The organism is Phocaeicola vulgatus ATCC 8482, assembly GCF_000012825.1.
Lineage (GTDB): Bacteria > Bacteroidota > Bacteroidia > Bacteroidales > Bacteroidaceae > Phocaeicola > Phocaeicola vulgatus.
The window spans coordinates 3055466-3170808 of record NC_009614.1; the positions used below are offsets into that span (position 1 = coordinate 3055466).

91 protein-coding genes, 2 tRNA genes and 3 pseudogenes (2 of these 96 running past the window's edge) are annotated in these 115343 nt (G+C 41.3%); 57 read left to right on the forward strand and 39 right to left on the reverse strand.

What is annotated here, in order from left to right; genetic code table 11:
* The 4 genes from recA to BVU_RS11975 all read right to left on the reverse strand — a co-directional run.
* A protein-coding gene (recA, locus tag BVU_RS11960; RefSeq protein WP_011965577.1) for a recombinase RecA crosses the window boundary here: on the reverse strand, positions 1-751 show its 5' portion. 293 nt of this gene lie to the left of the window's left edge; only the first 751 of its 1044 coding nucleotides appear in the window; it begins with the start codon at positions 749-751; its stop codon lies off the left edge, out of view.
* Positions 752-763: 12 nt separating this feature from the next.
* Positions 764-1210 (reverse strand): thioredoxin-dependent thiol peroxidase, encoded by a 447-nt coding sequence (bcp, locus tag BVU_RS11965; RefSeq protein ID WP_005846375.1) that lies wholly within the window; start codon positions 1208-1210, stop codon positions 764-766.
* Positions 1211-1277: 67 nt separating this feature from the next.
* Positions 1278-2471 (reverse strand): saccharopine dehydrogenase family protein, encoded by a 1194-nt coding sequence (locus tag BVU_RS11970; RefSeq protein WP_005846376.1) that lies wholly within the window; start codon positions 2469-2471, stop codon positions 1278-1280.
* An 83-nt stretch (positions 2472-2554) separates the two neighbouring features.
* Positions 2555-3808, reverse strand: a complete 1254-nt coding sequence (locus BVU_RS11975; RefSeq protein WP_005846377.1) for a hypothetical protein — start codon at positions 3806-3808, stop codon at positions 2555-2557.
* A 124-nt stretch (positions 3809-3932) separates the two neighbouring features.
* Here BVU_RS11975 and BVU_RS11980 point away from each other — a divergent pair, with 124 nt between their 5' ends.
* The 3 genes from BVU_RS11980 to BVU_RS11990 all read left to right on the forward strand — a co-directional run bounded on the left by BVU_RS11980 (position 3933) and on the right by BVU_RS11990 (position 8175).
* Positions 3933-4724 carry an META domain-containing protein gene (locus BVU_RS11980; RefSeq protein WP_005846378.1) on the forward strand — a complete coding sequence of 264 codons (792 nt, stop codon included), beginning with the start codon at positions 3933-3935 and terminating at the stop codon, positions 4722-4724.
* A 328-nt stretch (positions 4725-5052) separates the two neighbouring features.
* Positions 5053-6969, forward strand: coding sequence for a molecular chaperone DnaK (gene dnaK / locus BVU_RS11985; RefSeq protein WP_005846379.1), 1917 nt, complete (start codon positions 5053-5055; stop codon positions 6967-6969).
* Positions 6970-7068: 99 nt separating this feature from the next.
* Positions 7069-8175 (forward strand): haloacid dehalogenase-like hydrolase, encoded by a 1107-nt coding sequence (locus BVU_RS11990; RefSeq protein WP_005846381.1) that lies wholly within the window; start codon positions 7069-7071, stop codon positions 8173-8175.
* A gap of 159 nt (positions 8176-8334) precedes the next feature.
* Here BVU_RS11990 and BVU_RS11995 read toward each other — a convergent pair.
* Positions 8335-9052 (reverse strand): annotated as a pseudogene (locus BVU_RS11995) (hypothetical protein).
* Positions 9053-9068: 16 nt separating this feature from the next.
* Entirely contained in the window at positions 9069-10610 is a 1542-nt protein-coding gene (locus tag BVU_RS12000) for an RNA-binding domain-containing protein (protein ID WP_011965578.1), read from the reverse strand.
* A gap of 479 nt (positions 10611-11089) precedes the next feature.
* Between BVU_RS12000 and BVU_RS12005 the strand changes: the two genes are divergently transcribed.
* The 24 genes and pseudogenes from BVU_RS12005 (at position 11090) to BVU_RS12115 (ending at position 35704) form a co-directional block, all read left to right on the forward strand.
* Positions 11090-12025 (forward strand): tyrosine-type recombinase/integrase, encoded by a 936-nt coding sequence (locus BVU_RS12005; RefSeq protein WP_011965579.1) that lies wholly within the window; start codon positions 11090-11092, stop codon positions 12023-12025.
* A 296-nt stretch (positions 12026-12321) separates the two neighbouring features.
* Positions 12322-12972: a UpxY family transcription antiterminator gene (locus tag BVU_RS12010; RefSeq protein WP_005840564.1), complete on the forward strand. Its 651-nt coding sequence runs from the start codon at positions 12322-12324 to the stop codon at positions 12970-12972.
* A gap of 17 nt (positions 12973-12989) precedes the next feature.
* Positions 12990-13424: a BT0820 family HAD-type phosphatase gene (locus BVU_RS12015; RefSeq protein ID WP_005840562.1), complete on the forward strand. Its 435-nt coding sequence runs from the start codon at positions 12990-12992 to the stop codon at positions 13422-13424.
* Between the two features lie 25 nt (positions 13425-13449).
* Positions 13450-14250: a polysaccharide biosynthesis/export family protein gene (locus BVU_RS12020; RefSeq protein WP_005840559.1), complete on the forward strand. Its 801-nt coding sequence runs from the start codon at positions 13450-13452 to the stop codon at positions 14248-14250.
* A gap of 37 nt (positions 14251-14287) precedes the next feature.
* The gene (locus BVU_RS12025) at positions 14288-16699 is read left to right on the forward strand and encodes a GumC family protein (protein WP_011965580.1); all 2412 of its coding nucleotides are present in this window, start codon (positions 14288-14290) and stop codon (positions 16697-16699) included.
* Positions 16700-16743: 44 nt separating this feature from the next.
* Positions 16744-16941, forward strand: a pseudogene (locus BVU_RS12030) (undecaprenyl-phosphate glucose phosphotransferase); the annotation flags it as partial.
* A 479-nt stretch (positions 16942-17420) separates the two neighbouring features.
* Entirely contained in the window at positions 17421-18959 is a 1539-nt protein-coding gene (locus BVU_RS12035; RefSeq protein ID WP_011965581.1) for a hypothetical protein, read from the forward strand.
* Positions 18956-19096, forward strand: a pseudogene (locus BVU_RS23120) (4Fe-4S binding protein); the annotation flags it as partial. The gene BVU_RS12035 and the pseudogene BVU_RS23120, both read left to right, overlap by 4 nt.
* 117 nt (positions 19097-19213) lie before the next feature.
* Entirely contained in the window at positions 19214-20095 is an 882-nt protein-coding gene (locus BVU_RS12040) for a Coenzyme F420 hydrogenase/dehydrogenase, beta subunit C-terminal domain (RefSeq protein ID WP_057279618.1), read from the forward strand.
* Between the two features lie 12 nt (positions 20096-20107).
* On the forward strand, positions 20108-21217 hold the full coding sequence (locus BVU_RS12045; protein WP_011965583.1) for a polysaccharide pyruvyl transferase family protein: 1110 nt from the start codon (positions 20108-20110) through the stop codon (positions 21215-21217).
* A 62-nt stretch (positions 21218-21279) separates the two neighbouring features.
* Complete coding sequence (locus BVU_RS12050; protein ID WP_011965584.1) at positions 21280-22530, forward strand: O-antigen polymerase; 1251 nt, start codon at positions 21280-21282, stop codon at positions 22528-22530.
* Between the two features lie 9 nt (positions 22531-22539).
* Complete coding sequence (locus tag BVU_RS12055) at positions 22540-23478, forward strand: glycosyltransferase family 2 protein (protein WP_011965585.1); 939 nt, start codon at positions 22540-22542, stop codon at positions 23476-23478.
* Positions 23475-24545, forward strand: a complete 1071-nt coding sequence (locus tag BVU_RS12060; protein ID WP_011965586.1) for a glycosyltransferase — start codon at positions 23475-23477, stop codon at positions 24543-24545. The genes BVU_RS12055 and BVU_RS12060 overlap by 4 nt, the downstream gene beginning before the upstream one ends.
* Positions 24529-25719, forward strand: coding sequence for a Coenzyme F420 hydrogenase/dehydrogenase, beta subunit C-terminal domain (locus tag BVU_RS12065; RefSeq protein WP_011965587.1), 1191 nt, complete (start codon positions 24529-24531; stop codon positions 25717-25719). Before BVU_RS12060 ends, BVU_RS12065 begins: the two co-directional genes overlap by 17 nt.
* 5 nt (positions 25720-25724) lie before the next feature.
* Positions 25725-26822, forward strand: a complete 1098-nt coding sequence (locus tag BVU_RS12070; protein WP_011965588.1) for a polysaccharide pyruvyl transferase family protein — start codon at positions 25725-25727, stop codon at positions 26820-26822.
* 380 nt (positions 26823-27202) lie between these two features.
* On the forward strand, positions 27203-28429 hold the full coding sequence (locus tag BVU_RS12075; RefSeq protein WP_011965589.1) for a glycosyltransferase: 1227 nt from the start codon (positions 27203-27205) through the stop codon (positions 28427-28429).
* Positions 28430-28533: 104 nt separating this feature from the next.
* A complete protein-coding gene (locus BVU_RS12080) occupies positions 28534-29664 on the forward strand; it encodes a DUF1972 domain-containing protein (protein WP_011965590.1) in 1131 nt (376 codons plus the stop codon).
* A 42-nt stretch (positions 29665-29706) separates the two neighbouring features.
* Complete coding sequence (locus BVU_RS12085) at positions 29707-29928, forward strand: hypothetical protein (protein WP_005840528.1); 222 nt, start codon at positions 29707-29709, stop codon at positions 29926-29928.
* Positions 29929-29955: 27 nt separating this feature from the next.
* Positions 29956-30765: a YjbH domain-containing protein gene (locus BVU_RS12090; protein ID WP_007837510.1), complete on the forward strand. Its 810-nt coding sequence runs from the start codon at positions 29956-29958 to the stop codon at positions 30763-30765.
* Positions 30766-30786: 21 nt separating this feature from the next.
* Positions 30787-31692, forward strand: a complete 906-nt coding sequence (gene rfbA / locus BVU_RS12095) for a glucose-1-phosphate thymidylyltransferase RfbA (protein WP_005840524.1) — start codon at positions 30787-30789, stop codon at positions 31690-31692.
* A gap of 3 nt (positions 31693-31695) precedes the next feature.
* Entirely contained in the window at positions 31696-32268 is a 573-nt protein-coding gene (rfbC, locus tag BVU_RS12100; protein ID WP_005840522.1) for a dTDP-4-dehydrorhamnose 3,5-epimerase, read from the forward strand.
* A complete protein-coding gene (gene rfbD / locus BVU_RS12105) occupies positions 32268-33128 on the forward strand; it encodes a dTDP-4-dehydrorhamnose reductase (protein ID WP_011965591.1) in 861 nt (286 codons plus the stop codon). Before rfbC ends, rfbD begins: the two co-directional genes overlap by 1 nt.
* Positions 33129-33152: 24 nt before the next feature.
* Positions 33153-34229 carry a dTDP-glucose 4,6-dehydratase gene (gene rfbB, locus BVU_RS12110; protein ID WP_005840518.1) on the forward strand — a complete coding sequence of 359 codons (1077 nt, stop codon included), beginning with the start codon at positions 33153-33155 and terminating at the stop codon, positions 34227-34229.
* Positions 34230-34288: 59 nt separating this feature from the next.
* Positions 34289-35704: an undecaprenyl-phosphate glucose phosphotransferase gene (locus BVU_RS12115; protein WP_041174453.1), complete on the forward strand. Its 1416-nt coding sequence runs from the start codon at positions 34289-34291 to the stop codon at positions 35702-35704.
* Between the two features lie 427 nt (positions 35705-36131).
* Here the strand turns inward: BVU_RS12115 and BVU_RS12120 are convergent, their stop codons facing one another.
* The 6 genes from BVU_RS12120 to BVU_RS12140 form a co-directional block, all read right to left on the reverse strand.
* Positions 36132-36650 (reverse strand): N-acetylmuramoyl-L-alanine amidase, encoded by a 519-nt coding sequence (locus BVU_RS12120; protein WP_011965593.1) that lies wholly within the window; start codon positions 36648-36650, stop codon positions 36132-36134.
* Positions 36651-36686: 36 nt separating this feature from the next.
* The gene (locus BVU_RS22370) at positions 36687-36809 is read right to left on the reverse strand and encodes a smalltalk protein (protein WP_151061839.1); all 123 of its coding nucleotides are present in this window, start codon (positions 36807-36809) and stop codon (positions 36687-36689) included.
* Between the two features lie 151 nt (positions 36810-36960).
* Positions 36961-37500, reverse strand: coding sequence for a DNA-binding protein (locus tag BVU_RS12125; RefSeq protein ID WP_005840512.1), 540 nt, complete (start codon positions 37498-37500; stop codon positions 36961-36963).
* 282 nt (positions 37501-37782) lie between these two features.
* Positions 37783-38007, reverse strand: coding sequence for a DUF4248 domain-containing protein (locus tag BVU_RS12130; RefSeq protein ID WP_005840510.1), 225 nt, complete (start codon positions 38005-38007; stop codon positions 37783-37785).
* A gap of 17 nt (positions 38008-38024) precedes the next feature.
* Positions 38025-39968, reverse strand: coding sequence for a DUF3987 domain-containing protein (locus BVU_RS12135; protein ID WP_005848382.1), 1944 nt, complete (start codon positions 39966-39968; stop codon positions 38025-38027).
* Positions 39969-39971: 3 nt separating this feature from the next.
* Positions 39972-40541: a BT4734/BF3469 family protein gene (locus BVU_RS12140; protein ID WP_005848379.1), complete on the reverse strand. Its 570-nt coding sequence runs from the start codon at positions 40539-40541 to the stop codon at positions 39972-39974.
* A 185-nt stretch (positions 40542-40726) separates the two neighbouring features.
* Between BVU_RS12140 and BVU_RS12145 the strand changes: the two genes are divergently transcribed.
* The 3 genes from BVU_RS12145 to BVU_RS12155 all read left to right on the forward strand — a co-directional run bounded on the left by BVU_RS12145 (position 40727) and on the right by BVU_RS12155 (position 43820).
* A complete protein-coding gene (locus BVU_RS12145; protein ID WP_005840504.1) occupies positions 40727-41194 on the forward strand; it encodes a hypothetical protein in 468 nt (155 codons plus the stop codon).
* 55 nt (positions 41195-41249) lie between these two features.
* On the forward strand, positions 41250-43529 hold the full coding sequence (locus BVU_RS12150; protein WP_041174454.1) for a DEAD/DEAH box helicase: 2280 nt from the start codon (positions 41250-41252) through the stop codon (positions 43527-43529).
* A 114-nt stretch (positions 43530-43643) separates the two neighbouring features.
* On the forward strand, positions 43644-43820 hold the full coding sequence (locus BVU_RS12155; RefSeq protein WP_005840500.1) for a DUF4250 domain-containing protein: 177 nt from the start codon (positions 43644-43646) through the stop codon (positions 43818-43820).
* A 62-nt stretch (positions 43821-43882) separates the two neighbouring features.
* Here BVU_RS12155 and BVU_RS12160 read toward each other — a convergent pair whose 3' ends face one another.
* The 8 genes from BVU_RS12160 to BVU_RS12195 all read right to left on the reverse strand — a co-directional run bounded on the left by BVU_RS12160 (position 43883) and on the right by BVU_RS12195 (position 52746).
* Positions 43883-44767 carry a helix-turn-helix domain-containing protein gene (locus BVU_RS12160; RefSeq protein WP_008781967.1) on the reverse strand — a complete coding sequence of 295 codons (885 nt, stop codon included), beginning with the start codon at positions 44765-44767 and terminating at the stop codon, positions 43883-43885.
* Positions 44768-45022: 255 nt separating this feature from the next.
* Positions 45023-46108 carry an AMP-binding protein gene (locus tag BVU_RS12165; RefSeq protein ID WP_005840495.1) on the reverse strand — a complete coding sequence of 362 codons (1086 nt, stop codon included), beginning with the start codon at positions 46106-46108 and terminating at the stop codon, positions 45023-45025.
* Positions 46105-47160, reverse strand: a complete 1056-nt coding sequence (locus BVU_RS12170; protein WP_005848370.1) for an o-succinylbenzoate synthase — start codon at positions 47158-47160, stop codon at positions 46105-46107. The genes BVU_RS12165 and BVU_RS12170 overlap by 4 nt, the downstream gene beginning before the upstream one ends.
* A 77-nt stretch (positions 47161-47237) precedes the next feature.
* The gene (gene menB, locus BVU_RS12175) at positions 47238-48059 is read right to left on the reverse strand and encodes a 1,4-dihydroxy-2-naphthoyl-CoA synthase (protein WP_008670952.1); all 822 of its coding nucleotides are present in this window, start codon (positions 48057-48059) and stop codon (positions 47238-47240) included.
* Positions 48059-49732 carry a 2-succinyl-5-enolpyruvyl-6-hydroxy-3-cyclohexene-1-carboxylic-acid synthase gene (gene menD, locus BVU_RS12180; protein WP_005840489.1) on the reverse strand — a complete coding sequence of 558 codons (1674 nt, stop codon included), beginning with the start codon at positions 49730-49732 and terminating at the stop codon, positions 48059-48061. The genes menB and menD overlap by 1 nt, the downstream gene beginning before the upstream one ends.
* A gap of 26 nt (positions 49733-49758) precedes the next feature.
* The gene (locus tag BVU_RS12185) at positions 49759-50901 is read right to left on the reverse strand and encodes an isochorismate synthase (RefSeq protein WP_011965595.1); all 1143 of its coding nucleotides are present in this window, start codon (positions 50899-50901) and stop codon (positions 49759-49761) included.
* On the reverse strand, positions 50898-51305 hold the full coding sequence (locus tag BVU_RS12190; protein ID WP_011965596.1) for a PaaI family thioesterase: 408 nt from the start codon (positions 51303-51305) through the stop codon (positions 50898-50900). Before BVU_RS12190 ends, BVU_RS12185 begins: the two co-directional genes overlap by 4 nt.
* A gap of 91 nt (positions 51306-51396) precedes the next feature.
* The gene (locus tag BVU_RS12195; protein WP_011965597.1) at positions 51397-52746 is read right to left on the reverse strand and encodes an MATE family efflux transporter; all 1350 of its coding nucleotides are present in this window, start codon (positions 52744-52746) and stop codon (positions 51397-51399) included.
* A gap of 236 nt (positions 52747-52982) precedes the next feature.
* Between BVU_RS12195 and BVU_RS12200 the strand changes: the two genes are divergently transcribed.
* From BVU_RS12200 to BVU_RS12235, 8 genes are all read left to right on the forward strand, one after another.
* Entirely contained in the window at positions 52983-55484 is a 2502-nt protein-coding gene (locus BVU_RS12200) for an FAD-dependent oxidoreductase (RefSeq protein WP_011965598.1), read from the forward strand.
* A 33-nt stretch (positions 55485-55517) separates the two neighbouring features.
* The gene (locus BVU_RS12205; protein ID WP_005840477.1) at positions 55518-55847 is read left to right on the forward strand and encodes a MarR family winged helix-turn-helix transcriptional regulator; all 330 of its coding nucleotides are present in this window, start codon (positions 55518-55520) and stop codon (positions 55845-55847) included.
* 32 nt (positions 55848-55879) lie between these two features.
* A complete protein-coding gene (locus tag BVU_RS12210) occupies positions 55880-57478 on the forward strand; it encodes a ClC family H(+)/Cl(-) exchange transporter (protein ID WP_011965599.1) in 1599 nt (532 codons plus the stop codon).
* Between the two features lie 9 nt (positions 57479-57487).
* Complete coding sequence (locus BVU_RS12215) at positions 57488-58078, forward strand: epoxyqueuosine reductase QueH (protein WP_005840472.1); 591 nt, start codon at positions 57488-57490, stop codon at positions 58076-58078.
* The gene (locus BVU_RS12220; protein ID WP_011965600.1) at positions 58075-59892 is read left to right on the forward strand and encodes a helix-turn-helix domain-containing protein; all 1818 of its coding nucleotides are present in this window, start codon (positions 58075-58077) and stop codon (positions 59890-59892) included. The genes BVU_RS12215 and BVU_RS12220 overlap by 4 nt, the downstream gene beginning before the upstream one ends.
* A 191-nt stretch (positions 59893-60083) precedes the next feature.
* On the forward strand, positions 60084-63335 hold the full coding sequence (locus tag BVU_RS12225) for a SusC/RagA family TonB-linked outer membrane protein (protein WP_011965601.1): 3252 nt from the start codon (positions 60084-60086) through the stop codon (positions 63333-63335).
* A gap of 11 nt (positions 63336-63346) precedes the next feature.
* Complete coding sequence (locus BVU_RS12230; protein ID WP_011965602.1) at positions 63347-64768, forward strand: RagB/SusD family nutrient uptake outer membrane protein; 1422 nt, start codon at positions 63347-63349, stop codon at positions 64766-64768.
* 18 nt (positions 64769-64786) lie between these two features.
* Positions 64787-65968, forward strand: a complete 1182-nt coding sequence (locus tag BVU_RS12235; protein WP_005840463.1) for a TlpA disulfide reductase family protein — start codon at positions 64787-64789, stop codon at positions 65966-65968.
* Positions 65969-67067: 1099 nt separating this feature from the next.
* Here BVU_RS12235 and nanU read toward each other — a convergent pair.
* From nanU to BVU_RS12255, 4 genes are all read right to left on the reverse strand, one after another.
* Positions 67068-68642 carry a SusD family outer membrane lipoprotein NanU gene (gene nanU, locus BVU_RS12240; protein WP_011965604.1) on the reverse strand — a complete coding sequence of 525 codons (1575 nt, stop codon included), beginning with the start codon at positions 68640-68642 and terminating at the stop codon, positions 67068-67070.
* A 29-nt stretch (positions 68643-68671) separates the two neighbouring features.
* On the reverse strand, positions 68672-71944 hold the full coding sequence (locus BVU_RS12245) for a SusC/RagA family TonB-linked outer membrane protein (protein WP_011965605.1): 3273 nt from the start codon (positions 71942-71944) through the stop codon (positions 68672-68674).
* A gap of 48 nt (positions 71945-71992) precedes the next feature.
* On the reverse strand, positions 71993-73477 hold the full coding sequence (locus BVU_RS12250) for an alpha-L-fucosidase (RefSeq protein ID WP_011965606.1): 1485 nt from the start codon (positions 73475-73477) through the stop codon (positions 71993-71995).
* 464 nt (positions 73478-73941) lie between these two features.
* Positions 73942-74016: transfer RNA gene (locus tag BVU_RS12255), tRNA-Glu, on the reverse strand.
* Between the two features lie 142 nt (positions 74017-74158).
* On the opposite strand from BVU_RS12255, the gene BVU_RS12260 reads away from it, so the two are divergent.
* Together BVU_RS12260 and nfo are read left to right on the forward strand one after the other, a co-directional pair.
* Positions 74159-75448: a DcaP family trimeric outer membrane transporter gene (locus tag BVU_RS12260; protein ID WP_011965607.1), complete on the forward strand. Its 1290-nt coding sequence runs from the start codon at positions 74159-74161 to the stop codon at positions 75446-75448.
* Between the two features lie 42 nt (positions 75449-75490).
* On the forward strand, positions 75491-76327 hold the full coding sequence (gene nfo / locus BVU_RS12265; protein ID WP_005841766.1) for a deoxyribonuclease IV: 837 nt from the start codon (positions 75491-75493) through the stop codon (positions 76325-76327).
* Between the two features lie 478 nt (positions 76328-76805).
* Here the strand turns inward: nfo and BVU_RS12275 are convergent, their stop codons facing one another.
* Positions 76806-78878, reverse strand: a complete 2073-nt coding sequence (locus BVU_RS12275) for a hypothetical protein (protein WP_011965609.1) — start codon at positions 78876-78878, stop codon at positions 76806-76808.
* Positions 78879-79495: 617 nt separating this feature from the next.
* A complete protein-coding gene (locus tag BVU_RS12280; protein WP_005841771.1) occupies positions 79496-80860 on the reverse strand; it encodes a TrpB-like pyridoxal phosphate-dependent enzyme in 1365 nt (454 codons plus the stop codon).
* Between the two features lie 194 nt (positions 80861-81054).
* Between BVU_RS12280 and BVU_RS12285 the strand changes: the two genes are divergently transcribed.
* The 4 genes from BVU_RS12285 (at position 81055) to BVU_RS12300 (ending at position 84890) form a co-directional block, all read left to right on the forward strand.
* Positions 81055-82884, forward strand: coding sequence for a TrkH family potassium uptake protein (locus BVU_RS12285; protein ID WP_041174542.1), 1830 nt, complete (start codon positions 81055-81057; stop codon positions 82882-82884).
* Positions 82885-82886: 2 nt separating this feature from the next.
* On the forward strand, positions 82887-83573 hold the full coding sequence (locus tag BVU_RS12290; protein ID WP_005841775.1) for a potassium channel family protein: 687 nt from the start codon (positions 82887-82889) through the stop codon (positions 83571-83573).
* Positions 83574-83787: 214 nt separating this feature from the next.
* Positions 83788-84357 carry a DUF4738 domain-containing protein gene (locus BVU_RS12295; protein ID WP_005841778.1) on the forward strand — a complete coding sequence of 190 codons (570 nt, stop codon included), beginning with the start codon at positions 83788-83790 and terminating at the stop codon, positions 84355-84357.
* A gap of 92 nt (positions 84358-84449) precedes the next feature.
* Entirely contained in the window at positions 84450-84890 is a 441-nt protein-coding gene (locus tag BVU_RS12300; protein ID WP_005848318.1) for a PepSY-like domain-containing protein, read from the forward strand.
* A gap of 179 nt (positions 84891-85069) precedes the next feature.
* Here the strand turns inward: BVU_RS12300 and BVU_RS12305 are convergent, their stop codons facing one another.
* The 7 genes from BVU_RS12305 to BVU_RS12335 all read right to left on the reverse strand — a co-directional run bounded on the left by BVU_RS12305 (position 85070) and on the right by BVU_RS12335 (position 96863).
* A complete protein-coding gene (locus BVU_RS12305; protein ID WP_005841782.1) occupies positions 85070-86278 on the reverse strand; it encodes an L-serine ammonia-lyase in 1209 nt (402 codons plus the stop codon).
* A gap of 149 nt (positions 86279-86427) precedes the next feature.
* Positions 86428-87591 (reverse strand): metallophosphoesterase, encoded by a 1164-nt coding sequence (locus BVU_RS12310; RefSeq protein ID WP_005841784.1) that lies wholly within the window; start codon positions 87589-87591, stop codon positions 86428-86430.
* Positions 87592-87611: 20 nt separating this feature from the next.
* Complete coding sequence (locus BVU_RS12315) at positions 87612-89060, reverse strand: RagB/SusD family nutrient uptake outer membrane protein (protein ID WP_005841786.1); 1449 nt, start codon at positions 89058-89060, stop codon at positions 87612-87614.
* Between the two features lie 19 nt (positions 89061-89079).
* Positions 89080-92433, reverse strand: a complete 3354-nt coding sequence (locus BVU_RS12320) for a TonB-dependent receptor (RefSeq protein ID WP_005841788.1) — start codon at positions 92431-92433, stop codon at positions 89080-89082.
* A 15-nt stretch (positions 92434-92448) separates the two neighbouring features.
* Positions 92449-93618 (reverse strand): FecR family protein, encoded by a 1170-nt coding sequence (locus tag BVU_RS12325; protein ID WP_005841790.1) that lies wholly within the window; start codon positions 93616-93618, stop codon positions 92449-92451.
* A gap of 103 nt (positions 93619-93721) precedes the next feature.
* The gene (locus tag BVU_RS12330) at positions 93722-94273 is read right to left on the reverse strand and encodes an RNA polymerase sigma-70 factor (protein WP_005841792.1); all 552 of its coding nucleotides are present in this window, start codon (positions 94271-94273) and stop codon (positions 93722-93724) included.
* Positions 94274-94352: 79 nt separating this feature from the next.
* Positions 94353-96863 carry an endonuclease MutS2 gene (locus BVU_RS12335; protein WP_005841795.1) on the reverse strand — a complete coding sequence of 837 codons (2511 nt, stop codon included), beginning with the start codon at positions 96861-96863 and terminating at the stop codon, positions 94353-94355.
* Positions 96864-97011: 148 nt separating this feature from the next.
* Here BVU_RS12335 and BVU_RS12340 point away from each other — a divergent pair.
* From BVU_RS12340 to BVU_RS12400, 13 genes are all read left to right on the forward strand, one after another.
* A tRNA-Ser gene (locus tag BVU_RS12340) sits at positions 97012-97096 on the forward strand.
* A 679-nt stretch (positions 97097-97775) separates the two neighbouring features.
* Positions 97776-98615, forward strand: coding sequence for a hypothetical protein (locus BVU_RS12345; RefSeq protein ID WP_011965612.1), 840 nt, complete (start codon positions 97776-97778; stop codon positions 98613-98615).
* A 166-nt stretch (positions 98616-98781) separates the two neighbouring features.
* Positions 98782-99102, forward strand: coding sequence for a hypothetical protein (locus tag BVU_RS12350; RefSeq protein WP_005677631.1), 321 nt, complete (start codon positions 98782-98784; stop codon positions 99100-99102).
* Between the two features lie 44 nt (positions 99103-99146).
* Complete coding sequence (locus BVU_RS22230) at positions 99147-99803, forward strand: hypothetical protein (RefSeq protein WP_011965613.1); 657 nt, start codon at positions 99147-99149, stop codon at positions 99801-99803.
* Between the two features lie 282 nt (positions 99804-100085).
* Positions 100086-100880, forward strand: a complete 795-nt coding sequence (locus BVU_RS12360; protein ID WP_229105584.1) for a hypothetical protein — start codon at positions 100086-100088, stop codon at positions 100878-100880.
* A 148-nt stretch (positions 100881-101028) separates the two neighbouring features.
* A complete protein-coding gene (locus BVU_RS12365) occupies positions 101029-101997 on the forward strand; it encodes a DUF4848 domain-containing protein (RefSeq protein ID WP_011965615.1) in 969 nt (322 codons plus the stop codon).
* 23 nt (positions 101998-102020) lie between these two features.
* Complete coding sequence (locus BVU_RS12370) at positions 102021-102518, forward strand: PH domain-containing protein (protein ID WP_011965616.1); 498 nt, start codon at positions 102021-102023, stop codon at positions 102516-102518.
* A gap of 713 nt (positions 102519-103231) precedes the next feature.
* Positions 103232-104023, forward strand: a complete 792-nt coding sequence (locus tag BVU_RS12375) for a hypothetical protein (protein ID WP_117797384.1) — start codon at positions 103232-103234, stop codon at positions 104021-104023.
* Positions 104024-104270: 247 nt separating this feature from the next.
* Positions 104271-104723 carry a hypothetical protein gene (locus BVU_RS12380; protein WP_011965618.1) on the forward strand — a complete coding sequence of 151 codons (453 nt, stop codon included), beginning with the start codon at positions 104271-104273 and terminating at the stop codon, positions 104721-104723.
* 98 nt (positions 104724-104821) lie between these two features.
* Positions 104822-105661: a hypothetical protein gene (locus BVU_RS12385; RefSeq protein ID WP_011965619.1), complete on the forward strand. Its 840-nt coding sequence runs from the start codon at positions 104822-104824 to the stop codon at positions 105659-105661.
* A gap of 32 nt (positions 105662-105693) precedes the next feature.
* A complete protein-coding gene (locus tag BVU_RS12390; protein ID WP_011965620.1) occupies positions 105694-106800 on the forward strand; it encodes a thiol-activated cytolysin family protein in 1107 nt (368 codons plus the stop codon).
* A gap of 9 nt (positions 106801-106809) precedes the next feature.
* Positions 106810-108357, forward strand: coding sequence for a thiol-activated cytolysin family protein (locus BVU_RS12395; protein WP_011965621.1), 1548 nt, complete (start codon positions 106810-106812; stop codon positions 108355-108357).
* Positions 108358-108398: 41 nt separating this feature from the next.
* Complete coding sequence (locus BVU_RS12400) at positions 108399-108944, forward strand: porin family protein (RefSeq protein ID WP_011965622.1); 546 nt, start codon at positions 108399-108401, stop codon at positions 108942-108944.
* 132 nt (positions 108945-109076) lie between these two features.
* Here the strand turns inward: BVU_RS12400 and mobV are convergent, their stop codons facing one another.
* The 6 genes from mobV to BVU_RS12430 form a co-directional block, all read right to left on the reverse strand.
* A complete protein-coding gene (gene mobV / locus BVU_RS12405; protein ID WP_011965623.1) occupies positions 109077-110417 on the reverse strand; it encodes a MobV family relaxase in 1341 nt (446 codons plus the stop codon).
* 183 nt (positions 110418-110600) lie between these two features.
* Positions 110601-111569: a toprim domain-containing protein gene (locus BVU_RS12410; protein ID WP_041174544.1), complete on the reverse strand. Its 969-nt coding sequence runs from the start codon at positions 111567-111569 to the stop codon at positions 110601-110603.
* A gap of 327 nt (positions 111570-111896) precedes the next feature.
* Positions 111897-112970, reverse strand: a complete 1074-nt coding sequence (locus BVU_RS12415; protein WP_011965625.1) for an AAA family ATPase — start codon at positions 112968-112970, stop codon at positions 111897-111899.
* Positions 112971-112982: 12 nt separating this feature from the next.
* Complete coding sequence (locus tag BVU_RS12420; RefSeq protein ID WP_005809723.1) at positions 112983-113291, reverse strand: DUF3853 family protein; 309 nt, start codon at positions 113289-113291, stop codon at positions 112983-112985.
* A 222-nt stretch (positions 113292-113513) separates the two neighbouring features.
* Positions 113514-114530, reverse strand: a complete 1017-nt coding sequence (locus BVU_RS12425; RefSeq protein ID WP_011965626.1) for a hypothetical protein — start codon at positions 114528-114530, stop codon at positions 113514-113516.
* 13 nt (positions 114531-114543) lie between these two features.
* Positions 114544-115343 carry the 3' portion of a site-specific integrase gene (locus BVU_RS12430; protein ID WP_005677642.1) on the reverse strand. Its footprint extends 493 nt past the window's final position, so 800 of the gene's 1293 nt are visible here — the last part of the coding sequence; its start codon lies off the right edge, out of view — the gene reads right to left on this strand; it ends in the stop codon at positions 114544-114546.

Consider the following 115343-nt stretch of genomic DNA (forward strand, 5'->3'; position numbering starts at 1 on the left):
CACCATCTTTCAGTTGAGTGGAGCGACGGATATCCAAACGTACGGAAGCGTAGAATTTCAGAGCATTACCACCGGTAGTTGTTTCAGGGTTACCAAACATGATACCGATTTTTTCACGCAACTGGTTGATAAAAATACAAGTTGTATTGGTCTTGCTGATGGCTGACGTAAGCTTGCGCAAAGCCTGAGACATCAAACGTGCCTGTAAACCTACTTTGTTATCACCCATATCTCCTTCAATTTCAGCTTTCGGAGTCAATGCCGCGACAGAGTCGATAACAATGATATCAATGGCGGATGAGCGTATCAATTGCTCAGCAATTTCAAGTGCCTGTTCACCGTTATCGGGTTGTGATATCCATAAGTTATCTACATCCACTCCCAGTTTGGCCGCATAGAAACGATCGAAAGCATGCTCGGCATCAATGAAAGCGGCAATGCCGCCTGCCTTCTGAGCTTCAGCAATGGCATGGATAGCCAATGTAGTCTTACCGGATGATTCGGGACCATAAATTTCTATGATTCTACCTTTGGGATAGCCGCCTACCCCTAATGCGGCGTTCAAGGCGATAGACCCGGTAGGAATCACTTCCACTTCCTGTACGTTGTCATCACCCATTTTCATGATAGAGCCTTTACCAAAAGTTTTCTCTATCTTATCCATTGCAGCTTGCAGCGCTTTCAGTTTTTCACTATTTCCGGCACTCGGACTTGCTGCGAATGGAATTTCTTCGTTATCTTTTTTTGCCATAAATCTGTTGGTTTATAAAATTTGTTGTGCGTGCTCTTTTGTTTTCACCTCTTTGGGAGAGATGATACGTTCAATCACGCCTTCTTCGTTAATGATGAAAGTTGTACGGAATGTACCCATATATTTACGTCCGTACATACTTTTTTCTCCCCATACTCCGAATTGTTCTACCAACTTCTTGTCGGTATCGGCAATAAGAGTAAAGGGTAGCTCGTTCTTTTCAATAAATTTCTGATGCGATTTGGCATCATTCACACTGACACCGATTACTTCATAACCATGGGCGCGCAGTTCCGCATAATTATCACGCAAATTACATGCCTGGGCAGTACAACCAGATGTCATATCCTTAGGATAAAAATAGAGTACTATCTTTTTTCCTTTGTAATTACTTAAACGAATTTCTTCTCCTTTTTCGTTTAAGCCTAATATTTCCGGGGCTTTATCTCCTATGTTCATTTTTTAGTGGTTAATGATTAATGGTTAGTGTGGCCCAAGTATGAATTATGGGCCATTAATCACTATTTTAAAGTTCTAGATCACCATCGAATACTTCATGCCAAGGCAAACCTTGTTTGTTCAGTTGTTCCATAAATGGATCGGGATCAAACTCTTCTACATTCCATACTCCCGGACGTTTCCACAATCCTTGCAGGAACATCATGGCTCCAATCATGGCTGGAACTCCAGTTGTATAGCTTACTCCCTGCATTCCAGTTTCTTTGTAAGCTTCTTGATGGCTACAGTTGTTGTAAACATAGTAAGTACGTTCTTTGCCATCCTTTACGCCTCGGATGCGGCATCCGATAGAAGTTTCGCCTTCATAATTTTCTCCTAGATCCTGTGGATTGGGGAGTACGGCTTTTAGGAATTGTAACGGAACAATTTTCACTCCGTTATAATCTATTTCGTCAATGCGGGCCATACCGATATTCTGGATGACACGCAGATGAGTCAGGTATTCCTGACCGAAAGTCATCCAAAAGCGAGCACGTTTGATGGTCGGGAAATTCTTAACTAATGATTCCAGCTCTTCATGATACAGCAAGTAGGAATCACGAGGACCGATATTGGGATAAGTCAGATCCTTGTGGTATTCCAATGGCTTGGTGGTCACCCATTTGCCTTCTTCATAATAACGTCCGTTCTGAGTAATTTCGCGGATATTGATTTCAGGATTAAAATTGGTAGCGAACGCTTTGTGATGGTTGCCGGCATTACAGTCCACAATATCCAAGTAGTGCATCTCGTCAAAATGATGTTTTGCTGCGTAGGCTGTATAAATACCACTTACTCCCGGATCGAATCCACAACCCAGTATCGCTGTCAGTCCTGCGTCTTCAAAACGTTTTTTATAAGCCCACTGCCAGCTGTATTCGAAATGAGCTTCATCCTTTGGTTCATAGTTTGCTGTATCCAGATAATTCACCCCGGCTTTCAGACAAGCTTCCATGATGGTCAGATCTTGATAAGGCAGAGCTACATTGATGACGATTTCGGGTTTGAAACTATTAAACAGGGCTACCAGTTCGTCTACATTGTCCGCATCTACCTGTGCAGTCTTAATAGCTGGATTGCCGATAGCTTTTACGATTGCATCACATTTTGATTTTGTACGGCTGGCGATCATGATGTCAGTGAATACATCCGGATTCTGAGCCACTTTGTGTGCTACGACAGTACCTACACCGCCTGCACCGATAATTAATACTTTACCCATTTGCTGTTTTTTATTCTTGTTAAAATAAAATGCCCGGCAGACATTACCGTTCACAGGGCAAAGATAACAAAATATTTTGGGTATTAGTGGATACGGTCTAGTTTCTTATTGGTGAAATCTAAGGTTTTTCTTTCGTAGGACCATGTTTCATAGCCACCCGTGACTATATGGATGCGCATGGGATTACCTAATGCCAGACGACATTCGTCGGTTGTCATTCCTTTTCGTACCTTACCGCGGCTTATCATGTTCCAAACTTCTTCTGTGATATTCGGATACTTGGTTCGTAAGTTGCCTATGCCGAATAGATCCGTAAAATAATTGTCTGATTGTAAAATCACATCAACTACACTCGTATGGGTGAATGCAGCTTTTATCTTATAATTCTTTCCATCTATGTTTTCCAATTCTAAAAAGACGTAAGGAGAGTTGTTTTGTGAGATTATATTTTTGATGGTGAATTGTGTATATCGGGGAAGTCTCACCGGAGTGTCTGTTTCATCCAGACATTCCGTTTCCGCTTTCAGATAGACAGGTTTTTTTCCATATTTACTCATCAGATTCTTTGATTTTTTTGTATTTGCATCACTGAAGCTAAATGAATTTGGAAAATATTTATTTTTATTTTCCATAATAAAATCACTGTCTGCCATGCCACAATTAGTCTTTGATATAGCTACCGGCTGATAGTAGGTGTTTCCTTTCTTGTCTTGGAATACGATTTTTACAGGGTATGCGCGGCTGCCCACTCCGACAGCTGTTACTGTTACTTCTTCATTTATACCAATCGGGACCTCTTTATAGCCCGATATGCTGTTGGGATCATCTATACGTACTTTATTGGTACGCATATATAGGGTTTGTCCTTCCAGCAGTTCTTTGGCTATGTCCACATCACCCAGGTAGGCAAGGGTAGGAATACCGGCTTTGGGCTTCAGGCAATATTGTTCCAGAGTGGTGTTTTTAAGTTCGTGATAATATTGTTGCCCTTCACATTCAAAGTTAAAATGTACAAAGCCCCGTTCGGTAATTTCTGAACCCAGATATTCAAAAATCTTATGTTTTAACTCTCCTGTATCCACCTCCTTGTTGGTTTCCGCCGATTTAAAAGGAGGAATAATGATGTCTTTACGTTCCGGCATCACCATGAATTTCATGCCTGGTGTCCAGTCACACAGGTTGTAATACTTGAAATGATCGTTTATAAACTGTTTTTCCAAAGATTCTACGGAAATACTTGTTTGTTGTGAAGTAGTCGTGACTATATATCCGTTTTGTGCATAAGTGCATAGGCTACAGCTTGTTGCCCCAATTAAAATGGCTAAAAACCTTTTCATTGCTTTAAGTGTTAGTATATATAAATTGATACAAAGGTATAAAATTTTTGTGTATAATTGCTATAGTGAAAAATAAAATGGTTAGTTTTGCACACTAAACTAACAGATTTAACAAAAAAATAATATGAAAAAACTAGTATTGAAAATGATGGCTGTTTGTGCCGGAGCATTGATTGTATCTTGTGGTAGTGGAAAGAATATGTTGTCTGTTTCTTCTCTGGATGGGGAATGGAATATTACAGAGGTGGATGGACAGAAGATATCTACAGAGAGAATGCCTTTCATTGGTTTTGATGTAGCTCAGAAACGTATTTATGGCAATAGCGGATGTAACCGTATGATGGGAAGTTTTGAAGCCGACTCTCTGAAGCCAGGTACATTGAAGTTTGGACAGATAGGAAGTACCCGCATGATGTGCCCTGATATGAAGACTGAGCAGATGGTATTGGGTGCATTGGATAAAGTGACTTCTTTCCAGACGGTTTCTGACAAGCCCGACGTGATAACTCTATGTAATCAAGATGGTCAGCCGTTGATGACTTTGGAAAAGAAGGCGGCTCCGGAAGTGTCACTGTCTGATCTTTCAGGAGAATGGGTTATTGAATTGGTGAATGGAAAGAAGATTGTAGGTACGGCTGAGGTGACCCCTTTTATCGGTTTTAATTTGGATGAAAGCCGCATTTACGGTAATGTGGGCTGTAATACCATAAATGGTGCGTTAATGCAGGAAGATGGAAAACCCAATTCTTTGAGATTTGACAATGTTGCTACTACCATGATGATGTGTCCTGATATGGAAACTGAAACTATCGTGCTGAATGCTTTGAATGAAACAAAAAGTTTCAGCATGAAAGATGATAAAGTATATTTGTTAGGTGAAAATGGAAATGAATTGTTGGTGTTGAAGAAACAATAATCCATCTACATTCGAATTGATATGGGTCGGCCTGTTTTCTCATAAACGAGAAAACAGGCCGATTGCATTTATGGCATTATGCTAGGATGCTGACAGGTTTTTTATTTGGTGGAGTTCTGACATTCTTGCCTTATATGAATCCATTTAAAAGTATCATATAGCAAATAAATCAGTCATTTTGTCAGCCTTTGTCACATTCTTATTTTTGGCATACCGTTTGTTTTATGAAGGGCGTGCGGTTGGTGCACCAAAGAAAAAAGAAGTCCTTCGTGAACCATTCGCCAAGAAATCAGTTTAATTGAAAACAAATAAATAAAGATATATAATTATGGGAAAGATTATTGGTATTGACTTAGGAACCACAAATTCATGTGTTTCAGTATTTGAAGGTAATGAACCGGTAGTAATCGCAAACAGCGAAGGTAAACGTACCACTCCGTCTATCGTTGCATTTGTTGACGGTGGTGAACGTAAAGTAGGTGATCCTGCAAAACGTCAGGCAATCACTAATCCGCAACGTACTATTTTCTCTATCAAGCGTTTCATGGGTGAAACTTGGGATCAGGTACAGAAGGAAACTGCTCGTGTTCCTTATAAAGTAGTGAAAGGTGACAATAATACTCCGCGTGTAGATATTGACGGACGTCTTTATACTCCGCAGGAAATTTCAGCTATGATTCTGCAGAAGATGAAGAAAACTGCTGAGGATTATCTGGGACAAGAAGTTACAGAAGCCGTTATCACCGTTCCGGCATACTTCTCGGACTCACAACGTCAGGCTACTAAAGAAGCTGGTCAGATTGCAGGTCTGGAAGTGAAACGTATTGTGAACGAACCGACAGCTGCTGCTTTAGCTTATGGTCTTGATAAGGCTCACAAAGATATGAAGATTGCTGTATTCGACCTTGGTGGTGGTACATTCGATATCTCTATCCTTGAGTTTGGTGGTGGTGTATTCGAAGTACTTTCTACTAACGGTGATACTCACTTGGGCGGTGATGACTTCGATCAGGTAATCATTGACTGGTTGGTACAGGAATTCAAGAATGACGAAGGTGCGGATTTGACAAAAGATCCGATGGCTATGCAACGTCTGAAAGAAGCTGCTGAAAAGGCAAAAATTGAATTGTCTTCTTCTACTTCAACAGAAATCAACCTGCCATACATCATGCCCGTAGACGGTATGCCTAAGCACTTGGTTAAGACTTTGACACGTGCTAAATTTGAAGCTTTAGCTCACAATTTGATTCAGGCTTGTCTTGAACCTTGCAAGAAGGCTATGAGCGATGCAGGCTTGAGCAACTCTGATATCGATGAGGTAATCCTTGTTGGTGGTTCTTCACGTATTCCGGCTGTTCAGGAATTGGTAGAAAAATTCTTCGGTAAGACTCCTTCCAAGGGTGTTAATCCTGACGAAGTGGTTGCTGTAGGTGCTGCCGTTCAGGGTGCTGTTTTGACAGATGAAATCAAAGGTGTGGTATTGCTGGATGTTACTCCGTTGTCAATGGGTATCGAAACATTGGGTGGTGTAATGACTAAGTTGATTGATGCAAACACTACTATCCCGGCCCGCAAGAGTGAGACCTTCTCTACAGCTGCCGATAACCAGACTGAAGTGACTATCCACGTACTTCAAGGTGAACGTCCGATGGCTGCACAAAACAAGTCAATCGGTCAGTTCAATTTGACTGGTATTGCTCCGGCTCGTCGTGGTGTTCCTCAGATTGAGGTGACATTCGATATCGATGCCAACGGTATCTTGAAAGTATCTGCCAAGGATAAAGCTACCGGCAAGGAACAAGCTATCCGTATCGAAGCCTCCTCTGGTTTGAGCAAGGAAGAAATCGAAAAGATGAAAGCCGAAGCTGAAGCTAATGCAGAAGCAGACAAGAAGGAACGTGAAAAGATTGACAAATTGAATCAAGCTGACTCCATGATTTTCTCTACTGAAAATCAGTTGAAGGAATTAGGTGACAAGTTGCCGGCTGATAAGAAAGCTCCGATTGAAGCTGCTCTTCAGAAACTGAAAGATGCTCATAAAGCACAGGATTTGTCTGCTATTGATACTGCCATGGCTGAACTGAATACAGCATTCCAGGCTGCCAGCGCTGAAATGTATGCTCAGAGTGGTGCACAAGGTGGCGCTCAGGCCGGTCCGGGTGCAGGTGCAGGACAACAGGCTAATCAGGGTTCTTCTAATAATAAAGAAGATATTCAGGATGCTGACTTCGAGGAAGTCAAATAATAAGTAATTCAAAGTCGTAAAGTAAGAAATTACTGAATAGATAAATCATAAATGAGGCATAATTAATAGTAATTGTGTCTCATTTTTTTATTATAGCATATGAGTAAAAAATTTATTAGAAAAACAAAGGAAAGTAAACCAGTTGTTGCAATATGTTATGACTTTGATAAGACATTATCACCAGATGACATGCAAGCGCAAGGGTATATACAATCTGTTGGGGATGAAGTCGAATCTTTTTGGAAAGAGTCCAATGGGTTAGCTGAAGAGAATGACATGGATCAAAATTTGGCTTACATGTTTACCATGATTCAGAAAGCGCATGGAAAAGTCATATTTAATAAAAAGGCATTAATGGATTATGGGGCGAAAGTACAATTATTCCCCGGTGTTGAGACTTGGTTTAAGCGCATTAGAGACTATGGCATGGAAAGAGGAGTTATTGTAGAGCATTATATCATTTCATCAGGTCTTAAAGAAATGATAGAAGGTACAAAAGTCGCTAATGAATTTGAAAAAATTTATGCCAGTTCCTTCTATTATGATAAAGATGGTGTTGCTCAATGGCCAGCACAAGTTATTAATTACACGAGCAAGACTCAATTCCTTTTTAGAATAGAAAAAGGGACATTAGATGTGAATGATTCAGGTGTCAATGACTATTTTAAACCAGAGGACATTCGTATTCCTTTCAGAAATATGGTATATATAGGTGATAGTGATACGGATATACCTTGTATGAAACTCATTAATTCTTATTCAGGTCATTCTATTGGAGTTTATAATCCAAAAACAAAAGATAAACGAAAAGTCTATAAAATGATGGAAGATAAGCGCATAAAATATTATACTCCTGCAGACTATACAGAAGGATCTGAATTGGACAAATTAGTCAAAACCATTATTGATACAACTGCATCGAATGAAAAATTGATGGCTGTCCATTACATAAATAAGCAAGAGCAGGTAAGCCATAATGGACAGATAGATAATAAGGAAGACAAAGAAAAAGAGAAACTTATTATGGATTTGGAAAATAGCAACAGTTTTAAACAAACTCATTCAATAATTTCAGAACTTAAGAAAATCAAGAACTGGACTCTAGAAGAAAAGAAGCAATTAAAGATTATAGCGGAGAAGAATAAGCAGATTTCTTATATAATGAAGGATGGTGATGTTGCCTCTTTCTACTCATCTCTTGAATAGACTTAAGATTTTTCTATCAACTGTCCTCCTGATTCAAAATAGCTGACGGCAAAAAGTCGTACCTGACGGAGAACCACGTTTCTCCATATAATCCAATTGAGTAAACATATGCCTTGAATGGGGAAATTAAATTAATTGCCAAACGCTAGTGTTCCGGTTTTAATGTGACACTAGCGCTGTTGTTTCTTTTTCTCTTCTCTCCCTAACCTTTTCTAATCCCGGCATCTTTTTGCCAATACACTTTCTCCAGCAGGAAAATAGAGAGGAAAAATTTTCATCAAAAAACTCACAATTTTACTACGGCTTTTATCCATATTGTAAAAAGCAGAGCAGACAAAGTACATTAGTTCTTGCTGACTACATGTTTCTTTGGGCTGTATGTTTATTGAGGGAGCAACTATCAAGTCATGTTCAGCAAATGATAGAGCACTGGCAAGTATAGCTTCCTGTTCTTCTTCAGTAAATACCTTGATTTTTTCTGTTAACCATTCAAGCTCTCCTTGCTGAAGTGCTTGTTGCTTTTCGTTTTGATGTTCCAATAGGATTGCCACATTTTCTTGTTGCTTTTCTGTCAAGGCGTTTTCCAATGCTTGGTTCTTTCGTTTAAGAACATTGAATTTTAGCAAAGCAGCAATGTACATACAGAAATATCCTACTGCAATATCGAATATTAGGACAAGCAGATAATTGTTACTTGAGTTTTGTATGCCACCAGCCATATATTCACTAATAGGGATAACAGCTAATAGCATGATAATGGCTATTGCATAAAGCACTCGGTATCGCGTTTTATGGTTTCCTGTGGCAAAGAGGCAAGCAAAAAGGCGATAATCAAAACGGCTATGATTGCAAAGAGTGGTATGAAAGAGGTCTCCATAGGTTTGTTGTTCTGTTTATGGTTTAACAATAATGCGCCAATAACCAGCCTTGTCTGAACCTTCGTGAACCAAAATTCCCATACCCCTAAGGCTCTTGATATTTTTCTCTATAGCGCGTTTAGTTACACCAATCTTGTTGGCCATATTATCAGCTGTGATTGAAGGATCTGAAATAACGAGGTCGATTATCTTTTGTGCAGTTTTACTGACTTTCTTCTGTGTTTCCGATGTATCTCCGAACTTATCCGCATTTACACCGAACTTTTCGACCGAACTTTCTTCATTTACACCGAACTCTTTTGTGTTTACACCGAACTTTTCGACCGAACTTTCTTTGTTTACAGGATACTTTTCGAGGGTACTATTTACCCTGTTGGCTACTTCTTCAACAGGCATTCTTCCGTTGTCACCCCAGTTCAAATTATAGAATGTGGTGTAGAAAGAAGTCGCTTCCGTTTGATATTGCGGCTCTTTACCTTGCAGGAAATTGGGTAGCTTCTCTGTAAGCTCTCGCATTTTGCGTAAACCGGAACCACGTTTCTCCATATAATCCAACTGTGTGAACATGTCTGCAATGACAGGGTTACGGCGCATGGACGGCACTTTGTATATGTCACGGTCTTGAATCTGTGTTCCGTCAAGCATTGCGCCCGGTGATACCAGTTCTACACGGTCATCGTAAATGTCAATATGCACTTCACCACCCATCACAGTATAATCTCTATGGATAAGGTGGTTTACCAATCCTTCGAAGATAGCACGGTCTGAATAGTCGGGGAGGTTTAGACGATAGTTCGGCATCTTCACCCAACCACTCATGGTATAGTTCTTGATGAAGTCCATGCCGTATTTCAATAGCAATACAAGGTTAGCCCGATGTTCCACGGAACTGATGGCATCATCTTTATAGAGTCCAGTCCAACGGGTACAGAAAATACGTGATTGGAATACGGTACAATTATCCACAAACAGCAATCCGGCATTGGTCAGTTTGCCGTCAGGAGTTACTAGTCCGAATGATTCCAGATACTTGTCATTCCATTCCTGATGGGTTTGCTCACGGAAAGTATTGGCGAGAATGATGAAAGAATGTTTGCTGGCATCCACTTGGGTAGGCAGTGAATCCCAAGTCATGTGCGTACCTTTCAATACCAATGAAAGAAGCTGTTGCGAATTACACTCCACGCTTTCATTGCCAACTCGTACATATGCGGTACGTGTCCCATCCTGATAATAGTAATAAGGTGTAAGCGTTCCTGCCTTTACTTTCACTTCAAGCAAGGTATGCCCTTCGTGTTCTATCGGAATAAGCTGAACTTCCGGCACAGGGTCAAGTCGTGCCTTTATCATTTCACTGATAAAATCAGCATCGGCTTGTGGATTCTCCAAACCTACAATTACACCGTCATCATTCACTCCATAAAACAAACTGCCACCGTCCGTATTGGCAAATGCCGACACGGATTTAAGCCATGACTTTACTTTCTTACGTTCCAGCATTTCCTTGAAATCGTAAGCCGAGCATTCCGCTATCAATGTATTGTTATGTATTTGCATAGTTTCCTTATTGTTGTTCGGGTATAACATCCCAATATCATATACAAAGGTAAGGATAAAACCGAAGAATCTGTTAAAAACATCGCTTTCTTTTGATTTTTATGCGTTTACATCTCTTGTTTATGAATAAAAATCGTACTTTTGTGAGCAAGAGCGTGTGTTGCTTATGGATGCTTATTTTCGGGTTTGCGTTATATTTGCAACACGTGTACGCAAGTCGCTGATAGATATATCATGTTGACTTTGAGGAAGTGAAGTAATTCAGACAAGGACATAAACAATAAGCAAAAGCGTGCAGTTTATCAGAGCTGCGCGCTTTTGTATTTTTTATTGTTATATACTTGTCGATATAAGAACACTGAGTTCTTTCTCTTTAATTCTAAAGAATCTATTTGCCATTACAAGTATTTAAGTCCTCATTAAAATATAAATCATGATATTATATTTTTCTTTGATGATTTATTTAATTAACCTAGGTAATGGCAAATATGAGATTAGTAAAATTAAAGAACCGTCCGAGTAAGGGCGTTTTCGTTTTTGAATACATGCAGGAGCAGATAGAGCGTCTTAGAGGGCAAGGAAAAGAACGGACAGTCGAAACATATCAGTCCGCATTGAACAGCTTCATGAAGTTCCGTGACGGCATAGACTTATGTTTTGATGAGATGGATGCAGATTTGATGGAACATTATGAAACGGAGATGCGCTCCACTCACCATTTAAGTCGTAATACCACCTCTTTTTATATGCGTATTTTGCGTTGTGTGTATCGTAAGGCAGTGGGTGAGGGACTGGCCCTTCCTGCAGATCCTTTTGAGAATGTATATACTGGTGTGGACAAGACCTCAAAGAGAGCTGCCACCCTGACAGATATCAAACACATCAAGCAGTTGGATCTTTCCGATCATAAATCATTGGAATTTGCACGAGATATCTTTCTCTTTTCTTTCTATATGCGAGGAATGTCTTTTATAGATCTTGCCTATTTGCGTAAAAAAGATCTCAATAGTGGCTTTGTGAGTTATAGCCGTCGTAAAACAGGTAAGAAACTCATTATACGGTGGGAAAAACAGATGCAGGAGATTATTGACAGATACGGAGATTCGGAAACACAATATCTTTTACCTATTATAGAACGAGAAGATGGCACGGAGCACAGACAATACCGGAATAAAATGTTGCTGGTGAACCGTAAGCTGAAGAAGATTGCAGCCCGGGCAGGATTGACCACACCACTTACTATGTATGTGGCGCGCCATTCCTGGGCAAGTATAGCTAAGACGAAAAACATCTCGATTGGTATTATCAGCGAAGCGATGGGGCATGATTCAGAAACTACTACACAAATCTATCTTTCGTCTATACAGACTAATCAGATAGATAATGCAAATAGAAATATTTTAAAAGATCTATAAGAAGGGGAATATTTGAATTATTTTGAAATTAGGACGCACTCTTATATAGAGAGCGTCTATCGGCTGCAAAGGTATAGATTTATTTTCATTTTCTAGCATTTACAGACTGTAAACTGATAAAAAAAGTTTTTTTCTCTCTCTATATATAATAAACTTATGGGCTGATTTTATTCATACAACTTACTACATAAATGGAAATCAGAAATTTAAGAAATCGGACGCTCTCTATATAAGAGTGCGTCTGTTTTTAGTCGGATTATTCCACTATGAGTATTGTAAATAACAAGGGCAAAGACATGCCACAACAAATTTTGGGAACGACGGTTCAAAAGACCGACGACGCCGTAGGCATATTCCGAAATGATCAGGAAAAAAAGCATTGGTATGTGGCTGTTGTAAATAACAGAAGTGAAAAAGCCTGTCAGGATAGATTACGAAAACGTTTGAAAAACGAAACTGATAGTGAGAAAGCTTATGAAGTTTATGTCCCTATCCAACAGGAGATGAGTATTCGTCATGATGGTAAACGTAAAAAAGTGGACCGTATTGTTTTCCCTGCTCTTGTGTTCATTCGCTGCACAGATTCAGTAAGACGGAAAGAAATAGTCTGCCTTCCTTATATAAAACGTTTCATGGTTAACATAGCCGGTTCTTCCCGAAATACTTGCCGTCCCGTAGCTATTATTCCAGATCATCAGATGTACAGCTTGATGCGTATGGTCAATGATGCCGAAGAACATGTCACTATTGAGTCATGCCCTCTGCATTTGGGCGATCGTGTCCGTGTAAACGGTGGCAAACTGGTAGGGTTGGAAGGGAATATATGTCGTGAAATAGATGGTTCTACTAGTCTGGTTGTAAAAATTGATATCCTTGGATGTGCTAAAGTTACCATTGCTAGAGAATTGCTGGAACCTATAGCGGAAAAAAACTCAGTTAACATATAATTATATATTGACATACAATGACCATAGCAGTAGACTTTGACGGTACTATTGTTGAGCACAAGTATCCGGCAATCGGCAGGGAGTTGCCGTTTGCCATTGAGACATTGAAAAAATTGCGTGACGAACATCACAGGTTGATTCTATGGACAGTGCGTGAAGGGCGTCTGCTTGACGAAGCTCTTGCCTTTTGCCGTGATCGCGGTCTTGAATTTTATGCCGTGAACCGCGACTATCCGGAGGAGGAGAAAGGGCGTAACAATCATTACTCACGCAAGCTCAAAGCCGATCTTTTTATAGATGACCGCAACTTGGGAGGCCTTCCCGATTGGGGTACTATTTATGGAATGATTCATGACGGAACCACTTTTTCGGATTTGATACGTAATGCCGGTGAATCTCCTGTTTCGGAGAATCACGGCAGAGGTCTTTTTTCGCGCCTGTTTGGCAGATGATTGAATAATAAATGAAAAAACTGATATGAAGACTTTAAAGAAACTATTATTGTTTGTTGTGGCATCCGCCTTGTTGGCAGGCTGCACCTCCTATAAAAATGTACCTTACATGCAGAATCCCGAGGTAGTGAACAGTTACAGGGAAGATCTTCCCCTTTATGATGCAAAGATTATGCCGAAAGATTTGCTGAGTATAACTGTGAACACGAGTGATCCTCAGGCTGCCGCTCCTTTTAACCTGACGGTACAGACTCCTCTGAATGCAGCCCTGACCAATATTAATACTACCACACAACCCACTCTCCAGCAATACCTGGTAAATAACAAGGGTGAGATAGATTTCCCCGTTATCGGTCGTCTGAAGGTAGGCGGCCTTACGAAAAACGAGGCGGAAGATTTGATCCGTGAGCAATTGCAGCCCTATCTGAAAGAGAGTCCTATCGTTACAGTCCGTATGGCAAATTACAAAATTTCGGTATTGGGAGAGGTGAACCGTCCGGGTACTTTTACAGTAGGAAATGAAAAGGTAAATATCCTTGAAGCCCTTGCCATGGCGGGAGATATGACTGTTTATGGCGTCCGTGACAATGTGAAACTGATTCGTGAAGATGCAAAAGGCAAGCGTGAGATTATCAATTTGAATCTTAATAATGCAGAACTGGTTGTATCTCCCTATTACTACCTGCGCCAGAACGATATCATCTATGTAACGCCCAATAAGACAAAAGCCAAGAACTCGGACATTGGCAGCAGCACCAGCATATGGATCAGTGCTACATCCATTTTGGTATCTCTTGCAAGCCTTCTGGCAACCATCTTGAAATAAAACTCATAAATATAATTGTTGATTACAAACTGTTGATATGACTGACGAACAGAAGAACACCCCTTCGGGTACCGAGCAACGTGAGGAGAACGTTGATCTTTATGCCTTGTTTTTTAAATACTTTGCCTATTGGCCGTGGTTTGTAGCCAGTGTGCTGGTTTGTATTATATCTGCTTTCATCTATCTCCGTTATCAAGCTCCTGTCTATAATGTCGATGCGGCCGTACTCATCAAAGAAGGTGACAAGAAAGGTGGAAGCAGTAATAATCCTATGGGAGCCCTTCAGGATCTGGGTATGTTCTCCATGACTAACAATTTTGACAATGAGGTGGAAATCCTGAAGTCAAGAACCTTGATTAAAAAGGTGGTGAATCATTTGAATTTGTATATTTCAGTGGCCGAGGAACGTATGTTCGGCTATAACACTCCTTTATATAAGTCCACTCCGGTAAAAGTTTATATGACTCCTGAAGAGGCAGACAATCTGGAAGAAGGAGCCAAGCTTCATCTAAAATACACCATGAATGGAAAATTGGATGTAAAAGTGGAATATATGTTTGACGAGGAGAAGCAGGAGACTGAGGTAAGTTTTGACAGTATTCCGGCTGTTTTCCCCACTCCAGTAGGAGTTTTCAGTTTTACAAAGAACGACTCGGTCCCACCTTTGGAAGAAGATATGAATCTGGTGGCATACGTTAATTCTCCTACAGATGTGACGGAAAGTTATGTAGAGAATTTGTCAGTGGAACCCACTTCGAAGACTACCACAATTGCTGCCATCAGCTTGCAGAATACGGTAAAGCAGCGCGGTATCGATTTTATCAATTGTTTGGTTGACTTTTATAATCTGGACGCGAATGACGAGAAGAATGAAGTGGCTCAAAAATCCGCAGAGTTTATAGACGAGCGTATTGGCATTATCAATCGGGAGTTAGGTACTGCCGAAACGGAACTTGCCGATTTCAAGCAACGCTCCGGATTGACCGATTTGACCAGCGATGCCCGTCTGGCTTTGGAAGAGAGTTCGAAATATGAACAGCAGCTGACCGAGAATGCCACCCAGTTGAGACTGGTGGAGTCCTTGCGTAACTATGTGAACAATCCGAAGAATGCAAACGAGGTGATTCCCGCCAATGTAGGGTTGCAGGACCAGAATTTGGGTTCTATCATCAACCAATATAACACGATGCTGATCGAACGCAAGCGTTTGCTCCGTACCTCTTCCGAAAACAATCCTGCGGTAATCAATATCAATACGGGCATCGAGTCCATGCGGCACAATGTGCAGACTACCGTGAACAGTGTACTGAGAGGGTTGCAGATAGCGCAGTCCAATCTTGAACGTCAGGCACGGAAGTTTGAAGGCAGGATCAGCAGTGCGCCGCAGCAGGAGAAAGAATTTCTTACTATCTCCCGCCAGCAGGAAATCAAGGCGACCCTTTACATTATGTTGCTTCAGAAGCGTGAAGAAAACGCAATAACCCTGGCATCCACTGCTAATAACGGACGTATCATCAAAGCTGCTCTTCCTAGTAAAAAGCCGGTTTCTCCTAAGAAGAAGATAGTTCTGCTGGCTGCCTTTGTATTGGGTATGGGTATTCCTGTAGGTCTTATTTATTTGAAGGATTTATTAAAATATAAGATAGAGAATGCCGAGGATGTGGAGAAGATAACGGATGTTCCTATTTTGGGTGAGCTTCCTTTAAGTAAGAAGCCCGAAAAAGGTGCCATTGTGGTTCAGGAGAATCAGAATGGTATGATGGAGGAGGCTTTTCGTGGTCTGCGTACCAATATGTTGTTCATGCTTGGTGCCAGTCAGAAAGTGGTGCTTTTTACATCCACACAGCCGGGTGAAGGTAAGTCTTTTATTGCTGGAAATACGGCAGTCAGTCTGGCCTATATGGGTAAGAAAGTTGTTATTGTGGGTTTGGATATCCGCAAGCCGGGGCTGAATAAGGTCTTTAATCTGTCCCATCGCACGGAAGGTATTACCAATTATCTGGCTGACCCCGAGCATACCAATCTTTTTGATATGATACAACATTCGGATGTAAGTCCTAATCTTGATATTCTTCCGGGTGGTCCTATTCCTCCCAATCCTACAGAGTTGATGGCGCGTACGGTACTGGAGGATGCAATAGAGAAATTGAAAGAGCGTTACGATTACATTATTCTTGATACGGCTCCTATTGCTATTGTGACCGATACTGCTATTGCCAGTCGTGTGGCTGATATGTGCGTGTATGTGTGTCGTGCAGATGTTACTCCGAAGTTGGGGTATCAGTATATTAATGTGCTGCGGGATCAGAAGAAATTCGATAAATTGGCTACGGTTATTAATAGTATTGATTTGAATTCAAGAAAGAGTGGCTATGGGTATGGTCATAAGTATGGCTATGGATATGGGCACAAATATGGTTACGGCTATGGATATGGTATGAAAAAATAACAGGAGATCACTTTTATAATGTGATCTGATAATAACAACCTACCATGAAAGACAAATTAGCATCCTACAACCACTTGATCGAGACCTTTGTGATTGTCACCGAGACCTTTCTTTGCGGTCTGCTATTCCTGCTTTTCAGCAAGCTGTCCAATGAGATGCAGTGGGATAGCCTGCAGGTTGGTGAAACCACCGTTCTGCAAGTCATGCTTACACTGATGTTATGTTACGCCCTTTGCGTCGTAAGCACTCAATGGCTTCCTTGAGCTTATAAAAAAGAAATATGATCTAAGTAAAAATAAAGATAGGCGGAAGTATATTTATGACATTTGGGACATTATAGGAAGTAAGTACTCAATTTAGGCAGGTACTCAATTTATAGCTATAAATTAAAAGGCTTATTTTCGCTGCAACCAAAATTTAAGAACTAAAGAATATCCGTGTGTCATTTTTAACAAGTGATTGTGAATTTGAAATGCTTAAAGGAGTTGTCACATCTAACGAAACGGCTTTCAAAACAGGCAAAAAAGACACATACCATTATTTGAATGATTTTCAAGAATAATTAGAGGATTTTTTTATATAGACCCCATAAAAACAACTCGTTGGAATATGATAAGAAATGACTTTTTAACCACTGTAGAAAAGATTAATTGTCAAAATAAATAATAAAGTTAACATGTTAATTTGCAAATGAATTTATTCAAATACATGGTGACAAATAATGAAAAATCCGGCAGAAAACAATAAGCGTGTAGCCAAAAACACGTTGTTCCTTTATTTCCGTATGATTCTTATCATGCTGGTTACCCTTTATACGTCAAGGGGCGTGCTGGCAGAATTGGGTATTGATGATTATGGCATTTACAATGTTGTAGGAGGAGTGGTTTTAATGTTCTCTTTCCTGAACAGTTGCATGTCTACCGCTACACAGCGTTTTCTTACATTCGAGCTTGGTCGAGGTGATACGGACAAATTAAAAAATGTGTTTGCTGCAGCCTTAAACATCCATATAGCTATCGGTATTTTAATAATATTTCTGGCTGAAACGATTGGGCTTTGGTTTGTCAATGAAAAGCTGGTCATTCCTGATAACAGGATTGCTGCAGCCAATTGGGTCTATCAGTTTTCCATATTGACTTTTTGCATCAACATCATTCAGGTGCCGTATAATGCAGTCTTAATTGCACATGAAAAGATGAATGTATATGCGTACATAAGCATATTGGAAGCCTTATTGAAATTAGGCATAGTCTATTTGCTTGTAATTGTATCGGCGGATAAGCTTATTGTCTATGGAATGCTTGTCTTTGCTGTGCAATTGATTATACGGATTGTCTATCAGATGTATTGCAGGAGACATTATGAAGAGAGCAGGTTTAAACTGTTTTGGGATAAAGCTCTGTATCAACAAATGTCTGGCTTTGCCGGATGGAATCTGTTCGGCAGTGTGGCATGGCTCGTGCGTGATCAAGGGACCAATATTGTCCTCAATCTTTTTTTCGGTCCTGCAATTAATGCTGCTCGTGGGGTGGCATCCCAGGTCTCAAATGCCGTTATGGGGTTTATCTCTAATTTTCAAGTAGCATTAAATCCCCAGATTACCAAGGATTATGCAACCGGAAATATAACCGGAATGGAACGGCTTTCTTATTTAGGGATAAAGTATTCTTTTCTGATATTGTTTATGATGGCATTTCCTCTTTGCTTGAACATTGATTACGTGTTGCATTTATGGTTGGTCGATGTGCCTGACTATGCTGCTTTATTCATTATATTGATAATGATAGATGCATTGTGTGGAACACTTTTTGGGACTCCTTTTATGACATCTTTGTCAGCAACGGGGTGGATACGGAACTACCAAATTGTTGTAAGTTGCATCATATTGTGCATTTTTCCGATCGGGTATATTGCATTGAAGTTCGGCTGTAGCGCATCATCGGTGTTTTATATTTCAATATTCTTCACACTCATTGCAGGTTTTGTTCGTTTTCTGTTCTGTCGGAGTCTGATTGGCTATTCATTGAAGAAACTTATAAAGGATGTTTTATCTCCTGTAGCCGGAGTGACGGTTCTTTCTTTGCCGTTGCCTGTTTTCATAAAATATCATTTCCTTGAAGCTCAAACTCTTGGTAATTTCATTTCACTATGTATAATTACCGCTATTGTCACTATGACCATTTCATGGTTTATCGGCTTGAAAAAGACTGAAAGGAATACGCTTATTTCCGTCGTAAAAAACAAACTTCATAAAAAATGAAATTGATTTGTGAGAAAGAGTTATGTACGGGATGTGGACTGTGCGCCGCAAGGTGTCCCAAACATAGCATATCCCTGGTTGCTGAAGAATTGGGACATCTTTATCCGTCCGTTGATCAGAAGAAATGCATTGATTGTGGGCTTTGTCAAAAAGCATGCCCATCGTTGCATGATACGGTATGTCTGTATCCGTCAGTGGCATACGCCGCATGGTCGAAAGACGAAGAAGACTATAGAAGCAGCACTTCCGGCGGTATGGCTTCTGTATTGACTCATTATTTTTTAGCCAATGTAGGTATCGTTTATGGATGCACTGTAATACCGGGCATTGAAATTAAGCATATCCGCATAGATAATCTTAAAGATGCATATAAATTGAAAGGCTCTAAATATGTGCAAAGCAGTATCGTTGATGTCCTGTCACAAATTAGACAAGATGTAAAAGATGGAACAAACGTATTATTTATCGGGACACCTTGTCAAGTGACAGCTGTCAAGCGAATGTATGAGGAACAACCTGATAATCTTTTCTTGGTAGACCTTATTTGTCATGGGGTGCCTTCAAATAAATGGTTGGTTGACTATATAGCAAATACTCTCAAAATAAAAGCAGATAAAGTTTCTAGCATTGGTTTTCGGTTATTTGAAGCTTTTAGTCTATGTGTATATAATGATGATAGGTTGATTTATAAGTCCGGAGATCTATGGACACACCGTTATGAAGATTTATATTATAACACTTTTATTGACGGTTTTACCTATCGAGACAGTTGTTTTAATTGTCATTATGCCAAACCGGAAAGAGTATCTGATATAACTATCGGAGATTTTTGGGGATTGGGTAATGAAACTGACGATAATTATATTCCCAAACATCCGTATGGCATTTCCTGTGTTCTTCCTCTTACAGAAAAAGGTAAAAGACTCATTTCGATTGTAAAGGATAAGCTGAATATTTACGAACGTCCAGTTACGGAAGCCATAAACGGTAATGACCAGCTCAGATTTCCCAAAAAGAAAAATCTAAGAATAAAGTTTTTTAGAAGAATCCATAAATACATAGGAGTAGATGCTGCCTACAAACTATGTGTTTGTGATAAGATTGTAAAATATAAGATTAGAAAAATAATAAGATAGTAGCATTATAATATGGGAAATAGAAAAAAGAAATGTGGTATCGTTACATTTCATAGCTCACATAATTACGGCTCTGTTCTACAGGCTTATGCCATGGTAAGAGTCATGCAGAAAATGGGACTTGATGCAGAACTGATAGATTTTCGCCATCCCAGAACAACAGATATGTATGAGTGGAGACTATGGTCTACGTATAAAAACTGGAAATGGAATTTGCGAGAATTGGTATTGCGTGGCTTATTCAGTTTTGGGAAAAAACGGGAACAGGTATTCTCTGATTTTATTGAAAATGTGCTGAAAAAATCCAAAAGGGTAAAAGATAAAAATGATATACCGGATATCTATGATATTTTAGTTTGTGGCTCGGATCAAATTTGGAATCCAAAGGCATCTGGTGAAAACGACCCTATATATTATCTTGATTTTGGCACGACTACTTGTAAATTCTCATACGCTGCGAGTTCCGGTTCGGTCAGATTTGGTGATGAAAATCCTGAACTGTTTAAAAAGTATTTGCAAAACTTGAAATCAATCGGTGTAAGGGAGCGATTTATGCAGGAATATATTAAAGAAGAATTGGGATTAGTATCAGAGATTAATCCGGATCCTACTTTTTTATTAAATGCCTCAGAGTGGTCAGAAATAGAAAAACCATATAAAGGATTACCTGATAATTATTTATTGATTTATACAATAAAAAGACCGAAAGAGACGATAAATTTTGCGCATCAGGTTGCTGTTTCTTTAAATTTGCCAACTGTACAAATTTGCAATGATAGAGACTTGAACGCATTAATGCATAAAGATGTTGATTATAGATTAATGAATGTTTCTCCACAACAATTTTTATGGCTGTTTCATCATGCTTCGTTTATCGTAACAAACACATTTCATGGTAATATGTTTTCTGTGATTTACCGAAAAAACTTTGTTCATTATGGAATAAATTCAAGTGATACAAGAATCTCTACGTTACATGATGAAATAAGACTGAAAAACAAAATCGTTTCTTCATTCGAAATAGATCAAAGGATTATTGATTACAATTTAATAGAAGAAAATGTTGCATATTATTGTAAATGTGGATTGAATTTCATTCAAGCTAATATAAATGATGATTAAATCGTTTAATCATATCTTTTATAAACAGTAGTAAAAACGTTTAAGTGTACCTATTATATACAATGAGTTATCAACTGATTTCTTTAGTTTTTTACAATTTGATCTTATTATTCCTTTTGTTTGTTTGGATTAAAACAAAAGGGTGGCAGTTAAATGGCACATTATATATTCTATTCTTTTTGTTATTTTCAGGAATAATTTCTGCTTTTTATTGGAATGTTTCAAATGGAACTATTCGTAATTATTCTAATCTGACGCTAATTCCATTTTTCTATTTAATCATTGGCTATCTTATAACCTTAATGCCTATAGTAAAATATGACATCACTCCTAGGAAAGAACTATCTATAACTAACAAGCAAGGTGTGTTTTTACACTATTTTACTCTTTTTTTAATAATCATTTCTTTTGAACCTTTTGGGGAGAATTTGTTGCATCTACCTTCTGTGATAGCTAATTCCGATTATGCTGCAAAAATGTATGATAGTAGAGTCGAGTACCTTTCTTTTATAGGACGAAAATTAAATAGAATTTCGACTTCTTTTGAGCTGATTTACCCTCCATTACTATTTTATTTTTTGCAAAAAAAAATAATATCAAAAAAAATCGTATATGGACTTATAATGGTAATTTTAAGTTTTTGGATTCATGAATTAGGATTAGGAGGGCGTTCTAAATTAGTGCAAAATATTTTATATTTAGTTGTTTGCTTTTTTTTGATGAGACCCTATATAAATGCTTGTATAACTAAAAAAATTATTTTATATGGAAGTGTTGTTATTGGGTTAGGAATTTGTATGGTATTGCTCATTTCTATTTCCAGATTTACAAGTATAGAAGCAGAAGGTAGCAATATAGAAAATATTTGGATATGGCTAGGACTTTATGCCGGTGAAGGAGTTCTTAATTTCAATTCTCTAATGTGGTATGTAGAAAAAAGCACTGGGGGCGATTCAACATTTATTTTTTTAAAAGATTTACTTGGACTAACGAAAGGCTCTGGGGTTGAAGACAATTGGGCAACAGTTAGCAAATTGGGGATACCTGGAAATATATTTTATACGTATATAGGATCTATTTTTGAAGACTTCAATAAAATAGGCACATTAATATTTCTTTTAGTGTTTTCTACAATTACTATCAAATTAACTAAAATAAAAAACGGATTAATAACATTTCCTCAAATAATAATATTATGCTTATGCGCAAGGGTGTTGGTTATTCCTACATTTTATACATACACTTCCTTAATGGCACAAACAAATTTGTTATGTGTCCTTTGTTTTTCTATGGTTATCTATTTAAAAAAATAATCTGCAGCTATGAAAAATCCAACTGTATCCATTATTATTCCTGTTTACAATGCAGAAGGTACTATTACACGCTGCCTAGATAGTATCATACATCAGACATATTCAAGCATTGAAGTTATAATTATTGATGACGGTAGCTCAGACTTATCAGGAAGCATTTGTGATAATTATGCAACAAAATATAATTATATACAAGTAATACATAAAAAAAATGAAGGAGTTAGTATAGCCCGTCAAATAGGAGTTAAACATTCGAAAGGATTATATTCAATTCATGTTGATGCAGATGATTACATTGATAAATGTGAAATAGAAAGAATGATGGATATAGCATTAAAATTTAATGCGGATATGGTTGTTTGCGATTATATATTAGAATATAAGAAAAATAAGTTTGTATACCAGAAAGGTATGAAGGATGCCTGCGATGCATTTGATTTTCTTAAACAAATATATAATGGAATATTCATTGGAACATTGTGGAATAAATTGATTAAAACATCACTTTACAATAATGTCATTTTTCTAAAGCAATGTAATTATTGTGAGGATGTTTATATTTTAACTCAAATACTTTCAAATAACATATCAATTAATTACATCAATGAAGCTCTATATCATTACTGTTATGATGCATCATCTTTAACACGGGAAATAAATAGAAATTATATAATAAATCGTATAATTTTTATCCAAGAAATCGAGAAAATACTTCCTTTAGACCTTGATCTCAGCCGATTTAAAGCAGGTATAAAATTGTCTATACTGAAATCTGGAGAATATACATATAAAGAATATATTAATTTATACCCAAATACAAACATTCCGAAAGAACTATTGAATAAAAGAAATTTACTGTTTTTATCAACAGCAAATTTCTTTATTGGCTATCAATTTCTAAAGATATTATTCAATTTGAAAAAAAGATTCAAATCATTTCACTTATGACAATCATCCATATCACCTATGCCTTCGGTCTTGGAGGTATAGAAACTATGCTGCGTAATATTGCGAATGAGCAAGCTAGATTCGGGTATAATATACATCTGATTGTTATCAATAATAATGTTAACGATGAGCTTCGCACAAGTTTGAATGAAAAAATCAAATTCTACTGCCTGGAAAGGCGAAAAGGTTCTAAAAATCCTCTGCATTATATTAAGCTAAACTTACTTCTTAAAAGAATCAATGCAGATGTTATTCACTTGCACTACTCATCTATTGCGAGATTCATTTTTTTATCTTCATTGGAGCGCAAGCTATGTGTTACACATCATGATGTATGTAACGGAGGAAATTTTGTAAACTTATATAGATGTAAAAGGGTTTATGCAATTTCCAATATTGTTAAAGAAGATATTTTTAAATGGACCGGTCTGAATTCAGAAGTCGTTCTTAATGGTGTTGATGTGAGTAAAATCAGATACTCTACTGCTCGTCAAGTTGATATTTTCAGAATCGTACAAGTGAGTAGGCTCATGCATGAAAAGAAAGGACAACATATATTAATAAAGGCTTTTCATCAATTAATAGATCGTGGACATACTCAGTTGCACCTTGACTTTATAGGTGAAGGTGAATCTCGTGAGTATTTGGAGAATCTTGTTAATGAGTTGGGACTGTCCACATATGTCAGTTTCTTGGAAGCAAAAAATCAGTCGTATATCTATACTCATCTGTGTGAATACGACTTGTATGTACAACCATCTATTTATGAGGGTTTTGGACTAACCGTAGCCGAAGCTATGGCGGCGAAAATCCCCGTACTTGTATCGGAAAATCAAGGGCCGTTAGAAATCATAGATTATGGTAAATATGGCTATTCATTCAAAAATATGGATGTAAATGACTGCGCTGATAAGATTGAAACCTTTTTGAAAGGGCATAATAATATTTCTATGATTGAAAGTGCTTATAAAAGAGTTACGGAACTTTATAATGTGCGGATTACGGCTAAAACATATTTAGAAAAATACAAAGAATTTATAGAATCAGATTATGCTCCAGTACATTGACAATAGAATAAACTACAACTATTCCCTATGTCAGCAATGTGGCATTTGTGAGGCAGTATGTCCTAAACAGGCAATATCATTCAAGTTGTTGAAAAACGGCATACACAAGGTTGTCATTGATGACGAGAAGTGCATCAGGTGTCTGCGATGCGTAAAAAGTTGCCCTGCTAATAAGAAAGAAGGTTATGATGGATATTTCAATAACTTTTCGATTAAAAAGTATTTTTTAGGGTATAATAAGGACAACAAGATAAGGCGTGAAAGCTCGTCGGGCGGGGTGTGCAAGACATTGATTATTGAGAGCCTGAAAAACAACTTGGCTGACGGCGTGTACACGTTGAGGAAGACCGGACGTTATCCGTATGCCGAAGGCGAGTTTTACACGAAAGAGAATATACCTCGATATGATGACATTCCGAACTCGGTTTACCACTCTGTACTTGCGTGTCGTGAGGTAAAGAAAATACAGCGGTGCGAGCGTCTGATTGTTATCGGTACCAGCTGCCAGCTTAGGGCCATGAATACCATACTGAAAGGGAAGGCGAATGAGATTATCAGAATTTGTATTTTTTGCAAGCAGCAGAAGACTTTGGATTCGACCAGATTTCTCGCTAAAATTATGGGTATGGAAATCTCTGAAAATCTAAATTTCTCGATCCGTTATCGTGGGAACGGATGGCCGGGAATTGTTCGAGTGAACGAATCTGAACTGTCTTGGAATAGGGCAGCTCAGATTCCGTTCGGTAGAAGATTGTGGACTATTCCTGGCTGCAATGTTTGTGGTGACTCGTTCGGGACAAATGTCGGAGCGGACATAACCTTAATGGACCCTTGGAAAATAAGATCTGAAAACGATTTGGGTGAAACCTTAGTCATCGTACACACAGACAAAGGACTTAATCTGTTGAATAATATCTTATCGTTAAGGTCAGAACAGAAAGCATATAAAGAAGTAGCACTTGCGCTCGACTTGAAAGACATTTGGCGCAAACAGCAGCTTGTGCCGTTCTTCCGTGGCGAAAATTGTACGGAGACTGTCCTCAAGGCAGGTAAGGCTGAGCAAAGCCAGAGAAAGTTCTTGCGCTCTGTGGTTGAGACACTGCCAAGAATGCCGATTCTCTTCTACCGCATTTTATGCAAAATTTCTGACAGGCGAAATAACATATTAAAATAACGTTTATGGATATAAAAGTAATCACCCGACATGCTCCGTCTAATTACGGTTCTTTATTGCAGTCAATAGCCACAATAACGACATTGGAACGATTAGGGCATAAATGCGAAATCATAGATTACATACGCGATGACGAACACGGACTTAGTGCCGTAAAAACAAACCTTAACAACAAGCAGAGATGGTCCGGTAATTCGTTGAAGAAATTGGCATATATAGTTTTACGTTATCCTGAAGAAAAGAAGGCTGAACTGAACTTCAGAGAAATGCGCAGGAAGTATCTGAAACTGACGCAGCTATGCAGGACACATGACGATCTGAAACGTCTTGATGCCGATATATTCATGACCGGCAGTGATCAAGTATGGGGACCTACTCTCAACGGACACTATGATGAAGCTTATTTTCTCTCATTCGTAAAAGACAAAAGGAAAATAGCGTATGCGGCAAGTTTAGGCAGAACTGATTTTACGGCAAAGATACTTTCTGAATACAAAAAACTGTTGTCTTCATATTCAGGCATAGCTGTAAGAGAAAATACGGCTGTCGGGTTGCTCAGGCAGATGGACATTGAATGTGCAGGACAAGTTCTTGACCCAACACTCCTTCTTACAGGTGATGAATGGAGCAGAATGATAAAAAAAGATATGGGCGGCAAATATGTTTTAGTGTATCAGCTTCATAATAACCCTGCGTTAAGTAAATATGCAGTTAGATTCGCAGAACATGTTGGACTGCCTTTATATAGAGTGTCCCCCACTTTCCACCAAATCCGCAGGGGCGGCAAGTTTATATATCTGCCTGATCTACCTGATTTCCTGTCATACATAAAGAATTCTACTTATTTCATAACAGACTCTTTCCACGGAACTGCCTTCGCGTTGAATTTCAATAGGCAGTTTATTGAGATATTGCCAAACAATAAGACCGGAAACAGAAATCAGAGCATCTTGCAACTGACGAGGTTGCAAGACAGAATTGTTACGGATTATGCTGACTGTTCAATAAGCGAACGCATGATTGATTATGAAAGGGTTAATGATATTTTAAGAAAGGAGCGCATTCGATCTTTGGGAATACTGAAACAGCTTCTTCGTCAATAGGTTACCTCACCTGAGTAGTTACGTCAATAGCATCTTTTTATATACACACTTTATGAGCTTTGACTAGAATAAAAGAATCTTTCGACTTTTGCTGGTTTTAGTGAGCCTGTTGCAGTTTGCAAAGGGAAATGTTTCTCAAGATTCAACCTATCTGATGTTCTATGTCTCTATGTTTCATCCTCACAAGGAAGTAAAGATAAAAGTGAAATCTATCTGTTGGACCGAGATTCGAAAAAGGACAGGAAGATGAAACAGGAATTGTTAAAACAGATAGATTATAAACCTGTCTGGTTGGTTCTTGACAGGCATATACATTAGAATTTTACAGACTCAAACCGAAAAGGTTGAGTGACAATAACCGTCTAATATCTTTTTATTTAATGAAAATTCTGCAAATTAACGTTTTTAACTATCGTAAGGGTGGTTCTGAGGTCGTGTATTTCAGTACGATGGAGTTGCTGAGGATGCATGGCGAAGAGGTTGTCAATTTTGCATTGAGATGGCCTGAGAATTATCCTTCTGAATATGAATCGTATTTTCCTGAATCAAAGGAAACCCGAAGTGAACTGTTGAAGCCTGTAAAAAACATCATCAATTATTTCAATAACAGGGAAGCAGCCCGGAAGTTGGAACAGCTGATAGAGAAGGAACGTCCTGACCTGGCACATATGCATTTGATCTGGGGACAGATTACCGGTTCCATTTTGCCTGTCTTGAAGCGGCATAATGTACCAATCATATTTTCCATTCACGATTATCGCATCGTATGTCCCGCCTATACGTTCAGGAACGGGAAAGGTGAGATATGCGAGCAGTGCAGGGGAAGAAACTTTTATCATTGTGTGATCAACAAATGCACGAAAGACAGTTATCTACTAAGCGTGATGATGGCGATAGAACAATGTTACAGGAATCGCTTCTTCAATCCCGCCGAATACATTGACGGTCTTATCTATGTAAGTCAGTTTGCCAAACAGATGCATGAAAAATACATGCCTGAATTGAAGGAGAAAAGGAACATTGTCCTGTATAATCTGGCTGATAAAATACTGGATGCACCTGCCCAAAAGACAGATAGATATTTCCTATTTTTCGGAAGATTGTCCTACGAAAAAGGCGTAAAAACATTGATTTCAGCTTTTAAGGATATGCCAAATTGCAATCTGAAAATAGCAGGTACCGGTCCGCTGGAAGATGAATTGAAAGATTACACCAAATCCAACAACGTTACCAATGTGGAATTTTTAGGATATAAGTCAGGTAAAGAACTGACAGATTTGGTTGAGAACGCTTATTTCATCATAGTCCCGTCTGAGTGGTATGAGAATAACCCGATGACTATCATAGAAGGATACGCGGCAGGCGTGCCTGTTATCGGCACAAACATCGGCGGCATACCTGAGATTATAGAAGAAGGAGTAACCGGATACTTGTTCACTCCGGCCAATTCCGTTGATTTGACAAGAGTTGTGAAAGCGGCTGATTCATTACCAGTAGAACAATATTCAAACTATCAACAGAATGCACTGAGTTTTGCCAGAAAGCATTTTGACAGGGAAAAATACTATCCGCAACTGATAGGCTTCTATAATCAGCTTGTTAAGTAATACATTTTTTTCAATCCGATATTGCTCCAATAATATATTATAGTTCAACAAGTATTCCAATATAACCATTTGGGAATACTCTCTAAAATTATATTCCAATATTTATGAAGATAGCATTTGTCAGCACCCGTGGTATACCTAATAACTACGGGGGATTCGAACAGTTTGCTGAATACATTTCCGTAGGGATGGCACAAAGAGGTCATGAAGTGGTAGTCTATTCACCCAAGTTTCATCCATATCAGGAAAGCACGTACAAAGGTGTGCGGATTAAGCATATCTACAGTCCGGAAACATGGATGGGCAGTTCAGTCGGCAGTTTCTTCTATGACTTTGCATCGTTACGTGATGCTTTGAAGAAAGAAGATTTCGACATCATCTATGAGGCAGGATATACGAGCATCATTCCTGCTTACATTTGGTTCAACGTGAAAAAACGGAAACGTCCAATATTCACCACGAACATGGACGGATTGGAGAACAAGCGGTCGAAGTTCAGCCCGATGGTGAGACGCTTTCTAGACTGGGAAGAGAAGATGGCGGTGAAATACAGTCATTACCTGATAGCCGACAACATGGGTATCCATGATTACTATAAAGAAAAATATGGCAAGGAAAGCAAGTTCCTAGCTTATGGCGCAGACATACACGATGATTTTAAGGCGGAATACTTGGAGGAGTTCGGATTGAAATCGGAAGAATATTACATCCTGATAGCACGCCTTGAACCGGAAAACAACATCGTGATGGCGATAGAAGGTTATCTGCACTCCAAAGAGAACGGACGCAGACCGCTGATTGTGGTCGGCAAGACAAACACGCCTCATGGTAAAGAACTTGTAGAGAAATACGGGAACGAGAGAAACGTGGAATTTGTCGGCGGCATCTATGATTTCAAAAAGCTGGATTCAGTCCGTCATTTCTCAAAGGCCTATTTCCACGGTCACAGTGTGGGAGGAACAAATCCTTCCCTGCTTGAGGCGATGGCGGCAGGCTGTTTCATCTTTGCTCATGACAATATTTTCAACCGTGCCGTACTGAAGGAGAATGCTTTCTATTATCCTTCGGCAGACAAAGTCACTGAATATCTTAACCGTATTGACACGATTGCGGAGGGAAGCAAGATTCAATATACAGCCCGTAATATTGAAGTAATCAGGAACGAATACTCATGGGAAAGTTTGATAGATAAACACGAAAAATATTTTTATTGGTTACTTTCTCAGAAACAATAAATTGCTACCTTTGTTCATGATATCATCATGAATAATTAGGTTTTGGCAAAAAAAGAGTATAGACAACTTTCCGCACAAGAGGAAACGGCATTCATCCTAATGGTGTTGTTGGATGAAGGCAAAAGCAATTTGCCTTATAGATTGTTGCGTTGTTTGACAAGTGTACATTTTGCCAATCAATATTATTTAAAAAGACTGTTCTCCGGATACCGTTCTTTAAACTATAATTTTTATCGTGATAAATTTGAAAAGGAACAAGGTTGATTGTTGTTTTTCCTGCCTTTTGTTTTAATGAAGAAAATTTTATTTGTTTTTCTGCTGTGTATGATATGGCAGGAAGGTTTTTCTCAGTATGTGTATGGAACCACCGGACTTCTGCACATGCCTACTGCCGATATGCAACGGGATAAGACATTCCTGTTCGGAGCTTCTTATTTGGATGTGGCTGCTACTCCTGCCCATTGGAATTATCATACGTTTAATTACTACATTAATATCACCATTTTTCCTTGGCTCGAAATCGGATATACTTGTACCTTGCATAAGGCAGAACACGGTAGTACTTATTTCCCACCTTCCGTTTGGGGGAAATATTGTAACCAGGACCGACAGTTTTCAGGGCGGTTGCGTATATGGAAAGAAGGGTGGTGGAAAGAATGGACTCCTCAGATTGTATTGGGCGCGAATGATCCAAGTACCAATGATATATTAGGAAATTCTGATAAAGATGATTATGGCATTGGTGGAGTAGGAGAGATGGGTAATGGACATTGGAACCGATATTATATAGCTGGTACTAAGCATTTTTATTTCAAAAATAGGGGAGAGCTAGGCATTCATGTTGCTTATTTATACAATAAACGGAAAGACTATCATTTAAACGGTCCGGCTGTTGGAGTAAATTTTCATTTTTATCTATCGGGTACAAATTTCTTTGTGAAGGCATTAAACAATCTTAATGTAATGGCTGAATACGACAGTCGTACCATAAACTGTGGGTTAAAATATAGTTTTTGGAAAGATTATATTAATGCTGTGGTAGAAATGACAGAATGTAAGCATTTGTCAGGCGGAGTGATATTTAAAGTACATTTAAAATAACAAACACTATAACTTATTCGTATGAAAGGAATTGTTCTCGCCGGTGGTAGCGGTACCCGTCTGTACCCCATCACCAAGGGAGTAAGCAAGCAGCTTCTCCCCATCTTTGACAAACCGATGATTTACTACCCTATTTCAGTCTTGATGCTGGCAGGCATCCGTGAGATTCTGATTATATCCACTCCCTATGATCTGCCCGGCTTTAAGCGTCTTTTGGGCGATGGATCAGACTATGGTGTGAAGTTCGAGTATGCCGAACAACCTTCTCCCGATGGTCTTGCACAAGCCTTTATTATCGGAGAGAAATTCATTGGTAATGATTCTGCATGTTTGGTATTAGGCGACAATATCTTCCATGGTAACGGTTTCAGTTCTCTTCTTCGTGAAGCCGTGCGTATGGCGGAAGAAGAACAAAAAGCTACTGTATTCGGTTACTGGGTGAACGATCCGGAACGTTATGGTGTGGCAGAATTTGATGTGGAAGGTAACTGCCTGAGCATCGAAGAAAAACCGGAACAGCCCAAATCAAATTATGCAGTGGTGGGCCTCTATTTTTATCCCAACAAAGTAGTGGAAGTGGCCAAGAACATCAAACCTTCCGCACGTGGCGAACTGGAAATAACGACAGTGAACCAGCGTTTTCTGGAAGATCGTGAACTGAAAGTACAGACGTTGGGACGCGGTTTTGCCTGGCTGGATACGGGAACGCATGATTCATTGGCAGAAGCTTCGACTTATATAGAAGTCATTGAAAAACGTCAGGGTTTGAAAGTGGCTTGTCTGGAAGGAATTGCTTATCGCAAAGGCTGGATAACGGCAGATAAGATGCGTGACCTTGCCAAACCGATGCTGAAAAACCAATACGGTCAGTATCTGCTCAAAGTGATTGATGAAGTGGAACGTACAGGCAAAGAAAATCTAGATTAAGATATGGAGGTTATAAAAACAGGAATAGAAGGTGTGGTGGTCATTGAACCGCGCATCTTTAAAGATGAAAGAGGCTATTTCTTTGAATCTTTTTCTCAACGGGAGTTTAATGAAAAGGTGATGCCTGTCAATTTTGTACAGGATAATGAGAGTATGTCATCGTATGGCGTGATGCGTGGGTTACATTTTCAGCAAATGCCTTATACTCAGAGCAAGCTGGTGCGTTGTGTAAAAGGTGCCGTACTTGATGTGGCGGTAGACATCCGCAAGGGAAGTCCTACATACGGGCAGCATGTTGCGGTGGAATTGACGGAGGAAAACCATCTCCAATTCTTTATCCCCCGTGGATTTGCCCATGGTTTTGCCGTATTGAGTGAAACAGCGGTTTTTCAATATAAGTGCGATAACTTCTATGCACCGCAAGCTGATGGTGGCATTCAGCTGCGCGATGAAAGTCTGGGTATTGATTGGAAAATACCCGTTGCCGAGGCCATTTTAAGTGAGAAGGATTTGAAACATCCTTTGTTGAAAGACTATGACTCTCCGTTTGACTACACTATTAATCTATACGAATGATGAATATACTTGTTACAGGTGCCAATGGTCAACTTGGCAATGAGATGCGCAGGGTGTCGTTAGACAGCCGGAATCGTTATCTCTTTACAGATGTAAATGAACTGGATATCACAGATGCGACAGCTGTCCGTAATATGTTGAAAAAAGAGCAGATAGATGTGATTGTAAATTGTGCTGCTTATACGAATGTAGACAGGGCGGAAGATGATTTTGCTATGGCTGATTTGCTGAATAACAAAGCTGTGGAGAATTTGGCTGTTGCTGCCGCAGAAACAGGTGCCACGCTTATTCATGTATCTACAGACTATGTGTTCCGAGGGGATAAAAACATTCCTTGCCGTGAGTCTTGGGAAACTGATCCGTTGGGTGTCTATGGAAAAACCAAACTGGCGGGCGAACAGTCTTTGGTAAAAGCAGGATGTAAATATCTTATTTTCCGCACAGCTTGGCTTTACTCGCCTTTCGGTAAGAACTTCGTGAAAACCATGCGGCAATTGACTTCAACAAAAGATTCACTGAAAGTGGTTTTTGATCAAGTAGGCACTCCTACTTATGCCGGAGATTTGGCTGCTTTGATCTATAACATAATCGAAGAGAACTTGCTGGATCGTCAAGGTGTCTATCATTTCAGCAATGAAGGGGTATGTTCTTGGTATGATTTTGCGAAGGAAATTTGTGAATTGAGCGGAAATAATTGTGACATACAGCCTTGTCACAGCGATGAGTTCCCCAGTAAGGTGGGACGTCCTCATTTTTCGGTGCTGGATAAAACAAAAGTGAAGGAAACTTTTGGTATCACTATCCCTTATTGGAAAGATTCTCTAAAGAAATGTATGCTAGAATTGGAAACTCAACAATAACTAATTAAAACAATATTTTAAATTATGGATTCATTCAAACGCAATATAATCATTACCGGTGGTGCCGGTTTTATCGGCAGCCATGTGGTACGTCTTTTTGTAAACAAGTATCCGGAATACCGCATTATAAACTTGGATAAACTGACTTATGCCGGTAATCTGGCCAATTTGAAGGATATAGAGGACAAACCGAACTATATTTTTGTAAAGGCGGATATTTGTGATTTTGGAACCATTCAGGAATTATTGGTGCGATATCAAGTGGATGGTATTATCCATCTTGCCGCCGAGAGTCATGTGGACAGAAGTATCAAAGATCCGTTTACTTTTGCACAAACCAATGTGATGGGTACATTGGCTTTGCTTCAGGCAGCCAAGTTGTATTGGGAATCCCTGCCGGAAAAGTATGAGGGGAAACGCTTCTATCATATTTCCACCGATGAAGTATATGGGGCATTGGAATTTGACGGGACTTTCTTCACGGAGGAAACCAAATATCAGCCTCATAGTCCGTATTCTGCAAGTAAGGCAAGTAGTGATCACTTTGTTCGTGCTTTTCATGACACATATGGTATGCCTACCGTTGTAACAAACTGTTCTAACAATTATGGTCCTTATCAGTTTCCGGAAAAATTGATTCCGCTTTTTATCAACAATATACGTCATGGAAAACCATTGCCGGTATATGGTAGGGGAGAGAACGTACGCGACTGGTTGTATGTTGTGGATCATGCCCGTGCTATTGATCTTATTTTTCATCAGGGCAGAACAGCGGATACATATAATATCGGTGGTTTCAATGAATGGAAGAATATAGATTTGATAAAAGTAATAATCAAAACCGTGGATCGTTTGTTGGGAAATCCGGAAGGCACTTCAGAGTGTCTGATAACTTATGTGACCGACCGCAAAGGTCATGATCTCCGCTATGCGATTGACAGCAATAAACTGAAGCACGAATTAGGATGGGAGCCTAGTTTGCAATTTGAAGAAGGTATAGAGAGAACGGTCCGTTGGTATTTGGACAATCAGGAATGGATGGATCATATTACCAGTGGCGAATATGAAAAATATTATGAGTCGATGTATAAGAACAGATAATGAGAATCCCAGTTGGGGATAATACGGCATACATCTTTAAACTTACCCCCCATACCACTATGAAAGACAAATTAGCATCCTACAACCACTTGATCGAGACCTTTGTGATTGTCACCGAGACCTTTCTTTGCGGTCTGCTATTCCTGCTTTTCAGCAAGCTGTCCAATGAGATGCAGTGGGATAGCCTGCAGGTTGGTGGAACCACCGTTCTGCAAGTCATGCTTACACTGATGTTATGTTACGCCCTTTGCGCCATCCATTCAGGAGTAGTGCTTCACCGGAGGAAAGTGCATTCCCTTCAGATATGGAAACGTGTGTTCGAGAATATGTTCCTGTTTGTCCTCCTGGGCGGTCTGGTCCTTTCTGTAGGAAACTATGCGGATATAGCCTCCCTGTTCATGCTGGAGTACCTTTTCCTCCTGTTTCTGTGTCTTGTTTCGTTCCGTTTCACTCTTCGTCTTCTCATCAGGCTTTACCGTATGAGCAAGAAACATACGCGTTTTGTAGTACTGGTAGGAAGTACGGACAACAACCTGGAAATCTACCATGAGATGTCGGGCAGTGAAGATACAGGTTATTCGGTCGTGGGCTATTTTGACGGTCAGGCGAATCCTGCTTTCCCGGTAGAATGTCCGTATTTGGGCCAGCCGGCGCAGGTACAGGAATATCTGGAGAAACATGATTATGTACATTACCTGTTCTGCTGCCTGCCCTCAAAAGACAGAGAGGTCATCGTTTCTCTGATTGATTACTGCGAGAACCATCTGGTACATTTCTTCAGTGTGCCCAATGTGCGCAATTATCTCCACCACCGTATGTCGTTCAACATCATGGGGAACGTCCCTTACCTGGGCCTTCGCCCCGATCCCTTAAGTTGGCCGGGGAACCGCCTGCTGAAAAGAGCCTTTGACATAGTAGTCTCATCGGTGTTCCTTTGTACGTTTTTTCCGGTTATTCTGATTGTGGTGGCGATAGTGACCGGATTGACCATGCCCGGCCCGTTGTTCTTCCGCCAGAAACGGAACGGGCTGAACGGCAGGGAGTTTTATTGTTACAAGTTCCGCAGTATGAAAGTAAATGCAGATGCCGACAGGATACAGGCCACGGAGCATGATCCCCGCAAGACGCGCTGGGGCAATATAATGCGTAAGACGAATATAGATGAACTGCCCCAGTTTATCAATGTGCTGTTGGGGGATATGAGTATCGTGGGGCCTCGTCCTCACATGCTTCTCCATACGCAGGAATATTCAAGGCTGATCAATAAATATATGGTGCGGCATTTTGTGAAACCGGGTATAACGGGATGGAGCCAGGTTACGGGTTTCCGTGGGGAAACGAAGGAACTAAAAGACATGGAGGGCCGTATCCGTGGTGATATCTGGTATTTGGAGCACTGGAGCTTCGGTCTGGACCTTTACATCATGTACAGGACGGTGGCGAATGTCTTCCGTGGCGAGAAGAATGCCTATTAGTAAAACGGGCTGTTCTTAACGATCCTTCTCGATGAGGGTCCTTAGTAATTTAGCAGTTAAAAAACTTTGTTTTTGCAGCCTGTTATTTCCGTCTGCCGGCCGGAAATGGAACATAGCCGGCACTAATGTTAGATCAGAACCCTTGTCCTTTGTGAAAAGTGCAGGGGGAGCTCCGGGAACGAGAGCGCTTGTTCCCGGAGCTTTAATAATAAAGAAGATTATCCGATCAGGATTTATTCAGCTTTAAAAATAAACGCGGATTATACAATAACCCGTAACAGGAAGGATTTTTATCTATATGATAGTCTGTTTCGGTGTGTCGGTACCGGCCGGATGATCTTAGTAAAAAATTCCCTCTGCCAGTAGTATCACTCTCTACTTGAGAGCAGAAACGAACACTGGCAAAAGGAAACCTTGGAAAAAGAAATTACCTTTCCAAATATCCGAACACCCCTTCCGCGTCAAAACACGGACAAGCCTTCGGGATGCTTCCGCTCATATCCCTATGTCCCCTTATCCGGGCACCGGGAAAAAGCTTTGCCAGACGCATCAGCAACAAGGTAAGCTGTTCTGTCTGCTCTGCGGTCCGGGTGTCTGCCGGATGTCCGTCCGCATCCAGACCGCCCTCGTAGCAGATGCCGATGCTGCAACGGTTCCAGGGACGGCAGGGTGCCCCCACTTCCAGCAGTTTGCGGTGCTGGGTGATGGTGCCGTCGCGACGGATATAGAAGTGGTAACCTACAGTCCGGAAACCACGGGTCTTATGGTCACGAAGTAATTGCTCGGCAGTATAGTCTTTGTCACAACGTGTGGCGCTACAGTGGAGGATGAGGTATCGCACTGATTCGCGTCCTTGCATCAGCGGTCCGTCCTCTACGGTGAGGAGTTGGCGTTCGTTTTTCATTTCTTCCTCACCGATTATCATTGGGAATGTTTCTTGTATCATAATAAATTGAGAATTGGAAAATGTTGTGTTTGTTCTTTAGATGAGGGATGCGCAACTGGTAATGCCCAAAGCGGTGAGTGCCGCGATGGCTGCCTGGATAACTGCCCGGAGGATTTGTGTCCAGGTGATTTTCTTGGATTCGTGGTTGGATTCATTCATGGAAATATCTGTTTTTTGTCAGTTTAAAATGCGAATGGAACAAAAGGAGGTTACGGAACTGGCGGACGGACACGGGGGAGTGAAAGAAGAGTCCGTGTCGCCCGTGTTCCATAATCACATCATGCTATCTCTGTGGAGCGGAACAAGCCGGTCAGCTATTTTCGTCTGCCGGTTCGCCGGAGGCGGCTGGAATGCGGGAGGCGTCAGCGTCGTCAGCGGCAATGCCGGCGGCAGAAGAATTGCCCGTCAGGTCTACCGTAGTCTTTCCGGCCTTCAATGCCTTCACTACTTCGGCGGCTGCCTTGCGCGTGGGAACCAGTTGGAATTCGGCATCTTGGCGCAGGTTGTTGAAACGGACGCCCGGAGCCCACAGTACGTTCACCTCGGTGATGTTCTCCACAGTGAACTCTGCCATCGAATGGGCGCCGAGGCTTCGGATACTGTTCGAAAATACGCCCAGATCGCCCATCTGTATCTGCTGTCCGTTCAACAACTGCTCGCGCAGGCAGTCCACGGCAAGAATAAGGATGGCTTGGATATCGGCGCGCGAGTATACACATCCGTGGCTGGCAATGTGGTAACAGAACTTGTCCAGTGTCATTACTTGTGAGTACTGGGCGTTGGCATACGCCTTCTTGGCCGCGTCTTTGTCGGTGGGGTTACCACGCATGCAGGTGCTGTAGTTGATCATGATAAATAGGGTTTTAAGAGATGAAAAATAAAAAATGAATTTCGTCAGTGAAGAGGGAGAATACTTTACTTTTCTTGCGGATTGCACGTAGGTAACGTGTAAGGCTGAAGGTTAGTAACGTATGGGGTTACATGTTAGTAACATGCTAGGCCGAAGGTTAGTAACGTATCGGCTCCCTCATTGTTGACATTGCAAAGATAGGTACTGTGAAATGCGTGCTGACGCTTTATGACACCTTGTGGCACTTTATGGCTTTCATCCTGTTCCAAAGAGCTTGCAGGGCTATCCGGGGCTGCCCAGATGCCGGTTGATCAGTGTCACTTGGCGGCTCGTGAAGACTTTTTGCGAGGTATGGTAACCCGTTGCGGATAACTCTTCCATCAAAGGGGGACAGCCGTTTATCCACCTCATCAGATGCCGGGTGGCTATCCGGGGATTTGAACCGGGAAAATAGAGCAGAGCCAGGCTACCTTTTGTCATGGATGGGAAATAAAGGAAATCTTTCATATTTATACATTTTAAATTCAGGAATCTTGCAAACTTGCAGAACTTGCACTCTCTCTCACACCCACACACGTACGTGTGTGCATGCGCGCGTTGAATTCGTATTCGCCACGCCCCACTTTGACCAGCTGTCCGCGTTCGGTCATACGTTTCAGCAGCGAGTCCACCGAGCCTGCCGGAACTCCTACCTGTTCTCCTTTGTCGATGGCTTCGTTGCGGGTGAAGCGCAGGGGAAGGCAGTCGAACAGGGTTTCGGGAGTCATGTTCGCCGATGGTGCGGTGGGGGTTCCTGCGGGCAGGAGCGAGAGAATGTGGCATGCATGGCGGTACAGAGGTTCCACCAGGGCCAGCACGGCATAAAAGTCGTCGGTGCGGATGGAGAGGTTGAATTGCGGTACGATTCCGTCTGCTATGTTTTCTTGTGGAATATGGGCCGACGGGGTCAGTCCGGGACAGTCCAGCAGGGTACGCACGATGTTTTCCTGTGGCTCACCGCTCCTTTCGCCTCCCGGCAGCAGGGATTCCAGAGAGCGCAGCAGGGCGATAATGCTTATGATGCGGAAGATATTGATGGCAATACGGGTTACGGCGCTTTTCATCTGGTTACCGTGAATGGCGGAGGCTCGTCCGAATACACGGGCAAAGTGGAAGTTGAATATCTCTTTTTGCTCGTGGGTGAGCTTCATGTTGATGTTGCTCACCGAAGCGGTGATGGCGTCCAGCACTTCTTTCCATTGTGCCCCCCATTCCAGGAAACGGGAGTCATAGTCTGTATCCGCTTCGTTGAACTGGTCTTCCCATTCTTCAATGGCAGGCATATAGTAGAACAGCTGGCGAGAGAACAATCCGTTTTCGGCCGATGGGATAAGGGGCTTGATTTGTGCAGGCGTGCCGCTGAGAAGTACGCAGAGGAACGTGACGTTACATTCGCGGTATTCGTGATTGGTGCGCCGGTTGTAGGCCAGCCGGTCATGGTCGAAACATTTCCGGAGGAGGTCGCTCCAGTGTCCGTGGTCGCCTCCAATGGCGGTGCTCACGGTGTCGGCCTCGGTTTCGCATATCAGTCCTACGCCTCCGGAGTCCATCAGGTTTTCCTGTATGCCTGTACCGGTATTGTCGCCGGCTATGAGGAGCATTTTCAGCTGGGGCTGTTCGGGTTCGGGGGTATTTGCCTTTTCCTTCCCCAAAGTGTCCCATTTGGTCTTTTCCATGCGGTAGGTCTTTATTTTTTCCCGGTAGGTGTCCAGCAGCGCGTTGTGTATGGGTTCTGCCAAACGGCGTACCCAGGTCAGCGCACCTTTGCCGGAAGCGGGAGGCGCGGTGACGAACACTTGCAGACAGGGATACTTGTGCTTTCGTCCGTACACAAAACTTACCAGTTTGTTGAGAGTGCTTCCCAGCACGGTTGCCGCACCCAGCAGCAGGATATCCCGTTGGGCGGGAGAGTTACCGCAGTCTATGATTCCTTGCAGGAAGGCGGGCCAGCGGTAGTCGGGGAAAGAGGGAAGTCGGGCAGGGAGGATGGTCTTGGACACGCCGTCGGACAGGGGGGAGGCTGGGTCCGTGAAAACGGCATCGGGCGGAGTCCCGTCGGAAGCATCCGGATGGGCATTATAGGATACGCGCGCACGTGTGTGGGTGTGGAGAGACTGCAAGTTCTGCAAGTTTGCAAGTTTCGGGTCCATTTTCACCCCGGCCACCTCTGCCAGATGGAAGACGGTTCCCAGGGAATTTCTGCCTGTTCCTTTGGTCAGGGCATGTCCGTACAGTTTGTCTGCTTCATCGTGGTGGTACTTTTCGGATATGCGGCAGATGCGGTGGAACCGGGTGCGTCCTTCTTCTCCGCAACTGTTGGCTATGGCAAAGGCCAGCGGCATATATTCCTGATAGGTGGGGGCCACATTGACTCCCGCTTGTTCGATGGCTGTTACCAGCTGTTCCAAGATAGAAATAGAATCGTTCATTTTTTAATATTTATGGTTATTGATTTTCGCTTCTCCGTCGTGCGACAGAAAACAGGCTCTGGACAAGTCGGCATTGGCCCTGTCCACTTTCAGCTCGTATTTCCATTCCAGATACTCCCATGCGGTGTGCAGGGCATTGTCGAAGGATTCTTCCACGCTCAGGAAAGGGTTTATGCGGTAAGGGATAAACAGTTTTACTCCCTGGTTTCCGGGGCTGACAAAGGAAAGTACGGGGTGCAGCACTTCATCGGCAAAGAGGCGGTCGCGCCACATTGCCGCTTCTTCGGTGGAAGCCAGTTCGTCAATATCTATGACAAAGAGGCCCGAAGGAACTTGCATGCATTGCTCTTTGCAGTAAGAGAAGATACCTGCCGGAGTGACATACGGTAAAAGGGTCTGTTTATTCTTTCGGAACACTTGCTTGTCTCCGAGTCCGGCTCTGACTTTACGCGTCAGTTCTTCCAGTTGCGGATTGGTGCTGATGTAGGTATGAAGCCCTGCCACACTGCATATACATGTGGGTATTTTATTGGTGACGGGTGCATTGAAAAATGACATGATGTATTCTTTCATAAAAGAAATTGATTTTGATTTATCTGCACAAATATACGGGTAGGGAATGACGTATGGAAATCGGTTCATAACCGTTTACTATCTGTTTACTATTGGTGCATGCTATTGATTATATATTGATAAAATATGGATTTTGATTAACGATCTGTTGATAATAATTAAAGAATAGAGAAAAGAAATAGTATATGAATGAAAAACCTGATATGATGATAAATATTTATGGCGGAAACAATCTGATTGCCCCTGTGGCGTCTTCCGCCATTCAGAACTTTTATGGCGACCGGGGTGATGAGGCCGCCGACCAACCGGAAGATTCTGAGAAAACGGAGAGTACAGAAAGTGTGACGGATGAGAAGCCGGCACAGGAGCCGGCGGAACTGTCGGATGATGAATTTTACGTATCGGTTTATATACCCGATATAAAGGTGATGAGGGCTTACAAGATACTTTTGGGAGAGTGTACCACGGCACGCGAACTGGCGGTGGTGGTAGGAAAGATGCTGGCCGATGAGAACTGTAGGAATGTAGACAAACACACGGTGGTGAAAGCGGCTTTCATCAAGTCGTTGCTACCTTTTGCCAAACGGCTTGTGTCGGGCGGTACGATAGCCAATATACGGGCGCAGATTAATAATATGCTGGCTAGTAAATAATTTTTTCAGTTATCCTCTTACTCCATTGGCACGTTAGCAAATCGGCAAATTATTTATGTTGCGGGATTATCAGATAGAGATGAAAACACGTCTGATGGAAGCGTGGAAAGCTCACCGGAGCGTGATGGTGCAGATGCCTACCGGTACGGGCAAGACACATTTGCTGGCATCTGTGGTCAGTGAGTTCGTGTCTTCTGCCGGCAGCGGGGTATGGCTTATTGCCCATCGTAGGGAACTGGTGGCGCAAATGGAGGAAACGCTGGCTAAATATGGTATCCGGAGGGAGGATACTCCGGTCAGGGTGATGTCTGTCCAATGGCTGTCCCGGCATTGGAATGAGGCGGGTGATGCTCCGGGACTGATTGTGATAGACGAGGCTCATCATGCCTTGGCCGCTTCTTACACGGAGATGTGGAAGCGTTATCCTGCCGCAAAGAAACTGGGTGTGACTGCCACACCTTGCCGCCTGAACCGTAGGGGGTTCACGGAACTGTTCGAGGTACTGGTTACTTCGTGGAGTATTGCCGAGTTTATTGAAAAAGGCGTGTTGTCTGTGTTCGATTATGTATCCATCCGTCCCGGCAGCGAGGAGCGGCGGCTCATTGACGGTCTGGAGAAACGGGGGGCCGATGGGGATTATCAGGTGAAAGAGATGGATGCGGTACTGAACAGGCGTCCCGGTATCGAGCGCCTGTACCGCAGTGTCAGGCAGTTTGCTTCCGGCAAGAAGGGGATGGTGTATGCCATCAGCATTGAACATGCCCGGCGGATAGCGGAGTATTACAGCAGGCGGGGAGTGAATGCGGTGGCTGTGGACAGCAAGACTCCTGCTATGGAGCGTAAGCGGATGGTGGAGGAGTTCAGACATGGAAAAATCGAGGTGCTGGTGAATGTGGATGTATTCAGCGAGGGGTTCGACTGTCCCGATGTGGAGTTTGTACAACTGGCCCGTCCTACTTTGTCACTGGCTAAATATTTGCAGCAGGTAGGGCGCGGATTGCGGAGATCGGAGGGCAAGGAGGCGTGTATGCTGATAGACAATGTGGGGCTGTACCGCATTTTCGGGCTTCCTACACAGCGATGGAACTGGGATGCTATGTTCCGGGGACGGATGGCGGGAAAGGGGAGTTTGCCCGGACGGATGAACTGTGATGCTTCCGTTACCGCTTTTCCGGTGGTGGAAAGGCCGGCTGAAGCCGGTGGGGACTTGGTGGTGGTTATGGAGCACGGGCGTTTGCTTTCTTCCATCAGAGAGCAGGCTTTGCCGGATGAGAAGGAGCAGTCACCGTCATGCAGGCTGAGGGCATTTGTAGATAAGGAAACAGGTCTTTGGGGATTGGAAAAGGGAGATGAGATGTTGCCGGACGCTTCGTTTAAAGAGGTTTTGAGTATCAAAGGACGTTTTGCCGTGGGGAGGCTTCGGAACGGGTGTGTCCGGGTACTGGATGATACGGGGGCTTTGGTGGCCGAACCGGGGCATTGCCGTGAGGTGAGGTTTCTGAAAGATGATTTGTTGCAAGTCCGTCATGCCGGGAATTCGGTGTCTTATGTGGATTTACGGAACGGCCGGTGTTATTCTGTCCGCCCGCGTGTCCTCAGATACGGGAGCATAGAATTGTTACAGGCGAACCGTACTTATTACAGCAGGACAAGGCAGGTGTATGCCAATACATGCGGGTTGCCTTCTTCGTCCATCGTGTGGATGGGGTTTTATGTGAAGATGTACGATGGCAGAGTGCCTTCCCGATGCCGCCGCATGGAAGATGGAGGCTTTTGTTGTGAACCGCAGGTTTGTCTGTTGGAGGGGGATGAGGAGCGTGCTTATTACCTGAGCGGACGGTTGCCGGATCAAAGTATTGTGGTGATGGATGAGGAGGGACGGTATTACCATGTGGAGAAAGGGCATGGAAAGCGTTATGTGGCCTGTAACCGTCCGTCGGACCGGAGTGAGGATTTTGATGAGGCGGTGGCATTGCTCCGAAGACAGGCGGACGAGCGTGTGGAGAAACGCTTGCGTGAGGAGAAGTGCGAGTATGAACGGAAACGGCAGCGTATAATCAGCAGGAGTGTGGAGGCCGTACCTTTTCAAATAGGAGTGAAATGGGGGCTGAGGACAGCGGAGCGGATTTTGATTCCACCTGTCTATCGGAGGATATTGCATCCGGTGGGTGGTTATTGCGCCTATCAGGACAGTTCCTGCCAGTGGGGGGTACTGGCTGTAGATGGAAGGATCATTATCCGGGCCCGGTATATGGAAGTGGAGATAGACAGGGATGGAACGGCGCGTCTTACTTTGGTTCCGGGGAAGATGGAAACGGTGAAGCTGACGGACTGATAGGATAAAAAGCAGGGGATAACTTTTTGTCAAACCGATATTTGGCGATGGAATACGTATCATTATGAAAAGTTTTGTAACTTTGCATCCGATTTTTAAAAAGGAGATATTGATATGGAATTACCTGATGACCCGATGATGCTTTTCAGCATGGTGAATATGAAACTTCGTGACTGCTATCATTCGCTGGACGAGCTTTGTGATGATATGAATGTAGACAAGGAGCTGTTGGTGAAAAAACTGAAGGCGGCCGGATTTGAGTATAGTAAGGAAAACAACAAGTTTTGGTAGATAGAGGGATCAGCCCGTTCCGGAAGAATGTGTGGAACGGGCTGATTTTTTTATTGAGGTACCTATTGATTATTTTTGTATAAGTCCTGTTTCCGGTATTGCAACAGGGATGTTCCGGTATGTCGCTTGAAGAAACGTCTTAAGGTGGCAAGATTGGCAAACCGGGTTCTTTGAACGATTTCCTGTATGCTGATGGATGGATTCTCCAATAGTGCGTAAATCTCTTGCAGGGTATAATGTATAATCCATTCTTTGGGGGATTTTCCGCTTACCAGGGTCAAGGCTTCAGTCAGGTATTTGGAGGAAACATGCAACTTTTCGGCATAGAACGCCACTTCTTTGTTTTCTTTGTAATGCTTTAACAGCAAATCCAGAAAAAAGTATCCGATTTCTTCTTTATGCAAGGTGGTGACTTTATGTTCTTTTACCGTGCTGTAATAGTCTGCATAAAGTTCCAGAAAAGGTAATTTCAGCAGATTGGTAATAGATTCTTTTGTAAATAAATAAGTTGGCGAAGTGGCTCTGTTGTATAATAACCGGAAATAGATGGAGAACTGTTCCGCTTTCTCTTGGGATAGCGAATAGACGCAGTGGGTCTGGGTGTAGGTATGAAAACCGGTCGGAAAACGTTTGATACTTCCATTGATCACGTCATAAAAAAGGACATTTGAAAAAGTACAATAGTCGATGGTGAAAGTCGGGCTGGATTTTATAAATGAAACCAGGAATCCCGGCATGAAAATAAGAATGTCGTTTGCGCAAATAACATATTTCCGGAGGCCAACCTGGATCTCGGCATTTCCTTCGGTACATATACCCAAAACTCCTGCCGGCATATAAGAGGGGTATTTGCTGAAAGGCACTGTGTGCGCATCCATATAAATACTGAAATCTTGGTCGGACAGTCCTTCTTTGGTATCCTGTGGTTTTGGGTTATTATATAACATACTTTGTATCAAATCTAGCTTCACAAAATTAGAATTTAATGATACATTCCACCGGGAGTAGTGGACATAAGGGAAAATAAAACGGAAAAAAACTACGTGTATTTGATTTTTTTAATATACTGATAGGAAAACAATTTGAGCTTTCCGTAAGTTGTAGGAGAACACGGAAAATTATTCTTTTTTACAGAAAGAAGGGTGAATTCAAAAAGACCGTTTGATTGGTTTTTGAATTCACCCTTTATGAATGGATCGGAGTTATTTTTGCGCCAGTAATTTGGCTATGGCACGGTCGGGTTTCCCGGTTTCTGTCAGGGGAAGTTTGAATACCGGAACAAAACGTTTGGGACGCCAGTAGGGAGGTAATTGATGTGTGCAGGTCTGTTCTATGTCGTCGGGCAGTTGTCCTTCGGCAAGCAGTACAATGATTTCTCCGAATTTTTCGTCGGGGGCGGAGGTGATCAGGAAAGGAACGGACAGGTGTTCTTTCAATGCGGCCTCTACTTGTTCTATCTGCACTTTTACTCCTCCTGTATTGATCGTGTTGTCTTTTCTGCCTAGAATGCGGAATTGGTTCTGTCCGTTTATCTCGGCTATGTCATTGGTCACCAGTTCTTTTTCGCAAATTTCGGGAGCGTATATCACCAAGGTGTTTTCTTTACTCAGACGGATCTGTATGCTCTCGAAAGGGGTGTACCAGTCTGAAGCTTCAGGACCGTTCAGTCTGCGTAGGGCAATGTGTGACAAGGTTTCGGTCATGCCGTAGGTAGACCATACGGCATGGGGGAAATCTTTTAACGCAGCGTTCAGTTGGGAGTCGATAGGACCGCCTCCGATAATGAGGTGTCTGATTTGTTGCAATATCGCTTTCTCTTCGGGAACTTGCAGTGAGTTATAGACTTGCATGGGGATCATGGCGGCAAAGACGGGTGCTTTTGTCAGGTCTTTTAAAGGATGTCCGGAGGGGGTGACAGGCAGCAAGTCCAGTCCCGCTACCAAGGCACGTATTACCACCATTTTTCCGGCAATGTATTGCAAGGGCATACAAAGCAGGGCGGAATCTTCTTTTTGCAGTCCGAGGAAGGAACAGGTGAGGCAGGCGCTTTCCATCATGCGTTCTTTTTCTACATACAGTTCCTTGGGTTTGCCGGTGGAGCCTGAAGTATGTACCGGCAGGGTGTCTGCCGGGTCAAACCATTCGGAAAGAAAGGAGAAAAGTTCCTGCCGGAAACTTCGGTTGTCGGCAGGGATATTCATTCTTACCATTTCAATTTCCCAGTTGGAGTAGGGGATGCTTTCTATCAGAATGGTCTGTTTGTTTCTATTGGTGCAGAATTTTGTCATTGTTTCAGCCAGTTTAGTAAGTCGGGTTCTTGTTCTTCGGGGTGGAACCAAAGGCAGTCTCCTTCGATGTGAAGCGGATAGTCTATATTGTCGGTAAACAGCAAGCCGGTACCTAGTCCTTGGGGGAGGGCGGGCTGCAAGGTGGCACACCATTGTGCGATGGCATTCAGTCCGATATTGGACTCCAGAGCGGAAGTGACCCATGAGCCGATGCCTCTTTCAGCCGCCAGTTCCATCCATTCTTCGGAGCCGCTGATTCCTCCGTGCAGAGAAGGTTTCAGGATAATGTACTGAGGACGGATGGTTTCCAGCAATTCTATTTTCCGGTCGCGCCGGTTGATGCCTATCAGCTCTTCATCCAGTGCAATGGGAAAGGGGGTGGCGGCACAGAGCCGGGCCATTTCATTCCATTGCCCCGCACGGATGGGCTGTTCGATGGAATGGAGCTGGAATTCGGAAAGACGATGTAACTTTTCGAGGGCATCGGCAGGAGAGAAAGCACCGTTGGCATCTACACGCAGTTCGATTTGGGCTGGGGTGAAATGCCGGCGGATGTGCGCCAGCAGCTCCAGTTCCTTTTCAAAGTCGATGGCGCCTATTTTGAGTTTGATGCAGCGGAAGCCTTGCTGCATCTTTTCCCCGATGCGCCGGTACATCTCGTCAAAGTTTCCCATCCAGATGAGTCCGTTGATGGGGATGCCCTCTTTGCCTTTGCTGAACGGGGTGTGCCAGAATTGCAGGCTGCGTGCCCGGAAATGCAGCAGGGCGGTTTCCATACCGAACAGGATGGACGGATAGGGAAGCAAGGCTTCCCGGTCTATTTCCCCGTTCTTTTCCAGGTTCTTGCAGGCAGTGGCCAACACCTCGTCGTATGAGGGGATATCGTCACAACTCAGGGCAGGGAGAGGGGCACATTCACCCACGCCATAGTGGCGGCTGCCGGTGTCGGTGAGGAGGATGTACCATACATTCCGGGTGGTATATACTCCTCTGGAAGTACCTGCCGGTTGCTTGAAGTGTAATTGTTTTTTTATAATTCGGGTTTGGAACATTCTTATTAGTGATTAGTGGTTAATGGGAAGCAAGGAGGACTATTGGGTTGTCCTCCACCGGAAAAATGAACCACTGATTATGGGAACTTCGGATAATCCTGGAACCGTGGCTTGCGTTTTTCCAAAAATGCCTTTCCTCCTTCCTGTGCTTCCTCTGTCATGTAATACAGCATGGTGGCATCTCCGGCAAGTTCTTGTATGCCGGCTTGTCCGTCCAGTTCGGCATTCAGTCCGGCTTTGATCATACGAAGAGCGAGCGGGCTGTGCTCCATCATCTTTTCTGCCCATGCCACGGTTTCGTCTTCCAGGCGGTAGAAAGGAACGACTGTATTGACCAATCCCATTTCCAGTGCTTCCTGTGCGGAGTATTGACGGCAAAGGAACCATATTTCACGGGCTTTCTTCTGCCCTACGATGCGTGCCAGATAGGAAGAGCCGAATCCGGCGTCGAAGCTGCCTACCTTGGGACCTGTCTGTCCGAAAATGGCATTCTCTGAGGCAATGGTCAGATCGCATACCACATGCAGCACATGACCGCCGCCGATGGCGTAACCGTTTACCATGGCGATGACCGGTTTAGGCAGTGACCGGATTTGCTTTTGTACGTCCAGCACATTCAGACGGGGAACTCCATCCGTGCCGATATAGCCGCCATGACCTTTTACGTGCATATCTCCCCCGCTGCAGAAGGCTTTGTCGCCTGCTCCGGTCAGAACCACTACATTGATATCCTGGCACTCGCGGCAGTAATACAGGGCGTCGCTGATTTCCGAAGTGGTGGTGGGGGTGAACGCGTTGCGGTAACGCGGACGGTTGATGGTGATTTTCGCTATTCCGTTGTAAAAGTCAAACAGAATATCCTGATATTCTTTGATGGTTTTCCATTCTCTTGTTTCCATTATTCATTTTTATTTTTAAGTCCGTGATAATATTCTCTTAACAGGGTGGTGTCTTTTTCCTTGTCGGTAAACACCTCCAGCAGCATGGGTTGCATCCGTGTCTCGGGTGAGGTGAATGGCTGCATCGCTTCTTCCAGCTCTTCTTCTCCGGTCACTTTCATGTAAATAAAGCCGCGTTCTTCCGCCCAGCCTTTGGCGGTGGTGTAATGCTCGGCTGTGATAAACTCCCTGGAACGGCTTGATTTGTCCATTCCAGGCAGGGTGTGGAATATTTCTCCTCCTTCGTTATTCAGTAACAGGATGCGGATGTTGGCACCGTAATTTTGATTCCACAGTGCGTTCATGTCATAGAAGAAGCTCAAGTCGCCTATGATGATGAAATTCAGCTTGCTGGAAGCGGCGGCATAACCGATGGCGGTGGACAGGGAGCCTTCTATGCCGTTCACTCCCCGGTTGCAACAGATTTCCACCTGGGGAGGAACTGTAAATAACTGTGCATAGCGCACGGTGGAGCTGTTTGCCAGATGCAGGGCACAGGGTTCGGGCAATGCCCGGATGAGTTTTCCGATAACGGAGATTTCGGAATAAGCAAGGTCCGGCATCGGAATGGTTTTGCAATAGTTTTCCCACATCAGCGGATAATGGGTAGGTTTGTTGTCCAGCAGGAAAGCTATTTTTTCCAAGAACTCAAACGGATCCATCTCGATGACGGTGGTCAGGCAACCGTATAAATCGGCTATCTTCCCGTCGGCGGCAACATGCCAGTGTTCGCGCGGGGGATGATTGCGCAGGTATTTCTTCAATTGTTTGGATACGATGTGTCCGCCGTAGGTAATCAGTATTTCGGGGGCCATGTCTTCCTGGCGTTCCGGTGTCATGGAATAAACGGCGGCGTCGAAATTCTTGATAGGAATGCCGGGGATGGTCTGGTTGCCCAGATGTTCCGTCAGCCAGGCGAAATGTTTATAAAGCGGTTTCACATATTTTTTCTCGAACAGGTAAATCAGATTCATCTGGCCTACCACAACCATGCGCTTGTTGTACTTGTTCAGCCGTTCGATCAGTTCCTTATAGTCACGGTCGTACACGCTCAGTCCCTGATAACGGGTGATGACACGTACTTCGGGAAGTGTTTTGGCGGTGAAGCGGTAAATGGGTTCGGAAATGGGTACATTGATATGTACAGGCCCTTTGCCGTGGTGGGTGGTTTCCAGTATGGCTTCGTTGATAAGGCGGTTGCAAAACCATTCGTCTTCCTCAGTATGTACTTCGGGCAGGTTGACAGACATCTTGACTAACGTTCCGAACACATGGGGCTGGGGCAGGGTTTGTCCGTCCATTTGTCCTATCCAGGCAGCGGGGCGGTCGGCGGAAATGACAATCAGAGGTACTTGTTGGTAAAAGGCTTCGGCTACGGCAGGGTGCAGGTTCAGCAGGGCCGAACCGGAAGTGCAGCATACTGCGGCAGGGCCTCCCCCTTGTAAAGATAGGCCGATGGCAAAAAAACCGGCACTGCGTTCATCGGTTACAGAATAACAAGTGAAGTCCTCTATATTGGCCAGAGTATGTACGATGGCAGCATTACGGCTGCCGGGACAAAGCACTATTTTCCGCACACCGTGCGCTTTGAGAAGTGCCACCAACTGAAGTATGTTCTTTTTGTCTGAATACATTATTCTTCTACTTTAATTGTTTCCATTTATTTACTTATAAAGTCAGGATGAAGGATGCTCCGCATCGTATTCATCTTGTCTCCCGTTTCCATCCATTCCGATTCTACTTCCGAGGAAGCCAGTATTCCTCCTCCTGCATACAGGATGGCTTCACCCGGCTTTATTTCCATGCAGCGCAGATTGACGTAGATATCGGTATGCCCCTCTGTGTCCAGCCAGCCGGTGAACCCGGAATAATAACTGCGGTCGTACCCTTCATTGTCCGGAATAAACCGGAAAGCCTCCTCTTTGGGCAGGCCGCAGACGGCGGGAGTGGGATGGAGTTCTTGCAATAAATCGCCTATATGGTCTGTATTTTTCAACAAGAAATAAAAATCGGTCTTGAGGTGTACCAATTGTCCGGCACGGGCGGTATAAGGACCTTTCTCCGTCATCTTGTTGCCGAATCTTTTGGCGATCCGGCGGATGTAATCAGCCACATAGCCCTGCTCTTCCCGGTTCTTCCTGTCCCAGTCTGTCGGCATCACTTCATTCTGCATCGGCATGGTACCGGCCAGGGCCACGGTGTGCCATTCTTTGCCGTGTCCGCTTAATAAGATTTCCGGTGTGCTGCCCAGCCAGGTTCCGGAAGCAGGGGTGTGGCATAGGTAAATCATCATGCGCGGATAGTTGTTGCAGGCCCGGACAAAAGCGCCGAGTGGTGAAAAATCATCTCCGATATGTCTGGCGGAAGAACGTGACAGAACCAGTTTCTGGAACCGCTTCTCTTGTAAGGGAGTGATGAAACGCCCGAATGCGCGGGTATATTGTTCTTTATCCGTTTCTTCGGAAACAAAAGGGGAGAGTTCACTCTGCCGGCTTTTGCAGGTGAGCAGGGCATCCGCACATTCCAGTGAAGACAGTGCTTCGCTGATTTCGCTCCAGTCGTATGCGGTGACATCCGGACGGATAAGTACCAAGGGATGTTCCTCCGATATCCGGAAAGGAGCCATGACAAATCCTTTCTTTCCATTCAGTTCCTGAATGTCCGCTAATTGTTCCACATCGCCCGAGGTTTGCAATACCAGGTAGCATTCGTCTGTCCAAGGTAACCGGTAGAGGGCGAAACCGAGGCGGCTGTGTGTCAGGCAATCCAATAATTTTTGCGTATGTATATCTGGTAGATTCATTTCTTTTTCAGTATGAAATTAACGACACGAACAGTAGAAACCAGTTGTCCTTGTGGAGTGGTGATATCTATATTCCATATATGCGAGGATCTGCCGCGGTGAATCAGTTTGCCGGTGGCGAATACTTTGCCTCCGACGGGCACGGCCGACAGATGATTTCCACTTACTTGTACTCCGCAGGCATATTCGTCTTCCCGGCATAGCGACGTAGAGCCATGCCCTGCCACAATCTCGGCCAGAGCCAGTGACGCGCCGCCGTTCAACATACCAAAGGGTTGTGAAGTACGATGGTCTACAGGCATTTCGGCATGTACCGCATCCTCGGTGGAGGGTAGAAACCGGATACCCAGATGTTCCGCCATCGAATTCGAATAATCAGGTTTGCAGGTTGTTTCTTCCATCATTTGTATGTCTGTTCTTTTCTATAGGGCTACAAAAATACATAAATTTTAGATGAAAAGGTGTTGTATGTATGTCTTTTACTAACAAAAACATTTATTTAAATTCAATTGTTTGGGAGCTTTTTCGATACTTATAATATATGATGCCGATGACGTCCGCTATAAACCATCCGATAGGAATAGACCACCAGATTCCGATGACCCCGATGGCAGGAATGCCGGCAAGCCAATAGGAAAGGGCTACACGGGTTCCCAACGATACCACTGTGAGCACTACGGACATTCCCGGCATACGGATGGCACGATAATATCCGTATAACAGGAACAAAATCCCGATTCCGCAATAAAACGCTCCCTCGATGCGTAAATAACTGATACCGATGTTCAGAATTTCCGTTTCGTGGGGGCGGACAAAAATCAGCATCAATGGTTTGGCGAATAAAAAGACCAGAATGGAAATGACCAGAGAGAAGAGAACGGTGGTAATCAAGGCACTTTTCACTCCTTTGCGGATCCGTTCCTCTTTTCTCGCTCCGAAGTTCTGGGCAATAAAGGTGGAAAAGGCATTTCCGAATTCCTGTACCGGCATATAGGCGAACGAGTCTATTTTTATTGCTGCCGCAAAGGCGGCCATGACTACAGTGCCAAAACTGTTGACCAATCCTTGTACCATGAGAATGCCCAGATTCATTACCGATTGTTGTACACAGGTCAGTGCGGAGAACGAAGTGATCTCTTTCAGGCAGTGACGGTCGAAATGCAGGTCGTTGCGGTGTAATCTCAGTTCGGGGTATTTCACGTAGGCATATCCCATAATTCCCAAAGCGGATACTCCCTGTGCGGCTACCGTGGCGATGGCTGCTCCCTTGATTCCCCAATCCAACTGCAAGATAAAGAACAAATCCAGCCCGATGTTCAGTACAACGGAAACCGCCAGAAACCAAAGAGGAGTGACGGCATCTCCTATGGCACGCAGCAATGCCGCATAGAAATTATAGATAAAGGTAAAGCCGATTCCCCAAAAGATAATCCACAAGTAATCATACATCATGCCATAAATATCTTTGGGAATCTGCAATATCCTGAGGATGGGATGAATCCAGACGAAAACCGCTATATTTAGAATCAATGTTACTGTGCCGATCAGCAGGACGGATACATAGATGCTACGGCGTAGGGAATCCGTTCGTCCGGCTCCATATTGCAAGGAAAAAACGGTTCCGCTTCCCATGGACAATCCCAGCAGGATGGAAATAAGGAAAACCATCAGCGTGTAGGCGGAACCGACGGCGGCCAATGCGCCGGAACCTATACATTGTCCTACAATCAGTGTGTCGGCTATGTTGTAACACTGTTGTAGCAGTGAGCCTATAATCATAGGTAAGGTAAAACGTAGCAGAGTGCCGGTGATGCCTCCCTGCGTCAAGTCTATTTTAGATAACATGATGTGCGTCTGTTCGATTCAATTTCTTATTTATTTTGAAATTTATTGCGAAGGTAGGGAATAAAATATCAAACAACAATAGAGATTGTCTATTTAATACCCGGAATGTTCTTTCTCCTTAAAAAGAGTTAACTTGATAATATTTTCCATAGGAAACTTTTTATTATAAGAAATATCATGTATGTTTGCATAAAGTTTCCATTGGAAAATATTAAATCAAATAAAATAGTTCGATTATGAAGTATATAGTAATAGGAGGCGTAGCAGGAGGTGCAACTGCTGCCGCACGTATCAGAAGAAACACGGAACAGGCGGAAATCATTTTGTTCGAGAAGGGAGAATACATTTCGTATGCCAATTGTGGTCTGCCTTATTATATAGGAGGTGTGATTGCGGAGCGGGAAAAATTGTTTGTACAGACTCCGGAGGCTTTCGGGAAACGTTTTAACATAGATGTGCGTACCCGGTCCGAGGTAATAGCCATCCATTCTGCCGATAAGACAGTGGATATTCGTACTTCCGACGGGAAAACTTATACGGAGAGTTATGACAAATTATTGCTTTCTCCGGGTGCGTCGCCTGTTCGTCCTCCCTTGCCGGGCATTGACAATGAAGGAATTTTTACCCTACGTAATGTGAATGATACCGATGCTATCAAGAGTTACTTGCAGCAGCATAAGGTGAAACGGGCGGTAATCATCGGGGCCGGATTCATCGGGTTGGAGATGGCGGAGAATCTGCAGGAAGCCGGTGCGGAAGTGGCGGTTGTAGAGATGGCAAATCAAGTCATGGCTCCTATTGATTTCTCTATGGCTTCTTTGGTGCACGAGCATTTGTTGCAGAAAGGAGTGCATCTCTACCTGGAAAAGGCGGTGGCTTCTTTCGAGCGCACGGTCAACGGACTGGAGGTTATTTTTAAATCGGGCGAAAGGCTGCCTGCCGATATGGTGTTGTTATCCATCGGGGTACGTCCCAATACCTCATTGGTGACAGAGGCCGGACTGGAGATAGGGGAGATGCGCGGCATTAAGGTGAACGATTACTTGCAGACTTCCGACGAGTATATTTATGCGGTGGGCGACGCTATCGAGTTCCGTCATCCGCTGACTGATAGACCGTGGTTGAATTATCTGGCTGGTCCGGCCAACCGTCAGGCGCGTATTGTGGCAGATAACATGGTTTTTGGAAATAAGGTTACATACGAAGGGGCTGTCGGTACTTCCATTGCCAAAATTTTTGATATGACTGTCGCTGCTTCAGGCCTTCCGGCAAAGCGGTTGAAACAGGCAGGCATTGATTATTTGTCGGCAACCATCCATTCCGGTTCCCATGCGGGATATTATCCCGATGCTTTACAGATGTCCATTAAAATAACCTTCTCTCCTGTGAACGGGAAATTACTTGGAGCGCAGATTGTGGGGTATAATGGAGTGGACAAACGTATTGACGAATTCTCGCAAGTGATTAAGCATAACGGAACTGTATATGACTTGATGGCTTTGGAGCAGGCATACGCTCCTCCTTTCTCTTCGGCTAAAGATCCTGTAGCAGTAGCCGGATATGTAGCCGGAAATATACTGAGCGGAAAGATGAAGCCTCTTTATTGGCGCGAGTTGCAGGCTGCCGATTTGAGTAAAGTTACGTTGGTTGATGTCCGTACTCCCGATGAATTTGCACTCGGTGCTTTGAAGGGGGCTGTCAATATTCCTTTGGATGATATGCGCGAAAGGATGAAAGAGATTCCTCAGGATAAGCCGGTCTATTTGTATTGTGGAGTGGGGTTGAGAGGGTATCTGGCTTCTAATATATTGTTACAGAATGGCTTTGGGGAAGTAAGGAATTTAATAGGAGGTTTGAAACTGTATAAAGCGGCAACGGCTCCTCTGCCCAAGCCGAAGGAGTTCTCAAATTCCGGATCTTCAAGTTCTGATTCTTCAAAAGTTGATCATTCTGAACACAGTAAAGATTCTGCTGAAGCTTATACTATTGCCTCTTCCGTCATTCCTTCTATGAAAGCAATAAAAGTGGATGCTTGTGGCATATCTTGTCCCGGTCCTATCATGAAGCTGAAGAAGAGTATGGAAGAACTGGCGGACGGCGAACGTCTGGAGATTGTCGCTACGGATGCCGGTTTCCCCCGCGATGCCGAAGCATGGTGCCAGACTACCGGGAACCGTTTTGTCTCAGTAAAGTCAGGAGCAGGAAAGTATGAGGTAATTGTTGAGAAAAGTACTCCGCAATCTTCTTCCTCGGAGGTTTGCCGGGAGGATAAAGGGAAAACTTTTATTCTGTTCAGTGACAACCTGGACAAAGTTTTAGCTACTTTTGTACTCGCAAACGGTGCGGCGGCTACGGGAAAGAAGGTGATCATCTTCTTTACTTTCTGGGGGCTGAATGCTATCAAAAGATTGGACAAGCCTGCGGTGAAGAAAGATATCTGGGGGAAGATGTTCGGCATGATGCTGCCTTCCAGTTCTTTAAAGTTGAGATTGTCTAAAATGAATATGGGTGGAATGGGAGCCAGGATGATGCGATATATCATGAATAAGAAAAATATCGACTCACTGGAATCTCTGCGTACTCAAGCCATTCAGAACGGAGTGGAATTTATAGCTTGCCAGATGTCAATGGATGTAATGGGTGTGAAACGTGAGGAATTGCTGGATCATGTGACTATTGGCGGAGTGGCAACCTATATGAACCGTGCCGAACAGGCGAATGTAAACTTGTTTATTTAAATTTGCATGGAGAAAATAAAATCAATATGTGTCATGAGAGAGTTGTTCAAGGCTCTCTCTGAACTTGAAACCCGCTTGATGGAACAATATGGAGTGTCATTGAATGAGGCAATGGCACTTTGTTGCATTGGCGGAGATACGCTGACAGCCAGTGTGATATCGGAAAACACAGGTCTGTCTGCTTCGCATACCTCTAAAGTCATCCGTTCCATTGAAGAGAAAGAATTAATCGTCCGTAATTTGGGGGATAAGGATAAACGGCAGATGCATTTTACTTTATCCGATAAAGGGCGTGAATGTTTGGAAGCGCTGAAAGCAAATGAAATAGAAATACCGGAACTATTAAAGCCATTGTTTAAATAAACCCTTCTCTTTTCCATTTGTTTATTCCGGATATGAAACTGGAGAAATGGAAAAACAAGTGGAAGGAGTGGAGCAATCTGCGCAAATGGCAAATATGGAAACTGAAGCTGATTGATGCCCGTCTGTATTTCGTGAGCATATTCGTGGGGCTGCTTACGGGACTGGTTGCTGTGCCTTATCACTATCTTCTCTGGTATTTCTTTGATGTGCGGAAAACTTTTTTCACGGCGCATTATCCGTGGTATTGGCATGTATTGTTGTTTTTTATCTTATGGGGGATTCTGATCTTTGTCGCTTCTTTGGTAAAACGTATGCCATTGATAGCCGGAGGCGGTATTCCTCAGACACGTGCGGCCAATAACGGTCGTATCCGTTATGAGCATCCTTTTAAGGAACTGGTGGCCAAATTCTGCGGAGGTGTGTTGGCTCTCAGTGCGGGGCTGTCCTTGGGACGCGAGGGGCCGTCTGTTCAGATAGGGTCTTATATAGGAACACTTATCTCCCGTTGGGGACATATCCTGAAAGGGGAACGGAAACAATTGCTGGCTGCCGGAGCCGGTGCGGGCTTGTCTGCCGCTTTTGCCGCTCCGTTGTCTTCTTCTTTGCTGGTAATAGAATCCATCGAGCGTTTTGATGCGCCTAAAACCGCCATTACTACCTTGTTGGCCGGCGTGGTAGCCGGAGGAGTGGCTAGTTGGATGTTCCCCACGACTCCTTATCATCTGATTAGTGCGGTCGTTCCCGGTTTATCTTTTATCCGTCAGGCAGAGCTTTATATTATCTTTGCCGCCCTTATGGCTGTCATTGCAAAGTTTTATTCGCTCATCGTTCCTTTCTTTCAAGAAAGGATACCTGCCATGAAACTCTCCATTCCTGTCAAGATGTTGTATTTATTGATCATAGCTTATGCCATATCGTTAACAGAGACGAATCTGACAGGTGGCGGAGAGCAGTTTTTGATGATGCAGGGAATGAATGGAACTCATGATATCCGGTGGCTTACTATCATGATGCTTATTCATTTTGTTTTTACGCTGTTTTCTCTTTCTTCGGGTTTGCCGGGAGGAAGTTTCATTCCTACCTTGGTTACGGGAGGATTATTGGGACAAATCTTCGGGTTGGTATTGGTACAGCGCGGATGGATAGGGTATGAGAATGTGAGTTATATGATGCTGATCGGGATGGTGGCTTTTTTGGTGGCTGTGGTGCGTACCCCTTTGACTGCCATTGTTCTGATAACGGAGATTACCGGTCATTTCGAGGTGTTCTATCCTTCCATCGTGGTAGGTGGGTTGACTTATTATTTCACCGAATTGTTACAGATAAAACCTTACAATGTATTGCTGTATGACAGGATGTTCCGTAGCCATAATCCGAAGTCTTCCGAAGGGGCTGGTGCCCGCTATCATCTTTTTGTCGAGATAATGGATGGGTCTTATTTTGACGGAAAGGAAGTGGATACATTGGCTTTACCTAATCATTGTATCATTCGTAGTATACACCGGAATCGTAAAAACTTACTTCCTCAGGGGCAAACCCTGGTTCCCGGTGATCAAGTGGAGATAGAAATGGATGCGCAGGATATAGAAAAATTATACGAACCGTTGGTCAGTATGGCAAATATCTATTAAATTTGCCGTATGAAAAAGAAATTCCAGCTTGAAGTTCCGGGAGGAGCCGACAAAGTGTTGCTTCATACTTGTTGTGCTCCTTGTTCATCAGCCATCATAGAGTGCTTGATGCAGCATGGTGTCACTCCGGTTATCTATTATTGTAATCCCAATATTTATCCGTTGGAGGAATACATTATCCGCAAGGACGAATGTACGCGGTATGCCCAGTCCTTGGGATTGGAAATTATAGATGCCGATTATGATCATGATGCCTGGCGTTGTCGAATGGCAGGAATGGAGCAAGAGCCTGAAAGAGGAGGCCGTTGCTTGCGTTGTTTCAAGATGCGACTGCAGGAAACCGCACGTTATGCCCACGAACATGGATTCCCGGTTATCACTACTACGCTTGCTTCCAGCCGTTGGAAAAGTTTGGAACAGATAGAGGAAGCGGGCCGATATGCTACGGCTCCTTATCCGGATGTCACTTATTGGGAACAGAACTGGCGTAAAGGTGGATTGAGCGAGCGTCGCATTGCTATCATTAAGGAATATAATTTTTATAATCAGCAATATTGTGGCTGTGAGTTCAGTATGCGGAAAGAAGAAAAGGGAGGATGACGAGAATGAAGATGTTCAAACTGTGGATGGTTGTAATGTTATTGGGACTCTTGCCCATTGTTTCAGAGGCGCAAGAAGAAATAAATAATGCCATTAATGTACAGTTGGAGTATCTGAAAAAGTATCCTAAAGACAAAGAAGCACTTCGGAAAGTTAGTTTTCTCTATCTGAATAAAGCAGATTATGATCAGGCTATCTTTTATGGTCGACAATTGTTTGAGTTGGGTTATAATGAACGGGATTACAATGGCGCTGTAATTTATTCTCATATTTGTCTGGGGCAGGCCCATATGATGAAGGGAAATGTAAAGGAGGCTTATAGTCATTTAGGGCAGGCCAGGCTGATAGGTGAAAGTAATAAAAATGATTCCGCCTTATGTTCCGTATATAATGGGCTGGGACTTTATGCATCGAATGTCCAAAAAGACTATTATCGTTCACTTACCTATTTCTTCAAAGGAGTTGAAGCTGCAAGACGTTGTCATTATGACAGGCTCTATTCCATTTTGCTTTCTAATATTGCCGGTATTTATTATTTGAAAAATGATAGCACAGGATTGAAATATGCTCTTGAATGTTATGAACTGGGACATGAACGGAAAGATCCTTATCTGATTTATAGTGGTTCAACCAATACCGCTTATATGTATTATTTGAAGAGTGACTATAATACAGCATTGAAATATATTCAGGAGGCGGAGTTCACCATGGTGCAGAATGACTTTTATGATCAATCAAACGTTTACAATCTTTATGGATATATTCTGCATAAATTGAATAAAGATGATGAAGCGCTGGTTTTTTTCCGGAAGGCTTTGGATTTGAAAGAACAGGGAAATATTTCTTCAGTGATGAATTCTTATTTGGGCTATGCCGAAATTTTAATGGAGCATCACCAGTATGACCGGGCTGTCCGGATGCTGAAAGCCGGAATAGAACTGTCTTACCAACAGGCTAATGCCATCTATCGAAGTGACCTGTTGAAGGCTTTATCCCGATGTTATGAAGAAGATGGTATGCTGGTAGAGGCGTTGAAGTATCATAAGCTCTATCAGCTGGAAACAGATAGCTTATATAATGCGGAAAAGGAACGTGCTGTGGGGGAGATACGTGCAAAATACGATATGGAACGGCAGGAAAACGAGATAAAACAAAACCGTCTGGAATTATTGGAAAAGGAAAATAAGATGCAATTGCTTATAGCCGGATTTATCTGTATCTTCATAGCTGCCTCTTTACTATATTACTTATATTACAGAAAAAATAAGCTGTACCTTACCATTGTGAAGCAAAATCAGGACGCTATCCGGCGTGAACAGCAATTGCAGAACAAGATAGATGAGCAGTTTGCAGAGATAGGCCGCCAGTCCGCTCTTTTACAAGAATATCTTACGGATTCGACGAAAACTTCTTTGCCGCAACCTGAGAAATATGCTTCATCCTCGTTGACAGATGAAAAGAAGCAGGATTTATTTCTGCGTTTGGAAACGCTGTTGTGGGAGGAGAAGGTATTTACAGACAATTTGCTGACCAAAGAGAAAGTAGCGGAAATGTTGGGAACTAATCGTACTTATCTCTCTCAAATTATTAATGAGCAGACCAAGCAGACTTTTACTCAATTTGTAAATGGTTTCCGCACAAAAGAGGCAGTCCGTTTACTTTCCGATCCTGATAACCAAACTCCGCTAAAGGCGATTTCAGCTGAATTGGGCTTTAATTCCATGACTACTTTTTATAGCCAGTTTCAGGCGGCTACTGGTATGACTCCCGCTCAGTATAGAAACAAAGTGCAGGAATTGCATAAAAATAGATAATCTATTAATTTGCTATCATAAATTTATCCAAATGCGGCAATTGCTGTATTTGGATAACCTATTTTTGCTATAATTTAAAATTTTATGCATTAATTTGCTATCGACGCAATATAAGCTGCAAAACTGTTTTAACAATAAAACGGGACTTAAAAGTGATTATAAACAGTATTAATATTAAATCTATAAAAAGTATGAAACATTCAGATTACCACGGAAAGCTACTTCGACTGGCGATGTTTTTCGTTGCATTGTTTTTGTGTGGAACAATGGCATATGCACAAACAGACCGGATGATCAGCGGTATAGTTGTAGATGAGAATGGAGATCCCCTGCCTGCCGCTCACATCCGTCAGGTGAGCCAGACGAAAGGGGAGGAACTGGCTGCTGTCATAACCGATATGAACGGGCACTTCCGGCTGACCCTGCTCCGCACAGCGAAAGAGATAGAAATCTCTTACTTGGGCTATGAATCAAAGAAAGTAAGATTGACAAGTGCGAACAGTTACAGAATTGTCTTGGAGCCGGCCTCCGAACTGCTGGACGAGGTGGTGGTAACCGGATATCAGACTATCTCCAGGGAACGGGCTACCGGTTCATTTGCGAAAGTAGATTCGAAAAAGTTGGAAACCCAACGGTTAAGTAGTGTCAGCTCATTGATGGAGGGAAGAATAGCAGGTTATAGTGACGGTAAGATACGTGGTGTGACTTCGATGAACGGACTTACTACTCCTCTGTATGTGATTGATGGGTTTCCGGTAGAGAAAACTATTTCTGACGGACTGGGCAACTGGGTCGAAAATGTGCCTGATTTGAATATAGAGGATATAGAGAATATTACGGTATTAAAAGATGCCGCGGCTACGTCTATCTATGGTGCTCGTGCTGCTAATGGTGTAGTAGTCATCACTACTAAAAAAGCCGGAAAGAATCAGCTGAATGTATCATTTTCAGCGACATTGACAGTACGCCCTTATAATTTTTATACCGGTCACTTAGCCGGTACGGCTGACATGATAGAGATGGAAAAGGAGTGGGCAGCCATGAATCCTAATCTTCAAGGAGAGGGAGCATCCCAATATGCACAGAATTTGTTGGACAATGCATCCATGTATTCCTGTTTGGGGGTACAGGCTATTTTAAAACATCATACAGGTGCGATCAGCGAAGCACAAATGGAGCAGACGCTACATGAACTGGCTTCACAGGGATTCCGTTATTATGATGATGTGAAGAAATATGGTAAACGAAATCCGTTTTCGCAACAATATAACTTGAATATCGGGCGTGGAACGGAAAAAAATACATTTAATGCTTCGCTGTCTTACAGGAATAACCGGGAAGAAGATAAATATACTGACAGCGAGAGTTTCGGATTGAATTTGCAGAATACTACCCGGCTTACTTCATGGCTGAGTCTGGATTTGGGAACGTATCTGAATTATGGAGATGGTACAACGCAGAGTTATAATCTGACCTCACCCGGATATAATTATGTTCCTTATAGTTCGTTGTTGAATGGCGATGGAAGCTACTATACTAACACGGCTGCGGACCGGTACAGTAAGTCACAACAGGAAATTATTTCTTCTTACGGATTGTATAGTATGGATATTACCCCTTTGGACGAATTGGGAAGAAACTTGTCGAAGAGTAAGAATTTTAGTAATCGTACTTTTGCGAGACTTAATTTTAAATTCACAGACTGGTTGAGATACACTGCTTCGTTCCAATATGAAGTAGGGGAATATAAGACAAGCCAATTGCAAGATAAGGAAAGCTATGCTGTACGTAATAAAGTAAATACATTTGCTACTGATGCAAGTGGGAGTGGCCAGGCTACTTATAATCTTCCTTATGGCAATATTTATACAACGGGGACTAATAGTATCCGTGCTTATAATTTCCGTCAGCAATTGGATTTTAACAAGACATTTGCAGAAAAACATGATGTGACCGCTTTGTTTGGTATGGAAGTACGTGAAAATAAGACGGAATACAATAATCGGAAATATTATAATTATGATCCGGCTTTACTAACTTATGATCTTATTGATGAACGGGTGCTGAGTAATACTTATACCGGAGTTTTGGGAAACTATGTATCATTCAATAAAAATGATATCTCCAATATCTATGAACTGGTAAATCGTTTTGTTTCTTTTTATGGGAATGCAGCTTACACGTATGATGGTAAATATATGGTGACAGGAAGCATTCGTTGGGATCGTACCAATTTGTTTGCTACTGGTTCCAAGTATCAGAAGAAACCTATCTGGTCGGTAGGTGCTGGTTGGAATCTGGACAAAGAATCTTTTTTTAAAGTTTCATTTATAAATATGATGAAACTGCGTTTCAGTTATGGTATCGGTGGTAACATCGCCAAGAATTCTGCTCCTTATATGACGGCTTATTATAATAATAATACCCATGTGGGCGGCATACAAGGGACTATCAGCAACCGTCCTAATCCTGATTTGCGGTGGGAAAAGACAACTACAGCTAATATTGGTGTAGATTTCTCTATGTTTAGAAATCGATTGAACGGTTCTATTGAATATTATAATAAATCGGGCGTGGATTTGTTAGCCAATACCAATGGAGTACCTACTGAAGGTTTTGGTTTTTCTACTTATACCATGAATAATGGTAAAATGAGAAACCGTGGATTCGAGTTGACTCTTTCCAGTGATGTCATTATGGGAAAAGATTGGAATTGGAACGTAGGTGGTGTGCTGGGATACAATAAGAATAAAGTGACTTATGTCAATGTAAAAGCACCTGCTATTTTTCTTCAGTTCGATTATCCTGCCGCCTATCCCCGTGTTGGAGTGCCTTATAATGCCATTTATGGATATCTGTGGGCAGGGCTGGATAGTAAAGGGCAGCCTCAGGTGTATGACTCGGAAGGAAATATCCATGTAAGCAGTTCACCGCAAAAAGTGGAGGATGCTGTGTATTTAGGAACTTCTGTTCCGGTTTATAGTGGGGCTATTAATACCAATCTCCGTTATAAGAATTGGGAACTGGCTGCTCAACTGCTTTTTGAAGGGGGGCACAAAATGCGGAATACCAATATAGCCTATCCGGGATTAGGAGTGACAAGTAAGGATGTGAGTAAACGTTGGCGTCAGCCTGGTGATGAGGCATATACCGATGTACCACGCTATGTTCCGTCAGAAAGCAAGGATTATAATTCTTACTCATCCGATCTTTATAGCAAGGCTTCCATTCATGTACTTGATGCCGATAACTGGCGCTTGAAGAATCTCTCTGTTACTTATCATGTTCCTGCAAGTGTATGTCAGAAGTTTTATGTAAAAAATGCACGTATCATGCTAGGTATGGAAAATGTGTTCACTTTGGCTAAAAGTCGTGATGTGAAATGGATGCTTGGGGGATATAGTAAACCAAATTATTTGTGTAATGTCAATTTGAACTTTTAAATGAGAGCAATATGAAAAAGATACTATTTATGATAATGACAGTGTTAGGGTGGATAAATCTGACTTCTTGTAATGATTATTTGGATATTGTTCCCAAAGGGAACAAAATTCCTACTACCTTGGCTGATTTTGAAGCATTGCTGCGAGATGAATATACCATTGGCTATATTCCTGTAACGAATAGTCTTTATCTGTTGAATGATAAATTTGTAGGACAAAGCAGTCTGACTAGCGTTACCCTTACGAGTGCCAATTATCTGTGGAATGAAACAGCGGACAGAATTGTACTGAACAATCAGGACGAAGGGACTTATTACCGTAGTTATATGGCTATTTCCACTTGTAATCTCTTGCTGGAGCATGTTCCCGTTGCAACCGAAGCGACTGATTCCGAACGCAATGAGGTAATGGCTTATGCCAAAGTGATTCGCGCTATGAGCTATTACATACTGGCCAATTATTATGCTGATACCTATGTGTCTGCAACTGCCGGTACTAAACTGAGTGTACCTTTGATAACCAGTGCCGATATTAATGCTCCTCACAAGCAGGTCACTATTCAAGAAATCTATGATTTCATGATTAAAGATGTAAAAGAAGCCATACAACAAGGATTACCCCAACAGTCAAGGACTGTTATCCATCCCAATTTGGGAGCAGCCTATGCCTTCTTGGCACGGGTCTATTTGCAAATGGCGAATTATGAAGAAGCGCTGAAATACGCGGATATGGCTTTGGAACAGAATGATACTCTGTATGATTGGATATCTTATTACAACAGTCATAAGGAAGCTATTACAAAAGAAGACAGTTATCCGTCGTTACCGTCAGCGACAGGGTATGATTATGTGGAGAATTACTATTTCCGTTGTGGAGAGGGTAACCCTAACTATGCTACCAGCGAACTTAATATTCCGGTGGAACGTGCGGAGAGTTTCGAGGGAGGGGATGCGCGTTTTCTTTCCCGCTGGAAACTGCGTACGGTAAATCAGGATACTTACTATCAAGGTTTGGCCAAAGGATATTTCAACGGGGCTGGTCTGACCACTTGCGAGGTATATCTCATCAAGGCCGAATGTTTGGCACGTCAGGTCACAGGTAATGATTTCTCTGCTGCTATGGATGTGTTGAACAAGGTACGTAAGACCCGTATTCTGCCGGAGATATATCAACCCTTGCAAGCTTCAACTTTGACAGAAGCCATTGACTTGATCCGACGTACGAAAGACAATGAATTGATTTTCACTATTGTGCCATTCGCTGATGCCCGGAGGTTTAATGCCGAAGGTACTTTTGCACGTGCACTATCCAAAACATGGGAAGGGCAGACTTATACATTAACCCCGGCTTCACATCTTTGGATTATGCCTTTCCCGGCAGGTGCCGTTCAGAATCCGGGTAATGGAACTATCACTCAAAATGTATCTAAATAACCTATAAAAACAGACTTTATGAAATTGATGTATTTATTAGCAACATTCGCCGTTGTTTTGGTGATGATGGCATCTTGTACCCGGCAGTCGGTAACGGGGTACACACTGACAGCTGCAATTGATGGAATTCCTGACGGATCCCATGTACAGCTATTTCCTGTAAGTCATGGTCATGAAAAACCGGTGGCGGACACTACTGTTGTAGATGGAAAATTTATATTTAAAGGGGTGGCGGATGAACCTCTGGCTGTACGGTTGATGGTGAAAGATGCATACGGTTCCATGCCTCTGATGTTGGAGAATGGCAGTATAAGCGTGGAGGGTAAGGTGACTTCTGAAAACCTTAATGGAACCGTGAATTATAATTTTTCACAGGTTTCAGTGACGGGATCTCCTTTGACGGACAAATATGTAAAATTATTGAGCACACGTGATGCCTTGGATTCTATTTATGTGACGAATAACGAGAAGTTTAAGGATATCCGTGTTGCCTATGGTAAAGCGAGAGTTGCCAAAGATAAGATCTTGATGGATTCTGTCGTTGCTACGGAAGCTTACAAAGCATCTGCCGTGGCCGATAGTTTGTTCTTTGCTACGGTAGATGCCACTTACTATAAATTAGTTATGGACAATAAAGAGTCTTATTGGGGGCCTCTGATGATGATCAGTTTGTTTTCTTATCTTACCGAAGAGCAGAAACCGTGGTATGATGCCTTGTCAGAAGAGGCTAAACATTCCCGCTATGGAAAAATGGTGAAAGAGAGTGTGGCTCCTGATAGTCAGATCGGTTCTAAAGTGCCTGTCTTTACAGCCAAGTCACAAGATGGGAAATCGGTAACTTTAACCGATTTGTGCCAAGGTAAGAAGTATGTCCTTATTGATTTTTGGGCATCATGGTGTAATCCTTGCCGTAAGGAGATTCCTAATTTGAAAAAACTCTATACGCAATATGCAGACAGGGGTTTCCAGATTGTAAGTATCTCTATTGATAAAAAAGAGGCGGAATGGACAAAAGCGCTGAAAGAAGAACAACTTCAGTGGCCTAATTTTTTGGATACTGAAGGTATTGCTGATATATATAAAGTGAAATTTGTTCCTACTATGTATTTGATAGATGCCCAAGGGGTCATGGTAGGAGAAAATCTTCGTGGTGAGGCTTTGGCAAATAAACTGGCTGAGCTTTTTGGAGAGATTGAATAATCATATTCTTTTTATGGTATTCTGACATAGAACGGGGCAGAGTCGATGAATAAGTTGGATCTGTCCCGTTGTCTTATGTTTCGGACTGACCCTTCTTCTGAGATATTCAGTTAATGTTTCTAAAGATAAATGGTCTATGGAAATGATAATCCCTAATCACTCTATATGCTATTTTTATTATGATTTTTCTGTGTTTGTTTTCATAATTTTATTCGGTTCTATCCGTAAAATCATGTCATACCGCTTTATTTTGTTTGCTTTTAATCTTATCGATCATCAGTACAGCATTTGCCGTATGTATCTTGAAGAAAATTCACAGGTCTTCCGTTTTCTTGTTTCGTACCTTTTATCCTTGAGAGTGAGTAATGCTGTTTTTGAGTGTCGAAGCTGTATTTAAGTTCGGTAGCCCTTTCCCTTGTGAACAAAGGAGGTAGATATCCTATACTACATGTAGAAATTTCTGTTCGCATTGTTGGTGTATATGGAATTGGCTGCAACACATTTTACCCTCACATTCATCAGCTTCTACTTGAAATATCATTATAAATAACATTAATTATCTTGTGGTTTGTTACATGGCAGGACGGGTCTGCCATGATATTGTAGAACAGTTGATAGTATCTGTTTCCGTTAAGATGTTTAATCGGTAACCTGTCGGAGAATCTGATGTAAGTTTCAATACCATAAGGGCTATCTTTGTTGAAGTACTAAAACTGTTCTTGCGCTCCAGATGGTGCTGTGACAGACCGACCTCTTTGGCTATACTGTCGAATGGAAACACAGAATGAAGATTGCCAGGTTCACTCCTATTAAACTCTTACGATATTTTTTAGAATATCGAATTCTGTAAAACTCAAAGTCAAGTGGATTTCTGAAATATTTGGTATCTTAACCATGTCTTTGTTTGGATATTTCCTCCGTTTTTTTTAGGTCGCCAAATCTTATTTGCGCACGGAATACCTAAAAATACAAAAAAAAACCAACTAATTCTCAATAGTTTGGTTATGAATTAGTTGGCTGGATTTTATGTTATTTGCTGAATATCCTTACCTTATATATTCAAAAATAATACCTATATCACAGTTATGTTATAAAAAAATTACTCATATCCTGGTGTTTGTTTTAATGCGCTGTTGTTTGTTAATGTACCAGCATCAATAGGCCACAATAATCTGGATTGTTCAGCTGATGAGTATTGATGTACATAATCCCAACCTAGCAAGCGGATATCATACCAGCGCTTTCCTTCAAACATGAATTCGCGGAGACGTTCTTTCAATATAGCTTCTAACGCACCGGCATTATCAGGTTTCATCCATTTGTTGTCAGTGTAGAACTCAGGATCGTTATCGTTAGGATAAGCTATTTCTGCTTTGTGTTCATTGAAGTATTTACTTCCATAAGCACGTTCACGAACAGCATTGATTTCTTCTGTAGGATCTTCTCCTAGTAACACTTTTGCCATAGCTAGTTGCAATAGGCAGTCAGCATAGCGATAAATAGGAAAATCGTCTAAGAAACTGCGTGTAGACCCTCCTTCCAGCATCGTTCCTTGGAACTTATAAGTGATAGGGCCGAAATAACTGACTACTCCTTGGGCATCTTTTTTATAAACGGCTTTCAAAGAAGTTGTCCAGCGCGTATCATTGTTACGGAAACCTTTGAAATAAAATTCTCGTCTTACTTGTAGCTGGGTAAGACCATTAAGTTGTGCATCTGGGGTTCCGACAAAGGAATTACCATTCTCGTCACAATAAATTTTCACCATTTTATCCTGTGCAGGAATTAATCTCATTCTATAGTATCCTCCCCACATTTCATATTCGTCTTTACCATTGTGGATAGTGAAAATCATTTCCTTGTTCTTTTTATTCTCAAAGGAGAAAATATCTTTAAAAGAACTGGTTACTAAACCAACATCTGCTTTTTTTACGTTTTCAAAGGCGTTTTTTGCAATGGTATAATCACTGTTGCCTCCATTCATCTGGCGTCCGCTCCACAGATAAGCTTCTCCTTTTAACATTTGAGTTGCTGCGGCAGACCAAAAGTGACGTCCCAATTTGAAAGAATAGTCAGAGCCAAAGGCATTTTCTGATGCCTGAATGTCTTTCTTTATTTGTTCCATAACTTCTGTTGCAGGTGATACTCCTTTGGTAATGTTACTTAAATCAAGGTTCTGCCCTTCCGTGTAATCTAAGTATAAAACGACATCTCCCCAGGAACGTAGCAAGTGGAAATAAAGGTAGGCACGCATTCCGTAGGCTTCACCTAAATAATAATTTTGGGTGGCTTCTGTCAGAATTGTCGTTTCTGTGGTCTTGGCAATCATCTGGTTTATTTGATTGATGATTTTATACATGTCACCATAATTGCTGATACCTACATTTTCTTTATTTATGGTATTGAAAGGTAAACGTTCCATGCCTTGGCTTGCTTCGCCACCAATAGGATTGTCTCCGTAAATGTCTGCACGAGGTTCACCCAGTAAGAAGAAATTATAACTTTTTTCGCGAAGTAAAGCATGCAGTCCTGTATTGAACGCAGTGAATTGGTCCGGGTTTTTCCAATATGCGGTTCCTGCCAGTGAACTGGTAGGCTCAATATCCAAGGAATCACATCTTGAAAATGATAGCAGAGAAAGTCCTGCCAACAGGTATGTAAATATCTTTTTCATGATTTTATTCTTTTATAGTTGTGTTCAATTTAAAATGTTACAGATAAACCAAATAATACGGTTCTAGGAGTAGGATATCGACCTTGATCAACGCCGTATAGATTTTCATTATTATCACTATTTGTCAAGACAGGCTCTGGAGAAGTGCCGGTATATCCGGTGACATAGAACAGATTTTGTCCGGTGACATAGACAGATGCGTTTTGTATAAATGCTTTGCTAGTCCATGCTTTGGGCAAGTCCCAACTTAGTGTTAACTCTCGTAAGGCTAGATAGTCAGCTTTTTCATAGAGGCGTGAACTGTTGTTATGACGGCTGGCTGAGGCATTATTGGAACGGGTGATATTCTTTTTGGCCAATTGGTCTGCATAATAGAATGCCGGTAAGTCTGAATTCGGATTATCTTCACTCCACATATCTTTTACTTCAGTAATTATATTGAATGCACCTTGGTATTGGCCTAAAGTACGTGCGGCCAAGTCATTATAAAGAGTATGTCCTAATGCATAGTCAAAACGTGCATAGAGGGATATACCTTTCCAAGAAAGAGTTGAAGAGAAACCGCCGGTTACTTTTGGGAAAATATTGCCTACTACTTCGCGGTCAAGTCCATTGATTTTATTATCACCGTTGATGTCTTCCCAGCATACATCTCCAGGTTCTATAGGTTTCCATCCTTCTTTTCCTGCATATTCACTAGCTAGTCCCGGACCGTACAGGTTAGCAACTTCATCAATCATCATATTAGCGTGCTCTTTAACATCATCCCAGCTTTTGAAAATATGATTTTGCTTGTAAGCTACCATTTCGCCCAATTTTCCGCCTTCCTGACGTCCGGCAATCCACTTGGTGGCATTTGTTCCTTTACCTACGGCAACTTCATAACCTCCTACTCGGTTGTTTTCTATACCGTTATAGGGTAATGAGATAATTTTGTTTGCTACCGAAGATAAATTAGCGGAAAGGTCCCAGGTAAAACCACCTACATTATTTAATATATTGGCTTTTACCTCCAATTCTATACCTGAGTTACGTAAAGTTCCCATGTTGGTCATAATATCGGAAAAACCCAAATAACCCGGTAGAGCTTGTTTAGTCAGCAAGTCATTTGTTCTTCTGTTGAAGTAATCGATAATAAAACTTAATTTGTTATTGAAAAAACCGATATCCAACCCTACTTCCAAGGTCTTGCTCTGTTCCCAGCGTAAACCGGTATTTACCAATGCCGAATTATAGAATGCGGAAGATCCCCCATAGTTTTTAGCATCTACAAGACCATAGGCACCATATACATCGAAGTTGCCAATTCCATTTACATTACCGTTTACACCATAACTGATACGGGGTTTCAAGTTTGAAATCACTTCTGAAATTTTTGAATCTTTCCAGAAATTTTCTTCCATCACATTCCAACCTACCGAAATGCCAGGGAAGAATCCCCAACGATTGTCTTTCAGACGAGAAATACCATCATAGCGGGCTACGAATGAAAATAAATATTTCATGTCATAGTTGTAATTGATACGTCCGAAACCGGAAAGAATGCGGTAGGCAGTTCTTGTGGTGGAAGTATAAGTCTGCTTGGCACCAACATTTAAAGTAGGTATGTCATCAATTGGTGAATTTTGAGTCTTGGCTTCAAACTGGAATTCATCATAATTATAATATTCACCACCCAACATGACATCTACATTATGCTTTTCTGCAAATCTATCCGTATATGTTAGTGTACTATTGAATTGCATTTGGTTATATCTCTTGATCCAAGCTTCAGCTTGACGAGTATTTGTAGCTGTAGAAGAGGACTGTAATTTATAACTTTTATTGAACTTTTCCCTCTGGTAGTCATAATGTAAAAGTGAAGCGTTTCCGCTTAATACGAGTTTTTTAGGGAGAATGTCAAGATCAAATCCAATGTTATAGGATTGTCGGCGCTCTCCGTTATGTTGTGTCAGTTTGTCCCTGAAATAGGCAGGATTACCGTCGGAAGTACCACCTCCTGATGCTGGATTACCCTCTTCATCATAGGGGTTCCATGTGGGGCGTTGAGAACGGGTTCGGTAAAACATTTGGTCTTCACTAATCCATAGAGAAGGTTTGCTGGCCCAGGTATAAGTTGCTCCGGCTTTTACGTTTAAGAATGGGAAAACTTTATAAGAACCATTTACAGAACCGTTAAATCTCTTATATCCGGTACCTATAATCTGACCGTCTTCATTGTAATATCCCAAGCTTGTAGCAAAAGTTCCTTTATCATTACCTCCGGTGATACTTATATAATGTTCTTGCATAAAAGCATTGTCATCGAATACGTCATTATCTAATAGTCCTCCATAATCTTTAAATATTATTTTTTTACCTGGATTTACGGGGTCGTCCATCGTTTGCCAGCCTTCATTTTGCAAATGAGCTGTTTCATCATTCAAGTAGCGAATATCATACATATTATTGCCGATGCCATATCCTTGCTGAGCATCCAGACCATCATAGCCTTTTACTTTTTTATATCCGATACGGTTGTAATAAATATAGTCTTCAGCGTTTAGGTAATCATATCCTTTACGGGCAAAATTCACACCCATTTTGAATTTGTAATTAACTGAAGCTTTTCCGGCTTTTCCACTTTTAGTTTCAATTAAAATAACACCACCGTTTGCTCGGGCACCATAGATGGCAGTAGAAGCGGCATCTTTCAGCACTTGAATGGATTCAATGTCTGAAGAGTTAATATCGCCCATACTATCACGTACAACACCGTCTACAATAATTAAAGCTTTATTGTTGGCTCCGGTGATAGTAGCTCCACCGCGAAGAGTTATACTAGGTTCAGAGCCAGGTTGACCACTGACGGTAACGACACGTAAACCTGTGACAGAACCCTGTAGGGCTTGTGCAGCGTTACTATAGGCTGCTTTTTCAAGTACCGAATTGTCCATTTTTGAAATAGCGGTTGTTAAAGTCGCACGTTTTTGCGAGCCACCGTAACCAGTTACCACTACTTCATCCAAAACTTCTGTATCTTCTTTTAAGACAATTTGGTAGGAGTTTTGAACACCGGTTGTAATGGTCTGTGTTTTATAACCGATGTAACTGACATTAATTTTAGCTCCTTGGGATACGTTTAGAGAAAACTTTCCATCAAGGTCTGTAATGGTACCATTTGTAGTTCCTGCTTCTACCACACTGGCGCCTATCACCGGTTCATTGGTAGCATCCACTACTGTACCTGTAATTGTTTTCGTCTGTGCCATTACATTGAATGACATTAAAAGACCTAATAACAAAAAAAGGTTCTTTTTCATAGAGTTAAAAATTAGTGATTAATAAAGATTTTGAATTTGAAGTATGAATTATTCAACATATTCTAATTTAAGTGTCCATGCATACTGACAAGGAACTTTGCTGTAAGGAATAGTGGGAATTTCTATTACTATATTATTTCCATTCTGTTTCCATTTCAATGTTTTGTCATATCCTAATAAAGTTATTTTTGTTTTGGAACTTGTTCTAATGTCTTTCAGTATGACTTGATTTTCCGGAAATTTAGGCAGAATGGCATATACTGCATTATTTTTAGCTGTGAAAAAGGCTTCTTTTACGGCAAAGCCGGGATCGGGATCTACTGTTTGTTTTAAAATAGAGTTTCCTCCTACATAATGTTTTCCTTTATCTTTCCAATTTCTGTCACCTTCAGACCATTGTTCAGATTGTTTCCATTTGTAAGTATCATAGATTGCTTCTCCATTTACTTTTAGCCATTCTCCCATTTGCAATAAGCGTTCCTGCATGATAGGGGGAATTTTGCCATTTCCATTCGGACCTATGCCCAAGAGTAAGTTCCCACCTTTGCTTACAATATTAACTAAGGTAAGTATTAATCCTTGTGGGCTGGAATAATCTTCTATATCTTCATTTTGATTATAAGAGAAAGAGAATCCCATGCCACGACATTCTTCCCAAGGTTTATCCTCTGGCATATTGCGATTGCTATATTCACGGGTGTAATAATCGCCATGCTTTTTCCCATCAGTAAATTTTGCCCATCTGTCATTCAGTACAATTTTGTTCTTTACTGGGGATTCAGAATAGAGCCATTGGAAAAGTTTTTTTGTTTGCCAAATAGAGTCACTGTAATTATCGGGACCGTCTGACCAAAGAATATCGGGTTCATACCGATTTACCAGATCTTTAACTTGCGGTATAAAATGACGGGATACATATATATTAAGTAACTCCGGGCAATATAACGGACTTCCCCATTCTCTGCATGAAATGTAGAATCCCACCTTAATGTCTGTTTTTCTAAGAGCTGTGGTATATTCACCTACCAAATCGCGTTTAGGACCTATTTCCATACTGTTCCAAGGTCTGCCGTAATCTCTAGACGCTTCCATACTTGGCCATAATGCATAACCGTCATGGTGTTTAGTTGTTAAAACTACATACTTGGCACCTGATTTTTCGAATAGTTTGGCCCAAGCGTTTGCATCGTAATCATGTGCTTTAAATTTGGCAGCAAAATCTGCATAATTAAAGTCTTCTCCATACATTTTTGTATGATAATCATAAATTTCGGTTCCGGTAAATTCACCGTTCCCCATTAACTTTTTATTATCCAGCCAATATTTATACCATTCTTCGTAAGTGCCTTTAGGTGACCACATGGGTACAGAATAGATTCCCCAATGGATAAAGATTCCAAATTTTGCATTTTTGAACCATGCAGGGGTAGGGCGAGTATCGAGCGATTCCCATGTTGGTTGGTAGATATTGTTTTGAGCATTAATTTTGATAAAGATTAATAGCACAATAAATAATAGTGATTTCTTTTTCATATTAGTATTAGAATTTTAAATATTATATTAACCGCAAATATACTATTTTTTTAAAAGCATCAAACATTTTTAATAAAATAATTTATTAAAAACAGTTATTTCTTTAAAAGAATATTGTTTTATTCTGTGATATATCAGATTGTTTATTTTAATACGTGCTCTTGTTTGTTTATTTTGTATATATAGCTTGTTATTATTTAGTATATTGGAAAATATGGATATAATATTAAAATAAAAGAGTAGGAAGATTTAAATCAAAGTAAGCGAGTATGTCTGCAGGCAGGAGTATAGACAAATATCTATCGGAGTAAGTGATTCTCCCAAATTTTCCGGGTCAGTTGAGTCACTGCCGTTTTCAAACTGAGCCTTGATCCCGGCTATACTGGATCCCGGCTATACTGGATACCCTGCACAAAGCAGGGTAAAAATAAAAAAGCCATCGATTTATCGATGGCTTTTTTATTTGGTAGCCCGTGGGGGAATCGAACCCCCCTTTCAAGAATGAAAATCTTGCGTCCTAACCGATAGACGAACGGGCCATCCTTTTTATCGAGGATTTCTCTCTCGATTGCGGGTGCAAAGGTAGTGACTTTTTTTGAATTTGCAAACATTTCCCAAACTTTTTTCTAAACTTTTTGTTCATAGTCCATTGAATTGACTATTTACCTAAACTTAACTTTTATGAAAAGTATCTTTAAATCAATGAGTTGCCTTGTATTGGGCGCAATGATTGTTACGCCGATGTTTGCGCAACAAAAAAAACTTTATCCGGAGCTGGAAGGACCGGGACCTGTTGTTATTATCTCAAAAGATAAAAATGGCAAGGAAGAATTAATCAATGTATTTGAAGAAACGCAACGTCCGCATTTCCATGATCCCCGTGCTCCTCGTTTTTTACTTACTGACCAACAGGGAAAGTTTGCATTGGGTATCGGTGGTTATTTGAAAACTACAATGGAATATGATTTTAATGGAATAGTGGATGATGTTGACTTTATCCCTGCACTCATTCCGCAACCGGGATCCACGTCTGTCCGTAATCAGTTCCAGATGGATGCAAGCACTTCCACTATCTTTTTAAAGTTGGTGGGGAGAACCAAGCATTTGGGTAACTTCATCGTTTATACAGCCGGAAACTTCCGTGGAAGTGGAAAGACTTTTGAATTGCAGAATGCTTATTTATCTTTCTTGGGTTTTACTATGGGGTATGATACCGGATTGTTTATGGATCTTGCTGCAGCTCCTCCGACTATTGATTTTCAAGGACCTGACGGGATGACTTTCTATCGCGCTACCCAGTTGCGTTATGAAGCCAATGTGATGAAAGGCTTGAAAGTAGGCATTGGTGTGGAAATGCCGTCAGTAGACGGTACTCCGGCACAAGATGTGAGAATCGGTAAGCAGCGGATGCCGGATATTCCTGCCTATGTACAGTATTCTTGGGCAAAGGCTAGTCATATACGTGTGGGAGGAATCTTGAGAAGTATGACTTATGAGGATCAAGTGAATAATAAGGCAAAGTCATTGACCGGTTGGGGGATACAAGCATCGGGAACAGCAAGACTGGGTAGTTTCCAGCTTTACGGACAATATACTTATGGTAGAGGTATTGCTCAATATTTGAATGATATCAGCAACTTGAATGTAGATATCGTTCCTTTGGCCGATGAGTCCGGACGTATGCAGGTACTGCCCATGAAAGGGTGGTATGCCGGATTACAGTATAATTTCTCGAAACGGGTATTCGCATCGGCTACGTATAGCCAGTCACGTCTGTTTACAGAAGATTGCTATGCTCACTTTAATGAAACTCAGTATAAAAAAGGTCAGTACCTGGTTGCAAATGTATTCTGGAATGTAAGTCATAACTTGCAGGTAGGTGCGGAATATCTTCATGGTTGGAGAGAGAATTTTAATGATGTGAACCGTGAAGCAAACCGTATAAACTTGAGTGCGCAATATAATTTCTAACTTATTTTTCCTATCTTTGTGTCTATCAATAATGGAAAGAGAATGAAAAAAATAGGTGCACATGTATCCGTAAGCGGGGGCGTGGAAATGGCCCCCGTTAATGCATTAGGGATAGGAGCGGACGCATTCGCTCTTTTTACAAAGAATCAGAGGCAATGGGTTGCAAAACCTTTGTCTGTCGAGAGTGTTACTCTGTTTAAAGAAAACTGCGAGAAAGAAGGTTTTGATGCCCGGTATGTTCTTCCTCATGACAGTTATCTGATAAATTTGGGACATCCTGACGAGGAAGGGCTGGAGAAGAGTCGTGCAGCATTTTTGGACGAAATGCAGCGTTGCGAGCTTTTAGGATTGAAAATGCTGAATTTTCATCCCGGAAGTCATTTGAATAAGATATCCATAGAGAAGTGTCTGGACAGGATTGCCGAGTCTGTCAATATGACTTTGGATAAAACGACCGGTGTGACTGCTGTGATTGAGAATACAGCCGGACAGGGAAGTAATGTGGGAAATGAATTCTGGCATTTGAGATATATTATAGATAAGGTGGAGGATAAATCTCGTGTGGGAGTTTGCCTGGATACTTGCCATACCTATACCGCCGGTTATGATATTGTGAATGAATATGACCGGGTCTTTACCGAGTTTGATGAGGTAGTGGGGAGAAACTATTTGTGTGCCATTCACTTGAATGACTCAAAGAAACCATTGGGTAGCCGGGTAGACCGTCATGACAGTATCGGAAAGGGGCTGATTGGTATTGATTTCTTCCGCCGCTTTATGCAGGATTCCCGTTTTGACGATATGCCCGTTATTCTTGAAACTCCCGATGACACCATTTGGCGGGACGAGATTAAAATGCTTCGCAGCTTTGAGTCATAGTTTGTGGCTGGGTGAAAACATATTTAAGGAATTCAGCTATCATTTTGCTTGTAAGGGCGAGGTTTGCTCGCCCGAAAATAGGCTGATTTGCATATTCTCCCAAGATCGTGCCCGTTGGTTCGGGCAGGCAAAAAAACTTATATTCGTCAATCTGAGTTGGCAAATAGTATTTTCACCACCGTAGGGGCAGACTCGTGTATCTGCCTGATAGTACGAAAGCAGTTGCAGGTTCTCTTTCCAAAGTATGACCGACCGTGGTCTTGTAAGCAGCTTCTTGACGATAAAGTCGGGAGAGAAGCGGAACTCTGGAAGAACCTGCAGACTGTTATCTAAAACTTATAAAATGAAGAAACCGACCCTTTTGGGTCGGTGTTCTACGGTAGATGTTTTTCCTTTGCTTGACGGCTATGAGACAATCCCTGCCCCTACAGCTGAATACATGACAGCACTATCGGACGGACTTTCGGCATCTCCTCATTTACTTGAAATCCGGGCCATACTCCAACCAAAATACCATTGCCCAATCCTGGTCATTGGCAAACGGGTCATAAAGATGAACTTTTTGTCCGTTCACTTTGTTCGGATAGATAAAGGCGCAGCTTCCTCTTCCGTCTTCGGTGAAGAGGCATAGATTGTTCCGGAAAATATTCAAGGCCCGTTCTGTATATTCTTGTTTTCCGGTCGCTTTGGCATAAAGACGGAAGGCAATACCCGATAAAGTGCTCCAGTAATGTGGGAAGGTATCTCCCCAAATCCGGTCTTTTCCAAACCAATAACCATCCCAGTGACGAATAGCGATGTCATAAAGGTGGAAACTGGGCTGTTTTCCGCCAAATGATTCTAATAAAGGAAGCTGGCTTTCGGCCCCTTTCAGATATTTTTCATCCCCGGTGAGCATATATACATTCAGCAGATGGATAATGGACGGAGCTACGATGCTCTGTTCGTAATTGACTTCGGAGGTCGGATAATTAGGCCCGTTTTCACAAAATACGTCTGCCATTGATTTGAAATCGTTCAGCAGAGTGTCCGCTTCGGCAGTAAATCCGTTTTCTTTCAATAGAGTATAGCCGTAGGTCGGGATATTGATGCAATAAAAACCATGCTTGAAATAACGGACCAGTGCACGCAGTGTGCCGTACCCGTCTTTCAGATATTGTTTATTGCCTGTGGTGCGGAACATGGTAAACCAGAAATCGGCCACCCACGGATAGTTGTATCCCCGGTTCTTGCTCTTGAAGTCTACGGTGGAATTGGTTGTGTAGTCCGGTTTCTGGATGCGGCGGATGAAAGATACGTAGTTGTTCAGGGCATCCATTAATTTTTTGTCGGAAGTACGTTGGTATTGTAGAGCCAGCAGAATCCCCATAGCTACCCTTTCTCTGGCTTCGTCGCAGTCAGAGCGTTTGCTGCCACTTTCTCCGTTGATGTAAAGGGATTCGGTATCGTTGTCATAAACAATGAAGGCACCGCTTCTAGGGTCACCGGGCTTGATGAACTGTTGGTGTCCGGCAATGAACTGACACCGGTGGTTGACCAGGCTGTCAAAGTTGCTGACGGCAAGACACTCTACCGACGTTTGCTTTCCGTTCCCGTAGGCCAGTGTGAAAATCTTCTCTCCGGGTTCATTTATTGTGGTGGTATAAGTGATGTTGTCACCGCTTACTTCTGCCACTTCTTTACCGTTCAGCAACAGCTTGCCTTTCAGTGAGGGGCAGTTGCTTTTGAACGAAACATTTATTTTTTCGCCTGCTTCTACTACATAACGGTCTGCTGAGGCTATGATCAGACCGTTGTCTATGGCTTTTGCTTGGAATTCATCCCAGTTGTCCGCCGATAGGAGTAACCATTGTATGGTATAACATTCTCCCGGCTTTAAAGTCTTGTCCTGTGGATTAAGTTGGAAAACACCGCGGAAGTTGGAGCTTCCTTTTTTCTGCGAGCGCTCCCTCACTTCATAGCCTTTAATGGCACCTTCTTCCATAATCAGTCCCAATCCGCCGGGGGCTCCGCTCATCCGGGTGCAATAGACATAGGCTTCATTTCCTCCTGCCCATATATGTGCATTGCAACGGGCTTCGTAGCAAGTCCGGGCATCCGGATAATTGTCATTGAAAGGTGTGTTGATGGCAATGTCCTGTAAGTCGGCGTCTTTTTCTCCGGTGTTTACGAATTCGTAGGATTCTACCAGGTTCCCGTCCCTGTTCCATTTTCGGGCTACGTTTATTTCTATGTCACCTGTCTGGTATTTCACGGTCATGTGATGGCTCGTGTCATGTTTTTTTGTCGGGATATTCCAGGAGTATTCAGTGCCGTTTATCCGAAGATGTCCCAATCCCCATCCATACCGGGAGTCCACCCATTCGTATTGTGTTCCATCCGTACGCAGGATCCAGTTCATGGAAGTGTCGCTTGTCAGATAAAGTCCGCTTAGCGCCCCTGTTTGTGAGTCGGCTTTGAACGTGATGTTTTTAGGGTAGCTACAACTGCCTAGTGCAATTAATGCCAAAGGTAATGCAGCATACAAGAAAAGCTTCATGATGTTTTTCATACTTATTTGGATTATTGATGTAACTGTGCAAAGAAAGGAATAAAAAGGGAAATTAATTTGTACTTTTCATACATAATCCTGTAAAATAGTTCATTTTCTTTATAAAAAGGCTTGAAGTGCCTGTTATTTTGTGGTTTTGAATCATTTTTTAGGTGCGGGTTGTGCGGGATAACGCGGATTTTTTCTTATGATAACATGAGTTTATTATAAGACTAGCTTATAACTGACAGGAATATGAGCAAGACTGATATTGAATTTTAATAATCCTTTTGTCATTTAACTCAAAACCATCCTGTAACGAGTTATTTCTTATATCGAACTTACGTTAATGTTATATCCCGCCGGTAGAGTGGTTTGTGTCTTTCATTGTATGGTTAAGCCTTTTCTATCCTATCCCTAAGCTTAAACGAACGTATCCTTTCTATCTCCATAGCCTTTGGAGTTAACTCCCAAGCTTATGGAGATAACTCCAAAGGCTATGGAGTTAACTCCGCAAGTTTGGGAGATAGAAGTTGTCAGTAAAAGAACCCTTAACCTGAAGGATACAACCGCTTAGCTTGCCGTAGTTTATAGGATAATATATCCTTTCCGTATCCTTCGTTTATTTTATGTCCTGATTACATGTCTTTTATTTCATCCAAGTTCTTCTGGATATCTTCGTCTTTTAACTCATAATTCATCAAGTTACCTGCCAGGTATTGGTCGTATGAGGCCATATCAATCAGCCCGTGACCTGAAAGGTTGAACAGGATCACTTTCTCTTCACCGGATTCTTTGCACTTGTTCGCCTCGCGTACAGCGGCGGCGATGGCATGGCACGATTCGGGAGCCGGAATGATTCCTTCTGCTTGTGCGAACAAACAACCAGCCTGGAAGGATTCTAATTGCTGGATATCAACCGCTTCCATCAGATTGTCTTTCAATAATTGTGAAACGATGACACCTGCACCGTGATAACGGAGACCTCCCGCATGGATATTGGCCGGAGAGAAATTATGCCCCAGTGTAAACATGGGCAGCAACGGGGTATATCCGGCTTCGTCGCCAAAGTCATACTGGAATTTACCACGGGTCAGTTTCGGGCACGAAGCCGGTTCGGCAGCAATGTATCGGGTTTGTTTCCCATTCAGGATAGTGTGGCGCATAAAGGGGAAGCAGATTCCTCCAAAATTGGAACCGCCACCAAAGCAACCGATAATCATGTCGGGATATTCGCCTGCCATTTCCATTTGCTTTTCGGCTTCCAGACCGATAACCGTTTGATGCAGTGTGACATGGCTTAATACCGACCCTAGTGTATATTTACAGTTGGGAGTGCTCATTGCCAGTTCGATAGCTTCGGAGATGGCTGTTCCCAGTGAACCTTGATAATTGGGATTACGGGTAATGATATCCTTGCCGGCACGGGTAGACATGGATGGAGAGGCGGTGACCGTTGCTCCGAATGTCTGCATGATGCTGCGGCGATAGGGCTTCTGATTATAGCTGATCTTTACTTGATAAACGGCAGCTTCCAGCCCGAATACCTTTGCGGCATACGATAGAGCGGCGCCCCATTGTCCGGCACCGGTTTCTGTAGTGACATTGGTTACGCCTTCTTCCTTGCAATAATATGCCTGGGCCAGAGCCGAGTTCAGTTTGTGGGATCCGATGGGGCTGACACTTTCATTTTTGAAATAAATATGTGCGGGAGTCCCTAGTGCTTTTTCCAGTCCGTAGGCACGTACCAATGGTGTGCTGCGATAGTATTTGTACATTTCACGCACTGCTTCGGGAATTTCAATCCATGCGTCTGTCTGGTTTAATTCCTGTTTGCAAAGTTCTTTGGCAAAAATGGGGTAGAGGTCTTCCGGTTTCAGCGCTTCTTTGGTTTTAGGGTTCAACGGCGGCATGGGTTTGGTCTTCATGTCTGCCTGTATGTTGTACCAGTATTTAGGAATTTCATCCTCTGGTAAGATAAAACGTTTCTGTTTTGTGCTCATAATCTTTCAATTTAATAGTTTTGCGGTCAAAATTAGGTAAAAAAAGTATTCCTTACTAATTTTCAACTGCTTTTTTGTCGGGAACAATAAAAAAAGGGATGTCAGAGTAAAAATGCGAAGTTATTTGTTATTATAGGCAGAGATGTGAATATTTTGATTAAGTTTGTTTTCTGTTAATGCAAGATGATATCGACATGGAACCTTTACACAAACTATTTATCTATCGTAAGAAGTTAGTAAAACCGTACATAGAGCGATTGCTGAAATGGATGGACGGGATAACTTATATGATGTCGGCCTTGTTCATCCTTACATTGGTTTATGAGCATGGATTTCTTATTTCTTTTGAAGAAATGGAGATGATAAACACGCTGTATCATTTTGTCTGGATTGTTTTTCTGGTTGATATTTCCCTGCATCTTTTATTAAATTACTCGGATACCAAGCGGAAGTACCGGGGACTGGCATGGATACTGAGTCTGATGCTTTATCTGACTTTGATTCCGGTTATTTTCCATGAACCGGAGGTGCAAGGGGGAATTCATGATTTCTGGTCTTTTTTCCACAGTCGTTTATATCATGTGGTGCTGCTCACTTTGCTTTCGCTGCTGCAATTGTCTAATGGGATAGTCCGGCTGCTGGGCAGGCGCACCAACCCGTCTTTGATCTTTGCATCCAGTTTTCTCATATTTATTCTGATAGGGGCAGCGTTACTGATGCTTCCGCGTGCCACTTATCATGGCATTTCCTTTATCGATGCTCTGTTTACCGCTACCAGTGCCATTTGTGTCACGGGGTTGGTTTCGGTCGATGTCTCTTCTACATTCACGTCCGAGGGGTTGTTCATCATTATCATGCTGATACAAATCGGCGGTTTGGGAGTCATGACCCTGACCAGTTTCTTTGCCATGTTTTTTATGGGGAATACTTCGCTCTACAATCAGTTGGTGGTCCGTGATATGGTAAGCTCGCAGTCACTCAGTTCGCTGCTTTCCACCTTATTATATATATTAGGGTTTACCTTGGTGATAGAGGCTGCTGGGATGGGGGTTATTTTTTTAAGTATACATGGCACTATGGGCATGGATATTGAGGAGGAACTGGCTTTTTCTGCTTTCCATTCCATCTCTGCCTTTTGCAATGCCGGATTCTCTACTTTGTATGGAAACTTAGGTAACGAACTGGTACTTCATAATCATAACTTGCTATATATCACTATCTCTTTCCTGGTTATTTTGGGAGGTATAGGTTTCCCGATTCTGGTAAATCTGTATGAAACGGTTTCTTATGAAAGCAAGCGCTTGTATCACCGTTATGTCAAAAAGAATAAGAGGACAATCCGTAAAATACATTTATATAACCTGAATACCCGTATCGTATTGATTATGACGGCTATCTTGCTAGTGACGGGTACTGTGGCCATTGTTGTTTTCGAATGGAATCATGCTTTTGCGGGAATGACGGCTACAGAGAAATGGGTGCAGGGCTTCTTTAACGCAACTTGTCCCCGTACGGCAGGATTTTCAAGTGTGAGCATGACTACTTTCAGTGTGCAGACGTTGCTGCTGATGGTGGTGCTGATGATGATTGGCGGCGGTACGCAGTCTACGGCCGGTGGTGTGAAGGTGAATGTGTTTGCTGTAGTCATGTTGAACTTGCGTGCTATTCTTATAGGTGCCGATAAAGTCAATATTTTCAACAGGGAGTTATCTCATGATTCCATCCGGCGTTCTAATGCCACATTGATTCTTTATCTGCTGATTGTTTTCGCGGGTATCTTCGGTTTAAGCATTCTAGAGCCGCAGGCTTCAGTGATGGCGTTGGTTTTTGAGTGTACTTCGGCACTCAGTACGGTAGGTTCAAGCCTGGATCTGACACCTACTTTGGGAAGTGACAGCAAACTGATTGTCATTGTTCTGATGTTTATCGGACGAGTAGGGGTGCTTACTTTGATATCCAGCCTTATTAAACAGAAAAAAATAACAAAATATAAATATCCGAGTGATAACATCATAATCAACTAGTTATGAAATACATTATTATTGGTTTAGGAAATTACGGCGGAGTGTTGGCCGAAGAGCTTTCCGTATTGGGACATGAGGTGATAGGAGTGGATACAAACGAGCATCGTGTGGATGTGTTGAAGGACAAAATCGCGACTTCTTTTATTATTGATGCTACGGACGAACAATCGCTCAGTGTGCTGCCACTGAAAGATGTGGATGTGGTTATTGTTGCTATCGGCGAGAATTTTGGTGCTTCTGTGCGTGTGGTGGCACTGCTGAAAAAGAAAGGAGTGAAACATATCTATGCCCGTGCGGTAGATGATGTGCATAAGACCGTGCTTGAGGCTTTTAATTTAGATAGTATTCTGACACCGGAGAAAGAAGCGGCACGGAGCTTGGTTCAGTTGTTGGATTTACACGTCAATGTGGAGTCTTTTCAGATTGACGAGGAACATTATGTGATGAAGTTCAAACTTCCTTCTTGTTTTGTAGGCTATAAGGTGAGTGATCTGTCATTAGAAACGGAATTCAATATAAAAATCATTGCATTGATAAAAGGGGAGAAAGTGCTGAACGGTTTGGGTATTTCGATATTGGAGCATCAGGTGGAGAATCATTTTGAGGAAAATTATGAGTTGGAGGAGGAAGATCAGTTGGTCTGCTATGGGCTTTATAAGAATTTTATGGATTTTTGGAAGGCGTTGTAGCAGGAATGCCTTTCAAAGAAAGAATATTTTTTTCTAAGTGAGATTAAACCTTTTCTTTTGGGTTTAGTCTAACTTAATAAATAATTTAGTTTAGTTTTTAGTTTTCTCTGAAGGCCGGCCAATGTGATATTGCCCGGTTTTCGCTTTTTATGGAGGTTTTCTTGTGAGTGTCCGTTACTTTTTGTTACTTTGTCACCTAGAAATCGAGATTTAGATGAAACAGATATATTTTTTATTTGTCGTTTTGCTGGTTGTAATGACCGCTTGCGGAGGTAAGAAAGAGGCTTCCGTTGATGCAGAACAATTGATGTTCCAAATAGACAGTGTGGATCATGTGACAGGTTTGCAGCGTATGCAGGTTTCACGTATTGACCAGCATATTGTCAGTGGCGGAAAAAAATATAATTTGTTTATAGAGCGTGCTCCCAGTGATTCTCTGCCTTCAGTCAAAAGTGACTTGGGGATTTTTGCCGACAATCGTATCATCGTTAGAATTTCCCGTGAAAATGGGAGCCGGGTCTTTGCCAAAACTTTTACCAAGCAAAGTTTCTCTGGATTCGTAAGTGCTGATCATCTCCGTCATTTTATATTGGAGGGCGTGGTATTTGATGAAGAGAAGACCCGTGAGGGAAAAAATATCATATTGGCTGCCAGTGTGAGTTATCCTCAGACAGATTTGTATATTCCTTTCTCCATCACTATTACTCCTGAAGGAAAAATGAGCATATCTAAAAATGAGGATATGGAGGAGCTTCCTCCCATGTTGGGAGACAGCCTTAATTAAATCTAAAATACAGGAATAATTTTTCGCGTCATAATCTTTTTAGGCGGTTAGTTGTTGGTATGGCATTAACTAACTAAAGAATAAATTAGATTATGAGAAAGATTTTATTTTTAATGGCTATGCTGGTATGCTCTCTTCAGTTCGCCATGGCAGGCGATGTTGTGACCCGCGATGTGAATAAGCTTCCTGTTGCCGCACGTGAAATGATCGGCAAACATTTCTCCCAGACTAAAGTTGCGTATATCAAGATTGAAAAGGACTTGTTTCAGACCACTTCCTATGATGTGAAATTGGCCGATGGCATTGAATTGGAGTTCAATTCAAAGGGAGAGTGGCTTGAGATAGATTGCAAGAACAAGTCGGTTCCTTCTACTTTTATCCCTCAGGCTATTTCCAAGTATATGAAAGCTAATTATAACGGGCATAAAACGGTGAAGATAGAACGTAACCGCAAGGGATATGAACTGACATTGGAAAATGGATTGGAAGTAGACTTCGATCAGTTTGGAGGATTCTTGAAGTTGAGCGATTAAAAAAGATTTTTTCTGTAATAGGGGAACTATCTCTCCTTATAGTAATGATGCCATAAGAGGGTGTATCAGAAATAAATTGAACTATCTTTTTATTATCAGCGTTGAAAAAGATAGTTGCAACGAATTTTGATTCACCCTCTTATGTATTATAAATACAGTTCTCGGTCTTTGCCCTGTTATTAATCCATCGGCTCGTAATCCTTTGCCAGACCGCCTTCGCTGGTTTCCTTATATAAGGAAGGAAGGTCATGACCGGTCTGTTTCATTACTTCCACCACTTTGTCAAAGGATACACGGTGATTACCGTCTGTAAAGGCAGAATAGATATTGGCATCAAGAGCTCGGGCTGCTGCATAGGCATTTCTTTCGATACAAGGGATTTGTACCAATCCGCATACCGGATCGCAAGTCATTCCCAAGTGATGCTCCAAGCCCATTTCGGCTGCATACTCTATCTGGGCCGGGCTACCTCCGAATAATTGGCTGGCAGCGGCGGATGCCATTGAACAGGCCACTCCTACTTCTGCCTGGCAACCGGCTTCGGCTCCGGAAATGGAGGCGTTGTGTTTTACTATATTTCCTATCAATCCGGCAGTAGCCAGTGCTCTTAAAATCCGCATATCGCTGAAGTCACGGCTTTTTTGCAAGTGATAAAGTACAGCCGGAACCACTCCGCATGATCCGCAAGTAGGGGCTGTGACGATTTTGCCACCTGAGGCGTTTTCTTCACTGACTGCCAGAGCGTATGAGAATACTAACCCGCGGGAACGCAGATTGTCCTTATAACCTTTTGCCTTAATATAGTAAGTGGAGGCTTTTCTGCGCAGATTGAGTGGCCCGGGTAATACGCCTTCTTGATCCAAACCACGCTCAATGGCTTCTCTCATGGTTTTCCATACTTCTGCCAGATAGTCCCAAATGTCTTCGTCTTCACATTGCTGGACGTATTCCCAGTAATTGCGCCCGGTACGTTCACACCAGTAGAGGATTTCACTCATACGGTTCATATCATAGATTTCCGGAGTTGAGCCTTTGTCGTGTCCTTCTTCGGCTAGAGCACCTCCGCCTACACTGAAAACAGTCCATTCATCTGTCACCTTTCCTTTTTCATTCAAAGATTTGAAAGTCATTCCATTGGGATGAAACGGATAGAAGACATGGGCTTTCCAGATAATTTCTGTAGGCGCATGCGGTTGCAATGTATCTAAAATGGCTACATCGGTCATGTGTCCTTTACCGGTAGCGGCGAGGCTTCCATAAAGAGTAACTTGAAAAGCTTTGGCTTCGGGATGTTTTCCTAAGAAGATTTCAGCAGCCTTGCGCGGTCCCATAGTATGACTGCTGGACGGACCGGTGCCGATGCGGTATAGTTCTCGGATAGATTTCATTTCGTTTTATAAGGTTAGTTATTATGAGGAACAAAGGTATAAAATAAAAGGGGGAAAGTAGCAAAAAAGGAAAAGAAAAACTCTCTTGACAAATAGGAAAGTTGTCAGGAGAGTTTGGAAAACCACCGGTAGGATTTGGTGTATTGTCTTTATTCTAATTGTCTTTGGATACCTTTGTCACCGACGACAAAATACTGATTATTTTCAATCAGCATGGCACGTCCGCGCTTTTTTTCCCGGTTTTCTTTATTGTCCACATTTACTCCGATAACCTTGCCGTTATAGAAAGTGGAAATATCTTTGAAAATGGTATGTCCCACAATAATATGTTTTGCCTTATAACGGTCCATAATCATTTCTAGGGAGTCTTTTGCCAGCGGATTGTATTTGCCATCGGTGCGTACCAGTCCGCGATACCAGATGGGACCGCTGTTTCCATACAGGAAGGCTGTGAGTGGAGAAAGCGCTTTGCGTTCTTTTTTCGTCATAAATAGCCCTTTACTCATTTCTTCATTGACAGTGGGAATGCTCAAGTTCTTGTCATAGAAGTCTTTGCCCAGTCCGGCATGTACATATAGGTCGTTACCTATCATTTGCATGGTGTTACGGGTTCCCAACCATCTGCCCAGTTCGGTATCGGGACCGAATAGCCGGGGGTATTCCATCTTTAGTTTTTCAGCCAATATTTTATATTTTTCTTTGGTGTATCGGAGGTCATTGGCCAGTACCATCGGTTCATGATTTCCCAGTATGAACGATACGTGTCCTCCGGCTTTGGCTGCTTCCTCTTCCAGTTTGTAAAATAGCCAGAAGATTTGCGGTACATCTTTTCCTCTGTCAAAAATATCACCGATAATCATCAGATGGTTTTTCCCGAAGCTCCATTTGTAGTCTTTATCGATGATATGATTGCCTTGTAACAGGCTGATTACACAGTCCAGCCTTCCATGAGGGTCGGACATGACAAAAACTTTGTCTGCCTGGGGATAATTCCATCCGGGACGTTTTACCGGGTGTAGTTTTACATCAAATGGAAACCTGCCTTTGTGGTCTGTCACATGCAGGGTAAAGTTTTGAGGTAATGTGGTATAAGTGGTATCAATGATATTCCCTTTCTTATCTACATTGATTACTCTGATTTGGCCGTCAGGCTGATACAATACATATGGACCGTCGGCTGTTAATTCTTCTTTTTTCTCTTTGTCTTTCTTCTTGTCTTTGAAATCAAGAGTTCCGGCACTAAGGCCGGAACTGATGAAGGCGAGGGTAAATGCAAGAAGAAAGTAGTTGATAAAATTAGTCTTGCTTGTCATCGATTTGGTATTTGAATTATTTAATCGACATATCCTGGATTCTGTTTCATATTAGGATTTGCGTCCATTTCTTTTTTGGGAATAGGAAGTAGAATTTTATGGAAATTCCAGTCATATTCCATGTAAGCAGTATTATGTTTGGTTTTGTTTATATCACTGTCTTTCACATCGATTCGTTTGACAGTCATTCCATTTCTGATAACATCGTACATACGATGTCCTTCTGCTACCAATTCTTTACGACGTTCGTCTAATACATTTTCTAATGTTAATGTTTTTCCTTCCACTGAATTTTCCGGATTAGCTCGTTGTACTATGGAATTCAAATATTTCACTGCTTTGGCATTATCTCCTGTCTGTACGGCCGCTTCAGCAGCATTCAGATAGGCTTCTGAAAGGCGTATAAGCGGAATATTGGCATCGGTTATGTTTTCTCCTTGCTGAGGTTGGTATTTATTGACGTATGCGTAGTACTTTTTGTCAAAACTCAAGATTTTCAACCGGACGTCTTTGGGATCTTTCTTTAATAATTGATAAAAAGAGCAAGTAATACACATATCGTCATAACCGTTGTATGAGTTCAGATATCCCATGCTTTCTTTGCCCGGACTGTCTGTAGTCAGATTGACAATTTCGAATAATATTTCACCAGGATTGGATGCTGATGCGTCATTGCCCCATGCGGTTGGATATTCTTCGTTTGTCCAAAGAGCGTAGCCTTCTTTTTCTGCACCCTTTATTGCATTTTCAGCCATGGTCAATGCTTCATTGTATTCTCCTTTATATAAATATACTCGGCTCAACAATGTCATAGCAGCCCATCTGTTTACTTTTCCTTTATTAAAATCACCGCTCAGCAGCTCTGTACTGTTTTTGAGGTCGGAAATAATTTCCGTATAACATTCGGCTACTGTATTTCGTGCGGGTTTACTGTCTATGGTTGATAACTCTTTCACAATGGGCACGCCTAATGAAGCTCCGTTATCTTTTAGGTAGGGATAACCAAAAATACGTGTCAGGTCGAATAGTGCCATACCACGGATGGCTAATGCCTGGCCTTTCAAATCATTTTTATATTCGGTTTCATCTTCATCTATAGATAGTTTATCAACATTCATTAGAATCAGATTACAGTTCTGGATAATAGAGTACAGATATGACCAATGACTGCTGGGACCATTGTCTTTAGTAAAATTGAAACGGTAATAATTACCGGTTCGTTTCGTTGAACTTACAGCCTGCATGTCATCTCCAGTTACATCTCCATAATATACCAGACGGCCGGAGTATGCATCTGAACTTTGCATTGTGCTGTAGATTCCGTTCAATGTGAATTCAATATCTGACAAAACATTGATACTGGTTTCTGTATCCACTTGTGTGGAGGGGGCTAGATCTAGCCAGTCATTTCCGCACGAAGTGACGGCAAACATAATGGAACTGATAAATAAATATTTAAATACTTTCATAATTCAAGTTTTTAATGGGTTAGAAATTAACGCTTAGACCAAAGGTTACAGTCTTCAAAGGAGGAGTTCCCCAGATGGCACTACCACCACTGACAGCTTCAGGATCATAATAATCATAAGCAGCCCATGTCCAAAGGTTGTTTGCGGAAGCATATACACGTACATTGTTAACTCCTATTTTTTGTGTCCATACTTGGGGCAGAGTTATTCCAAAAGTTAATGTTTTCAGGCGGATGAAGTCAGAACTGTGTAACCTGCGAGTAGTAGTGGATTTGTTCATCGCTACATCAGGACTTTCAATAAATAGTTCATATTTTGTGATATCACCAGGTTGTTTCCAACTATCGCGATAATAGGTTGGTATATTTGCTTCTAGGTCGTTACCACCATGCTCTGTTTTTTGTGCCCAATTGTCATAAGAATAACCGCCAAATTGGTAAGAGAACATGAAGTTTAAGTCGAACCATTTATAGCGTAATGTATTTGATAAACCTCCGATAACATTAGGCTCTGCATGCTTATCTAATACAATAGCATTGGCTTCACTATATTTTTCTGTAATCTCTTTTATATAGTTGCCGTTTTCGTCCAAATCATTGGTATAGAATTGGGGAGCGCCTGTTTCGGGATTGATCCCTGCGAACTCTATCATATAAAATGTACGGTATGATTTTCCTACTTTCCGTATTTGGGTACCACTGATAATTTCTGTTTGCATGCCATCCAATGTCACAATTTCATTTTTGTTGTGCGAGATGTTGAAAGTGGTATTCCAAGAGAAATCTTTAGTCTTTATATTGGTCGAACTGATTTCCAATTCCACTCCCTTATTTTTTACTTCACCAATATTCATAAGATAGCTGCCGAAACCTGTTGTCATAGAGATAGGACGATCCATCAACAAATTTTTAGTAGTACGAGTGTAGTATTCCAAAGTTGCGTTTATACGATTGAACAAACTGAAATCCAGACCTAAGTTAAGGTTGTAATTGGTTTCCCATTTTAAATCTGTATTTTTGATTTGTGATTGGATAATACCCGGTTGTTCCAAATAACCATTGGTTAAACTACTCAAACCCATATATCCGAAATAGTCAGATGGTAGTGTGCCATTGACACCATAAGATGCGCGTATTTTCAAATCGGTCAGCCAACCTTTGGCCGGATTCATGAATTCCTCTTCAATCATACGCCATGCGGCAGATACTGACCAGAAACTACCCCAACGGCTGTCTTTATGCAAACGGGAACTACCGTCAGTACGGAAACTACCACCTAGATAATATTTATTTTTATAGTCATAGTTTACACGTGTCAGATAAGATACCATGCGGGTTCTGGTAGAGCTGCCACCAACGGATTCGGTTTTCATACCATTGCTTATTTCATCTTTGTCTGCTGTAGCGAAATTAGTTGCATACCCTGACAGATAGTCACGATATTGGTCATCAATTTCATAACCTACCAATGCGTCAAAATGGTGATCGTTGGCTATATTAAACTTATAACTCAGTTGGTTTGCCCATACCATTTTCTTGTATTCGTAGAATTTTTTGCTCATGCCGCCATTTACATCCTCACCATTGGAAGTGCGGGGATCACTCCAATCCTTGCCTTTAGTGTTGGTGTAGTCATAGCTGAATGTTGATTTGAATTTTAAGTTTTTAATAAATTCATATTCGCCATAAATAGTGTTGAAAGCACGATTAACATATTCACGTTGATAGTCGTAAGTTGCAGATAATAGTGGATTACGATCACCGTTGCGGATAAAATCGCGGTTCCAGCTTCCATCTTCATTGTATGGTGTGTCTGAGGGGACAACAGCGTTACGTGATGAATAGAAAGGAGAAGTGTAGGAGGTACCTTCACCATATACATCTTGATTAACGGTAGCAAATAACATATTTGCCCCTAATTTTAATTTATCAGTTGCTTGATAATCTACATTTAAACGTCCGCTGATACGTTCTAAACCGGAGTTGATAGCAATACCTTCTTGTTTTAGGTAAGAGATAGATGAATAATATTTGAATTTGTCTGTTCCACCAGAAATGGAGGCTTCATAAGTCTGGTGATTTCCTTTTTTGAACATGATATCATCCCAATCGACATATCCACACCAAGGAACAGGAGCATAATCGTCAATATTTTCATTAGCATATGCTATGGCTTCGTCGTGACTATTTCCGTCTCTTAACGCACCGGCTACTAGACCGTTATAAATATATTCGCGGCGTTCTTCTCCCCCCATAACAGGACGATAATCCATTGCGAAATCAGAACTACCCCAATCTGCTTTGAATGAAATTTGTGGCTTTCCACTTTTACCTTTTTTAGTAGTAATAAGTACTACACCATTGGCAGCACGTGAACCGTAGAGAGAGGCGGCAGCGGCATCTTTAATGATTGTTATGTTTTCAATATCAGAGCTATTGATAGTTGACATAATGTCAAGACCTGCATCTGAACTCATCGTATTGATAGAACCTGAACGCATAGGAATTCCGTCAATTACGTATAATGGAGAATTACTGGCATTAAAAGATCCCATACCGCGAATATTCAAAGAGGAAGAAGCTCCTGGTTGACCTGACGATGAACTGAATTGTACCCCGGGTGCATTACCTTGTAGTAAATCTTTGAATGAAACAGCCGGAATATCTTTCATTTTATCAGCCTTCACAGTAGAAGCAGACCCTGCGTATGCCGACTTCTTGAAAGTACCATAACCGGTAACAACCACTTCTTCCATAACATTATTATCAGGAGCCATGACTACTTTCAGTATCTTTCCGGCAGTGGCTTTAATTTCCTGCTTGCCATAACCTATATAGGAGATAATCAAAGTGGCAGGTATACGGTCTACATCTAATGAGAAGTGCCCGTCCAAATCTGTAGTAGTTCCATTCGTAGTACCTTTGACTAAGATATTCGCTCCAATAATAGGTTCTCCCGTCTCATCCAGTACTGTACCGGTTAATGTTGTTTTCTGTTGAGGAACAGCAGACTCTTTTTCTTCAATTTGCTTGATAGCAATAACGCCGTTGTGAACTGAATAGGTCAAACCGCTATTCATAAGACATTTATCAAGCACATTGGCTATTTTTTCGTTATTTACATTTAGGTTTTGGACTTTTATTTGTTTTACATCATTGGTGCTGTATACAAAAGTAAAGTCGGTTTGTCTTTGGATTTCCCAAAGAATTTCACTCAACGTGGCATTCTTGAATGAGGCTGTGACAGTGGCTTGTGCAAACACTTTGTTGGCAGCCTGCATAAAACCTGTGGTAATGATACAGAAAAATAGGAACGTAATCCACAAACGTTTACTACTTTTACCGTGATTGGTGTAGTTGTGTTTTTTGTCCATAATACATCATTTTTATTAGTTATAGAATGTGATTGTTTTGTTATTGACTTTTACGTGTACTTTTTGAGTCTCTTCCAACAAACGTACAAATGGAGTGATTTCCGAATACCGATCTACATTGCATCCAAAGCGTAGGTCTTTTATTTTCTCATTGGCAAAAATTACTTCCATGTCATACCAGCGTGATAGTATTTTCATGATATCTTCCAATCGCTGGTCTTTGAAATGAATTTTTCCTTTTATCCATGAAGTATAAAATCCGGCATCTACCATGCGTATCTGTATGCTGCTGTTTCCGAGGCTGATGGTAGCTTGCTGGGAAGGCTTTAAAATACAGCTTTCTCCAGTTTCTGTATTTACTTTGACAGAACCGTTTACCAAAGTTGTCTGATACTCTTCCTGTGGATAAGCAGAGATGTTGAATGTGGTTCCCAACACTTCTACTTGCATGCCTTGAGTGCATACTATAAATGGTTGCCCTGTTTTGCAGACTTCAAAATAGGCCTCGCCTTCCAGTTCTACTTTGCGTGGACCGTTATCAAATGTCACAGGAAAGCGGAGACTGGTCATTGCGTTCAGATGCACTTTTGTTCCATCACTTAACAATAGAGCATATTCTCCACCTCGTGGAGTTTCCACTTTATTATATACAGGCTTGTTTTTTTTAGCTGTTTTTGATGTTACTTGGTAATTCAGCATTGTAGAGTCCATGTGGACTCGGGCTCCGTCTATTTTCTCAAGCAGACTCTCTGTTTCTTTATTTATATGGATTGTCTGGCCGTCCTCCAATGTCAGAATAGCTTTGGATTCCCCAGGTAGAATGGATTGTGCGATGAACTGTTTGTCCGAAAGAGAAACGGGCGAGGTGAATTTCATGGAAATACTTACAAAAAGGACAGGTAACAGAATGATTGCGGCATAACTTACTATTTTGATATATCTGCTTCTGTTATTATTTCTTTTGATTCGCTTTTCCACTTCTTTCCATCCGGATGAAGGATTGAATGCCGTATTTTTCCGGAAATGTTGCTTTTGGTTTTCTTCATTACAAATTTTCTTGAATAAAATCTCGTGCGCTGTAGATTCTTCTCTCCAAGCAGTTAGTTTTATTGTTTCTTCCGGGGTTATTTCTTCCGACAGATACCTTGCTATGAGGTTGGCTATATAGAAATCTTGTTTTATCATATTTTGACCTGTTTTTTATCTCTTTTATAATAAAACAGGTCTGTTTGAAATTCGGGTGAATAATAAAACGACTTTTTTTGAAAAAAAACAAATTAATGTCTTTTTATATAAAGAACAAGAGGAAGTAATAGTAGTCTTTCAAATTCTCTCTGAGTTTCTTGTAGGCTATTTTCTTTAATGTATGGACTGTTTCTGTAGATATGTTTAGTCTGTCTGCTATTTCTGCGTTTTTTTTCCCTTCCAGAGATAGTTGCATAATGGCTTTCATTTGGTCAGGTAATTTATTTATGGCTTCAGAAACGATACGATAAGTTTCCTCTTCAACGATTGCATCGTGAAAAAAGGAATCCTTTTTCTTTTCGATGACATTTTGAGCGTATTCATATACTACTTTTGAATGCTCCAGTTCGTTGAGTGCTTTATTGCGTACAGCTGTATATAAAAATGCTTTTACCTGATGCAGATAAAAAAAATCTTCTCTTATTTGCCATAGTTTGGCAAATGAATCTTGTACAATATCTGCTGAAGTTTCTTGGTTTTCTGTATATTGATTGGCAAATAAGCATAGAGTTACATAATATTTATTGAAAATATCATGAAACCCTTGCTCATTAAGCTTAATACTTATAGTTGTATGAGAAGTTCCCGCTGCCACCTTTGCTTTTAATTTTCTCTAATTTTAGTGCGAATATAGAGAAAATTAATTAAAAACAGCCTCTTATTCTATTAAAATATTATTTTAAGTCTACTACAGTAATACCTGCCCCACCAAATTGTACGTGTTCGTCTTGATAGTGTGCTACTCCTGGAACACTTCCCAAATAGCTGCGAATCAGGGTGCGCAGTATGCCTGTACCTGTTCCGTGAAGGATACGTACACGGTCTATTCCCAATAGTATGGCATCATCGATAAAATAAGTTACTGCCTGTATCGCTTCATCGCCACGCATACCGCGTACATCAATATCTTGTTTGAAATTTAGTTTCTTTTCATATACCCGATCTTGTGTTTCACTGCTGACGAAGGTACTTTTTACCATTGTTTTCTGGGTGGGCTGTATTGGTGTGCTACGTTCCAGCTTATCCAGTTTTACATTGGTTTTTATCATTCCGAACATAACTATTGCATTTTTGCCATTAATTCCTAGTACTTCTCCGACACTGGATTGACCTTTGATCTTTACAGTGCTACCTACAGTGATAGGCTGTTCTTTGGGCATTGACAGTTGGGAAGATTCCGTCTTGGCTTTATCCTTTTTGTTTTTTTTCCGCTCTTGTTTTTCACGGAGTTTTTCCATTTTCCGGATGATTTCATCTTCCTTGTTCTTTTTCTCGATATCTTCTATCTGATTTTTAAAATCAGTCAGTTCCTGACGTGCCGATTGTGTACGTTCTTTGTCGGCTTGTGCTTCCTTGATGATACGGATGGTATTTTCAATTCGGGCATTTGATTCCTGTATCAATTTTTCCGCATCTTCTTTGGCCTTTCGCAAAATCTCTTTACGACTTTTCTCCAGTTCCTGTAGTTCTTCTTCGTATTTGGCGATGGTTTCTTCCATCTGTTTTTCTCGTTTGCGGATGTTCTGACGCTTAGTTTCCCAATAACGTTTGTCACGTACGATATCTTGTAGATATTTATCAGCATTGATATATTCACTCCCTACAATTTCGGATGCGTCGGCTATAACTTCTTCCGGTAAACCTATTTTCCTAGCTATTTCTACTGCAAATGAACTTCCCGGATTTCCTATTTGTAATTGGAATAAAGCTTGCATTAAATGCCTGTCATATAACATGGCACCATTAACCACTCCTTCGTGATCTTCGGCAAAATGTTTCAAATTTTGATAATGAGTGGTGATAACGCCGAATGTGCCCTTTTCATTGAAACGTTTCAACACAGCTTCAGCTATGGCTCCTCCAATTTGTGGTTCTGTACCTCCGCCGAATTCATCAATGAGGATAAGGCTGCGTTCGTTACAGCTTTTCATCATTGTTTTCATGTTGGTAAGGTGTGAGGAGTAGGTACTCAGATCGTCTTCGATACTTTGTTCGTCACCTATGTCTATAAAGATACTGCCGAATAATCCGGCATGGCTACGTTCATGCATCGGAACCGGCATACCACATTGTAACATATATTGTAGTAATCCCACAGTCTTCAGACAAACGGATTTACCTCCGGCATTCGGTCCGGATATAATTAGAATGCGTTGATTTTTAGTTAGTTCTATATCTAGAGGAACAACCTTTTTATTATGCTTGGCCAGCGAGAGTTGCAATAGTGGGTGTATGGCCATGGTCCAGTCCAAAATCTGTTTGTCTTCCAATGATGGTTTGGTGGCGTTCGTCTGAATGGAAAAATGGGCTTTGGCACGGATGAAATCAATTTCTGCCAAAAACTCGTATGACTGGAGGATGGCGGGGACCTGTGGGCGGATTATGATAGAGAAATCTGTCAGGATACGGATGATTTCCCGGCGTTCTTCTCCTTCCAATTCCCGTATTCTATTGTTTGCTTCCACTACTTCGGCCGGTTCTATGAAAACTGTTTTGCCGGTGGATGATTCATCGTGTACAATTCCCTTGATTTTCCGTTTTAATCCCGGTGCGACAGGGATGACGAGTCTTCCGTCACGCATGGTAGGAGTTACATCTTTATCAACATAACCTTCTGCTTGAGCGTTGCGTAGAATTGCATTCAAACTGCGTGATATGCTTCCGGCTGTCGAGGCCAACTCTCTGCGGATGCGTAATAATTCGGAAGAAGCGTTGTCTTTGATTTTTCCGAATTTGTCTAAGATGTTGTTTATACGCGTAATGAGTTGAGGAAACACGATAATATCTCCTGCCAGTTTTTGTAGGGCAGGGTAGGGGGAGTTTTCTTTTTCTTGTTCTTCGTCATTCGAGGTCAGTGTCAGAAAATGGATGATATCACGAATTGTTTCTAAAGAACGGCGTAAATCAAACAGTTCTTGCTCATCCAAATACATACCTTCTACGCGGATACGTTTTAGTGATGGTCGTACATCAAAAAAATATTGGTCGGGAAAACTGTCTTCCTCTTGTATGATGCGCATGAATTCCATCACCTGTTCCAGCCATTCATTAATATCCTTAAAGGATTCTGAGAAGTTCATTTCATCTACTCTTTCTTGACCTAATGTGCTGAGACATTTCTCTTTTAGTAAATGACGGATGGAATCGAAACCTATTTTCTGTTCGAAATTCTGAGGGTATATCATGATTTATTTCTTTCGTTTATTATTCGTATGCAAAAATACGATTTGAAAATTTTATAGCAAAAAAACTGGTAAACTATTTGCTTATTTAAAATAAAGTCGTACCTTTGCAGCGCTTTCAACAGAAAGTACTTTTGAAAAAAGAAGTCTTGGAGAGGTGGCAGAGTGGTCGATTGCGGCGGTCTTGAAAACCGTTGTACTGCGAGGTACCCGGGGTTCGAATCCCTGTCTCTCCGCAATAAATGCTGAAAATCAGTAATTTACAAGAAAAACACCCAATTTTACACCCTAAAAAGTAAAATTGGGTGTTTTGGCTTTATTTAATACTTTGTTCTTTTATTACTTATTTGGCTTTGCACTGTCTTTGGTTGCTTAGCTATTATTTATTGTATAATTTGAAAAGGGGATATTGTGTTGTTGGTGATATTTTTACACTAATATTTATTTGAATCATTTTCTTTCTTTAACTTTTTTAGAGTAGGGAATCTCCCGAATAATTCTGTCTTTTATAATAGTAATACATTCCTTTAGAGCTTGATTTTGTGTTATTATGTTTGTATCTTGGTGCTAAACGCATTATTTTTATATTGGATAGGCATTTAGGTTATGAATTGAATATAACTTTGGGCTTTTAAAGTACATTTCATTTTGTCAATGAAATACTAATTAATGGGTATTTTACTGATAAAGAAATTTGTATGATTTTGCATAAATGCATATCGCAAAGATGCAAAAACGATTTATTTTATTGTTTTGATAGTGGATTTGTTTACAGCTCTTGTATGTTATACTTTTATTTTCATGCTTTGGGCATAATAATGAAATTGAATGGTTATTTGTGATAAAATACCAATTAATTGGTATTTTATTGTACAGGAAAAATTCTTTAATTTGCAAAAACTAAATAGTATTAATATGAAAAAAATATTCATTCTTCTGTTCGTTTCCTTAGCATTATTTTCCTGTGAAAAAGAAGAAGATAATAAAATTTTTGAATATCAGTTGCTGCCAAGTGAGAATGTATCTAAACCATTTAGTTGTTTGGGGGAGAAACGTACTATTACTTTTACAATTATTCAAAAAACATTGATAGATGATATTTTAGATTCAGAGGTTCCGATTATTCCCAAGGATGTTTCGATAGAATTTGATAAAACTCTTTTTTCTGATATAGAGACAAAAATAAAGGGTGATCAGGTTGTATTAAATATAACCTCAAATATTAATAAGGAAGATAAAATTTTGAATGTTGATCTACAGATTTCTTACTCTACTATTAATGGTATAAAAGTAGAAAAAATTCCCCTAATTATAGATAAAGGGAAGTTGACATTTGTGTATAAAATCCATTCGGAACAGAATCCTTTTGTTCTACCAGTTGAAGGTGGAAAATTTGAATTGCCTTTTATTTGTAAAAAGCAGACATATTTGAATGATCAGTTTATAGAGGAAACTTATTCATCATTAAATGGATTGAGATTTAAAACGATAAGTACTGGTAATGTCTGGTTTCTTACGGTCAGAAAAGACGGGGAAAAAATCGGTTTTTACAAATTCACTTTTGTGGGAGAAGGACCATATAACCAAAAAACAGATCCAGAGTGCTATTTTAACATATATACCCATGATGCAAATTTAATTACAGATAATCCTACGGAAATATTCAGACAGGATTTCATACAACCCCAGACCCCGGGTGAGGATTATTATAAACCTTCTCGGTCCTCTTATAAACATGGTACTTTTGATTTTTAACATATTCGGTATTAACTTAATTATATTAATAATGAAACAGTATGTGTATTTATTGATTTTGCCAATTATGTTTTTAATTTCATGTTCCGATGATACTAACCCCACTGCTTGTTGATTTATTTCAAAAATATGCTGAATTCAAGAATGCCCATAAAAATTCAATAACATGAAAATATCCCTTTTATTTTTAATAGTTTTATTCTGTGGCTCTTGTGCCGGATATAGGGTTAGTCGTTTCACCACTGATCCTGTGAAAATTGGCTCTCCAAAAGAATTGGTTTTAAAGAAATATGGTCCTCCTTTTAAAATTAATTCATATAATAATGGAAACAAAACATTAGAAGTTCTTTATTATAAAGAACCTATGGTTGTAGCTCGATACGAATATATCTTAACAACAAGTCTTACATTCGATGATTCTATTTTAGTTAAAATAGAACAAGAGGAAGAACCTACACCAGATAATATTAGAATTATAAAAGAATAATAATTGTGTTTTTTAGTACATGTTTAATCAAAAAGAAAAGCCTTATGAAGATTTTACAGTATGTTTTTTCTTTTTTCTTGCTGTTGATTGTTGTTGGTTGCAGTAATGATCCAGAAGAAGTAATAAATGATTTCAAAAAGGAATTGGATGAAGTTAACGAAATCTCTCAAATAAAAAGTGCCTTTGAAAGTAAGGGGTTTAAATCAGTAGAAGAAGCTGCTGCTTATGCAAATAGTTTGATACAGGATATTAAACCTATCTCCAGAGCTATCAATGAAGACGATTATGTTGAGAGGATATCCCCTGAAGTAATGGAAGTAATAGAGAGTATGAAAAACATAAAAGTTGATACAGAGGCTTCCCCTGAAACTCTAAGGCTTCAGCTCAAAGAAATTGTGCAAAATAGTACTCTATCTCCAAACTCCCAAGAATACAATATTCTAATGAATTCTGTAGATATAGCTGTTGAAGCTATTTATTATGCTATGGAGTTAGAAGCTCCTAAAGCTACAACGAGAGGATTTTTGGGGACGGCATGGAAAGTAGTGAAATGTGTTGCAGGAACTGCAGGATCCGCGGGATTAGGTGCGGTTGGTGGTGCAGGAGTTGGTACTGTCACACTACCTGTTATCGGTACAGTATCGGGAACCGCTTTAGGTGGGTGGAGCGGCGCCTTAGTAGGAGTTGCTACTTTTTGCTAAAACATGAAAAAAAGCACTCTGATAATGATCTTTTGTCTATCAACATTCATTATAATCCCACTGCTTGTTGATTTATTCGAACAGGAATATTATACAAAATGCTTCGTAATAGTTTTTCTGTTTATACTATCTGTTAAAGGATTATGTAAGAAAATCGTGCAAAAATCCTGATTGTTCATTTAAATAAATATCGCAGAAATGTAAATTGACAGTGGATTTATTTACAGCCCTTGTGTGTGATGCTTTTATTTTCATGCTTTGGGCATAATGATGAAAATCAATATGTATAGAAAGGTGACTACATTAATTAGTTTTGCAGCATTTGTTTTGTTTTGGATCATCATGTGTCCTCTTGGGATGTATGGTCAAGAATCGAAGTGGGTTGATATGAATCCTGTGAGAAAACGGTATTTGCGTTTTCACAAAGATTTTGCAGTTGATTCGGTTAAATATCCTATTTGGGAATATCAAAATTCTGTTATTTTTGCAAATTCCGGTGTTACTCTTCAATTCAAGAAGGGTGGGCCGTTTTTTTACACAGACCAAAGTCCTTTACATAAAGGGGAATATAATGTGTCGGGGGTAATAGCCCCATTGTGGAATGGTCACGTTTACGGCATGGGACGCCAAATGAATTTAATTGGTATTGGTGTTTTTAACTATGCTGCTATTGGATATAACAAATCATTGTCAGATAATTTATTTGCTGATGTTGCATTGCATGCAATGAAGTTGAGTACTCCTCGCCATGTGGATGAAACATTTGGTATATCGGGTAAACTTTCTTATTCCTTTAATTCCCGAATGAGTTTGCATGTATTTGGCGGTTTTTTATTTACTCCTGTTACTTCATTCAGCCGTAATGACTACGGAGGCAGTGTTGCTTTCGATATAACGGATTCTTTTGGAACGGAATTAGGTATAAGGGGTTATCGTGAATATCCTTTTGAACGTGGGGGAGTTACTCCTATCTTAATGCCTTACTATAAATTTAAAAAGCATAAAGTGGAAATGGATTTTGGTGGATTTTTACAAGAAATAATATATGGATTGTTATGTAAAAAGTATCATTTATGAAGAAAATAGTATTTGTATTGTTCGGATGTTTGATCATCTTTCAAAGTTGTAGTAATGTGTTTTATAACCATGCTAATAAAACGGAAAAGGTTACTGTTAAGGTAAAGCCTTTTAAATAAAATAATTGTTTAATACAAAATCATACACTATGAAAATTGAAAAGATTTTTGGTTGTATTTTGAGTGCATGCATGATTGTAAGCTTGTTATCTTGCAATAGCGAAAATGAATTTATCGGTTCTGCACAAGAAACCATACCGGATGTTGAGGTTTCGACAATGGATATGTGGGTAAAAGAAACGAGAAGTGTTAGTGAGTACTTGAATATGCCAGTTCTTCATTTTAAAGATGAACAGGTGTATAGCGAGACGCTCCGGCAGCTTAAAAACATGACAGAAAATGAAAGATTTACTTATTTTCAGCAGTTGGGCTTTGAAGGGGCGTATATTTTATGGGAGCAGGCAGATAGGGAGCTCGATAAAATATTTGATATGGAAAGTGATGATTCTCACTTAATACAAGAGATGATAAATACGTACAAGGATAAATATTCAGATATTTTTTCTTTTAATACAGTTGACTTATTCGACGTTACCCCTTATTTTACATTCACTGATAATGATTTGTCCTTACTCGGTAATATAAAAGGTTACGTTGTAATCGGTAATAGTCTAAGAGGGCCTAAATATGATTATCCTACTTATGATTTGGATGAAGTTGTTTCAGCTACACGGGCAGCAGAGCCAACTCCGATTGAGCCAGGTTTTAAGGGATTTAAAGATGCTTCATTAACAATCAAGAATGGAAAATATAAAAGCACAATGACTATTGGGCGTATCGTTAATGGTAATTCTTTTGCTGTGGAATTTAAAACTAAAAAGAAACAACTTTTTTGGAAAAAGAGTGTTAAGGCCGGTTATTCGGCTATGTTAACAATGAAAAGCTCAAAGTTTAATTATAAGAATACAGTCTTTTGTCCTTATGGAAAAGAGGTTTCGATTTTAAACCTACCCATAGAACGAGTTGGAAATGTCTTTGATGCAGTTGTGGAAAACTTTAAATCTTCAAGGGGAGATGCAAAAGGAAACCAATCATTTCATAACATACGTGTAATATAGTCAACAGTAAAGATAGCAATATAATGAGCGTATATAAATCAAAGTTTCAGCCGGTAATGGAGCGCTGGTCTCTGGTGTTAAAGATTGTCTTATTAACTACTGGACTTATGTTTCTATTAAGAACTTTTATGCTACAATCTTTGCAGGATCAAATCGCAAGCCTGTTATTGGGTACCATTCTTGTATCTATATACATATACATGCTGATAGTGATTCCTTCATTTATTTGTTTGGAAAAGGATCAACTCGTTATAAAAAGAGTGTTTGGTAAGAAATGTATTCCGTATTCTTGTATTAAGAACGTTTTTGTTTATGACGGTGTTCAAAATGATGTCCGTTATTTCGGAAGTAATGGCTTTTTGGGGTATATAGGTGTAATGGGCAGTACCCATTATGGGAAATATTATTCCTATGTAAAGAATCCCAATCAACAAATTTTTATATTAACAGAAAAAAAGAATTATCTCTTAAGCTGTGAGAACAGAGATATGTTTATAAAAGATTTGTTGATTCACTTATAATATGCTGGATATTAATATAACCTGTTGGAAAATATAGTTATAGTATTACTTGACGGGAAGAATATGTTTTTTATTCTTCCCGTTAGTTTTTTAGAGCATTAATAATTAACCCCCGTATCTCTGTAATAAATGTTGAAAATCAGTGAATTACAAGAGTATGCCCAATTTTATACCCTAAAAAGTAAAATTGGGTGTTTTTGCTTTGTTTAACACTTTGTTCTTTTATTATTTGTTTGGCTTTGCACTGTCTTTGGTTGCTTAACTATTATTTGTTGTATAATTTGCAAAGGGGTATTGTGTCGTTGATGACATTGTTATACTAATATTTATTTAAATCGTTTCCTTTTTTTAACTCTTTTGGAGTAGGGAATCCTCCTAATAATTCTGTCTTTCATAATAGTAATAAAGTTCCTTTAAAGGTTGATGTTGTGTTATTCTGTTTGTATCTTGGCGCTAAACGCATTATTTATATTGGATAAGTATTTAGGCTATGAATTGAATATAACTTTTAGCTTTTAAAGTATACTTTGCTTTCTCAATGAAATACTAATTAATGGGTATTTCACAGATAAGGAGGCTTACATATTTTATATAAATACATATCGCAGAGATGCAAAAACGATTTATTTTACTGTGTTAATAGTAGATTTGTTTACGGCCCTTGTGTGTTATACTTTTATTTTCATGCTTTGGGCATAATGATGAAAATCAATATGTATAGAAAGGTGACTACATTAATTAATTTTGCAGCATTTGTTTTATTTTGGATCATTATGTTGCTGTTTTGCTTTCCTCTTGATGCGTATGGTCAAGAGTCGAGGTGGGGTAATATGAATCCTGTGAGAGAAGGGTATTTGCGTTCTAATAAAGATTTTGCAGTTGATTCGGTAAAATATCCTATTGGAAAATATCGAAATTCTGTTATTTCTACAAATTCCGGTGTTACTTTTCGGTTCAAGAAGGGTGGCCCATTCTTTTATACAGACCAAAGTCCTTTACATAAAGGGGAATATAATGTGTCGGGGGTAATAGGACCATTGTGGAATGGTCACGTTTACGGCATGGGACGCCAAATGAATTTAATTGGTATTGGTGTTTTTAACTATGCTGCTATTGGATATAACAAATCATTGTCAGATAATTTATTTGCTGATGTTGCATTGCATGCAATGAAGTTAAGTACCCCTCGCCATGTGGATGAAACATTTGGTATATCGGGTAAACTTTCTTACTCCTTTAATTCCCGAATGAGTTTGCATGTATTTGGCGGTTTTTTATTTACTCCTGTTACTTCATTCAGCCGTAATGACTACGGAGGCAGTGTTGCTTTCGATATAACGGATTCTTTTGGAACGGAATTAGGTATAAGGGGTTATCGTGAATATCCTTTTGAACGTGGGGGAGTTACTCCTATCTTAATGCCTTACTATAAATTTAAAAAGCATAAAGTGGAAATGGATTTTGGTGGATTTTTACAAGAAATAATATATGGATTGTTTAAATAAAAAGTATCATTTATGAAGAAAATAGTATTTGTATTGTTCGGATGTGTGATCATCTTTCAGAGTTGTAGTAATGTGTTTTATAACCATGCTAATAAAACAGAAAAGGTTACTGTTAAGGTAAAGCCTTTTAAATAAAATAATTGTTCAGTAAAAGTGCGGATCGTTTTCAACATACCCATTGGAAAGAATGCTATGCCCAGTACAAGGCTAAGGCTTTAAATATTCATACAACCAAATATTTGCCATAATGAATACAACAAAATACCTATTGTTATATATAACAATAATTTTAATGTTTTCTTGCTCTAATGAAGAGAGAAACAGATTGCCAAGTATTACCCCGAGTCACATAGACCTGTCACTGGAACACCCTGAAGCCTATTTTCAGATAGCATGCGGTGATTACAATATGTATGGATTTATAATTGTGGGACAGGAAGAATATAGGATTACAAAAGAAATAATGTCAAAGGAAGTAACTGTTGTTGAGCTTTCTGACGGAAGTAAGGCCACTTTCCATTGTAGGAATCGCATACTTGTAAAGATAGACTTTGGTTTTATGACCATAAGCAAAATACAAAGAGGCAAATATAAAGTTCAATTGAATAAGAATATTGATATGCGACAACCAATTGCCATTTCCTTTGGATTCAGTGTTCCTGATGGAATATCTACTGTCGTTGTAACCTTGAAACAATAAATACATGAATGGTTATTTGTGATAAAATACCAATTAATTGGTATTTTATTGTACAGGGAAAATTCTTTAATTTGTAAAAAAAACTAAACAGTGTTAATATGAAGAAAATATTCATTCCTTTGTTCGTTGCCTTAGCATTATTTTCCTGTGAAAAAGAAGAAAATAATAAAATTTTTAAATATCAGTTGCTGCCAAGTGAGAACGTATCTAAACCATTTAGTTGTTTGGGGGAGAAACGTACTATTACTTTTACAATTATTCAAAAAACATTGATAGATGATATTTTAGATTCAGAGGTTCCGATTATTCCCAAGGATGTTTCGATAGAATTTGATAAAACTCTTTTTTCTGATATAGAGACAAAAATAAAGGGTGATCAAGTTGTATTAAATATAACCTCAAATATTAATAAGGAAGATAAAATTTTGAATGTTGATCTACAGATTTCTTACTCTACTATTAATGGTATAAAAGTAGAAAAAATTCCCCTAATTATAGATAAAGGGAAGTTGACATTTGTGTATAAAATCCATTCGGAACAGAATCCTTTTTTCCTACCAGCTGAAGGAGGTAAATTTGAATTACCTTTTACTTGTAAAAAACAAGTCTATTTGAATGAATGTTTTATAGAGGAGGGATATTCATCATTGAAAGGGTTGCGGTTTAAAAAAGTAAATACTGGAAATGTAAATTATATTGATGTAAAAAAGGATGGAGACGCAGTAGGGTTTTATAAATTTACCTTTGAGGGGGAAGGTCCATATAATCAAAAAGCAAAACCTGAATGCTATTTTAATATATATCCCAATGATGCAGATTTAATAACAGGCAATCCCCAGGAAATTTTTAAGCAAGAATTTGTACAACCTCAAACTCTTGGTGAGGATTATTATAGACCTTCTCGTAGCGCATTTAGAAGTGGTACATTTGATTTTTAACATACCTATTGTAAATTTAAATTATAAGTATTATGAAAAAGTGTTTATATCTATCTGTTTTTTTTATTGCTTTTTTTTCTTCGTGTTCCGATAACGAATTGGAAGAAATGTCTAATTCAGTTCCCGTTTCAAAATATCCCCAAAAAGTTATAGATATTTCAATGGAGAGCCCTGAAAGTTTTTCACATTTTAGTAATATTTCTATTACTCGTTCTTCTGAATTATTAAAGGACAGTGTGTGGAGTGATGGAAAAGGGCATACGTTAATTTATGAAACAAATGAACATGTTCCGACTCAAGAGTTAATGAGATATATTTATTTAGGTTCAATTCTTCAGGGAGGTTCTATTGAAAAACAACGTTTTGTTCCTGTTTTAAAACCTGTTGATCCAATAACAATATCCTATTCTTTTCCTGCCCGTTGGGTGACAGACATAATCATGAAACCAAGTCTGTCAGCACAAAGGCAATCTTTACAGAACATAATGAATAAAGAAGGAATGGAAGGTAAACAATTAGGCTCTTTTAGCTATAATATGCGACAATTTACTTATTTTGAAGAGCTTAAATTAGCTTTTGGGGCAAATGTGAATATTGCACGTATTCTTGATATTGATATTAGTGTTGATAAAGGAAAAATCAGAAGAAAAACTGGATTGTTTGCGAAAATAATACAACGGAATTATACAGTTGACATGGATCTTCCTATTGATGGAAATCTGCTTTTAAATCATGATGAAATAAATAATATAGGTAGATACGATCCGGTATATATTAGTTCTATTACTTATGGAAGGATGGCTCTAATTTCTATGGAATCTTTTGAAAGTTATGATAAGTTAAGAGTTGCGTTACAAGTGGCTTTACAGGCAAAAGTCATAAATGGGGAATTAGACTTTAGTCTTGAGCAAAAAAAAATTCTCAAAGAAGCGGAAATAAATGTTGTAGTGTATAACGGAGAAGGTGAAGGCACTGTTAAAACTATTAAAGGTTGGGATGAGTTTCAGAAATTCATAATCCAAGGAGGACGATTTTCTAAAGATTTGCCGGGGGATGCCATATTCTATACTGCCAGTTATCTGTCTGATAATTCTCCTTATTATTCAAAATTCAAAATTCATTTAAAAAATCAACAATAATCTGGAGCTATGAGAATTTTAAGATATACTCTGTTTTTATTTGCTATAGGATTAATTTCATGTGAACAAGAATTTGACAAAAAAGAACAGCAATCTGATTGCTGTTCTTTTCAAAATCTACCTAAGTATCCCGAACAAGTGGTGAATATAAATGTGCATAACTATATTCCTGATATGGGAGATAAGGTTTTATCTTCTCCTTCGCATATCCATACAAGAGCTTCAGAAATCATTTCTGAGACATTATGGGATAATGGGTTTGGTAAAACAATTCATGCACAGGCAGATGAGTCGATAGTTTTGGATAATCTGAATCGATATATTTATCCTGGTTCTATCTTGGATGGGGCAAGCGTTGCCAATCAGGATTATAAAACAATCAGTGTCCACTATAAGCCTATAAATGTCTCTGTGTCCTTTCCTGCCCAAAAAGTTACAGGTGTACTTGAAAAGCCCTCTTTGTCTTCATGTAGGCAGTTAGTAATGGATTTGATGCATCAGAAAGGTATAGGGCAACAATCAGCTTCCGTACACTTTGATATACACCGTTTTACATCTTATGATGAGCTGAAAATGACTTTTGGATCAAATGCCAATACGAGCTTTTTATTTTGGGGGTCGTCATCTTCCCAACAAGAACATAAGGAACGAATTAGTAAAAGTAGTGGCTTATATATAAGGTTTATTCAGAAATATTTTACGATTGATATGGATATTCCTGAGAAGAGTTTTATTGAAGGTAGTATCAATGCCCAATACTCTCCTGTCTATGTGAGCTCCATAGCTTATGGAAGGGTCGGCATATTAACTCTTGAAACCGATGAAATATACGAGAATGCGGAGTCCATTGTAAAGAAGGCCGTTAATGGCTTTTTATATAACAAAAAAGAATTTCTGACAGTTGAAGAAAAGGGCTTTTTTGATGAGGCCGGAATGAAAGTATATGTAGGGGGAGGAAATGGTGACAGTGGTGTAAAGACCCTTACCGGATTTGACGATTTTATCAAATTTATAAGTGAAGGAGGGCATTTTTCTGCAGAGACACCTGGTAAACCTATATTTTGTAGCTTTGCGTATTTGTCGGATCATTCACCTTATAAAGTTAAATTTAAAATTGATATTGATAGCGATCCTGTATATGCAAGAATTGAATATCGGAATCTAAAAAATGACTCCTATGTGGGTAGATCTTTACAAAGAGAAAAGATAATTGGCGATGTACATCTTGCCTTTTATGCTGATAGAACGGCTAAGATTCCGACAGTTGCTCCAAGATACATTTCTTTTAATATTGTAGAACATAGCAGACATTATTTGAAGGCTCGAATACCAAGAACAGAAAAGGATGATACAACAGTAGAAGAATTTGTCAAGAGTAATAATAGCCGTGGGACTGAATTACAATTAAAACATGATTTGTTGCTCACAGAATTTGTTTGGACGCATAATAACCCAAGAAGAACTCGATATGAACAAAACACTTTCAGGTATAGTCTTAGTGAAGGTGGTTTTTACAAAATTCTCCCTGCTATAAATGAGCCAAAGAAGTGGCGATAATTTGAAGTTGGCGCTCCTTGTCGGACAAATAAATAAGAGATATGGTATTAAAAGATAAATTGGTTATGAAAAAAGTATGTATGTTACTTCTTTTGTTATTTATATGCAATATTGGGTTGGTATTAGCACAAGGAAGGAGATTCGGATTTGAATTAGGAGCCAATTATCCAATTGGGCTACAAAAGAATGGATATAAAGAAAATCATGTTGGGTTTTATTTAAATGGAATATATAGGTTTCCCACCAATCCGTTAAGTGTAAATCTAAAATTAGGTTATGAAAGTTACACAATTGTGCTTAATAATACTTCTAATTCTCTTTTTAATGGACGATCTTTATCTCTTATGCCGACAGCTAATTATCATTTCTTACGGAATGAATCTGTTGATTCCTATGTTGGTTTGGGAACTGGTGTTTCAATTGATAATATAGATGTGGGAGTTTTCAATGAAGGTTATAAGTTGCACTTTGCAGTGGCTCCACAAGTTGGTATTAGATTTATAAACCATATAAATGTATATTTACAGTATTATGTGACACATAAAGATTTTTCCAGGTTGGTATTGGGAGTTGGTTATGTTTTCTGATATTGTCCGAGTGAAGAATAGATTTCTTTATATTTGTTAGATTTAGGGTGTCAATTTGCGTTTAACAGGTGCCAGTAAAGAGTATATTCTTTTACTGGCACTAATAATTTATAGCCTCTCGTTATTAAGTGATTATATTTTCAATCCTTTTCGTTGCTTGTTTTCAACAGGTGTGTTTAGCCCTAACTTTTCTTTAATTTCCTGAAACTTCTTCCTGAACCAATCGAGTATGGGTATTCCGTCAATGCACAACCTGAATTTTCCTTTCTCCTGGGGGTTCCTCTCCACTGTTGCCGTTGAGTGCTCCGTCCTGAACTTCTCCTTGTACTCTTTTGAATAGAGCCTTCCCTTGAACTCCACGGGTTGCAGGCTGACAATTCGTCTTGTCAGTTCTTCGGTGAAGCCCACTTCCCGGCATTGTTCTGCTATGGGCATCAGTTCCTTTACGATAGGGAAGTAGGTGTCTATCAGTTCCAGCCGATTGTCGTATTCTGCGATTTTCTGCCGGTAGCTCCGGTCAACTCTGTTTATCTCGCTGCTGTGACGGTTTTCCATTTTTGTCTGCTCCCTCTGTTCGGCTTGCACCTGCTTTTGCAGATTCACAATGTTCCGTTTCAAATTTTCATTCTCCGCTTCCAGCCTCTTAACCTTGCTGCCTCCGAAAAGTGAGCTCACCCCGTCCGCTATGGCTGTGGTGGCGTTCACCGCCGCCCCCTTCATTTTCTGCACGTTGATTTCCCCCTTTACCTGCTTCAGCTTTTTCATTGCTTCCTCTTCCAGCCCCAGCAGGTTTTCTATGTTCTCTTGCAGGCTGTCCTGCTGCTCCACCAGCTGCTTGTAGTATTGCATGGTGGAAATATGCCTTGCCAATGAGCCGTCCACGCCTCTCTGCAAGCCGTACTTGTTCATGGCTTGGGCATAAGTGTCCTGATAGTGTTTTAGCCTGTGCCTCGCCATTACATCATCTGCGCAGAGTCTCACGTCCTGCGGGTTCTTCTTTCTGTACTTTTTCTTCCCGTTCTGTTCTTCCTGTCCGGCTTTCCTTCGCTCTCCGGTCACTATCGGTATGACTGTGGCGTGTATGTGTGGTGTCTTCTCGTCCATGTGCAGTACTGCCGATACGAGGTTCTGCTCCCCGTATGTTTCCCGGATCCATTTCAGACTGTCGTTACACCAGTCTTCAATCCGTCCTTCCGCTTCCATTTGCTTCATGTCCTTGTTGCTTCCGGTAAGGAGTATCCGGATTGCCTTCACCTGATTGGCGCTCACCTTGCGTCTGATGCCTGCCGTTTCTATCCGGTGGGCTATCGCCTGCGTGCGGTTCCTCACCCCTTCGGGAAACTGTACGAGCTCCCGGTTCAGGTGTGTGCGCGTTCTGTCCGCATTTTTCGGGTGAACGGTGCGCTCTATGTGTGCGGACATCCTGCTGTCCGTCCCTTTTGCCTTTTCCAGATGCAAAACTGCATATCCCATAACTGTCAATAATTTCAGGTTAATACTTCCCCTGCCTTGCCTTTATGCCGCATGGCAGACGGGGTTTCCAAAGGGGCGGCGCCCCTATGGCTCGTTGGGGCTTTTTTAGCAATGTGTGCATTGCGTTAAGAAAAAGCCCTAATGAGCTATGGCTTTTTTCAAAGCCTTCCGGTGGCTGTGCGGCTACATCCTGATCCCTTTGCCTTTCTTCTTCGGCTGCTCTGTCTGCCGTTGCCTTTTTTCCGCTTCCGGTTTCTCTTGCTGCCGTTGCGCCTGTCCTGACCTTTTATCCCGCAGGAAGTCGTTCAGATCGTTGTACCCTTCGTATATGTGCGATGTGTCCCGTATGCGTAGCCCGTACTCTTTTTGCAACTCCTGAACGGCCTCGATTCCCGCCTTGTCGTTGTCAAGGAAACAATGGATGCTTTCATAACCGCCCAACGGTCGGATTGCTTTGGAAAGGTCGGAAGTCGAGTTCAGTACGATGTAGTCCTGTCCGTCAAGTTCGGGACGGTCGGGACACCTTTCCAGCCGCAGGGTGAGGAAAGAGAGGTAGTCCATGAATCCCTCGAAGATGTAGCATGCCTCCTTCGACTCCGATTGTCGTATATGGGTGATGTCCTTCGGTGCTATGCATCCCTTGAAATGCTTGTTGCGTATCTCGTATCCTCCCGAACGGTTGGGGAAGCCTATAGCATAGTATGGGGTTTCCCCGTTCAGATAGCGGACCTCCCTGCATTCTCTTTTTGCCAGTTCCGTATTTATTCCCCTTTGCCGCAGGTAGGCATACAGGGCGGGAGAGGAGAGCGGTACTACCTCCAACTGCCGGAAACTCGGCTTTGATAAGGGTTGCTTGCCAAAAGAGAAAGAGACCGGGCGCACGTTTTGTGCCTGCTCCCTTATCCTTTCCAAGAGGTAGGGCAGACTGTCGGATGCGTATAGCTCCTGTGCCAGTGCGATGATATTACCACCTTTGCCTGCGCCAAAATCATACCATAGGTTGCGTTCGGTGTTCACCTTGAAGGAGGGTTCCTGTTCGTCCCTGAACGGTGAGTTGTACCATAGACTACCACCCTGTTGCCTTACCGGACTGTATCCAAGACTGTGCAGATATTCCTCTATGCGTATCTGCTTCGCTTCATTCATATTCATCATATTTCTGTTTTAAGTAGATATTGTTTTTGGGTTTTTCGCCCGTACCCTTTCATGTGTTACGGGCTGCATCCGCTTTACTTTACTTTGCTATATATATGCCCCCAGACTAAAGTAAAGCGGTTTCCGGTCTGTGCCGTCATGGTGGAGGCCTGGTATGAGACCATACCCTTTTCCGTACTGTCATACCGTTGTTCTTGTCAAGTGTGAATATTATTTTTTCTTTTCGCCCGTATCTTTTTGTATATTACGGGCTATATCCACTTTACTTTACTTCCGTATATATATGGTACGGGACTAAAGTAAAGTGGTTCCCATACAATACCGCTAATAGTGAAAATCGGGTTTGAAGGTGTATTTCCTGCCGTTCTCCTGTACTATCATCCGTTTGTTTTTCAGTACTGTAATGAGGTCTGTCAGCCTGTTTTCCCCAAGCATGACACCGACAGAGGCATAGGTTTTCCTCAATTCTTCCGCAAGCTCCTTGTAGCCGTATTCATCTTTGAGTGTGAATGCCGCTTCCAGTGCGATGCGGTGCTGCTTCTCTGTGATGTCCTTGTAGGGGTCGAACTTCTCCCTTTTCCCTTTTCCCGGATCCTTGTGTTTGAATAGGTATTCGTCCAGCAGTTCGGGCAATGCCTCCCCGTTGATGCGGAATGCGAACGGTTCGAAGTTCATCGCCCTGATATGTGCTGCCTTGACCGTACTGATGTCGGGGTCCTTCTCGTCCTTCTCCACTTGCAGCACTGTTTCGGCCTTGTTGCTAAGCTCCGTTCCGATGTGTCCCCTTGCGTTCTCGTCCCCCTTGTTCTGATGCAGTATGGTGTGTATGTGTATGTGTCTTTCCCCCGTCCATGTCATCAGCAGGGAGATTATCTTCGTGGACTCGCTGGGGCTGTTGATGTCGTACACCATATCCCGTATTCCGTCAATGACTACCAGCCCTACATTTTCGGTGCGGTAAATGGCCTCCCTCACGATTGCTATTCGTTCCTCGGGCGTGTACTTCCTTAGGACAAGGAATTCAAGGTCTTTATGGTTCCTGCCTGTCGGCAGTCCCGCCATGCGCAATATTCTTTTTGCCACTTTCGCACAGTGGTAGGAACTTTGTTCGGTATCCACATAGAGTATTTTCCTCCTGTTTTCGGGCAGTTCCGCCGTGTAGCTTAGCACTGTCCCGTTTTTCAGTGCAGCCGCCACGATTGCGGAAACATTGAACGTTTTCTTGCTCTTTGCTTTTCCGATTGATGCGCTGAAGTTCCCCAGCGTGCCTATGACGGAACCGTGTACTTTCAGTATTTCGGGTGCCCTCTCGTAGTCTTCCGAAAGGTCGAGCCGTGAGGCTTGCCACAGTATCACCGCCGCTTCGGGCGTGACTTCTTTTCTTTCTCTGTACTCCATGTCCGTACCTCCTTATCTGCGTCCCCCGCTTTTGTGTCCTGCCAGTTCGAGTGCCATGTCCGCATCTACGATGATTTTGCGTCCTATCTGCGTAATGGCTCTGTCTATCTTCCCACTTTTCTTGATGCGGTTTGCTGTGGGCATACTGCACCCGAACAGGCGTGCTATGCCGCCTATCCCGTACACGTATTTCTTTTCCGTATCGGCTGCGGGCTGTGCTGCTCTCGCTTCCCTTTCCTGCAGGGCGTGTCGGTTCAGTAATATAAATTCCTCTCCCGTCATCTGCCATACGGGCTTTGATAAAAGTTCTCTGATTTCCATGTTGGAATGAATTTAACGTTTGTACTGTAAGCCCTGCGCACGGGCTTTTTTGTTTCGTTCGAACAGTGCAAAGTTAATCCCGGATACGGGTGGTAAGGATGTGGATAGCGTGAATGGGGTATCACGCTATCTCACTAAATATCAGAAGATAATAAAGAGTGGTGAAAAATATTTCGGGTGGTAAAAGTGGTTGTTTCGTGGAATGTCGTGGCGTATCGCTGACTATCGGAATATTGACTGCATTTCCTTCGCAAATATCTGATTGCTGTCACTGGGAAAATCGGAAACGGGTTCTTTGTATTTTGATTTATAGTATGTGTCGTCTATTCCCAGCAGGTTCATGATGTCTTTTCTCCATTTTTCTCTGTCTGGTTTGTGCAGTGTTTCACCCATAAGGAAAATAAGATAACATACACGAGCCTTTTCCCTCGGTCTTATTATCAGTTTGCCTTCGCACGGTTGCAGGTTCATGCTGGCGTAAAAGTCCAGTTCGGAAATGGCTTCGAACTGTTCACCGTTACATTTTTCGTAAACGGCTGACAAGAGTTTCATGGGAAAATAGGTGGGTGAGGGTGTCGGTGTGGCGGCCTCTTTTTCTTCCCCTTCCTTTTTCTTTTGGCCGGTCATGTATTTTTCGAGGATTGCCAGCAGCGATCCGTCCAGCCTGTATATGTCTCCGCAGCGGTTTTTCAGGTATTGTAGGGCTTCCCGCCTTGCCTGTTCCTTCTGTGCATATAGTTCATCCAGCTTGGCTTTCTCCCTGTCGTATTCCCGTTTGCACTGCCCGTATCTTTTTTCCAACCTTTCCTCTTCCTGACGATCATGTTCCCTGAAACCGACTGCCTCCAAAGATCCGTTAGCTTCCATAAGTTCCCGGTAATATTCGTTTGTGATTTGCATTTGTCTTTCGATGTCCCGGTCATGACATCTTTCATGCTGCCGGCAGATATGTTCAATATCGAGACGGTCGAAAAACTCCCTGCAGGTATTATACATTGAGATATTGTTTTCAATCTCCCGTTTCAGGCTGTTCAGCAATATGGAAAAGTGCGTACCCTCCGTTTCAAGCATGAGGCTGATAATTGCCTTTTCAAAGGTCTGTGTGTCTTCATACTCTTTGTAAAAGTCATGAATGAACTTCTGCTTCTCAAAAGAGAGGCCGTCACCGGATGTTATTTCCGTATATGTCTTGTTGAGTTTCCCGTAGCGGGGTATCATTGAGGTTATTCTTTCTTCCATGCTATTGTTGTGTTTACAGTTGGTTGAATTTGTTCATCGCATTGGCCTTGATGTCATCGGCAACGTCTATGTATGGTTTCATCGCCTTGTAGTCGCTGTGTCCCGTCCACTTCATCACCACTTGTGCGGGAATACCCAATGCCAAAGCGTTGCAGATGAATGTCCGTCTTCCGGCATGGGTTCCCAGCAGGGCGTATTTGGGTGTGACGGTGTCTATACGTTCATTTCCCTTGTAGTAAGTTTCCCTTACCGGGTCGTTGATTTCCGCAAGTTCCCCCAGTTCTTTCAAATAATCGTTCATCTTTTGGTTGCTGATGACCGGAAGTGCCTTGTGATCTTCAAAGTGTACGCTTTTGTATTTTTCCAGTATCGCCTTGCTGTGGTTGTTTAACTCTATGATAAGGCTGTCCGCTGTCTTTACGGTGGTCACTTCTATATGGTCGGGCTTGATGTCGCTCCGTTTGAGGTTGTACACGTCCGAATAGCGCAGCCCGCTGAAACAGCAGAACAGAAAAACGTCCCTTACCCGTTCGAGATACTGCTTGGTTTGGGGTATCTTGTAGTCTTTCAGTCTGTTCAGTTCCTCCCATGTGAGGAATATCACTTTTTTGGGTGTGTTTTTCAGCTTGGGCTTGAAGCTGTCATAAGCCATGTTCTGATTGTACCCTTTCTTGAAACTCCACCGCAGGAACCATTTCAGGAAGGCTATCTGCTTGCCTATGGTGCTGTTACGCATATCTTTCTTGTTACGCAGGAAGTCCACATAGTCATTCAGACCGTTCTCGGTGAACGTATCAAAGGAAAGTTCATCCC

Excerpts from the sequence above, each read along its gene's own strand:
- rfbA (WP_005840524.1), top strand. The coding sequence starts at position 30,787 with ATGAAAGGAATTGTTCTCGCCGGTGGTAGCGGTACCCGTCTGTACCCC.
- BVU_RS12420 (WP_005809723.1), bottom strand. The coding sequence starts at position 113,291 with ATGGAAATCAGAGAACTTTTATCAAAGCCCGTATGGCAGATGACGGGA.
- BVU_RS12300 (WP_005848318.1), top strand. The coding sequence starts at position 84,450 with ATGAGAAAGATTTTATTTTTAATGGCTATGCTGGTATGCTCTCTTCAG.
- BVU_RS12295 (WP_005841778.1), top strand. The coding sequence starts at position 83,788 with ATGAAACAGATATATTTTTTATTTGTCGTTTTGCTGGTTGTAATGACC.
- BVU_RS11970 (WP_005846376.1), bottom strand. The coding sequence starts at position 2,471 with ATGGGTAAAGTATTAATTATCGGTGCAGGCGGTGTAGGTACTGTCGTA.
- BVU_RS12220 (WP_011965600.1), top strand. The coding sequence starts at position 58,075 with ATGACGAGAATGAAGATGTTCAAACTGTGGATGGTTGTAATGTTATTG.
- BVU_RS12315 (WP_005841786.1), bottom strand. The coding sequence starts at position 89,060 with ATGAAAGTATTTAAATATTTATTTATCAGTTCCATTATGTTTGCCGTC.
- BVU_RS12215 (WP_005840472.1), top strand. The coding sequence starts at position 57,488 with ATGAAAAAGAAATTCCAGCTTGAAGTTCCGGGAGGAGCCGACAAAGTG.
- BVU_RS12395 (WP_011965621.1), top strand. The coding sequence starts at position 106,810 with ATGAGAATTTTAAGATATACTCTGTTTTTATTTGCTATAGGATTAATT.
- BVU_RS11975 (WP_005846377.1), bottom strand. The coding sequence starts at position 3,808 with ATGAAAAGGTTTTTAGCCATTTTAATTGGGGCAACAAGCTGTAGCCTA.
- BVU_RS12190 (WP_011965596.1), bottom strand. The coding sequence starts at position 51,305 with ATGATGGAAGAAACAACCTGCAAACCTGATTATTCGAATTCGATGGCG.
- BVU_RS12125 (WP_005840512.1), bottom strand. The coding sequence starts at position 37,500 with ATGATCAACTACAGCACCTGCATGCGTGGTAACCCCACCGACAAAGAC.
- BVU_RS12385 (WP_011965619.1), top strand. The coding sequence starts at position 104,822 with ATGAAGAAAATATTCATTCCTTTGTTCGTTGCCTTAGCATTATTTTCC.
- BVU_RS12200 (WP_011965598.1), top strand. The coding sequence starts at position 52,983 with ATGAAGTATATAGTAATAGGAGGCGTAGCAGGAGGTGCAACTGCTGCC.
- BVU_RS12130 (WP_005840510.1), bottom strand. The coding sequence starts at position 38,007 with ATGAAAGATTTCCTTTATTTCCCATCCATGACAAAAGGTAGCCTGGCT.
- BVU_RS12375 (WP_117797384.1), top strand. The coding sequence starts at position 103,232 with ATGTATAGAAAGGTGACTACATTAATTAATTTTGCAGCATTTGTTTTA.
- BVU_RS12260 (WP_011965607.1), top strand. The coding sequence starts at position 74,159 with ATGAAAAGTATCTTTAAATCAATGAGTTGCCTTGTATTGGGCGCAATG.
- BVU_RS12290 (WP_005841775.1), top strand. The coding sequence starts at position 82,887 with ATGAAATACATTATTATTGGTTTAGGAAATTACGGCGGAGTGTTGGCC.
- nanU (WP_011965604.1), bottom strand. The coding sequence starts at position 68,642 with ATGAAAAAGATATTTACATACCTGTTGGCAGGACTTTCTCTGCTATCA.
- BVU_RS12080 (WP_011965590.1), top strand. The coding sequence starts at position 28,534 with ATGAAGATAGCATTTGTCAGCACCCGTGGTATACCTAATAACTACGGG.
- BVU_RS12225 (WP_011965601.1), top strand. The coding sequence starts at position 60,084 with ATGAAACATTCAGATTACCACGGAAAGCTACTTCGACTGGCGATGTTT.
- BVU_RS12120 (WP_011965593.1), bottom strand. The coding sequence starts at position 36,650 with ATGATACAAGAAACATTCCCAATGATAATCGGTGAGGAAGAAATGAAA.
- BVU_RS11980 (WP_005846378.1), top strand. The coding sequence starts at position 3,933 with ATGAAAAAACTAGTATTGAAAATGATGGCTGTTTGTGCCGGAGCATTG.
- BVU_RS12025 (WP_011965580.1), top strand. The coding sequence starts at position 14,288 with ATGACTGACGAACAGAAGAACACCCCTTCGGGTACCGAGCAACGTGAG.
- BVU_RS12065 (WP_011965587.1), top strand. The coding sequence starts at position 24,529 with ATGCTCCAGTACATTGACAATAGAATAAACTACAACTATTCCCTATGT.
- BVU_RS11990 (WP_005846381.1), top strand. The coding sequence starts at position 7,069 with ATGAGTAAAAAATTTATTAGAAAAACAAAGGAAAGTAAACCAGTTGTT.
- BVU_RS12090 (WP_007837510.1), top strand. The coding sequence starts at position 29,956 with ATGAAGAAAATTTTATTTGTTTTTCTGCTGTGTATGATATGGCAGGAA.
- BVU_RS12055 (WP_011965585.1), top strand. The coding sequence starts at position 22,540 with ATGAAAAATCCAACTGTATCCATTATTATTCCTGTTTACAATGCAGAA.
- BVU_RS12165 (WP_005840495.1), bottom strand. The coding sequence starts at position 46,108 with ATGACAAAATTCTGCACCAATAGAAACAAACAGACCATTCTGATAGAA.
- rfbC (WP_005840522.1), top strand. The coding sequence starts at position 31,696 with ATGGAGGTTATAAAAACAGGAATAGAAGGTGTGGTGGTCATTGAACCG.
- BVU_RS12115 (WP_041174453.1), top strand. The coding sequence starts at position 34,289 with ATGAAAGACAAATTAGCATCCTACAACCACTTGATCGAGACCTTTGTG.
- BVU_RS12305 (WP_005841782.1), bottom strand. The coding sequence starts at position 86,278 with ATGAAATCTATCCGAGAACTATACCGCATCGGCACCGGTCCGTCCAGC.
- BVU_RS12005 (WP_011965579.1), top strand. The coding sequence starts at position 11,090 with ATGGCAAATATGAGATTAGTAAAATTAAAGAACCGTCCGAGTAAGGGC.
- rfbB (WP_005840518.1), top strand. The coding sequence starts at position 33,153 with ATGGATTCATTCAAACGCAATATAATCATTACCGGTGGTGCCGGTTTT.
- BVU_RS12150 (WP_041174454.1), top strand. The coding sequence starts at position 41,250 with ATGTTGCGGGATTATCAGATAGAGATGAAAACACGTCTGATGGAAGCG.
- BVU_RS12230 (WP_011965602.1), top strand. The coding sequence starts at position 63,347 with ATGAAAAAGATACTATTTATGATAATGACAGTGTTAGGGTGGATAAAT.
- mobV (WP_011965623.1), bottom strand. The coding sequence starts at position 110,417 with ATGGGATATGCAGTTTTGCATCTGGAAAAGGCAAAAGGGACGGACAGC.
- BVU_RS12345 (WP_011965612.1), top strand. The coding sequence starts at position 97,776 with ATGAAAAAAATATTCATTCTTCTGTTCGTTTCCTTAGCATTATTTTCC.
- BVU_RS12155 (WP_005840500.1), top strand. The coding sequence starts at position 43,644 with ATGGAATTACCTGATGACCCGATGATGCTTTTCAGCATGGTGAATATG.
- menD (WP_005840489.1), bottom strand. The coding sequence starts at position 49,732 with ATGTATTCAGACAAAAAGAACATACTTCAGTTGGTGGCACTTCTCAAA.
- BVU_RS12035 (WP_011965581.1), top strand. The coding sequence starts at position 17,421 with ATGAAAAATCCGGCAGAAAACAATAAGCGTGTAGCCAAAAACACGTTG.
- BVU_RS12145 (WP_005840504.1), top strand. The coding sequence starts at position 40,727 with ATGAATGAAAAACCTGATATGATGATAAATATTTATGGCGGAAACAAT.
- BVU_RS12250 (WP_011965606.1), bottom strand. The coding sequence starts at position 73,477 with ATGAAAAAGAAATCACTATTATTTATTGTGCTATTAATCTTTATCAAA.
- BVU_RS22230 (WP_011965613.1), top strand. The coding sequence starts at position 99,147 with ATGAAGATTTTACAGTATGTTTTTTCTTTTTTCTTGCTGTTGATTGTT.
- BVU_RS12070 (WP_011965588.1), top strand. The coding sequence starts at position 25,725 with ATGGATATAAAAGTAATCACCCGACATGCTCCGTCTAATTACGGTTCT.
- dnaK (WP_005846379.1), top strand. The coding sequence starts at position 5,053 with ATGGGAAAGATTATTGGTATTGACTTAGGAACCACAAATTCATGTGTT.
- BVU_RS22370 (WP_151061839.1), bottom strand. The coding sequence starts at position 36,809 with ATGAATGAATCCAACCACGAATCCAAGAAAATCACCTGGACACAAATC.
- BVU_RS12160 (WP_008781967.1), bottom strand. The coding sequence starts at position 44,767 with ATGTTATATAATAACCCAAAACCACAGGATACCAAAGAAGGACTGTCC.
- BVU_RS12415 (WP_011965625.1), bottom strand. The coding sequence starts at position 112,970 with ATGGAGTACAGAGAAAGAAAAGAAGTCACGCCCGAAGCGGCGGTGATA.
- BVU_RS12000 (WP_011965578.1), bottom strand. The coding sequence starts at position 10,610 with ATGCAAATACATAACAATACATTGATAGCGGAATGCTCGGCTTACGAT.
- BVU_RS12170 (WP_005848370.1), bottom strand. The coding sequence starts at position 47,160 with ATGTTCCAAACCCGAATTATAAAAAAACAATTACACTTCAAGCAACCG.
- BVU_RS12370 (WP_011965616.1), top strand. The coding sequence starts at position 102,021 with ATGAGCGTATATAAATCAAAGTTTCAGCCGGTAATGGAGCGCTGGTCT.
- BVU_RS12075 (WP_011965589.1), top strand. The coding sequence starts at position 27,203 with ATGAAAATTCTGCAAATTAACGTTTTTAACTATCGTAAGGGTGGTTCT.
- BVU_RS12325 (WP_005841790.1), bottom strand. The coding sequence starts at position 93,618 with ATGATAAAACAAGATTTCTATATAGCCAACCTCATAGCAAGGTATCTG.
- BVU_RS12350 (WP_005677631.1), top strand. The coding sequence starts at position 98,782 with ATGAAAATATCCCTTTTATTTTTAATAGTTTTATTCTGTGGCTCTTGT.
- BVU_RS12410 (WP_041174544.1), bottom strand. The coding sequence starts at position 111,569 with ATGAATATGAATGAAGCGAAGCAGATACGCATAGAGGAATATCTGCAC.
- BVU_RS12380 (WP_011965618.1), top strand. The coding sequence starts at position 104,271 with ATGAATACAACAAAATACCTATTGTTATATATAACAATAATTTTAATG.
- BVU_RS12335 (WP_005841795.1), bottom strand. The coding sequence starts at position 96,863 with ATGATATACCCTCAGAATTTCGAACAGAAAATAGGTTTCGATTCCATC.
- BVU_RS12365 (WP_011965615.1), top strand. The coding sequence starts at position 101,029 with ATGAAAATTGAAAAGATTTTTGGTTGTATTTTGAGTGCATGCATGATT.
- BVU_RS12235 (WP_005840463.1), top strand. The coding sequence starts at position 64,787 with ATGAAATTGATGTATTTATTAGCAACATTCGCCGTTGTTTTGGTGATG.
- BVU_RS12275 (WP_011965609.1), bottom strand. The coding sequence starts at position 78,878 with ATGAAAAACATCATGAAGCTTTTCTTGTATGCTGCATTACCTTTGGCA.
- BVU_RS12185 (WP_011965595.1), bottom strand. The coding sequence starts at position 50,901 with ATGAATCTACCAGATATACATACGCAAAAATTATTGGATTGCCTGACA.
- BVU_RS12135 (WP_005848382.1), bottom strand. The coding sequence starts at position 39,968 with ATGAACGATTCTATTTCTATCTTGGAACAGCTGGTAACAGCCATCGAA.
- BVU_RS12040 (WP_057279618.1), top strand. The coding sequence starts at position 19,214 with ATGGCTTCTGTATTGACTCATTATTTTTTAGCCAATGTAGGTATCGTT.
- BVU_RS12360 (WP_229105584.1), top strand. The coding sequence starts at position 100,086 with ATGTATAGAAAGGTGACTACATTAATTAGTTTTGCAGCATTTGTTTTG.
- BVU_RS12310 (WP_005841784.1), bottom strand. The coding sequence starts at position 87,591 with ATGACAAGCAAGACTAATTTTATCAACTACTTTCTTCTTGCATTTACC.
- BVU_RS12245 (WP_011965605.1), bottom strand. The coding sequence starts at position 71,944 with ATGAAAAAGAACCTTTTTTTGTTATTAGGTCTTTTAATGTCATTCAAT.
- BVU_RS12140 (WP_005848379.1), bottom strand. The coding sequence starts at position 40,541 with ATGAAAGAATACATCATGTCATTTTTCAATGCACCCGTCACCAATAAA.
- BVU_RS12280 (WP_005841771.1), bottom strand. The coding sequence starts at position 80,860 with ATGAGCACAAAACAGAAACGTTTTATCTTACCAGAGGATGAAATTCCT.
- BVU_RS12320 (WP_005841788.1), bottom strand. The coding sequence starts at position 92,433 with ATGGACAAAAAACACAACTACACCAATCACGGTAAAAGTAGTAAACGT.
- BVU_RS12060 (WP_011965586.1), top strand. The coding sequence starts at position 23,475 with ATGACAATCATCCATATCACCTATGCCTTCGGTCTTGGAGGTATAGAA.
- menB (WP_008670952.1), bottom strand. The coding sequence starts at position 48,059 with ATGGAAACAAGAGAATGGAAAACCATCAAAGAATATCAGGATATTCTG.
- BVU_RS12285 (WP_041174542.1), top strand. The coding sequence starts at position 81,055 with ATGGAACCTTTACACAAACTATTTATCTATCGTAAGAAGTTAGTAAAA.
- BVU_RS12195 (WP_011965597.1), bottom strand. The coding sequence starts at position 52,746 with ATGTTATCTAAAATAGACTTGACGCAGGGAGGCATCACCGGCACTCTG.
- bcp (WP_005846375.1), bottom strand. The coding sequence starts at position 1,210 with ATGAACATAGGAGATAAAGCCCCGGAAATATTAGGCTTAAACGAAAAA.
- BVU_RS12020 (WP_005840559.1), top strand. The coding sequence starts at position 13,450 with ATGAAGACTTTAAAGAAACTATTATTGTTTGTTGTGGCATCCGCCTTG.
- BVU_RS12205 (WP_005840477.1), top strand. The coding sequence starts at position 55,518 with ATGAGAGAGTTGTTCAAGGCTCTCTCTGAACTTGAAACCCGCTTGATG.
- rfbD (WP_011965591.1), top strand. The coding sequence starts at position 32,268 with ATGAATATACTTGTTACAGGTGCCAATGGTCAACTTGGCAATGAGATG.
- BVU_RS12015 (WP_005840562.1), top strand. The coding sequence starts at position 12,990 with ATGACCATAGCAGTAGACTTTGACGGTACTATTGTTGAGCACAAGTAT.
- BVU_RS12390 (WP_011965620.1), top strand. The coding sequence starts at position 105,694 with ATGAAAAAGTGTTTATATCTATCTGTTTTTTTTATTGCTTTTTTTTCT.
- BVU_RS12045 (WP_011965583.1), top strand. The coding sequence starts at position 20,108 with ATGGGAAATAGAAAAAAGAAATGTGGTATCGTTACATTTCATAGCTCA.
- BVU_RS12425 (WP_011965626.1), bottom strand. The coding sequence starts at position 114,530 with ATGGAAGAAAGAATAACCTCAATGATACCCCGCTACGGGAAACTCAAC.
- nfo (WP_005841766.1), top strand. The coding sequence starts at position 75,491 with ATGAAAAAAATAGGTGCACATGTATCCGTAAGCGGGGGCGTGGAAATG.
- BVU_RS12210 (WP_011965599.1), top strand. The coding sequence starts at position 55,880 with ATGAAACTGGAGAAATGGAAAAACAAGTGGAAGGAGTGGAGCAATCTG.
- BVU_RS12010 (WP_005840564.1), top strand. The coding sequence starts at position 12,322 with ATGCCACAACAAATTTTGGGAACGACGGTTCAAAAGACCGACGACGCC.
- BVU_RS12050 (WP_011965584.1), top strand. The coding sequence starts at position 21,280 with ATGAGTTATCAACTGATTTCTTTAGTTTTTTACAATTTGATCTTATTA.
- BVU_RS12400 (WP_011965622.1), top strand. The coding sequence starts at position 108,399 with ATGGTATTAAAAGATAAATTGGTTATGAAAAAAGTATGTATGTTACTT.